Here is a 115,343-nt window from a genome sequence, read left to right as displayed (position 1 = left end):
TTCAATGGTGCGCGCGGGTATGTCGATACGAATGGGATCGCCGTTTTGCACCAGGGCAATATTCCCTCCGGCGGCCGCCTCGGGAGACACGTGGCCGATGGATAGCCCGGAAGTGCCTCCGGAAAAGCGCCCGTCAGTGATCAGTGCGCAGGATTGCCCGAGGCCTTTGGATTTGAGGTAGCTGGTGGGGTAAAGCATTTCCTGCATACCAGGGCCGCCTTTGGGTCCTTCGTAGCGGACGATGACTGCTTCACCCGCCTGCACTTTGCCGTCGAGGATGTTGCGCACAGCCGTCTCCTGGCTCTCCACGATGTGGGCTGGCCCCTCGAATTTCCACAGTGCTTCATCGACGCCTGAGGTCTTCACGACACAGCCGCCGGGAGCCAGATTGCCGAACAGCACTGCCAGACCGCCCTCGCTGGAGTATGCATGTTCTGCCGAGCGGATACAGCCGCTGCGGCGATCGCCGTCCAGGCTGGACCAGCGACAGCTCTGGCTGAACGCAGTCTGGGTAGGGATGCCGGCCGGCCCTGCACGATAGAACTCGTGTACGCCTGCGTCGTCGGTACGACGGATATCCCACTGCTGCAAAGCACTTTTCATGGAGTCACTGTGCACTGTCGGCAGTGAGGCGTCGATCAGCCCTGCCGCTTCCAGTTCACCCAGGATCGCCATGACCCCGCCGGCGCGGTGCACATCCTCGATGTGGTATTTCTGCGTGTTGGGCGCCACCTTGCACAGCTGTGGAACCTTGCGCGAGAGCCGGTCGATATCGGCGAGATCGAAATTGATTTCGCCCTCCTGTGCTGCCGCCAGCAGGTGGAGGATCGTGTTAGTGGAGCCGCCCATGGCGATATCTAGGGCCATGGCATTCTCGAAGGCCGCGCGGTTGGCGATGGTGCGCGGCAGCGCGGTCTCGTCATCCTGTTCATAAAAGCGTTTTGCCAGCGCCACAATTTCACGGCCCGCGCGCAGGAACAACTGCTCCCGGTCGGCGTGGGTCGCCAGCATTGTGCCGTTGCCGGGCAGGGAGAGGCCCAGTGCTTCGGTCAGGCAGTTCATGGAGTTGGCGGTGAACATGCCGGAGCAAGAGCCGCAGGTCGGGCACGCGGAACGCTCATATTCGGCCACTTCCTCATCGCTGGCGGAGTCGGTGGCGGCGATGACCATTGCATCCACCAGGTCCAGTTTGTGATCGGCAAGTTTGGTTTTGCCCGCTTCCATCGGCCCGCCGGAAACAAAGATAACGGGGATATCGAGCCGCATGGCCGCCATCAGCATCCCCGGAGTGATTTTGTCGCAGTTTGAAATGCACACCAGTGCATCGGCACAGTGGGCGTTGACCATGTACTCCACGGAGTCGGCAATGATCTCGCGGCTGGGCAGGCTGTAGAGCATGCCGTCATGGCCCATGGCGATGCCGTCATCCACCGCGATGGTATTGAATTCCTTGGCCACGCCGCCCGCGCGTTCGATCTCCCGGGCCACCAGCTGCCCCATATCTTTCAGGTGCACATGTCCGGGTACGAACTGGGTAAAGGAGTTGGCAACGGCGATAATGGGTTTCTGGAAATCATCGTCCTTCATTCCCGTGGCCCGCCAGAGGGCACGGGCGCCGGCCATATTGCGGCCGGCTGTCGAGGTACGGGATCGGTAAGCGGGCATAAAACCTTCCGGCTGAATTGTTAAATCGGAGCGCCAGCTTAACAAAAAAACGCCGTATTCGGGATGGATTCCCGTGCAGGCGGTCGGTCAGAGGTTATTTTAGGATGGTCATTTTGTTTCAGCGGATGTGGCGCAAGGGATTTGCCGCTTAGAGGGCTTTGCGCAAAACGCGCGAATTGCGTTGAATGTTGTAGAGCGACTGGCGAGCTGCCGGGAGTTTACACACCTCTACCTGTTCGAATCCCCGCTCGATAAACCAGTGTTCTGCCTGGGTGGTGAGAACGTATAGCTCATCGATATCCAGTACCGCCGCCTGCCGCTCCAGGTGGTGCAACAGCTTGGCCCCGCGGCCACCGCCACGGAAATCCGGGTGGATGGCCACGCAGGCGATCTCCGCTGCGACGGTCGCTCCACTCTCATCCGCGATAGGATACAGGGCGGCGCAGGCAACCGGTGTCCCATCCACTTCCACAAGAGTGAAATGTTCGATCTCCGCCTCGAGTTTCTCCCGCGAACGGCGCACCAGAATGCCCTGTTTCTCCAGCGGGCGGATGAGCCCGAGAATGCCGCCGACATCAGTGATCCGGGCCCGGCGCACCACCTCATAGCTGTCGCGATAGATCATGGTTCCGGTACCTTCGCGACTGAACAGCTCCTGTACCAGGGCACCGTCCTGGGCGTAACTCAACAGATGAGTACGCGGGGTGCCGGCATTGCAGGCTCGGATAGCGCAGCGCAGGGCATCGCTGTCGGTGCGGGCGGTGGCCTGCTCCGCCTGCACCAGGCTCAGCTCCTGAACCGGCCTGTCATTCACCAGTAACTGGGGCGACTCGCGGAAGATCACCAGCTTCTCCGCCTGCAGGGTGTGTGCAGCTTCGGCAGCCAGGTCCAGATAGTTGAGATTGAACAGCTCCCCGGTAAGCGAGGTGCCCAGTGGAGAGAGCAGAACCAAACCGCCTTGGTCCAGGGTGTGGCGGATAGTGTTCACTTCCATGCGGCGGACCGTGCCGGTCCAGCCCAAATCGATACCGTCCAGGATGCCGATCGGCCTTGCAGTGACAAAATTTCCCGACACCACCTTGAGTGCAGAGCGGGCCATGGGGGAATCCGGCAGCCCCTGGGAAAACGCGGCCTCAATATCAAAGCGCAACTTGCCCACTGCCGCCTTGATGATTTCAAGGGTTTCACGATCGGTCACACGATTGGTGCCGTGGAAACGCTGTGGCAAGTTTCGCTGCTCGAGCGCGCGACATACCTGTGGCCGCGCACCGTGGACGACCACCAGGCGCACACCGAGGCTCGCCAGCAGCGCCATATCGTGGATCAGGCTGCGGAAATTGGTGTGTTCCAGGGCATCACCGGGGATGGCGATGACCAGCGTGCGGCTGCGCAGGTCGTTGATATAGGGCGCAGCGTGGCGGAACCAATGTAACGGGGCTTTACTGTCGCTCACTCGGTCACTATCCGTATTTTCGCTGGGTACTGGAATATACCGCACTTCCGGGCCAGGGCGCTCCTGTGAGTGGTTCAGCCCTGGATCAGGTGCCAGACCGGTGCCCCCGGATTACCGCAGCAATGAAAAAGGACAGCGACAACAGCTCCGGCATGACGGGTTGCTACAGGGAGACCTTTGTACGCTTTCTGCCTGAATCGTTGTGAGCGCCGGATTACATGCAGAACCGGGCAATCAGGCCCCGCAGCACCTCTACCATCGGCCCGATGCGCTCCTGGCCAAGGTACTCGTCCGGTTGGTGTGCCTGATCAATATCCCCCGGTCCCAGCACGATGGTATCCATACCCATGCTCTTGAAATAGGGAGCCTCGGTGGCGAAAGCGACGCTCTCGGCACTGTGTCCGGTCAGCTTCTCGGCCACCCTGACCAGCTCCGAGGTCCTGTCCTGAGCGAACGCTTCCGTGCCGCGAAAAATGGGACCGTATTCCAGCGAAATTTTTTCATCCTGTACCGCTGCATGCAGTCTCCGGTCCAGTTCCGCCCGCAGTTCCTCGAGCGGCATGCCGGGCAGCGGGCGCACGTCGAACTGGAGCTCCGTATGCCCGCAGATGCGATTGGGGTTGTCACCACCGTGGATGCAGCCAAGGTTCATGGTGGGCACCGGCACGGCGAAGCCGGGGTTCCGGTATTGCGCCTGCCATTCCGCACGAACCCGCAGGAGGGTCGCGATGGCAGCATGCATGGCTTCCAGGGCGTTGGCCCCGAGCGCGGGGTTGGAGGAGTGGCCGGTTTTACCGGTGATACGCACCGCCTCCATCATCATGCCCTTGTGCATGTGGATGGGCCTGAGACCGGTAGGTTCGCCAATCACGGCGTAGCGACCGTGGGGCCGGCCGGCTTCCACCAGGGCGCGGGCACCGTCCATGGAGGTTTCCTCATCGGCGGTGGCGAGAATGATCAGCGGCTGCTGCAACGGTTTACCGGTAAACGCCCTGGCGGCCTCGATGGCAATGGGAAAGAACCCCTTCATGTCCGTGCTGCCGAGACCGTAGAACCGGTTGTCGCGGTCGTCCAGCTTGAAAGGATCCGACTGCCAGCGCCCCTCATCGTAGGGCACGGTATCGGTATGGCCGGCCAGCACCAGCCCGCCGTCGCCGGGGCCTCCGCCAGACAGGGTGGCGATCATATTCGCCTTGTGGGGCTGGTCCGGCAGCGGCATCAGCTCAACGTTGAAACCGAGGGTCTCCAGCCAGGCCGCCAGCAACTCCACAACGCCCCGGTTGCCCATATCCAGTTTCGGGTCGGTGGCGCTGATGCTGGGGCTCGCCACCAGTTGTGCCAGCTGCTGCTTGAGATCCGGAAGCGTGTCAGCCATGAGTTTTCCCTGCCGATTGAGTAGCCCCGTGTGTTTGGCGCCGCACCCTCCACTCGCTCACCAGTACGGCGGCCACGATGATGCCGCCGCCAAGGCCCAGCCGGGAGAGGTCCGCGTCCCGGTTCCAGATTAACAGATTAACCAGCAGCCCTGCGGGAATCAGTGCATTGTTCATGGCCGCCAGGGTCCCTGCCGAGACCCGGGTTGCCCCCTGGTTCCACAGGTAGTAACCGAGCCCGGAAGCCACCAGCCCCAGCCACAACAGTACGGCCCACTGTACCGGCGTTGTGGGGTAGTCCGGTTTGCCAATCAGCAGCCAGGCAGAGAGGGCCACGATTCCGGCCCCCAGATAGAACCAGGCAAACGCGGTGTGTGCCTGCAGGGCCGGCCGCCGCTGCATAAACTGTTTGTAGGCTACCTGCCCCACGGCGAAGCACAGGTTGGCACCCTGCACGACGAGGAAGCCGCGCCAGAAATTGCCCGCTGGCTGATCCCAGCGGATGATTGCCGCGCCGGCAACTGCGAGCACGGCGACCAGCAGGTTCCAGGGTGAAAAGCGTCGCTCCAGCAGGTCGTATAACAGGGCGATGTAGACCGGGGTAAAGATCGTGAACAGCAGCACCTCGGGTACACTGAGCAGCAGGAAGGACTGGTAGTAAAACAGGTACATAAGGCCCAGTTGCACCGCACCGATGGCCATGAGTCCCAGCGCCGTGCGGCTGTCGCAACCGCGCCAGCGAAAGACGGGCAGAAACACCAGCCCCGCCAGCAGGATGCGGGTGAGCACGGCAAAATAGCTGTCTACCTGGCCGGCGAGGTAGGCGCCGATCAGGCTGAATGAGAAGGCCCAGAGCACAGTGACGAAAATCAGAAGCGACATGGTTCTTTAGCCGGTGGTTGATCAACACAAAGTCATCGAGGCGTTATGGTCGCGCCTCGCACGAATCACGGAATTCAGCTTCACCGCCAGTAACGGGGAGGGCTCCGCGACCGACTGGCACGGCCACGGCCGTGGCCAGGTGGCGGTAGCCCGCTGTGGGGATCTGTTGCTCTTCGATGAAACCGCAAAGTTTACCCGCAGTGACGGCCGAACCGTGTCGATGCGCAACCGCTATCGCTGGGGTCGCCTGGATGACCGGGTGCGGCTGGAGCACCAGCGGCGGGAGGAGCCGGTGCTGTTGTTTGAGCTGGCGCCAGTGACGGCACAGGGCCTGCGTCAGGTGGCGCCTCACCTGTGCGGTGCCGATACCTACGCCGCCGACCTGCTGTTGCACGGCAGTGAAATCGAGCTGATCTGGACCATTACCGGTCCGCGCAAGGAGGAGCGGCTGCATTACCACTACTGGTGACATTGCCCCCAATCCGGGACAATGATTTCACCGCGCAGGTATGTCACCGCCTTGCCTTCCAGGATAACCCGCTCCCCTCTCAGCTCGCAGCACAGATCCCCTCCGCGGGGCGAGACCTGCCGGGCGACCAGACGGAGCTTGCCCAGCTTCGCCGACCACAACGGCGTCAGCAGGGTGTGGGCAGAGCCGGTAACCGGGTCTTCATCGATGCCGACATTCGGGGCGAAGAACCGGCTGACAAAGTCGCACTCCTTCCCCGCCGCTGTGCAGACGACGCCCTGGTAGGGCAGGTTTGCCACGGCGCGGAAGTCCGGTTGCAGGTCCCGGATCTGCTGTTCACTGGCAAACACCAGCAACAGCTTGCCGCCTTCCATGTCCTCGACGAGGGCCTCTTCTGGCTCGATACCGAAAGGTGCAACAAAGTGCTTTTCCAGCTCAACTGGCCGCGGTATCTGTGCCGGGAAGTCCAGCGCGATCCCGTCGCCCGTGCGCCGGGCAATCAGCGGGCCGCTGTGGGTAAAGAAGCGGATTTCACCCCCTGCAAAGCCATACTCGGACCACAGCAGGTGTGCCGCAGCGAGGGTGGCATGTCCGCATAGCGGCACTTCTGCTACCGGGGTAAACCAGCGCAGTTCGAATCCGTCCTCCTTCGCTACCGTAAAGGCGGTCTCGGAGAGATTGTTCTCGGCCGCGATTCGTTGCAACAGCTCGTCCGGGAGCCATGCCTCGAGTGGCACCAGTGCCGCCGGGTTGCCGCCGAAGGTCTGGCTGGTGAAAGCGTCCGCCTGGTAGATGGGCAGTTGCATGGCTGTCTTCCTATACACTCCGGGCCCGCCCGGTTCCAACAAAAAAGGGGAGCGACGCCTGGCGTCGCTCCCCTTTTTAACAGGGCGAGGTACTCGGCGACTAGCCGAAGATGCCCTTGAAGAAGAAGAAAAACAGGATGGCGATACCGGCACCGGCGGGCAGGGTGACTACCCAGGAGGCGGCAATGGTCGTGATCATGCGCAGGTTGAGTGCGCCGATACCGCGGGCCAGGCCCACGCCAAGCACCGCCCCAACGAGGGTGTGGGTGGTGGAAATGGGCAGGCCGGTTCCGGAGGCCAGCACCACGGTGGCGGCGGCGCCCAGCTCGGCGGCAAAGCCGCGGCTCGGTGTCAGCTCGGTAATCTTGCGACCGATGGTCGCCATCACCTTGAAGCCGTAGGTGGCCAGGCCGACGACGATACCCAGGCCACCGAGCAGCAGGATCCAGGACGGCATGGTGGCCTTGGCGGCTACCGTGCCCATCTGCACGGTATTCACCACTGCCGCCAGTGGGCCGACGGCGTTGGCCACGTCGTTGGAGCCGTGGGCAAAAGCCATGGCACAGGCGGTAAAGATCATCAGGATGGCGAATACCCGCTCCACATTGTAGAAGCGGTTGTCCTTCTCCTTGCCGGGATCCCGCTTGATGCGCTTGAGCATCATGACGCCAATACCCATCACGATCAGGCCGGCGATGGCGGCGATACCTGCATCCTGAAGGAAGTTCAGCTGGATATTGGCATCCTTGAATACATGTTTCAGGCCCTTGGTAAGGGTCACCATGGCGATCATCCAGCCCACGGCGAACATGTAAATGGGGATGTAGCGCTTGGCGTTGGCAAACGGGTCTTCGGTATTGAGGATCAACCGCTGCACGCTGCGGAACAGCAGGAAGGAGATGGTCCCGGCGAGCACCGGGGACACCACCCAGCTGGCGACGATGCTGCCCACCTTGCCCCAGGCCACTGCGTCGACGGAAATGCCGACCGCAGAGAAGCCGACGATGGCGCCGACGATCGAGTGGGTGGTAGAGACAGGCCAGCCGAGGATGCTGGCGATCAGCAGCCAGGTGCCCGCTGCCAGCAGGGCCGATAGCATGCCGTAGACCAGAAGTTCCGGCTGTTCGGAAAAGATCTCCGAGTCGATGATGCCCTTGCGGATGGTGGAGGTCACCTCACCGCCGGCCAGGTAGGCCCCGGCAAATTCGAACACCATGGCGATCAGGATCGCCTGCTTGATGGTCAGGGCGCGGGACCCCACCGAGGTACCCATGGCGTTGGCGACATCGTTGGCACCCACGCCCCAGGCCATGAAGAATCCGAATAGACAGGCAAGGATCAGGAAGATATGCCCGTACTGACTGATAATTTCCATCGAGCTTCCCCCTTATCGCGCCAGCAGTAACTGCAATCGGTTGCCCACACCGTGAGCACAGTCGGCGAGGTCGCCGACCCACTCGATGACCCGGTAGAGGAAAATCACATCCACCGGCGGCAGATCCTTCTCGATGCCGAACAGGGAGGCGCGGATTTCCACTTCCAGCTTGTCCGATTTCCGCTCCAGGTCATCCAGCTCTTCGGTCATGCGCTGAGCGATATCCACTTCGCGGCCGGCGAAGCCCGACTCCAGCAGTTCGTCCAGCTCATTGATGGCGCGCAGTGCCTGGGCGGAGGTGGCGACGACACTTTCGACGAAGGTGCCCATCTGGTTCTGCAGTTGGGCGGGAATTTCCATTTTGCGACCGATGGCAAGGCCGGCGATATCCTGGGCTGTGTTGGCGATCTTGTCCTGGGCGTGCAGCAATTCCAGCAGGTCGGAGCGGGACACCGGCATGAACAGACTGTCCGGCAGGTGCAGGCGCAGATCACGCTTGATATCGTCGGCGCGGTTCTCGGCGGCGGAAATGCGCTTCTGGATTTCCTCAGCCTTGGCCAGGTCGCCCTGGATCAGGGCTTCGAAGAAGGGAACCAGGTCGGCGGAGGCCTCGTGGGCTGTCGCCATATGCTCTTTGATCGGCTTGATCGGCGAGCGGCCAAACAGGTTGGCGATATTGGACAGGGGCATGGTTAGCTCCTCGGCTCGGGGTCGAAGTGGCGCGCATGGTACCTTAAACCGCGGCAAACGCGGTAACCGGGTGGACGGATTGCCTGTCGCGGGGCGTCGAAGGGGCTACAATGCCCCGTCGGCCTGTTCCCGGGCAACGCAACCCGGGTGTTCAAGCAAAAGAATAGAAGAAGAGTGTTCCCTATGGCTGCAAGTAAATTGGCGGACCGTTTGCTGGACCTGGCGGGGCTGCTGGAGGACCTGGTTGGTCAGGGCCTGGTCAGCCGCAAGGATGCCAACCGGCTGATCGGCACCCCACGCACAGCCGAGCAGGCGCAGATGCATCCGCTCTCCTACATCGCCAGCTGTGAGTTGGAGAACCTCAAGGCCCCCGGGCGGGTGCTGGACAGCGAGACCCTGACCCAGTGGCTGGCCGAGAGCGCCTCGCACCGCCTGTACCATATCGACCCGCTGAAGGTGAACGTGGCGGCGATTACCGAGGTCATGAGCTTCCAGTTCGCCAAGCGCCACCAGATCCTCTGTGTGGAGGCGAGCAAGGACTCTCTGCTGGTGGCCACCGCCCAGCCGTTTACCCATGGTTGGGAGGAACAGCTGGAGCACACCAGTGGTCGCTCGGTGCAGCGGGTGGTGGCGGATCCGGCGGATATCCAGCGCTACTGTGTCGAATTCTACTCCCTGGCCAAGTCCATCTCCGGTGCCAGTGGCCTCAAGGGCAGTGCCTCCAGCGGTAACTTCGAGCAGCTGCTGGAGCTGGGCAGCCTCAAGGACCCGGAGGCCAATGACCAGCACATCGTCAATATCGTCGACTGGCTGTTGCAGCACGCTTTCGACCAGCGCGCCAGCGATATCCATATCGAGCCGCGGCGGGACCTGGGCCGGATCCGGTTTCGTATCGACGGCGTGCTGCACCCCATCCACGACCTGCCGGACCAGGTGAACGCCGCTGTTACCAGCCGCCTGAAGATCCTCGGCCGCATGAACGTGGCCGAGAAACGCAAACCCCAGGACGGCCGCATCAAGACCAAGCGTCCGGATGGCCGCGAGGTGGAGTTGCGCCTCTCCACGCTGCCCACCGCGTTCGGGGAAAAGCTGGTGATGCGGATCTTTGATCCGGAGGTGCTGGCCCGTTCCTACAGCGATCTGGGCCTTGGCGGCGATGACCTGGCCCGCTGGCAGACCATGCTGGGCCGTCCCAACGGAATCGTGCTGGTGACCGGGCCCACCGGCTCGGGCAAGACCACCACCCTCTATACAGGCCTCAAGCAGCTGGCGACCAGCGAGGTGAATGTTTCCACCATCGAGGACCCGATCGAGATGGTGGAGGAGAGCTTCAACCAGACCCAGGTGCACCACGCTATCGGGCTGGATTTCGCCGCCGGCATCCGCACCCTGATGCGGCAGGACCCGGACATCATCATGGTGGGGGAGATCCGCGATCTGGAGACGGCGCAGATGGCGGTGCAGGCAGCGCTTACCGGCCACCTGGTGATCTCTACCCTGCACACCAATGACGCGCCCACGGCGGTCACCCGCCTGCTGGACCTGGGCTTGCCACATTACCTGCTCAAGTCCAGTGTGCTCGGGGTCATGGCCCAGCGCCTGGTGCGGACCCTGTGCCCGGCCTGCAAGCAAAAGGACAGCGTCAGCGATGACGACTGGCAGGCCCTGACCCGGCCGTGGAAGGCGCCGAAGCCCGAAGTGGTCTATCGCCCGGAGGGCTGTCTCGAGTGCCGCAATACCGGCTATCGCGGCCGGCAGGGAATCTACGAGATACTGCCTTTCACCGAGTCGATCCAGGGGCTGGTGACTGCCGACTGCGACCTGCAGGTATTGCGCCGCCAGGCCATGCGGGAGGGCATGAGCAGCCTGCGGCTTTCCGGAGCCAGGAAAGTCGCCGCCGGCATCACCACCGTGGCAGAGGTGCTGCGGGTGGCGCCACCACCGGATATTGCCTTCTGATCCAAACACCGTCGCATCATCAAAAACGCTCGTTTTAGGCCACGCTTTCAGGATGAATCACGCCATGTTCGACGCCGCTCACTGTCCCGCGGAACTGCAGTCACTGCTGGAGGAGCGCTGGCAGCGCTGGTGCGGGGCGGTGGGCGACGAGCCGATGGGCGAGGTTGTCTCCGCGCTGAATAAGGCAGAAGCACAGCTGGCAGTTGCCCGCAGTTTCATCGGTTCGGATTTCTTCGTACAGCAGTGCTGTCGCTATCCGGATCTGTTGCCGCAGCTGCTTGCGGAGGACGATCTGGGGCTCGACAGCGACTGGATGCGCACCATTGACGAGGAGGCGGAGCTGGATCGGGCCCTGCGGCGGCTGCGCAACCGGGTCACCGCCGAGGCGATCTGGCGCGATTTTGCCGGCCAGTGGGATATTCCCCGGGTCTGCAGGCGCCTGTCGGACCTGGCCGAGACCTGTATCCAGGCTGCCCTCGAGTGGCATCACCGCGATCTCATAGCGCGTTATGGCGAGCCGCGGGATCGCGATGGCAACGCTCAGTCCATGGTGGTGCTCGGCATGGGCAAGCTGGGTGCGCGCGAACTCAACCTGTCATCGGACATCGACCTGATCTTTGCTTATCCGGAACCCGGCGCGACCGATGGCGAGCGCGGGCTCGAGAACCAGAAATTCTTCCAGCGCCTGGGTCAGCGGATCATCAAGTCCCTCGATGCCATCACCGCCGACGGTTTCGTGTTCCGGGTGGACATGCGCCTGCGCCCCTATGGCGACAGCGGTCCGCTGGTGAGCCACTTTGCCGCCATGGAGGACTACTACCAGACCCAGGGCCGCGAGTGGGAGCGCTACGCCATGGTCAAGGCGCGCCCGGTGGCCGGGGACGCGGCACTGGGCGCGGAACTCATGGAGCTGCTGCGCCCGTTCACCTACCGCCGCTATATCGACTTCAGCGCCATCGATGCCCTGCGGGAGATGAAAGGGCTGATCCAGCGCCAGGTCCGCGCCCGGGGGCTGGTGGACAATATCAAGCTGGGCCGGGGCGGCATCCGCGAGGTGGAGTTCATCGCCCAGGCCTTCCAGTTGATTCGTGGCGGCCGCGAGCCGGCGCTGCGGGAGCGCAACCTGCTCACGCTGTTGCCCCTGCTGGAACAGGATGGCCATCTGGACGAAGGTGTCGCCGGGCCCCTGGCCGAGGCCTATCTACTGTTGCGCCGGGTAGAGCACGCCCTGCAGGCGGAGCGGGACCAGCAGACCCAGACCCTGCCCACCGAGGAGCACCGCCGGGCGGCGCTCGCCTATGCGCTGGGTTGCGATGGCTGGCAGGAACTGCTGGATCAACTGGCGGGGGCGCGCCGGCTGATCGAACGCGAATTCGACATCGTCATCGCGCCGCCGGAGGAAATCGCTGAGCCCAGCGCGGCGGAGGAGTGGGAAGGTCTGTGGGCCAGTTGTACCAGTGAGGAGGGCCGCGAAGTCAATCTGCTCAGCCTGCAGCGTGCGGGCTTTGCTCCACCCGAGGAGGCCCTGCAGCCCATCGCCGATCTCCACAGCTCACCCATGGTGCGGGCCCTGCCCAACGCCGCCCGCGAGCGCCTGGACCAGTTTATGCCGCTGCTGCTGGCCGCGGCCGCCCAGGAGGAGCAGCCGTTACTGGCGGTGCAGCGGGTATTACCGCTGGTGCGTGCGGTGCTGCGCCGCAGCGCCTACCTGGTGCTGATCAATGAAAACCCGCCGGTGCTGAGTCAACTGCTGCGGCTGTGCAGTGCCAGCCCCTTCATTGCCGACCAACTCGCTCGTCATCCCATCCTGCTCGACGAACTCCTCGACAGTCGCCGGCTGCTGGCGCCGGCCTCGGCGGTCGATATCGCCAATGAGCTGCGCCGGGAGATGCTCAGGGTGGATCCGGAGGACCTGGAGGCGCAGATGGAGGCCCTGCGCCACTTCAAGCAGGGGCAGGCATTGCGTATCGCGGCGCAGGAAGTGACCGGAGCGCTGCCGCTGATGAAGGTGAGCGACTCCCTCACCTGGCTTGCCGAGGCCATCCTGCAGCAGTCGCTGGTGCTCGCCTGGCAGCAGGTGGTGGCAAAGTACGGTCAGCCCGCCGACGCCTCCGCGGACGACATGCGCTTCGTCATCATCGCTTACGGCAAGCTCGGGGGGCTGGAACTGGGCCACGGATCGGACCTGGATATCGTCTTTGTACACGATGCCGCTCCCCAGGGCGTGACGGATGGCGAGCGCGCCATCGACAACCTCAGTTTCTACACCCGTCTGGCCCAACGGCTGATTCATATCCTGCAGACCCGCACCCTCAGCGGGCCGCTTTACGAAGTGGATACCCGCCTGCGGCCCTCGGGCAACTCGGGCCTGCTGGTGACCTCGCTCGCGGCCTTCGAAAAATACCAGCGCGAGAGCGCCTGGACCTGGGAACATCAGGCACTGGTACGGGCGCGGCCAGTGGCAGGCAGTGATCGCCTGAGTGCTGATTTCGACCAGCTGCGGCTCGACTTGCTTTGTTCGCCGCGGGACGAGCAGAAGTTGCGTGAGGACGTGGTGGCGATGCGCGATAAAATGCGCGCACATCTGGATAAGAGCAATAAGGATTCGTTCGACCTCAAGCAGGGCCCGGGCGGTATTGTCGATATCGAGTTTATGGTTCAATATGCTGCTCTGGCCTGGGCGCATAAAGCGCCTTCGATCGTGCGTTATACCGATAACATTCGCATTCTCGAAAGTCTCGACGAGGCAGGCCTGATGTCGGCCCACCAAGCCGGACATCTGATCGACGCCTACAAAGCCTACCGATCTGAGGGTCATCGCCTGGCATTACAACAACTGCCGGGAGTAGTAGACGGTGACCAGTACAAAGCGGAAAGAAAGACCGTTTCTACAAACTGGCAACAGCTGTTCGGCTGAAGCGCGTGCGCTCCCGCCTCTGCTGTGCTTTGTGCATAAACTGTTTTTCAGGAATCCGATTTGCGGATTTGTAGGAGTTTTCCATGTCTTTTGCCGATCGCGACGGCGTTATCTGGTTTGATGGCGAGCTGGTTCCCTGGCGGGATGCCCGCATTCATGTGCTGACCCACACCCTGCACTACGGCATGGGGGTGTTCGAGGGCGTGCGTGCCTATGAAACCGATGCCGGCGCCAGTATCTTCCGTCTGCACGACCACACCCGGCGTCTGTTCCGCTCCGCCAAGATCATGAATATGGCCATGCCCTATGATGCCGAGACCCTCAATGAGGCGCAGCGCATGGTGGTGCGGGAGAACAACCTGAGCGAGGCCTACCTGCGGCCGATGGCCTTTTACGGCTCCGAGGGAATGGGCCTGCGCGCCGATTCCCTGCAGACCCATGTGATCGTGGCCGCCTGGGAGTGGCCCAGTTACATGAGTCCGGAGGCGCGGGAGCTGGGTATCAAGGTGAACACCTCGTCCTATACCCGCCACCATGTGAACATCAGCATGTGCAAGGCCAAGGCCAACGGCAATTACATCAACTCGATGCTGGCCCTGCAGGAGGCGATCCGCAACGGTTGCGAGGAGGCCCTGCTGCTGGACCCCGAGGGTTACGTGGCCGAGGGCAGTGGTGAGAATGTTTTCATTGTCAGCGATGGCGTGATCTACACCCCGGAGCTGACCTCATGTCTCGATGGCATCACCCGCAACACGGTGATCGAACTGGCCCGCGAATGTGGTTACCAGGTGGTAGAAAAACGGATCACCCGCGACGAGGTTTACATCGCCGACGAGGCCTTCTTCACCGGTACTGCCGCAGAAGTACTGCCGATCCGCATGCTGGACGGCCGCACTATTGGCGCGGGCCGCCGCGGTCCCATCACCAAGCGCCTGCAGGAGCTGTACTTCGATGTGGTGCAGGGCCGCAGCGCGGCGCACCGCGGCTGGCTGACCGACGTAGTGGACCAGCCGCCGGAGGTCACGGCGAAGATCGCCTAATTGAGTGCCAGTTTTGGTTTGAAAGCCCGGACATGTCCGGGCTTTTTTGTTTGAGGGTGATGGTCCAGTGCGGTGGCGGCGGGGCACCGGGGGCGACCTTTCGAAAACGCACGAGTACGTCCCTGTAGCTCCGTCTGTGACGTCCCTGTCACAGACGGTTTCGAAAGGTCGCCCCCGGCACCCCTCCTTCGGTTCCAGGCTTTGTGGGCAGTCCATGATCAATCCGGTCGCAAAGGGCTGGTCAATGTTGCTTGAGGATCGTCTTGCTGCAGAGCAGGACAGCAGGCTCCAGGACTAAACTAGATAAGCTCAATGAGACGTGAATCGAAGGCATGGCGCCAGATGGATGCTTCCGAAACCGTCGGCGACATAGACGTCGCCGCCGGAGCATACAGGGAAGTACTTGTGCGTTTTCGGAAGCATCCATCTGGCGGCTTGCCGCCACGCAACCCGCCGCTCCCCAAGAAAAGAAAAGCCCGGAGAACCCGGGCTTATACAAAGTGAAAAACAGTGGCAATCAGCAGGCGCTGGTATCCGGTCGGCCGACGCAGTAGTAACAGAAGCCGGCTTCCTCCATTTCCTCCGGCTCGTACTGATTGCGGCCATCGAAGACCACAGGGGCCTTCAGCAGGTTTTTGACTTCGGCGGTATCCAGCGCCTTGAACTGCTGCCACTCGGTGGCCACGATCAGGGCGTCCGCGCCCTTGAGGGCCGCCTCTTTGGTGCCGCAGAGCTCGAGGTCGTCGCGGTCGCCGTAGATGCGCTGGCACTCTTCCATCGCTTCCGGGTCGAAGGCGCGCACGCTGGCACCTTTTTCCCACAGGCGCTCCATCAGGACCCGGCTGGGTGCCTCGCGCATATCGTCGGTATTGGGTTTGAAGGACAGCCCCCAGAGTGCGAAAGTTTTCCCCTGCACACCACCCTCGTAGTGGGCGAGAATTTTCTCGGCCATATAGTGCTTCTGCTGCTCGTTGCGGGATTCCACCGCCGCGAGGATTTCTGCGGAGAGCCCCAGCTGTTGAGCTGAAGAGATCAGGGCCTTGACGTCCTTCGGGAAGCAGGAACCACCGTAGCCGATACCGGCGTAGATAAACTGGTAACCCACACGCGGATCGGAGCCAATGCCGCGGCGCACGGCCTCGATGTCGGCCCCAACCTTGTCGGCGATATTGGCCATCTCGTTCATGAAGCTGATCTTGGTGGCCAGCATGCAGTTGGCCGCATACTTGGTCAGCTCCGCGCTCTTCACATCCATCACCAGGATTTTCTCGTGGTTGCGGTTGAAGGGCGCGTAGAGGTGACGCAGCTTTTGCTCGGATTGCTTTTCCGAGGTGCCGATGATGATGCGGTCCGGGCGCATGCAGTCGGCTACCGCTGAGCCTTCCTTGAGAAATTCCGGGTTGGAAATTACATCGAAGGCCAGGTCGCTGAGACCGCGCTCCGCCAGTCGCTTGCTGACGGTTGTCCGTACCTTGTCGGCGGTGCCGACGGGTACAGTGGACTTGTTGATGATGTATTTCTTCACCGTCATGTGCGTGGCAATGGTGTCGGCCACCGTGAGCACGTGGCGCAGGTCGGCAGAGCCGTCCTCGTCGGGGGGCGTGCCGACGGCAATAAAAATGAGCTCGCCATGCTCGACGCCGACGGCGGCGTCAGTGGAGAAAGAGAGGTTACCGGTGGCAATGCTCTCTTTGACCATCGGCTCGAGGCCGGGCTCGTAAATAGGGATATGGCCCTGTTTCAGGCGGGCGATCTTGTCTTCATCGATATCGATACAGACCACTTTGTTGCCGGCCTCCGCCAGCACTGCAGCTTGCACCAGGCCGACATAGCCGGTGCCGAAAACGGTGACATTCATCCGTGGGACTCTAGGGTTTGATGATTACTGATTTTTGAAAGTTCTTGCTGGCTGTCCGGGGCAGTTTTCTCTGCGGGACAGGCCAGCTGGTTGCGCACCAGCAGGACTGCCAGCGGGATCCAGTAGAAGATCCAGATATAGCTGGGTTTGACCAGCGGCTGCTGGGCGTAGATCAGCATGGCGAGGGCGCCGAAGCCGAACCAGACCAGGTAAATGCCCGGCACCCAGCTGAGCAGCTGATCGCGGCGCAGGCCGATAAAGGCGATGGCGAGCAGCTGCCACAGGCAGGCGGCGACGCCCACCAGACCGGCGAAGCGGGCCACGTCTAATAAATAATTGTGCGGGTGGGGCAGCACATGGTCCAGTTCGATGAACTGCTTGTGTACCAGGCCGCTGCCGATCCACGGCGACTGCAGAAACCCTTCCAGGCTCTTGGCCCACAGCTCCAGGCGAATGGAATAGGCGGCACCGCGGTGCAGCAGCGGCAGGTCGCCGTACAGGAGCAGGTAGGCTGCCGGCAGGACTGCAACCGCGCCCAGTATCACCAGCACCCGCAGGACTTTCGAGTGGCTCACCACCGCGGCCAGGCAGATGGCGAAGGCGGCCATCACAATCGGGATCTTGGTCTGCGAGACGACGATATAGACGCAGCCGAGGCCCAGTCCCAGCCAGGACAGTGCGCGCCAGCGGCGGGAATCCAGTGACAGACCGTAACAGCAGAACAGCACATGGAAGCCGTAGAGCATGGCGGTCTTGTCGATATTGTTCTGCATCGAGATGCCGCCGATGCGGTACAGCTTGCGGAAGCCGCCATCGAGGCCATACACCACCAGCGAGGCGGCGCAGGAGACCGTACCGAGCACAATCAGCCAGCGCAGCCAGCGGTGCAGCATCCCGTCGCCGCGCTGCTCCATCACCAGAAACAGCGCGCAGTAAAACAGCACGAAGTAGGCAAGGACCTTGAAGTAGAAGCTGATATCGCGCTCCACCGTGGCCGTCGTATTGTCGGCCCACAGCGTGGAGACTGCCAGTATCAGGGGCACGCTGATAAAACAGGCGAACTGCCAGCTGCGCAGGAATGCCCAGTCCCGCCGCCAGGCCAGTAGCAACAAGGTGGCCGGTAACAGGGTCAGGTAGAACACCGTCTGCAGGCGACCCACATCGGGCAGCAGATGGAAGCCGACCAGCATCAGTAACAGGCTGGCGCTGGCAAAACGGATGAGCCCGGTGACCCAGCGGGACTCAGGCTGGCGGTAAAGTTCGTGAAGCGGATGGGGGTTACTGCTACATCCAGACATGATTATTTGATCCACACATAGTTGTGGCTGTACGGCAGGTTCATCGAGGTCTCGACGATGTACTGGGCGTACAGGGTGTTGTTGATTTCCCGGTGGAAGAATTCCCGGCAGCGGCCGGCCCAATCCCGGCGTTTGTCGTCGTCCGAATGGAATTCGACAATCCGCTGCAGCAGAGATTCCTCACTGTCGAAATAGACCAGCGTCTCCGCCGGCATGAACTCATCGAAGCGCGCCCCCGCGTGGGTGAACACCAGCAGGCCATTGCCGGCCAGCTGTGCCATGCGCGCCGAGGAGTACCAGTGGAATCCCTCCTGCCGATTCAGGTTCAGGCCCATCTTGCTGTTGGCGAGGATGTGATCGTAGTCGCGGCCCCACAGGGTCGGTTGGTCGTACATGCCCGGGGTGCGGAAGTTCAAATCAGCCGGCAGGTTGTCCTTCAGGTACTGGACGATTTTGCCGCGCTCGGTATACGCCTGGGCCTTGCTGCAGAACAGCAGGTCCACTTCCAGGTCGCTGTGCGCGCTGCAATCGGCTGTCTCCACTGATGGGTCGACCGGGTTGGGCATATGCCAGAGACTGGCCCGCTTGCCCTCATAGCGCTTCAGGTCCTCGACGCCGGTGGAGACAAACATGGCATCGGCGATCTCGCAGCGCCTGGCGATGTTGTCTGAATTGCGCGGCACGAACAGCGGGTCGTTGTTGCAGGCGGCGATCACGGTCTGCGGGCGCAGCCGGCGGATCTCGGCAAAGGTCTCGTTGTCAATCAGGTCACAGTGACCGAAGATCACCAGGTCCGGCTCGAACGCCTCCACGCTCTGCAGCAGGCGCTGGTTAACCTTCTTGCGGCTGACCAGTTCGCGAATACGGAAGGGTGCCTCGAATGCGGCTACATCCCGGTCGCTGAACGCGAGCACATTGTGCCCGGCGCGAATCAGCCCGCTATACAGTTTGAGCGCCCAGCTGACCGAGGTGTGGCCATATTTGCGCTGCTGGTGATTGTCGACGTGGATGATACGCATAGGGGTGGGTAACACTGGATGAACGGGTAAAACGCCGCATAGGGTGCCGTACTGCTGCTCCGGCCTTTCCCTGCTTTAGTCGGCGAGACTCGGCAAAAGCCGGCAAGGGTCAAGTGTTCGGCGTCGATACTGGGTCGGGATTATACCGGCGGCGCGCGGAAGACGTCCATTTGGCAGCCGGTGAGGAAGAGCGGTTCCCCGCCGGGTAGCGGTTGAGCACAATAGCGGCCCCTGTGACCGGTTCTATAGTACAGGGTGATCGGGTAGCATTGGCTCCCGCGGCCGGCGGCCCACTACCAATCTCTACACCAATCTCTAGAGTCGGGGTTCTCCATTTGCGACTGACGGTCTGGCGTTTTCTCGACGGTAATCGCGCCCACGAAAAGCAGACGGCGGCGCTGGTCAGCGGTCTGCGTACCTGCGGTCGCGAGGTTGAGTGTCACGATATCCCCGCTACCCGTCCCGGCAAGCTCCTGCTGCGCGGTCTCGACCGGCAATTGGACGCACTGCCGCAGCCGGACTTTATTCTCGGCGCCGGCCATCGCAGCCACTGGTCGGTGTTGTTTGCGCGCCGCTACTACGGTGGTCGCAGTGTGGTGGTGATGCGCCCGTCGCTGCCGCTGCACTGGTTCGATTTCGCCATCATCCCCGAGCATGACCGTCCGCCTCCGCTGGAGAGTGTGATCCTCAGCCAGGGCGCCCTGACCGAACCGCTGCCGCGGGGGCAGCGCCGCCCGGGCAAGGGGCTGATCCTGCTGGGCGGGCCGAGCAAGCACTTCAACTGGGATGCGAGCGCTGTACACGGTAGCCTGCAGCGCCTGCTGTCCGAGCCCCTGGACTGGACCCTGTCCGATAGCCGGCGCACACCGGCAGGCAGCCTCGAGGGCCTGCCGGCCGGATCCGCTACCATCTGTGACTGGCGCGAATGCCCACCCGGTTGGCTTGCTGGGCAGCTGGCAGAGTCGGAGCAGGTCTGGGTCACCGGCGACAGTGTGTCGATGATCTTCGAAGCCCTGCAGAGCGAGGCGCGGGTCGGGGTCATCACATTGCCGAGCCGCCGGCGGGCCAACAAGGTGCGCGCCGCGGTACAGAGGCTGGTGGATCAGCAGCGGCTGACCGACCGTGTGGAGGATGTTGCAGTCCCGGTGGGGCCGCCGCGGGATCCCCTGGCCCAGGAAGTCCTCTGTGCGCGTGCACTGCTGCGCCGCAGCGGACACCTGGCTGATTGAGCATGCGCTGTTGAGGTGAGCATGATCCTGATTTCGACCCAGTGTTTCCCACCCCGGCGCGGCGGTATCGAAAACCTGATGGCGGGGCTGGCGGACAACATCGGCCGCGCCGGTAACGAGGTGCGGGTGCTGGCCGATCGGGTCGGGGGGGGCGAGGATGCCGCAGCCGGAGCCTACGAGGTACGTTTCTTCGGCGGCTGGAAACTGTGGCGTCGCCGGCGCAAGGCGAGTGCCGTGCGATCTGCAGTTCGTGCCGGAGGAGTCGAAGGCGTTTTTGCGGACTCCTGGAAAAGCGCCGAGCTTCTCGCAGGCCTGAAAGTGCCGCTGGCGGTGCTCGCTCACGGTATGGAGTTTCCCGCCCACCCCAGTGATGCCAAGCGTGCACGGATCCGGAAAGCGCTGGCCGCGGCCGATAGCGTGATCGCCAACTCCGCCTACACCGCCGGCCTGGTGCGCCCTTATCTGGAAGATGAATCGCGCCTGATCGTCATCAATCCACCCATCGATGCCCAGCCGGAGGCTCAGCCACAGGCGCTGTCAGCACTGGACAAAGTGATCGCCGGGCGGGAACCGCTGCTGCTGACGCTGGCGCGTCTGGAGCCCCGCAAAGGGGTGGATGCGGTGATCCGGGCGCTGCCGGAGGTGCGCAGGCATCATCCGCAGGTGCTGTATGTGGTGGCGGGCAAGGGCAGTGACCGTCCCCGGCTGGAAGCGCTCGCCGCTGCCGAGGGGGTTGCGGACTGTGTGCACTTCGCTGGCGCCGTGAGTGATGCAGAAAAGGCCGCCTGGTTTTCCCGGGCAGACCTGTTTGTGATGCCGGCGCGTCGCGAGGGGGACTCGGTAGAGGGATTCGGCATCGTGTATCGCGAGGCCAACTGGTATGGGGTGCCGGCGCTGGCGGGCCGCGAGGGCGGAGCTGCCGATGCAGTGATCGAGGGAGAGACCGGGCTGCTGTGTGATGCCGCCGACCAGGCGGATGTCACCGCCCATCTCCTGTCGCTGCTGGATGATCCCGGACGTCTCCGGCGCATGGGAGAAAATGCCGCCGCCCTTGCCCGTGGAGAGGGGCAGTGGCGCAACGCCGTTGAGCAGTTCCTCGGCGCGCTGCGTTAGGTATCGCATCAGACGCGGGCGCGCAGGGGTGGGTTCAGGAACGGGAGTACCTGTCTTCGAAGCGAACGATATCGTCCTCGCCCAGATACGAGCCGGACTGCACCTCGATCAGCTCCAGCGGGATGCTGCCCGGGTTCTCCAGCCGATGCTTCACGCCGAGGGGAATATAGGTGGACTGGTTCTCGCTCAAGAGCATCTGCTGTTCACCACAGGTCACCCGCGCAGTGCCGGAGACCACCACCCAGTGCTCGGCCCGGTGATGGTGCATCTGCAGGCTCAGCTGGGCGCCGGGGTTCACCACGATCCTCTTGACCTGGAATCGCTCGCCGGCATCCACTGAATCGTAGTAGCCCCAGGGGCGGTAGACCTTGCGGTGCACCATGGCCTCCGGTCGGTTTTCCGACTTCAGCCTCTCGACCACCTTTTTTACATCCTGCACACGATCTTTGGCGGCCACCATGATGGCATCGTCGCTCTCCACCACCACCAGGTTGTCGAGACCGATAAGCGCAATGAGCTTGCGATCATTCTGCACGTAACAGTTTCGGCTGTCGTAGAGGATGACATCGCCGTCGGTCGTATTGCCCAGTTCATCTTTGTCGGAGATCTCCCAGAGTGCGGACCATGAGCCCACGTCACTCCAGCCGCAATCGAGGGGCACCACGACCGCATCGTGGGTCTTTTCCATCACGGCGTAATCGATTGAATCTTCGGGGCTCTCGAGAAATGCGCTTTTCCCGGGCCTGATAAAATCCGCATCCTGCGATGCTTTTGCCATCGCCCGTTCGCAGGCGCTCAAAATATCAGGTCGATGTTTGCCCAGTTCTTCCACATAGCGGCTGGCACGAAACAGGAACATGCCGCTGTTCCACAGGTACTCGCCGCTTTGCTGGTATTTCTCCGCGGTGGTGGTGTCGGGTTTTTCGACAAACTTGTCCACTCTGAAAGCCGCGTGCTCCTGGGCGTGTATTTCGCTGCCCCGGCGAATGTAGCCATAGCCGGTTTCCGGCGCGGTGGGCAGGATGCCGAAGGTAACGAGTGCGCCCTGGCTGGCAAAATGACTGGCGTGGGAAGCAGCCTGCAGGAAGGCGGCAGTATCGCGGATGGCGTGGTCGGCGGCCAGTACCAGCAGCAGCGGATCGCCTTCGCCGGAAGCCAGGCTGTGCAGTGCGGCCAGGGCCACCGCCGGTGCCGTGTTGCGCCCGGCCGGCTCCAACAGAATGGCGCCGTGGGGCTGTCTGCTCGCGCGCAGTTGCTCGGCCACGGTGAACCGGTGTTCCTCTCCGCAGACGATCAGGGGCGGCAGGTGCTCGAGCCCTGCGAGGCGGGCGCAGGTCTGCTGCAGCATGGTCTGGTCACCGCACAGGGGCAGGAACTGTTTCGGATAGAGCTGGCGGGAGAGCGGCCACAAGCGGGAGCCGGAGCCCCCGGCCATTATCACGGGCAGAATCATGATTCTGGAGAGCCCTTTCAGCGAGCTGGGTATTGGCGGCAGCAATTGCCACAGCTTTGTCATTCCTTGACTGATCAGTATGGACGCCGGACGAAGATGGGGCCATCCCGCGTGTTCGGGAGGGGGCGGGGGGGGAGTGACGGTACCTAGGAGTTGCCGCGCTCCGCCTCCTTCCAGGTGATGTTGCGGTCGGAGATTTCCCAGCGGATGCGCCGCCACATCCGCTCGATCCGCCTCTGGATATAGCGCTTGCGGGAGTGGGGGAAATATTCCGCCAGCGGCAGGAAGGCGGCGCAGCCGATGCCATCGATCAGGACGAGTTCCGGCTGACCGGTCTCCTCGCGGATCACCAGATTGTGGGGCAGGATGTTCTTGGTCAGCAGGCCGGTTTCCCGCAGCCACCGGGCAAAGCGATGCAGAGCCGCCTCAATCGTCTCGTCGAGCCCGTTGCATTGCAGGTAACGCTCAAGGGTCATGGCCGGCTGGCCGTGCTCGTCGGTAACCAGCTCGGTGACCGCAGCCGGTCCCTCGGAGGTCGCCTCGATGCCATACCAGCGGGCCAGGTGCCGCCAGGCATTGCTCGCCTCCCCGGCATTACGCAGCGCCCGCTGCCGGTAGCCATCCTGTTCGCGCAGGTTGTCATCAAACCGGCGGTTGCCCGCGAGTCGTTTGTACCAGGGCGCACGGCGGCGCAGTTCCTCGATCCGGCCGGTGCGCATCACCTTGACGCATTTTCCCGAATCCTGGGGGTGCCGGAAGCAGTGGCGGTTGCCGCCGCTGGCAAAGGGAGACTGTCCGGAGAGATCGATCACACATTCCTCCCCGATCTTTCCGCGAGCAAGCGCTCGTAAAGCGCCATGGTCCGCTCGGCCTGGGCTTTCAGGGTGAATTCCTCCTGCAGCACCGGGCGCGCGTCGCTGTCAAGCAACTCGAGGGTCTTGTTTTTCAGCGCCTGGATATCCCCGTCGGGCACCAGTCCCTGCGGGAAGCACGCCTCCAGGGACTCCGCCGGGCCACCGATATCGTAGCCAACCACCGGCGTTCCGATGGCCGCGGCCTCAATCACGGTGCGACCGAAGGGTTCGGGGCGCTTGGACAGGTTGTACACAAGGGCTGAGGCGCTGTACCAGTAGCGGATATCGCTGCGCTGGCCGACGAAAGAGACCCGCTCCTGCAGGCCGAGCTCCTCAGCCTGCTGGCGCAGCTCTTGTTCGTAGTGCTGTTTGTTCGGCTCGGCACCGCCCAGCACCACGCCGTGCAGGTCATCGCGCTCGAGGTCGGCCAGCAGTCGAAGGAAATCTTCCTGGCCTTTCCAGCGGGTCAGGCGGCCGGGCAGCAGCAGCCAGCGCTTGTCACGCAGCGCGGGGAACTCGGACTCCACGGATTCCCGCCAACCTGCCGGTGGGGTCAGGCCCGGGGAGAACTCGGCGGTGTCCACCCCGCGGTAAATGACTTCCGGGGGGCGCTGCAGGTGGCGGCTGTAATTGGCGGTCAGGTAATCGCGGACACAGCGGGAAATGGCGATGACCTGTTCGCTGCTCGCCATGATGGCGCTGTAGCGGTTGATCGAGTAGAGCCCGTGGGCGGTGCTGACCAGCCGGGGCCGCTGGCGTAGGTCGAGTTTTTTCCAGGCGAAATAGGTGAGCCAGGCCGGTATGCGGGAACGCACGTGGAGGATGTCCGGTTGCTCGGCGAGGATCAGCTGTCGCAGCGGGCGCACCTGGCGCAGGCTCAGCAGCGACTTGCGGTGGATGGGGGCGGATACATGGCGGGAGCCCTCCAGTTCGAGCTGTTCCACCATTCTGCCGCCATTAGAGACGACGATGGAATCATGCCCCGCAGCGACCAGCGCGCGGGCGAGGTCCAGCGTGCCGCGCTCGACGCCACCGGAATTCAGCGCTGGCAGCAACTGCATGACTTTCATCGGGGCCTCACATTAGCCTTGCCTGGGCAGGTGGCGCCGGATCAGTCCCGGGCCCCCACAGGCTTCGCGCAGTGATCCCGGTGCAGCGGTTTCCGGGAGGTTGTCACCCACGGCGAAGCAAAGCTGGGCATTATAGACATCCCTGTCGATGGGGTATAGGCTGCCAGAATTTCCCGCCCGGCGAACATTGCCGCTGCCTGCCGGGATTTGGCCGGTGACTGGAGTTGACGTTGCAACCACTGCTGGACATCTGTATCTGCACTTGCCAGAGGCCCGGGGAGCTGGGCCGCGCGCTGGAAAGCCTCGCGCATGTCGACTTGCCGGATGCGGTGCGGGTGTCCGTCACCGTGGTGGACAACGATCCCGGGCAGAGCGCCCTCTCCGTGGTCCGCGGTCTGGAAAACAGCTTTCCCCTGCCCATCTGCTACGCTGCCGAGCCCCGGCGCGGTATCCCCTTTGCCCGCAACCGCTGCCTCGACGAGGCCCAGGCCAAGGGTGCCGATTACCTGGTGTTCATCGATGACGACGAGTGGGTGGCCGCTGACTGGCTACAGAAACTGTACAGTTTTGCCCGAGGTGCGGGTGGGGGCGCGGTGGTTTGCGGCAGTGTGATCAGCCTGCTGCCCACATCGGCGCCGGACTACTACAACATGTTTTTCTCCCGCAAGCGGCGCCGTACCGGCGAGCGCCTGCCATATTGCGCCACTAACAATGTGCTGATCCCCCTGGCCGAAGTGCGCAGGCTGGGGTTGCGATTCGATGAGTCGCGTCCATTTGCCGGCGGGGAGGACGTGATGTTCTTTACCGCTGCCTCCCTGCAGGGGGTTGCGATCTTCCATTGCGCCGAGGCCGTAGTCTACGAGGATATTCCCGAGTCTCGCGCCAACCTGCACTGGTTGGCGCGCCGCAAGTATTCCGTCGGTATTACCCTGGCCCAGCAGAAACTGGCTGGCGGCCGCGGGCGTGTCGACGTGCTGGCGTCTGCATTACTGCAACTCTTCATGGCCTCAGCGGTGTGTATCCTCAGCCTTGCGGTGCGCCGCCAGCGGGAGCGGGCATGGCTGCGTGCCTGCCGCTCCGCCGGTATGGCCTGTGGCGTATTTGGGGCCGAGTCCCAGTTTTACCGCCGCGCCCACTCCTGAGCACCACCGCTGGGCTATTCTCGATCTGGCGGCTGCGCGTATAGCCGGAAGGCGACGCCGTGGTCGGGGGCGGGTAAACTGTCGCCCTTTTGCGCTCTAACCCGAATAGCCAACGCCCGCATGCAGTTTTTCTACACCTGGCTCCTGCGCCTTGCCCTGCCCGTAATCCTGTTGCGCCTCTGGTGGCGGGGTCGCTCCATGCCGGCCTATCGGCAGCGCTGGCGGGAGCGTCTGGGTCAGGTGCCATCCCGTGCGAGCCACCGCCCGCTGGTCTGGGTGCACTCGGTTTCCGTGGGAGAGACCCTCGCCGCAGTGCCGGTGATCGAGACACTGGCCGCCCGCCACCTTGACTGGCAGTGGCTGGTCACCACCACCACACCAACGGGGTCTGAGCGCGTGCAGGCGGCACTGGCAGCGAAGCTCGACGGCCGCCTGCTGCATTATTACCTCCCCTATGACCTGCCTGAATGTCTCACTCCCTTTCTGGAGCGCCTGCGCCCGGGGCTGCTGATCATCATCGAGACCGAGCTGTGGCCCAACATGCTGCGGCTTTGTGAAAAGCGCGATATTCCCGTATTGCTGGCCAACGCGCGCCTCAGCGAGAAGTCTGCCGAGGGATATGGCCGCTTCGCCTCCCTGACGAAAAAAATGCTGAACCGACTGTCCCGGGTGGTGGCCCAGTATCCGGCGGATGCCGAGCGGTTCGTGCGCCTGGGCCTGCCACCGGAACGCCTGCGCACCAGTGGCAACATCAAGTTCGATCTCACCATCGACCTGGGGCTCTCCAGTGAGGCCCAGGCCATCCGCCACCAGTGGCGCGGTGGCAGCAGGCGCCCGGTATGGCTCGCTGCCAGTACGCATGAGGGGGAAGATGAGCTGGTGCTCGAGGCGTTCGAGTGCCTGCGCGAGCGCTTCCCGGACCTTCTGCTGGTGCTGGTGCCGCGCCACCCGCAGCGCTTCGACAGCGTTGCGCGGCTTTGCCGGCAACGCGGTTTACACTGCCGCCGCCGCAGTGACGGTGGTCATGTGAATGCATCGGAGCAGGTGCTGATCGGGGACACCATGGGCGAGTTGTTGCGCTTCTACGGCGCCAGCGATGTGGCGTTTGTCGGCGGAAGCCTCGTGCCGGTGGGTGGCCACAACATGATCGAGCCGGCCGCCTGGGGGGTGCCGGTGGTCTGCGGGCCTCACCTGCACAATTTCAGCACCGTGGCGGAACTGCTGCTGGAGGCGGGCGCCCTGCGGGTCGCGGAGTCAGCGGAGGCGATCGCCGGGGTGGTGGCGGAGTGGCTGGAAGATCCTGAAATGCGTCGCCGGGATGGCGCAGCCGGTCGCCTGGTGGCAGAGGCCAATACCGGGGCCCTGGGGCGCCTGCTGGAGGAAATCGAAACGCTGTCGGCTGGGCTCTGATGGCAGGTTGCGGGTAGATCGCGGATACAAACAAAAAAGCGGGGCATAGCCCCGCTTCAGAGTGAGAGTTGTCGATCAGCCTCGCCATGCTTTCTAAATTGGCTCAGTGGCGACATAGCACCAGAACCGAGATTTCGAAAGCGCATTAATACGTCCATGTAGCTCCGTCGGGTACGTCCTGTACCCGACGGTTTCGAAATCTCGGTCCTGGCACTCTGCCTTAAATTCTGGCTGTGAAGCGTTGTTGGCAGCCTGAAGCGGGGCGCGGCCCCACTTTCTCTGTGTCCCGATCCGCTTACTTGGTGGGCTCCGCCGAGGTTGCCGGAGACTCGCCCACGCGAAGTACCGGCGTGGCCGGGTTCAGTTTCGCTTCCAGCTCCTGCAGGTCAGCGGGTGCCAGCAGGCCGGCCACGCGCTTCAGGCGCAGGGTGTTGTCGATGTAGTCGTAAATCGCATTGGCGTAATCGGTCTTGGCCTGGAACAGGGTCCGCTGTGCCAGCAGCACATCGACGATATTCCGGGTGCCCACCTCGTAACCGGCCTGGTTCGCCTCGAGGGCGCTTTGGGCCGAGATCACCGCCTGCTCCCGGGCCCGCACACGGGACACGTCAGTGACCAGGTTGCGGTGCAGGGTGCGGGTATCCTGAATGGTGTTGCGCTGCACCAGGTTGCGCAGGTCCTGGGCCCGGAATGACAGGTTGCGGGCCTCGCGGCGGCTGGCACTGAGGCGGCCGCCGGTGAAGAGCGGGATGTTCAGGGTCAGGGCTGTAACGGTGGTTTCCGTCGAGGTGTTGATCGGCAGTTCGACAGTCGGCTCACCGGGCACCGACGTTGACGAGCTGCCCTCGCGGCTGAAATCCGAATAGCTGACAGTTCCATACAATGTTGGCAGGTGCTCGGCGGCGGCGGCGCGGGCGCTGCTGCGCGCGGCATCGGCAGCCAGGCTGGCCGCCTTCAGGTCGAAATTGTTCTGCAGGGCAAAATCCACCCAGGCAGCGCGCTCGGCGGGCTCGGGGGGCGCGACGACAAAGTTGTCCTGCAGTGGCGCCACCTGATCGTGCTGGGCGCCGGTCAGGATCGACAGGGCATCGAAGTTGCTCAGCAGGGCGTCCTGGGCAGTCAGGCGGCGGGCAACGGCATTCTCATAGGCTGCCTGGCTGTCGTAGACATCAGTAATGGCGGTCAAACCAACCTCAAAGCGCTGGCGGGTCTGCTCCAGCTGCTTGGCCAGGGCCTCTTCCTCCGCCCGGGCGGCTTCCAGCACGTCATAGGCTCGCAGTACATCGAAGTAGGTGGTGGCAACCCGCAGCATCATCTCCTGCTGGTTGGCGCTGAACTCCGCTGCGGCCTGTTCGCTGACGGACTTGCCCTGCTGATAGCCGAACCACGCCGGCAGATCGAAGATGGCCTGGTCGAGGCGCGCGGAATAGACCTCGTCATCCACGTCTGTATTACGGCTGTTGGGGATGGAGATGACGCTGGTTGGACCAAACGTGTAGTCAAACTGGGTAGAGTTGGAGCTGGTGTTGCTGTGCTCGGCATTGCCGTTGATCTGTGGCAGCAGTGCGGAGCGCCCCAGGTTTTTCGCTTCGAGCCCCGCCTCGAAGGCGGCACGATCGGCGGCCAGCTGCGGGTCGTTGTCCAGCGCCTGCAGATAGACTTCCCACAGGGTGTCGGCCTGGGCCTGCATGGCACCGAGGCCAAACAGTGCGGCCGCGAGCAGGGATTTCAGGGGACGACGGGCGCCGTTACGGCCCCCGTGGATGGACTCAATTCTTTTCATCGAACTCTACTTCCTGTGGTGGATGCGGTCTCAAACATGCCAGTCTCCCCACTGGCCGGGCCCTTTGGGGGCCTTCAAGTCGCGAGAGTGTACCCCCCACCATGTGAGGGCGTCGAGGCGACGGGGCCCCCTTTTTGGTATATCTTCGTTGAACCGACACGAATGTGCGGTTACTCACCGCGGGGGCGGCCGGGGACACAGGCAGCGCCTTGCAGCGCTCTGTGGTCCTTTATAGACGTCGCCCCCGGGCATTTGGATGCACATAAGATCAAATGGATATCACTCGCCGATGGAGCAGGGTGCGAACGATTCCGCCACTGGCTGGCAGCAAGCCTGTCACGAGTGCGACCTGCTGCTTGGCAACAGCAGTGCCCCGCCCGGGGGCAAGCTGGTGTGCCCCCGTTGCGCCGCCCTGATCCATCGCAACCCGGCTCGCAGCATCCACTACACCGCGGCGCTCAGTATCAGTGGCTTACTGCTCTTTATTCCAGCCGCCACCCTGCCAATGCTCAATTTTTCGATCATTGCCTTCGGCTCGGAAAACACGCTGTTGAATGGCGTCTTCTCCCTGTTCGGGGCGGGCTATATATGGCTGGCTTCGCTGGTGCTGTTCTGTAGCGTCATTGCGCCTTTTTTTCGTTTTCTCCTGCTGGCCTTTATCAGTTTGGGCTGCCTGTGGGGAGCGCTGGACCGGCCGGTGGCGAGGGCGGTGCGCTGGTACCAGCACATCAAGGAGTGGGCCATGCTGGATGTTTACATGCTCGGCGTGCTGGTGGCGCTGATCAAGATGCAGAGTCTCGGCAGGATGGTAGTGGAGAGTGGCCTCTACTGTTTTGTCGGTCTGATGGTGCTCTCCAATCTGACCCTGTTGTCCTTCGACCAGCAATCAGTGTGGCGGCGCATGGCCCGTCGCAGGGCAGCGACGCAGGCTGCGGGCAATGGCGAGAGCAGTGGGGCGGCATCGTGAGTCGGACGGATACCGCACTGGAGCACGGCCTGTGCACCTGCCTGTGCTGCCACCAGCTGATGCGGCTGCCACCGGGTGAGACCCGTGGCCGCTGTGGTCGCTGCGGGGCCACAGTGCACGGGCGCATCGAGCGCAGCCTGATGCTGACATGGGCGCTGGTGCTCACCGGCACCTTTCTGCTGGTGCCCGCCAATATCCTGCCGGTGATGACGGTGATCTATCTCGGTTCCGGGGAGCCCAGCACCATTATCGGCGGTACTCTGGAGCTGTACCGCAATGGTCTCTGGGGCATTGCCCTGATTGTCTTTATCGCCAGTATTGCGGTGCCGGTGATGAAGCTGGTTGGGCTGGTGGTGTTGCTGCTGCAGGTGCAGTGGCGCGGGCCGCGCAACCCGATGCAGAGCATGCGGGTGTACCGGGTGGTGGCGGCCATTGGCCGCTGGTCGTTGCTGGACCTGTTCATGATCTCCATTCTGGTGGCGCTGGTGAATATGGGCGCCATCGCCGAGGTGCGCGCCGGCCCCGGCAGTACCGCTTTTGCCACGGTGGTGGTGGTGACCATGATGGCGGTGCGCACTTTTGATCCGCGCCTGCTGTGGGACGCCCGCTATCGCCGTACCGCCGAGTCGTCCGGGCTGCGGGACCCTGTCGGGGGAGGTGGCGATGGCTGATTCGCAGATCCCCGAGGCAGAGATCAAGCGCAGCCGCGGCCTGCCACTGGTGTGGGTGCTGCCGCTGGTGGCGGCCATCATCGCGGTCTGGTTGCTGTACCGGGACTTTACCCAGGGGGATATCCGCGCCGAGATCCTGTTTCCCTCCGGCGATGGCCTGGTGCAGGGCAAGACAGTGGTCAAATACTCCGGCGTCGATATCGGTGTCGTGCACGACTTTCGCCTGGTGCCCGGTGCCGAGGAGCTGGATGGCGCCGACGGGGTGCTGGCGGAAGTGGAGTTCAACCACAGTGCCGAGTTCCTGCTGGTGAAGGGCAGCCGCTTCTGGCTGGTGAAGCCGGAAGTATCGGTGACGGGTATTCGCGGCCTTGAGACCCTGGTGTCCGGTAACTATATCGCCGTGGAGCCGGGCACCGGCGAGCCGCAACGGGAGTTTGTCGCCCTGTCCCAGCCGCCGGCACAGGTGTCGGGGGAGGGTTTGCGGGTGCTCGTCCGGGCACCGCGGCTGGGGTCGCTGAACCGCGGCTCACCCGTCTACTACCGCCAGCTGGAGGTGGGTGAGGTAGAGAGTTACCGGCTGTCGGAGAATGACTCAGAAATCGAGGTCGAGCTGTTCATCCGCAAACAGTATGCCCACCTGGTACATCGTGGCAGCCGTTTCTGGAACAGTTCCGGCGTGTCCATCGAGGGGGGCATCAGCGGCGTGAAAGTGGATGTGGAATCCATTGCCTCACTGCTGGCCGGCGGCGTGAGCTTCTATACCCCCGAGAAGCAGCGGCAGTCGCCGCTGGCCAAGAACGGGCAGGAATACCGGCTCTACAACAGTTTCGCCGACGCAGATGCGGGCATTCCCATCACGCTCAATTTCGATCGCGGCGTCAATGTGACCCCGGGCAGCACGCCGGTGGTGTACCAGGGCATCAAGGTCGGGCAGGTCAGCGATACCAAGGCCAGCTCTTCCCTCAACGGCATGGCGGTCGAGGTGCTGATGGACCCGATCACCGATGACCTGCTCACGGACAATACCCGCTTCTGGATGGCCAACCCCACCATCGATATTTCCTCTGGCCTGAGCCAGTTGCTGGAGGGCAACCGCATCGAGGTGGACCTGCGCCGGGGGCAGCGCTCGGTGCGGGAGTTTCGCGCCTTTGCCGAAGCCCCGCAGCGGGATCCGCGCATGCCCGGCCTGCACCTGAAACTCAACGCCCGCAACCCGGGCTCCCTGCAGAGGGGCGCTTCGGTGTACTTCCGCAGGATTGAAGTGGGCCGGGTGCAGGGAATGGAACTCAATAGCGACGGTTCCGGCGTTACCGTGTTCGTGGTCATCCAGCCCCGCTATGCCCACCTGGTGCACAGCCGCACCCGTTTCTGGAACATCAGCGGCCTGCGCGCCAGTGCCAGCCTGACCGGGCTGGAAGTGGAGGCGGACTCGCTGCTGTCGCTGGTGCGCGGCGGCATCGCTTTCGGCAGCAGCCGCAGCGCGCGGGAGAATGCGCCGCCGGCAAAGAACGGCGACACCTTTCCCCTCTACGGCAGCCGCGAGGATGCCTTCGAGGAAGGACTGGAAATTACCATCGACCTGCCCTCTGCCGAGGGGATCAAAGAGGGGGCGGCTATTCGCTATCGCGGTATCCAGGTCGGGGAGATCCGGCGCCTGCGCCTGGGGCCGGACCTGGCCAGCGTGCAGGCGCGGGCGACCCTGTTTCATCATGCGGAACAATTCGCCCGCGAGGGCACCCGCATGTGGGTGGTCGGTCCTGAAATCGGCCTGGAAACCGTTGCCAATGTGGATACCCTGATCACCGGTCGCTACCTGTCGCTGGAGCCGGGTAGCGGCGCGCCGCAGACAACCTTTACCGCGGAATTGCAGCCGCCGCGCCAGGACCTGGCAGAAACCCTGATGCGCCCCGGGCTGACCGTGATTCTCAACGCCCCCCGTCGCGGCTCTCTGAGTGCAGGCAGCCCGGTCTACTACCGGCAGGTCCAGGTGGGGGAAGTGACCGGTTATGCTCTCGGCGAGCTGGCGGACCGGGTCTACATCTACGTCTATATCGAACCCCGCTACCGCACTCTGGTGCGGGAGGGCACGGTATTCTGGAGTGCCAGCGGAATCGACGTGAACTTCGGCCTGCGAACGGGACTCACAGTTCATACCGAGTCGGCCAGGGCGCTGATCGATGGCGGTATAGCCTTCGCCACCCCGGAAGCCCCGGCGATGGGGAGGGAAGTGGAATCCGGCAGCCATTACCCGCTCTATCCGGAGCCGGAGCCCGAATGGCTGGGCTGGCGTCCTAAAATAGAAATATATGCCAGCGAATTGCCGACCAAATGAGACCGCGATCCATCTGGTGTCGCGGGCACTGAACACAGGGAGCACACAGGGAGAGCGTTATGCAATTTGGAACCCTCGGACGGTTGACGGTGCTGGCACTCGGGGCCCTGGCGCTGATGGCCTGCGAAACTCTGGACGTAGAGCGGGTGCAGCCCGCCGAGGCGCCGGTGGCCTTTTCCACCTATGCCTGGGGGCAGTCCTCCCTCAATGAGACCCCGGGGGCTGCGGCCCGGCTGGTGGAGCTGGACGAAGACCTGCGTGACACAGTCGCGGCGTTGATGCAGTCCCGTGGCTACCGGCTTGTGGAGGACCCGACGACGGCGGATATGGTCATGGACTACCAGGTCGCCATTTTCGAGGAGGAGTTCGCCGGTGACGGGGATAACCCCAGCTGGGATGCCCAGTTCGATTCCAACGCCCAGAGGGGGGTAGTGGAACTGCCAAGCCAGGCGGGGGCGCCGCGGGTCATCCTGACGCTGGGGCTCGGCCGCCCCGGTGGCCGCGTGATCTGGGGCGGCAACGCGACGAAATTGCTCGCACGCCCGGAAAACCGGGAGGAGCGCCGCCGAGTGCTGAATGCCGCCGTCCAGGAGCTGTTGCGGGATCTGCCCGCCGCCACCTACTGATATCAGTTTTGCCCGCCGGGGCGTAAAGCCGGACAATGTAACGTGACCCCGGACAGGGATGCCGGAGCTCCAGATGCCGAAGTTTGCCCTGGGAGATCCGTATGCCTTTTCGATTCCCTGCTATTTTGCCGTCGCCCCGAAACTGCAGGGGGGCTGTCAGCGGCCTTTTCGCGGCCTGCCTGTGGCTGGCCGGCTGTGCCTCGGCGCCACCAGTGGCACTGGACTACGATCCGCAGGCGGATTTTTCCCGCCTGCAAACCTATTTCCTGCTCGACCCCCTGGCCAGCGGACCGGTGGCTCCCCTGGAACTGAAGCGGGCCCGCCAGGCGGTCGAGCGGCAGCTGCAACTGCGCTATCGCCCCGCCGCCAGTGCCGGTGATGCGGACTTCCTGATACGTGTCCAGTTGCAGGGCGCGGAGCGGGTCGTCGTCCACGAGGACCGGCTGGGTCTCTATGGAGGTCGCGGTCCCTGGGGCTTTGGCTGGCAGGTGCCTCTCAATGTGCGCCAGTACCGCCAGGTTTATCTCGTCATCGACGCGTTGAGCCCGGACAAAGCCCCCCTCTGGCGTGCCAGCCTGCCCTCGGCAGCCATGGGCGCGCGCAGCCCGGAAGAACAGCAGCTGCGGCTGGGAAGCGAGGCCGCGCTGCTGCTGAACCGCTTCCCGCCGTACTGACTGCACTTGGCGGGAACCCAGTCATCAGCCACGGATCAGTAAACATGCACCGGGAAACCGAAGAGCAGGAACCGCAACAGCAGGGCGACCTCAGCCCGCCATTCTCCGGCGATGCGGTGGACATACTTGAGCGCGAGACCGTATTCCGGGGCTTCTTCACCATGCTGCGGCTCAGACTTCGCCACCGCCTCTTTCGCGGCGGCTGGAGCGGCGAAATGCAGCGGGAACTGTTCGTGCGGGATCCGGCAGTGGGGGTGTTGCTGTATGACCCCGTGCGCGACCAGGTGGCCATGACCGAGCAGTTCCGGATAGGCGCCCTGGAGCGGGCCGCCGGCCCCTGGTGCCTGGAAGTGGTGGCGGGTATGGTCGAGAAAGGCGAAACGCTGGAGGAAGTGGCCCGCCGGGAGGTGCTGGAAGAGGCCGGGCTGGAGGTGGAGACCTTGCGCTATATCCGCAGCTACCTGCCGAGCCCCGGGGGCAGCAGTGAACGGATGCACCTGTACTGTGCGCTGGTGGACCTGGGCGGAGCCGGGGGCCACTTCGGGGTTGCTGATGAGCACGAGGATATCCGCCTGCGCATCCTGCCCTGCGAGCAGGTTTTTGCTGCGCTCGAGGGCGGAAACCCGGAGGGGACCCCCATCGACAATGCGGCCAGCATCATCTCCCTGCAGTGGCTGCAGTGCCACCGGGCGGAATTGCGGGCGACAGCGCAGGATGAACCCGTGCGGCCCTGAAACCCGGGGCTGCGCACGGAAACTGAGATCTGAATCACGGCGGCAAGCCGATTGGAGTGTCGATAATGACCCCACGGAAAGATCGGGCGACGATTGAGCATCAGGTCGACAGCCTGGTGCGGAAAAGTCGCAAAAAGGCAACCTACAAGGTGGATCTGCCGGCTTATCACGCCGACTGTGACGCCAACTATCTGCGCCTTTGCAAGCTGTTGCCCGGGCTCTCCAGCCGCGGTCACTGGCGCTACCAGATGCCCCATGGTGCGCTGGAGCTGGCCGTCATCGACCGCTCCCGCTACACCACGGAGGTGAGCCTCACGGCTACCGCCGAACCCGGGGAGGAGCGCTGGCAGGCCCCGCCAACACTGACGGTGCGGCTGTATCACGATGCACGCATGGCCGAGGTGGTGGCGGTGGATGGCCGCGGACCGCTGCCCGAGCCGGCAGCGGTGGCCGCGCGGCAGGGGCGCAACAGTCAAGACAGGAACGCCGCGCGAATGGGAGGCGCGGACGAGCGACAGCAGGCCAATCGCTTTCTCGGCGAGTGGCTCGGGCACTGCCTGGCAAATGGTCGCACGGAATTTGAATTGAGTTTGGATGGCTGGCGGCTGTAACGGACTGCTGTCGCCGCTGACGGAGAGCAAGATGCACGACTCCGTCCCGCCGCCCGGAGCGGCAATCAGATGGATCTGACCAACGAGTAAAGCAAGTGAGTGAAGAGTCAAAAGGTCGCGCACATCGACTGATACAGTTCACTGACCCCCACATTGGCGGTCGGAAGGACTATCAGTTGCTGGGGCTGGATACCAGTCGCACCCTGGATGAGGTCCTGTCCCGGATCGACAGCGACCAGCCCCGGGCCGAGCTGCTGGTGGCGACAGGCGACATCACCGCCAACGGCTCCGAGGCCGCCTATCGGCGTTTCCTGAAACGAATGCAGTCGGTGAGCAAGCCCTGGTACTGGCTGCCGGGCAATCACGACTCTGTACAGCGGATGGCGCAGCTGGCGCCGAGCCGGTTTCCTGAGGAAGTGGCACTCGGAGGCTGGCGGCTGCTGTTCCTCGATACCAGCGTGGAGAACCAGATTTCCGGCGGTCTGTCAGAGGCCCAGCTGGAACGACTCGGGATTCTCCTGCAGCGCGACCGTGAGCGGCCGGTGCTGATCCTGATGCACCACCAGCCGGTGCCTGTGGGCAGTGACTGGATTGATGGGCACATGCTGCGCCAGGGTCAGGAGCGTTTCCTGGCGACGATCATTGCAGCGCCCCAGGTGCGCGCCCTGCTTTGGGGGCATGTCCACCAGCGGTTCGACAGCCACCTCGGTCATATTGGCCTCCATGCAACCCCGTCGACCTCGGTCCAGTTCACTCCGGGCAGCGGCCCCTTTGCTGTCGATGAAGAGATGCCGGGCTATCGCTGGCTGGACCTATACGAGGACGGCAGCTACCAGACCGGTGTCGAGCGTGTGCTGGTTTCGGAATACAGCGTCGACCTGACCTCCGGCGGCTATTGATTCGCGGTCCGCCGCTGCCGCTGCGCAACCTCCCCGGTCCGGCACCCCTTCCTGTGGATCGACCGCCCTGTGGATCGAGCTCCCCCGCCTTACAATGCAGCCCATGGCAGGCAACCTGTGAAGGAAAGATCACTGTGCTCCAAACTTTCTTGCCGTCCCTTAGCGGCACCGCGGTAGCGATAGTGGCACTGCTCTGTGGCTGTGCCACGCAGCAGCCCCCTGGCTCTGATACGCCCAGTACCGCACTGGCCCCGTCCGCCCATCTGAGGATGCTCGGCGAGGCGCCGGAAGGCGCCGGCGGTTTGCAACCGCGCTCCAGCCGGCTGGACCAGGTCAATGCGGTGTTTGCCCTCGATCTCAGTGGCGCCAGGGTGCATGTGGCACCACTGGAAATCCGTTACCGGCGGCAATCCGCAGGCAGTGTCCAGCCCCTGGGGTGGCGCAATCGCGAGCTGGATGCCAGCGATCGGCAGCGGCTGCAGGGGCTCGCGGAGGAGGCCTTTGCCCAGCGTTTCCTCGGTCGCCGCGGTGGTCGCCTGACCCCCGATGCGCGCACCGCAGACTATACGCTGCGCCTGGCACTGGATGATTTCCTCCTCCCGGCGCCCCTGGAGCAGACCACCCGCCTGCGCCAGGTTTTCACCGAGAGCGTTGCCTACGGCACCCTGTCCGGCTCACTGTACGATCGGCAGGGCAATCTGGTGCTGGAGTTCCGCGATCGTCGTGAATTCGGCGAGAATTTCGCCGGCCCCGGTGGCACCTCCCTGCAGCGTTTCTCACCACCGGCGTTCTGGGCAGACATGCGCATGGACATGCGCAGTATCTTCACCAGCCTGGATCGCAGCCTGCGTTGATTCATTCGATGGGCGGCTAAACGGGAAAGCGGGGTTTGTTCTCCGGTGCGGGGGGATATAATCCCGGCCATGTCAGAACTACAGAACAAGCAGCGGCCAATACTGGTCTACCTGCACGGATTCCTGTCCTCTCCCCAGTCCTTCAAGTGTCAGCAGATGCGCACCTGGTTGGCGGACGTGCATCCGCAGGTCACCTTCTATGCGCCGCACCTGTCGCCGCACCCCGGCATTGCCATCGAATCGCTGACAGCGCTGCTGGACGGTGTTGTCGGGCGTGACCCCGTTGGCCTGGTGGGCAGCTCCATGGGGGGCTTCATGGCCACGGTCCTGGGGGAACGCTACCAGCTGCCGGCAGTGGTGGTGAATCCGGCGGTGCATCCGGCGCGATTCATGCCGGCCTACCTCGGCCAGGTCCTGCGCCCCTACAGCGGCGAGGATCGTGAGTATCGCCTTACCCAGTCCGACGTTGATACCATGCGCCAACTGGAGGGCAAACTCGCCGGGCCTCTCCTCGGGCGCTACTGGCTTCTGGCGCAGCGCGGCGACGAAACCCTCGACTGCCGCGAGGCCGAGGCGTTTTACCGGGAACAGCACCAGACCATCGAGGAGGGGGGTGATCACAGCTTCCAGGGGTTTGAGCGCTACCACCAAGCCATCATCGATTTTCTATTCAACCAGCAGTAAACAAATAACAATATGGCCAATTATTCTGCCGAAGATATTGAAGTCCTCACGGGATTGGATCCGGTGCGCAAGCGCCCGGGTATGTACACCGATACCACCCGGCCCAACCACCTGGCCCAGGAAGTCATTGATAACAGCGTGGACGAGGCCCTGGCCGGACACGCGAAAAAAATTGAAGTGGTGCTGCACAAGGACCACTCGATTTCAGTCAGTGACGACGGCCGCGGTATGCCGGTGGACATTCATCCCGAACAGGGGCGCCCGGGTGTCGAGGTGATCCTGTCGACCCTGCACGCCGGTGGCAAGTTCTCCAACAAGAACTATCAGTTCTCCGGCGGCCTGCATGGTGTGGGCGTCTCGGTGGTGAATGCCCTGTCCAAAGTGCTGGAGATCACGATCCAGCGTGACGGGCAGGTTTATCGTATGGGTTTCCAGAACGGCAACAAGGCCTCGGACCTGGAAGTGATCGGTACCTGTGGCAAGCGCACCACAGGCACCAGCCTGCGCTTTTTGCCCGACCCGCAGTATTTTGATAGCCCGAAATTTGCCGTGCGCCATCTGCGCCACCTGCTGCGGGCCAAGGCAGTGCTCTGTCCCGGCCTGACCGTCGTCTTCATCAATGAGCAGGATCGCGAGTCCGACGAGTGGTATTACGAGGACGGCCTGAAAGATTACCTGGCGGCCGCCAACCAGGGCTGGGAAGTTCTCCCCGCCGAGCCCTTCGTGGGCAGCTTTTCCGCTTCCACCGAGGCGGCGGACTGGGCGGTGCAGTGGTTGCCGGAAGGCGGCGAGGTCACGGCGGAATCCTATGTGAACCTGATTCCCACGGCCCAGGGCGGTACCCATGTGAACGGCCTGCGCACCGGCCTGCTGGAGGCTATGCGCGAGTACTGTGAGATCCGCAATCTCACGCCGCGTGGAGTGAAGCTGGGACCGGAGGATATCTGGGCGCAGTGTTCCTATGTACTCTCCGCCAAGCTGGCCGATCCGCAGTTCTCTGGTCAGACCAAAGAGCGCCTGTCATCCCGCGAGGCCACCGCTTTTGTCTCTGGCGTGGCCAAGGATGCCTTCAGCCTGTGGCTGAACCAGCACACGGAAGAGGGGGATCGCCTGGCGGAGCTGTGTATCAGCAATGCCCAGAAGCGTTTGCGCTCGGCCAAAAAAGTCGCGCGCAAGAAAGTGACCCAGGGCCCGGCGTTGCCGGGCAAGCTGGCCGACTGCGCCAGCGGCGATGCCAGCCGCTCGGAACTGTTTCTGGTGGAGGGGGACTCCGCCGGCGGCTCCGCCAAACAGGCCCGTGACCGGGATTTCCAGGCCATCATGCCCCTGCGGGGCAAGATCCTGAATACCTGGGAGGTGGACTCCGGCGAGATCTTTTCCAACCAGGAAGTGCACGACATCGCCGTGGCACTGGGGGTGGATCCGGCCAGCGACAACCTCGAGGGGCTGCGTTACAACAAAATCTGCATTCTCGCCGATGCGGACTCCGACGGACTGCATATTGCCACGCTGCTGTGTGCGCTGTTCCTGCGACATTTCCGTGCCCTGGTCACCAATGGTCATGTCTATGTGGCCATGCCGCCGCTGTTCCGCATCGATATCGGCAAGGATGTCTATTACGCACTCGATGAAGCGGAAAAGCAGGGCATTCTCGATCGCATCAGTGCGGAAAAGAAAAAAGGCAAGGTGCAGGTAACCCGCTTCAAGGGCCTCGGTGAAATGAACCCGTTGCAGCTGCGGGAGACCACCATGGATCCGGACACGCGGCGCCTTGTGCAGCTGTACGTGGATGCCGGCGATGACAGCAACCAGATCATGGATATGCTGCTGGCGAAGAAGCGCGCCGGGGATCGCAAGCAGTGGCTGGAGAACAAGGGAAACTTGGCAGAAGTCAGTTGAGGGGATGCCGAACAACAGCACCTGTCATGACAAAGGCCCCGCAATGCGGGGCCTTAACGATTTTTCATTTCACCACCTCCCTTTGTGTTATCCACCTTTTCTGGCTAGCCCCGCGGTTTACTGAACGGTTTCTGCCAGCTATGGAACTGGCGGAAATGGAGGGCTAGCTGTGTAAACGGCCCTCCTGAGCGGTCTGCTGTGCAGCCTGCCTGGTCACCAGATAGTCCGGGTGCAGGTATTTGCTGTAGGTCAGCAGTGTGTAGTCCCTTGGATCCGCCGTGCACTGGAACCCCAATGCCTTTGCCAGGTGCTCCTGGCCGTGGTTTTCAGCGGAGTCAATGGAGTACATCTGATCGAGGCCGTGATGTGTCGCGATCTCGGTCAGACGTTCCAGCAGCAGCGAGCCAAGCCCGTGATGCTGCCAGTCGTCGGCGACGACAACCGCGCACTCGCAAGAATGACCGCCAGGGTCACAGGCGTAGTGTGCAACGCCCACAGCTTTTGGATCCGTGTCCGCGTCGGCAACCGCGATCAGCGCCTCGTGCGTGTCGTGGTCATTTTCGGTGAGCAGGCTTAGTAGCTTCTTGCTGACTTTGTGGCTGCCCCCGAGAAACCGATCGCGGCGGGATTCGGGCGAGAGACTTTCGAACAACCGCTTTTCCAGTTGGCCGTCAGTCTTGCACACCGCGCGAATCTGCACTGTTCGGCCATCCTGCAGTGTGACCGTTTCCGGCTCGTGATTTTCACAGTAATAATGGGTAGACATACTATCTACCTCCCCGCCATTAATTGGCAATTTTTCTTAATCCCTCGTTAAAAATCAGTGCTCTCACTGTCCCGACCGCTTTGCGGTCTCCACTCAACGCTAAGCTGCGGGGAAACTGCCCCCAAGGCCAGAAGGTACTAAACAGCAGGCGGCTTTGCGGGGGCGGTTCTAAGCATCGGGTGTGAAAGACAAAATAAAACTTTGTGGGCGGCCGGGCTGTGCTATAGTGCCCGCGCTGGCCATGCAGCCAGCTGCGTCATCTGTAGTCCGCCGTGACCCGGCGGTACCCTCCCTGGAACACTCTCCGCAGTCTCCCCGGAACTCCTACTGAATGCCGCACCGATTCGGCCTCGGTATGGCCGTTATTTGACGGCAGAGCGGGCATACGTGCCCGGCTTCTCTGGTTCATTCTCTCTCCGCCTGCGGGCGGTGCGCTTTGGCCGCAGGCAAATGCGGCCCGAGGAAAATTATGTTATTTGAAAATCTGGGGCTGGCTCCCGAGTTGTCCCGTGCTGTAGCCGAACAGGGCTACGAAAAACCGACCCCCATCCAGGCCCAGGCGATTCCCGCGGTCATGCAGGGCGGTGACATCATGGCTGCTGCCCAGACCGGTACCGGCAAGACCGCCGGTTTCACCCTGCCACTGTTGCACCGGCTCTCGCAGGGGACTGCGGCACGCAACAATCAGGTGCGTGCACTGGTACTCACTCCTACTCGCGAGTTGGCCGCACAGGTATTTGATAATGTGCAGCTCTACAGCAAGTACCTGCCGCTGCGCCACTCGGTGGTTTTCGGTGGAGTAAAAATCAACCCGCAGATGCAACGCCTGCGTGGCGGTGCCGATATCCTCGTCGCCACCCCGGGCCGCTTGCTGGATCTCTACAATCAGCGCGCGATTCGTTTCGACAAGCTGGAAGCGCTGGTGCTGGACGAAGCCGACCGCATGCTGGACATGGGCTTTATCCACGACATCAAGCGTATCCTGAAGGTGCTGCCGGCCAAGCGCCAGAACCTGTTGTTCTCCGCCACTTTCTCGCCGGAGATCCGCCAGCTGGCCAAGGGCCTGGTCAACGATCCGGTAGAAATCGATGTGAGTCCGCGCAACAGCACTACCGAAACCGTGCGGCAGAAACTGCACCCGGTGGACAAGGCGCGCAAGCAGAAGCTGCTGAGCCACCTGATCCACGCGAACAACTGGCACCAGGCCCTGGTGTTCAGTCGTACCAAGCACGGTGCCAACCGGCTGGTGAAGCAGCTGGAGGCCGACGATATCCGCGCGGCTGCCATTCATGGCAACAAGAGCCAGAATGCGCGCACCAAGGCCCTGGCCGATTTCAAGAGCGGTAAGGTGCGGGTGCTAGTGGCCACGGATATCGCCGCCCGCGGGATCGATATCGACCAGCTACCGCAGGTGGTGAACTTCGACCTGCCCAATGTGCCGGAAGACTACGTGCACCGCATCGGCCGCACCGGCCGCGCCGGGGCGCAGGGCCAGGCGGTATCGTTGGTGAGCGCTGACGAGATCAAGCAGCTGCGCGATATCGAACGGCTGATCAACAAGCCGATCTCGCGCGAGGAGATCGAGGGCTTCGAGCCGGATCATGTCGTGCCGGAGTCAGGCAAGGCGGGTTCGCGGGGCGGCCAGGTGAACCGTGGCCGCGGCGGCAATGGCAGTGGCAATGGTGGCGCCGCCGGCCGGTCGAGCCAGTCCCGCGGTGCCGGCCGCAGTGAAGGCAAACGCAACGGACCAAGCCGCGGCGGACGCCGGGGCAATGGCGGCCAGGATGCGCCGCGTCGCCGGCGCTCACCGCAGCGGGATAGCGCCTGACGGTAAGGCGGCCGAACCCGGCGGGCATGAACGCCCAACAAAAAAGCCACCGCAGCAGTGCTGCGGTGGCTTTTTTGTTTTTGCCGTCACCGTCAGTCCTTGTCGGCAGACCTGGCCATATAGCTCAGCGCCAGCTGGGTCAGTGCTTCGGTGCCGGTTTTGAGCGCTTTCTCATCCACGTAGAAGCGGGGCGAGTGATTGCTGGCGGCTTTGGAGGGATCCGTGCCCTTCGGGGTGGCGCCGAGGAAATAGTAAAAGCCCGGGATTTCGTTGGCGAAGAAGGAAAAATCCTCCGCGCCGGTCGTCTTGGGAATCTCCATTACCTTGCGCTCACCAGCCACCTCCCGCAATACCGGCACCGCCATCTTTGTCAGTGCCGGATCGTTGATGGTTACCGGGTAGCCCTCGTCAATGGTCACATCGGCTCTTGCGCCGGCACTCTGGGCGATATTTTCCGCAGTAATTTTCAATCGCTCGAAAATCTGCTGGCGGTTGTCCATATCAAAATTGCGGATGGTGCCCACCAGTTCCACATTGTCGGGGATGATGTTGTTGCGCACCCCGCCGGCGATCTTACCGAAGGATACCACTGCGGGCTCCTTGGTGATGTCGATCTGGCGGCTGACGATGGTCTGCACACCCATGACGATCTGTGCCGCGGTAGTGATCGGGTCGACACCGGCCCAGGGGAGGGAGCCGTGGGTCTGGCGGCCGTTGACCACAATGCGGAACCTGTCCGAGCTGGCCATCAGCGGCCCCGAGCGGTAACCGATCACGCCCACCGGCAGCCTTGAGGTGATGTGCTGGCTGAATGCCACCTTCGGCTTGTACTTCCTGAACAGGCCTTCCTTCAGCATCAGTTCAGCGCCACCTTCCTCACCCTCCGGTGCACCCTCTTCGGCAGGCTGGAACACAAACAGCACGTTGCCGCGAAGCTGGTCCTTCATGCCGGCCAGAACCTCCGCCGCACCCATCAGCATGGCCACATGGGTATCGTGGCCACAGGCATGCATCACGCCCACCTGTTCGCCGTTGTGCTCGGTAGTGACCCGGGAAGCGAAGGGCACGTCGACCTGCTCGGTAACCGGTAGAGCGTCCATATCGGCACGCAGGGCGATGGTGGGGCCGGGTTTACCGCCTTTCAGCAGGCCGACGACGCCAGTGTGGGCAATGCCGGTTTCCACTTCCATGCCCAGGGACTCCAGGTGTCGGGCGACGTACTTGGCGGTCTCGAATTCCCGGTTACCCAGCTCCGGGTTCTGGTGAATATGACGGCGCCATTCGATCACCTTGTCTTCGGTCTGAGCCAGTCTGCGGTCCAGGTCCGCGCTGTCCTGGGCACTGGCGATGCCGCTCAGGGCGAGGCCCAAAACGATCGGCGTGATCAGTCTTTTCATGGATATCCCCGGTTGTGCGTTATTCTTGGCGGATTCTAGCGCGGAAGCAGAGCGAGGCCCCATGACCAATCCGATCATCGAGCGACTGCAGGCACAGCTGGCGGAGGGCAAGGATGCGCCGCTGCTGCGGTTCGGGCTCGGCAGCGCCCTCTTTAATGCGCGGGAATACCGCCAGGCAGCGGAACACTTGGCGGTCTGTGTCGGGCAGATGCCGGACCACTCCGCCGCCTGGAAGCTTCTCGGCCGCAGCCACGCGGCGCTCGGCAACGTGGCCGAGGCCCGCCAGGCATTCGAGCGCGGCCTGCAGGTGGCACGGGAAAAGGGAGATGTGCAGGTAGAACGGGAGATCGGGGTCTTTTTGAAGAAACTCCCCTGACACTTTGGTCGTGACCGGGGAAGCCTGGGCATGCTTCAATGCATCCACCGATAAGGCGACCAATCGGTCGAGGCGCCTTTTGCATTTTCAGGATTGTTCATTTATTGTTCGATTCCTCCCGGCTACGCCCCGGGAGGGGATGATGCCGCCCTCGGGGGGGCTGACCCAGAATACTCGCTGGCCCGGGCCGCCTTGCGCACCGGACAACAAGAAGACTTTCAAGCTTAACGCCCATGACCGTTTGCAGACGACAGATTCCGCTTGCCGATGGATCGCGGGCCAGTGATAGGTATTGCCGTGGCCAGTATTGAATTCCGGGGCGTGGTCAAACGCTACGCCGACAGTGCACCGACGCTGCCCGGCCTCGACCTGCATATCCGTGACGGCGAGTTCATGGTGCTGGTGGGCCCGTCCGGCTGCGGCAAGTCCACCACCCTGCGCATGATCGCCGGGCTGGAGTCGGTGACTGCCGGCGAGCTGTGGATCGGTGATCGCCTGGTCAACGACCTGCCGCCCAGGGATCGCGACGTCGCGATGGTCTTCCAGAATTACGCCCTCTACCCCCACATGACCGTGTTTGAAAACATGGCCTTTGGCCTGCGGGTACGCAAGCAGCCGGAGCGGGAGATCCGCACCAGGGTGGAGGCCGCGGCAGAGACCCTGGGCCTTGTCGAGCTACTCGCGCGCAAGCCCGGACAGCTGTCCGGCGGGCAGTGCCAGCGGGTGGCCCTGGGGCGCGCCATGGTGCGCGATCCGCAGGTATTCCTCTTCGACGAGCCTCTGTCCAACCTGGATGCCGAGTTGCGCGTGCAGATGCGGGCCAGTATCGGTCGCCTGCACCGGGAATTCGGCACCACTTCCGTGTATGTCACCCACGACCAGGTGGAGGCCATGACCCTCGGCTCCCGTATCGCCATCCTCAATGGCGGTGAGCTGATGCAGGTCGGCACGCCGATGGAGCTCTACAGCGATCCGGACAACGTCTTCGTGGCCGGTTTCATGGGCTCGCCGCCAATGAATATCCTGCCGGTGTCCAATCTGGGGCACGCCCTCGAAAACCGCCTGTTGCAGTTGCCGCGGCAGGGTCTCGAGCGTTTCGGTGCCGAGCTGCTGCTTGGCCTGCGTCCGGAGACGCTCTGTCCGGCAGCCGAGGCGCCGGCGCACTGGGTGCGCTTTTCGGCACCGGTGGAAATGGTGGAAACCCTGGGCGCAGAGATGCTTGTGCACCTGGGCGAGGGCGATGAGCGCCTGGTGGCGCGTCTGCCAGGTTTGCGATCACTCACTCCTGGCGAGAGCCTGTCACTGGCCTTCGACCCCGCCGCCCTGTACCTGTTCGATGCCGGGACGCGTCAGCGCCTGCGTGAGCCGCGCGCGGTTGTCGCTCCCGAGTCGGAGCTGGTTACCCCGTGATGGCGCGCCTGCTCGCCTCGCTACTGGGGCTGTTGCTGGCTCTCGGAACGCTGCAGGCCACGGCGCAGGAGTCCCGCGAGCTGCTGCTCTGGCACGGTTACCGCGGCGCCGAACGCCAGGCGCTGGAGTCACTGCTGGCGGACTACAACCGTCTGCACCCGGACGTGCCGGTGCGCGCCCTGGCGGTGCCGTTCGGCAGTTTTCCGGACAAACTTTCCGCCGCGCTGCCCCGCGGCCAGGGGCCGGACCTGTTCATCTTCGCCCATGACCGCATCGGCGGCTGGTCGAAGACCGGCCAGATGATTGCTCCTGTGGCATCGCTGCTTTCCCCGGAGGTATTGGGTCGCTTCCCCGCCAACCTGCTCGACGCCATGACGTATGAGGGGCAGCTCTACGGCCTGCCGCTCAACTTCAAGAGCACCGCACTGATCTACAACCGCGCACTGGTGCCGGCGCCCCCGGCGACTGTCAGTGACATGATCGGGCGTGCCCGGCAACTGACCGATCGCGAGCGGGGTCGCTTCGGGCTCGCCTACAGCTACACCGAGCCCTTCTTTCACGGGGCGCTGATGAATGCCTTTGGTACCGGGCCTTTCAATGCCAGTGGTGAGTTGGCGCTCGACAGTGAGGGCAATATACGTTCGCTGGCGCTGCTGGAGGACTGGGCGCGCAACGAGCGTGTGCTGCCCGAGGAGCCCAACAGCACGCTGGTAACGAACCTGTTCAACCAGGGGCGGGCGGCGATGGTGATCAGTGGCCCCTGGATGCTGGGGGAGATAGACCCCTCCATCGATTACGCCGTGGCACCCCTGCCACAGCTCGTGGGTGAGCGCCCGCTCTCGCCCTGGGTCGCAGTGGAGGGATTGTTCCTGTCCCCGTGGAGCAAGAAGCAGCAGTCGGCCGCCCGCCTGATGGACTTCCTCACCTCGGTACCGTCTGCCGAGCGCATGGCGATCGAGGGGGGGCAGTTGCCGGCCAACCTGGCGGCTTTCGACAACCCGCGCCTCGCCGGCGATCCGGTCGCCATGGCGTTCCGCAGCCAGCTGGATACCGCGGTGCCGATTCCCAATCACCCGGCCATGACCCTGTTGTGGAAACCGCTGGAAACGGTGCTGCAGAAAGTGGTGAAGGGCGCCGCGCAGCCGGCTGCCGAGCTGCAGCGCCTGCAGGCACAGATCGCAAAAGATGTGGCCGCGCTGGAAGAGGCGCAGCGCCGCAGTGAACAGCCGGCAGACTGGCCGGTTTGGCTGCCGCTGATGTTGCTGCTGGCGGGGCTGGCGGTTGCCATGGCGCTGTGGCGTCATCGTCGGAATATTGCCGCGGGCTGGCGCCAGCACCGCACCGCTTACGTCTATATTCTCCCTGCGGCCCTGGGCATGGTGCTGCTGGTGTTCTTCCCACTGCTGTACGGCTTACTGCTGTCTTTTACCGATACCACCCTGCTCAATGAGAGTGCGCCGCTGGCCTCCCGCTGGTTGGGCCTCGACAACTACCTCTCGATTCTCGGCGACTGGAACCTGTTTTACGGCGCCGGTGACCAGCGCAGTATCAACTACGACAATTTCTACTGGACCCTGTTCATGACCATCTGCTGGACCGCCAGCAATGTGGTCATCTCCGTGGGATTGGCGCTGCTGCTGGCGCTGGCCCTGAACAAGCCGATTTTCGGCCGCACCTGGTTCCGCCTGATCCTGATCCTGCCGTGGGCGATTCCCAATTACATCACCGCGCTGGTGTGGAAAGGCATGTTCCACCCGCAGTTCGGGGTCATCAATCAGGCCCTGCAGGTCTTCGGTTTCGCGCCGGTCGCCTGGTTCGATTCCGTCGGCACGAGCTTCTTTACCGGTCTGGTGACCAACGTCTGGCTGAGCATTCCGTTCATGATGGTGGTGATCCTCGGCGGCCTGCAATCCATTCCCCGCGAACTGTACGAGGCAGCAAAGGTGGAGGGTGCCAGTCGCTGGACCCAGTTCCGCAGCATTACCCTGCCTCTGCTGCGGCCGGTCCTGGTGCCGGCGGTGATCCTGTCGGTGGTGTGGACATTCAACATGTTCAACGTCATTTACCTGGTCAGCGATGGCGCGCCGGCAGGGGCCAATGACATCCTGATCACCAAGGCATTCCGTATCGGTTTTGAAAAATACCAGTACGCCTATGCGGCGGCTTATTCCATCGTGGTGCTGGCACTGCTGTTCGTATATGCCCTGTGGCAGACCCGGGTGAGCGGGGCCTTTGAAACCGGCCGGGGGGCAGTGCGATGAGACAAATCCTGACGCAGAACCAGTCCGCGGCCGGGGCGCTGGAATCTCCTCGGTGGAGAAGATTGAAGAGCGTGTTGCGGGATGTGTTCAGTTGGCGTTTCGCGCTGTTGGTGTTCGCTTCCCTGGTGGTGATCTATCCGCTGCTGTGGGTGGTGAGCCTGGCCTTTTCCGGCCAGCAGTCCCTGCAGCTGGTGCAGGACACCCGGGATCTGGGCCTGTGGGGTCAGCTGGCGGCACTGGTGCCGCTGCCGGAGCAGTGGTCGCTGCAAAATTTCCGTGCGGTGCTCACCGAGCAACCGTTTATGCGCTGGCTGCTGAACAGTGTGGTCGTGGCTGCCGGAACCACGGTGATCGGGCTGGTGCTGTCCTGCACCGCCGCTTATGCCTTTTCCCGCTTCCGGTTCCCCGGACGCAACCGCGGCCTGATGCTGTTCCTGGTGTCGCAGATGTTCCCGGCGGTGCTGATGCTGATCCCGCTGTACGTCATCGTGGTGCAATGGCTGGGGCTCGGCAATTCCTGGCTGGGCCTGATCCTGGTCTACGCCATTACCGCCCTGCCATTCTGTGTGTGGATGTTGAAGGGCTACTTCGACACCCTGCCGTTCGAGATCGAGGAGTCGGCGCTGCTGGAGGGTGCGTCCCGCCTGACGATCTTCTACCGCATCATCCTGCCGCTGGCGCGGCCGGCAATCGCAGTGACCGGACTCTTCTCGTTTATGACGGCATGGAACGAATTCATCCTGGCGTCCATCTTCATGGATGATGAGGCGCTCTACACCGTGCCGGTCGGATTGCGCTTTTTCGTCAGCGATTACTCGTCCGAGTGGGGCTATTTTGCCGCGGGCTCGATCCTCGTGTCGGTGCCGGTGATCCTGTTGTTCCTGGCCCTGCAACGCTTCCTGGTTTCCGGGCTCTCTGCCGGCGCCGTCAAAGGCTGATCCGGGGGTGGTGGAGTATTGGCGCCTACGCCCCCTGGGGGTGGTGGATTTTTCACCAAAAGCCGCGTACATTGCGCGGCCCTCGCCCGTGGGCTCCCTTTGCAGCCTCTATCATGGGCGAGTCGAGTGGACAGCAGTAAGGAAGATTGAGAATCCATGACCAGCATCGTAGCGGACATCGGCGGCACCAACGCCCGCTTTGCCATTGCCGTACCCACAGAGGGCGGCTACGCGCTGGAAGCGCTGAAAGTGGTGGATTGCCAGCGCTTCGATGGTTTTACCGGTGCCCTGCAGCACTGGCTGGACGGACTGGACCGGCCGCATCCGCAGCGTGCCTGTATCGCCGCGGCGGGGCCGGTGGAGCGGAATGCAGCTGGTGGTCGGGTGGTGATGACCAACCTCGGCTGGCAGATTTGCGCTGAGGATCTGAAGTCCTCCCTCGGCCTTGAGCGGGCCCTGCTGATCAATGATTTTGCCGCTCTGGCCCAGTCGCTGCCGCTGTTGGGCAGAGATGAGTACCGGGTGCTGCGGGATGTGCCGCGCCTGAAAGGCGCCACCATGGCCGTGCTCGGGCCGGGCACCGGCCTCGGTGTCGCCGGCCTGGCGCTCGGTGGCGACAAGCCGCAGGTGCTGGCGGGTGAGGGCGGTCACGCCAACCTGGGCGTGGTGAGTGAGCGCGAACTGCAGCTGCTGCAGATCATGATGCGCACCCAGAGCCCGGTATTCAATGAATGGGTGCTGTCCGGCAGCGGGCTGGTGCACCTGTACCGTGCGGTATGTGAGCTGCACGGCCGGGCGGCGGAAGACCTGCAGCCGCAGGACGTGAGTGCGCGGGGGCTGAGCGGAGACGATTCGCTGTGCCGGGAAACCCTGCTGGATTTCCTCAACTTCCTCGGCAGCGTCGCGGGCGACACCGCCCTGTACCTGGGCGCTCGCGGCGGTGTGTTTATCGGTGGTGGTATCCTGCCGCGCATCGCAGAGCTGCTGCCGGAAAGTGAATTCGAACAGCGCTTTCTCGCCAAGGGGCGGGTGGAGCAATGGATAAAAACGGTGCCCCTCTACGCCCTCAATGCCGGTTACCAGGCATTGATCGGCGCGGCGGCGGCACTAGAAAACTGAAGTTAAAACGCAAACCTTAACCAAATCAAAGACTTGGAATGGTGCCTGGCGCCCCCTTTTGGGGCGCCGCGACTCCTCCCACCTCCTCCCCCACGGGGGAGGATGATATGGACATCGGGCGGGCCTAGGATGCAGGGTCTCACCATAACGATAAGTCCAGGGAGAAGATGATGAGTCTATCCAACAAGCGCTTCCGGCCAGCCCTGCTGTCCGCAGCGATCGCAGCGTCCGTTACCTCTGTTGGTGTTTTCGCGCAGGAAGCACAGGAAGGGGCGAAGTCGCTGGAAGAAGTAACCGTAACCGGCTTCCGTAAGAGTGTGATGGACTCCATCGACACCAAGCGCGATGCCAAGGCCGTTGTTGAGGCCATCTCTGCCGAAGATATCGGCAAGCTGCCCGATTCCTCCATTGCTGAGTCCATTGCCCGCCTGCCCGGTCTGGCTGCCCAGCGCCTGGACGGCCGTGCGAGCCGCGTTTCCATCCGTGGTTTCGGTGAAAACGAGAGTGCCACCACCTTTAATGGCCGCGAGCAGGTTTCCATCAGCGACAACCGCGGTGTGGAGTTTGACCTGTATCCGTCCGAGATCATGAGCGGCGTAACTGTCTACAAGACGCCGACCGCCAGCATCGAAGCAGAAGGCATTGCCGGTGTGATCGACATGCAGACCGTCAAGCCGCTGGAGCGCGGTGAGCGTGTCATCAAGGTGAACTCCCAGTACGAGATGACCAGCTTCGACAAGCTGAATCCCGATGGTGAGGACCAGGGTCACCGCGCCACCGTTTCCTACATCGACCAGTTCGCCGAGGACACCATTGGTGTGGCATTTGCCTTCAACACCATGAGCTCCCCGAACCAGGAAGAGCGCTGGAACTCCTGGGGTTACCCCGAGTTCACCGGCCCTGATGGCAACAACTACTCCATCCTCGGCGGTGCCAAGCCGTTCGTTCGCTCCTCTGTACTGGATCGCGACAGCGTGATGCTGGTGGTTGAAGCGCAGCCGAACGACAAACTGAACATGACCTTCGATGCCCTTTACGTAGACTTCTCCGACGAGAAGATCCTGCGCGGTATCGAGATCCCGTTTGCCTGGGGCCAGGGCTCCATCAGCCCGGATAGTGCCACCGTGGATCCGTCCAGCGGCTTCATCACCGGTGCCACCACCGAAGGCCAGCGCGTAGTGGTCCGTAACGACCTGGAAACCCGCGCCGCTGAGCTGAACAACTTCGGCTTCAACACCAAGTACGATTTCTCTGACACCCTGCAGCTCGAACTCGACGTCAGCCACTCTGCAGTAGAGCGCGATATCTGGAGCTTCGAAAGCTACGCCGGTACCGGCCGCGGCGACAGCGCCGGTATCGCGGACGACATCAGCTACACCTTCGACGGCGGCAACACTGGTGCCAAGTTCGACCACAACCTGGACTACAGCGATTTCAGCCTGATCCAGCTCGGCGGCCCGCTGACCTGGGGCTGGAGTGCTGCTCTGAACGACAGCCTCGGCATCACCGGCACTCCGCTGGAGAACACAGGGCAGGACGGCTTCCTGAATACTCCGGAAATCGACGATGAGCTGACCTCCCTGAAACTGGCCGCTACCCAGATGGTAGAAGTCGGTATCGTCAACGAAGTTTCCTACGGCGTTTCCTACCGCGACCGCGAGAAGACCAAGAAGTCTGAGGGTTACTTCATGACCCTGAGCAACTTCCCGGGGATGCTGGAAGTGCCGGAGCAGTACCGTCTCGGCTCTGCCTCCCTGGACTTCATCGGCATGGGTGACATGATCGCCTATGACGCCGCTGCGATGCTGAAAGACGGCTACTACAGCCTGCTGGCCGAGTCCCTGACCAATACCAGCCACCTGACCAAGTCCTGGTCTGTGAGCGAGGCGGTCACTGCTGCGTTTGCCCAGGCGAGCTTTGAAACCGATGTCGCCGGTTACGCGCTGACCGGTAACGCCGGTATGCGCTACGTGTACACCGAGCAGCAGTCCCAGGGTGCCGCGGGCCAGATCATTGACGGCCTGGTAGTGACCTCCCCGACCGACATTACTCACGACTACAGCCACTTCCTGCCGAGCCTGAACCTGGCGCTGGCCATCGACGAGCAGCAGACTGTTCGCTTCGGTGCTGCCAAAACCATCTCCCGTGCCCGTATGGATGAGATGAACGCCTCTATTCTGGTCGACTACTTCGGCGGTGGTGACAACCCCCGTCCGGACGAGAATGGCAACTTCTGGAGCATCAGCGGCGGTAACCCCGAGCTGGAGCCGAAGGAAGCCATTGGTGTAGACCTTTCCTACGAGAACTACTTCAGCGAAGAGGGTTACTTCTCTGCTGCGCTGTTCTGGAAGGATCTCAGCAACTGGCACTTCGACGACAACTACATTGTCGACCTGGCAGGTGTAGCTGACCCGGAAACCGGTATCGTGCCGGAGAACACCACTGCGACTGCCTACGGCAAGATCAATGCGGGTGGCGGCACTCTGCAGGGCTACGAGCTGTCTGTAGTACTGCCGTTCAACATGTTCTCCGAGAGCCTCGACGGCTTCGGCCTGCTGGCCAGCCACACCGGCCTGGAAACAGACATTCAGGACCAGAATGGCAACGACTACCAGCTGCCGGGCCTGTCTCAGAGCATCCAGACCCTGACCGCCTACTACGAGAACTACGGTTTCTCTGCCCGTGCCAGCATGCGTAAGCGTGATGACTTCAAGGGCGAGGTTTACGGTGTAGGTTTCAACACCCAGCAGGTTGACGTGGTTGGTGAGACCATCGTTGATGTGCAGCTGGGCTACGACTTCGGTGATGCCGGAATCAGTGGCCTGGAAGGTCTGTCTGTTTACCTGCAGGGTCAGAACCTGACCGACGAGCCTTTCACTACCCTGAGTGGTGACAACGCTCTGCAGGTTCGCGACTACCAGAGCTATGGCAGCATCTACCTGCTGGGCTTCAGCTACGAGCTGTAAACCCGGTAGTTAGGCACTAAGCCAGGCAAAGCCCCTGTAATCGCACAATTACAGGGGCTTTTTTGTATATGGATCTTTTTGATTTGCTAGCTGCGCTACCTAAGGCGGTGAGAATTCGCTAGCCTTGGGCAGTTAAGCCAATTTTTCTCCGGTGGTAATCGTGGACAACCGTGTTATCAAGAATCTCGTCATCCTGGGTGGAGGTACTGCCGGCTGGATGACGGCAGCGCTGATGGTGAAGGTGCTGGGTAAGGGCATCGGCATTACGTTGGTGGAGTCGGACAAGATCGGAACCGTAGGTGTCGGAGAGGCCACCATTCCACCGATCATCAACTTCAACCAGGCACTGGGCCTGAACGAGAAGGAATTCCTCAAAGCCACGAAGGGCACTATCAAGCTGGGCATACAGTTCGAGAACTGGTTCCAGCAAGGCGACAGCTACATGCACGCCTTCGGGAATATCGGCAAAAATTTCCCCTTCTGTGATTTTCATCATTTTTGGGTGAAGAGCCGCCAGAGCGGTGGTACATCAAGCTTCTGGGAATACTCGCTGAACTATCAGGCCGCAATGCACAACCGGTTTGCGCCCCTGGCCCAGATCAAGGGGACGAACCTGCCGGGAATTTCCTACGCCTATCACTTCGATGCAGGCCTCTATGCCCAATACCTGCGCCAGTACAGCGAGAGTAAGGGCGTAAAGAGAATTGAGGGCACTGTTGATCAAGTCAATGTGAACCCGGAGAGCGGATTCGTCGAAAGCCTGCAGCTGGATGACGGTATTGAGGTTCACGGCGACCTGTTCGTGGACTGCACGGGTATGGCGGCGCTACTCATCCAGAAAACCCTGGGCGCAGGTTTTGAAGACTGGTCCCACTGGCTGCAGTGTGATCGTGCCCAGGCCGTCCCCAGTGCTGCCGTTAAGCCGGTTGTCCCCTATACCCGCTCCATAGCACATGCTGCAGGCTGGCAGTGGCGTATTCCATTGCAACACCGAACAGGTAACGGGATTGTCTATTCCAGCCGACACTGGAATGACGAGCAGGCTCGCGACGTTCTCATGGCAAACCTCGATGGTGAGGCACTGGCCGAGCCGAAATTGATTTCTTTTCGCACCGGTCGCCGCCGTGAGGCGTGGAAGAAAAATGTGGTGGCCATCGGGCTCTCCAGCGGCTTCCTCGAGCCTCTGGAGTCCACCAGTATCCATCTGATCCAGTCAGCCGCGACTCGCCTGATCAAGTCCTTTCCGCACCGCGGGATCAAGCACACCGAAGTGGCAGAGTTCAACCGGCAAACCCAGGTCGAGTTTGAGCGTATCCGGGACTTCATCATTCTTCATTACAAGGCCAACAAGCGAAGCGACAGCAATTTCTGGCGTGAATGTGCGACCATGCGTGTGCCGGACAGCCTTCAGGAGAAAATAGAATTGTTCCGTTCCACCGGTAAGGTCTTCCGGGACTTTGATGATCTTTTCACCGAGGTGGCGTGGCAGCAGGTCATGATCGGGCAGGGGATTATGCCTGAGGACTATCACACGATCGCCGACTCACTGTCTGAGACCCAAATGGCTGACCTCCTGGAAAGCCTGAAAACCCTCGTCGATGGCACAGTGAAAAGCCTTCCGGATCACGAGCAGTTTTTCAGCTGACACCAGAGATTGGTGGCTGTCACGCAATTATCTTCATTCTTTGCCGGACTGCGAATTAGTGGAAGTAAAAGGCTGGTTCAATCGGTCGGTTACCACAATAAGGAAATAATAAATGAAAACAAACGTGTCGTTTGGCTGGGCAGGGGTGATGGCCGGCCTTTCACTGGTGCTTTGCTGTATCTCATTGGGGGCGCAGGCTCAGCAGGCACCCTCTGATGCTTTTGCTGCATTGCCCCAGTACACGTCTGTGAAATTATCCCCGGATGGGCAGTCAGTGGCATTCCAGATCTGGGCAGAGGATCAACCGGTGTTGATCGTCCAAAACCTGACGCCCGGGCGTAAGGCGAAGCCCAGGCTGAATCCCATTGCCCTGGGCGATGTGAAGATTAATGACTTTCAATGGGCAAACAATGAGCGACTGATCCTTACGGTCCGCACCACTGAAAAAAAAGGGATTGACCTCTGGAACGTAAACCGGCTTGTCAGTATCGATAAGAGCGGTAAGGATCCGGTCGTCTTCAAGATGGAACCAAACAGGGATGGCTATTTTCGTCAGGATGTGCGGGTTGTCAGCCTGCTCAAAGATGACCCAAAGCATATCCTCGTCGAGCTGGATGATGTGGAATTCGGCTGGGCCAAACCTGACGTTCACCGTGTGAATGTCTACAGCGGCAAGAAGCGGCGGGCGCTGCGCAACGTCAAGCACGCCTACAAGTGGATAGCAGATGAGAATGGCGTGGTCCGGGTTGGGATCAAATATGAAAACCATATGGACCAGCGGGATGTCAGTGTCTTTCATCGCACCTCAGAGGGTGAAGACTGGGAGACCATCCAGAAGGTCGATTTTCACGATGCCCAGCGCCTGATTCCGGTGCGCTTTGCCTCAGATGACCCGAACATCCTGCTCGTTGAGGGGGAGGATGCGACCGGCAAGCCCCAGCTGCAGCGCTATGACCTGGCGTTGAAAAAGATTGTGGGCGCGCATGAGAATGAAAGGGAGCAAAAAGTTCTCGCGATTCTCGATCAACTCCTCAGCGAGGAGAAAATCGAGCTGGTTTCCAGCAGTGCGTCCTACCAGATCCATATGGCCAGGGCGTATTCCGACCAGGTTGCCCCAAAGTATTATCTGCTCAATCTGGAAGAAAAGACCATTGACCAGTTTGCGCTGCAATACCCGGAGCTCGATGGTGTTGCACTGGCGCCAATGCAGGCGATTGAGTACCGTGCCCGGGACGGCTATAGGATCCCGGCATTCCTGACCACCCCCGTGGGCATCGAAGCCAAAAAACTACCGCTGATCGTCTATCCCCATGGAGGGCCATGGGCGCACGACGAGTGGGGCTTTGATAACTACGTGCAGTTCTTTGCCAATCGCGGCTACGCGGTCCTTCAGCCCCAGTACCGCGGTTCCACTGGTAACGGGAGGGAACACCAGGAAGCGGGGCACCGTCAGTGGGGGCGGTTGATCCAGGATGATATCGACGATGGTGTCAGGGAACTCGTGAAGTCCGGCGTCGCAGACCCGGAGCGCGTATGTATTGTGGGCGCAAGTTTTGGTGGCTACGCAGCTGCGATGGGGGCCATCAAAACGCCTGAGCTGTATCGCTGCGCCGTGAGCATCAATGGCGTCATGAACCTGGAGCAATACATTGCTGACCTGCGCGACCTCCTCTTCAGCGCCCAGAACCTAAGGCTGGTAAAGCCGGAGGGGGATGTTGAAAAGGATTCTCCATGGCATCGCGCTGCCGAACTCGAAATCCCGCTGCTGCTACTCGCAGGCACCAAGGACAGCGTGGTCCCCTACCGCCATAGTCGGGATATGTTTGAAAAACTGCAGGCGGAGAAGAAGCCTGTAAGACTGGTCTCGCTCGAGGGAGCCGAGCATTGGCGTACCGACCCACAGCACGAGCGAATGATTTTCGCGGCGCTGGATGAGTTCCTTGCAGAACACCTGTCCTCTGCAGGGCATTGAGTCCTGATCGCCGGCAACGAAAGCCCCCGGTAAGAGTATCTGATGGCCCGTGACATGCTGCTCACCGTGATGCTCGGCCCATTGCTCCTCATTCAGGGGCAGTGGGTGCGCAGGCGTACGCCACGGCTGCCGGAGCCGGATGGTGCCCGGCAGGGGCGGTGTGGCACAGGACCGTGGTTGCGGATCCTGGTACTGGGAGATTCGGCTGCGGCAGGCGTTGGTGCGGCGAATCAGTCTGAGGCTCTGCTTGGCCAGGTGGTCGGGGCCCTGTCGGGAGAGTTCCGGCTCGACTGGTCGCTGGTAGCGCGCACGGGTGCGACGACCGCTGAAACCATTGAAACGGTCAGGCAGATGCCGAGCGGGGTGTTCGACGTGGTGATCACCTCGCTGGGGGTCAACGATGCGACCCGTGGTGTGCAGCCCGCGAGGTGGAGTTTGCAGCAGGGTGAGTTGCGCCGCCTGCTGCGCGAACGCTTCAGCGCCCGCCTCATCGTCTGTTCCGGCCTGCCGCCGGTGCACAGCTTCCCCGCCCTGCCCCAGCCGCTGCGCTGGTATCTTGGGCGCAGGGCGACGCGCTTTGACCAGATCCTGAGGGGCGATACCAGGGGCGAGGCCAATGCCGAGTTTCTGAGCCTGCGATTTTCTGATGACCGCGCATTGATGGCCACCGACGGGTTCCATCCCGGCCCGGGGATCTACCGGGAGTGGGGACGGAGAGTGGCCGAACTGGTTCGTGAAAACTTCAACGTGGAGGGCGGCTAGGCTCTGGCGGTATGACGTGTGCCAGAGCCCTCCCGCCGACGCAGCGCGCTGTCCTGATCTACTGCCCCTGCTTGGGCATTTCCTCCAGTGCTGCCTTCAACTCCCGTAGCTTCTCCTTCACCCGGGCTGCATTTTCCGGACCGATGCGGATCATCAGCTTGTGCACCCCGGGCAGTTTCTCCATTTGCGGATCGGCGAACTTGAAATAGACCGACGGCCGTACCAGCTGGATAGGCTGATCAGCGTCCGGTGCGGCCAGGGCGACATCGATGGCCTTCAGGAATACCTGATGGAAATTCTTGTCGCGCATGCCGAGTTCGCCAAAAGCCTCTGACAGGCGGGGATACCAGAACTGATAAAGCTTGATGGCCTTGTCGGTATCCGCCATGGCGAACAGCCGCACAGGCACGTCGTAGCGCTGGTAATTCTCCTCGGACAGGACCATACCGGTGGGGCCTTCCTCGGAAATCATGAGGTCACCGGGAGGATTATTGTAGGGCCGGTTCTTGGCCATCATCTCGCCGCTGGAGGCGGCATTCACGGCGGCGACCCACTTGCGCACCACTTCATCTGACACGATCCAGCGGCCGAGGGCGCCATCGGGGGCGAGGCTCAGCAGGTCACCGCGAGCAGTCTGGTCGCTTTGGTTGAGCGGGGGGAGCTCCCGTTGCGGTTCCGGCGCCGGTGCGGGCTCGGGAACGGGTTCCGGTTGAGGCTCCGGCTCCAGGTCCACTTCAGGGGCGGGTTCGGGAGTTGGCTCGGTAACGGGCGCAGGTGGCGGCGTTGGTTCCGGTGAACCCCGCAAGAGGAAATAGGCGCCGGCCGCGATGGCGGCGACAATGATCAATCCCAGAATCCAACCCCTGCTCGACTGGTGCTCCGACATTCCTCATTTCCTCCGCTTTGTGTGGTCAGTTGCAGCGTGGTTCCAATAACGATAGCTCGGTCTAAGCATGCGCCAGAGGGCCGCTCGATTGCGGTACTGTGGAGCACAGCGTTGCGAAGATCATGAGGATTTGAAAATATTTTTACAAGCTGATTGGCCCGGACGACCGGGGTGGGGCGCCCGTGTTCGGCCTGCGGACACTCAAGGGGAGACTTCCTCTGCGGCAAACAGCCACTCGAGCGCTGCCTTCAGCTCCGCTCGCCAGAAGCCTTCGGTGTGCTCTCCCTGCGGCGCCAGACGGTGGAGGATACTGGCCTGCTGGGTCTCCTTGAGCAGGGCATGCATGTCCCGGAAGTCTGACACCATATCGTCGCCTTCCCGACCGCCGGCCAGCAGGTAGAGGCGGCTATCGACCGGCAGAGGCTGGCGGGCCTCCTGGAAGAAGCCGGGGGCAATCCAGTAGGCGGGGGAGAAGATGCCGGCCCGGCTGAACACTTCCGGATACCGGCTGATGGCCACGTGGGACATCAGGCCACCGAGGGAGCTACCCATAATGGCGGTGTGATCGCGACCGGGCAGGGTCCGGTATTCACGATCGATCCTGGGCTTGAGTTGCCGCACCAGGAACTCCAGGTACGCATCACCCTCGCCCGGCCCGTATTCCTGGTGGTCGAACGGCTTCAGCTCATTGATGCGGGCTTCGCCACCGTGATCGATGCCCACCACGATCAGGGCGAGCCCCCGCTCCTCCCGCAGTTCAGAGAGGGTCTCATCCACGCCCCACTCACCGGCATAGGCAGTGGCGTCATCGAACAGGTTCTGGCCGTCGTGCATATAGAGCACGGGGTAGCGCCGTTCCGTGGTGGCGTAGTCTGCGGGCAGGTAAATCCGCACCACCCGCTGTCGCTGCAGCTGCTCCATCCAGACTGGCGGCAGCACCTGCACATTGGTGCTGGCGGTGGTGCCGGCATGCGTAATAGCGCCGGCCAACAGGAGCAGGGGCAGGCACACAAGCAGTGTCGGAAGCGCGAACAGGCGGTTCGGGCGGCGCATGGCAGGGCTCTCCGGATTGCAGGGATGACATGGTACCCCCATGGGAGAGCTGGCTCCTACGCCCCGCTTCGGGGGGGATGCAGTCACCTCTCCGATGGCTACAGTAGGCTGGAGATTTTCCGGTCGTAGCCAGACCTGCTGCCTGCGACCGCAATGATTGAGAGAGCGGAACCCATAATGAGAAAACTGACCAGCCTCTGCGCCGGCCTGCTGCTGGCCGCCAGTCACAGCCTCCCCGCGGTATCGGCGGAAAGCAAAGCCGAAACCCCGGCTTTCTGGCGCAATGCGACCGTCTACTTCATGCTTCCGGACCGCTTTGCCAATGGCAACCCGGACAACGACCTGTCTTATGGCCGCGAGGACGATGCGGATCCCCTGCGCGGCTTCATGGGGGGTGACCTGCGCGGCGTGATCGACAAGCTCGAGGCCGGTTACTTCAATGACCTCGGCGTCGACGCCCTGTGGATGTCGCCGGTCTATGAGCAGATCCAGGGCGCCACCGATGAGGGTACCGGCCGTACCTATGCCTATCACGGTTACTGGCCGAGGGACTGGACGGCGGTGGACCGCAACTTTGGCACCGAGGCCGAGCTGGCCGAGCTGATCGAGAAAGCGCGCAGTCGCGGCATTCGGGTGTTGCTGGATATCGTTATCAACCACACCGGCCCGGTCACCGAGCAGGACCCGCTGGCACCGCTGTCGTGGGTGCGCCCCGATCCGGTCTGCGACTGGACCGGCTTTGCCGGCACCGTGAGCTGTACCCTGGTCGACAACCTTCCGGACATCCGTACCGAGAGCGAGGAGCCGGTGGCGCTGCCGCCGCAGTTGCTGGAAAAATGGCAGCGGGAAGGGCGGCTCGAACAGGAGCTGGCGGAGCTGGACGCCTTCTTCGCGCGCACCGGTTACCCGCGCGCGCCAAAGTACTACCTGGTGAAATGGGCCACCGACTGGGTGCGGGATTACGGCGTGACCGGCTTTCGGGTCGATACCACCAAACATGTGGAGCCCGAGGTCTGGGCGGTGCTGAAGAAGGAAGCCAGCCAGGCGCTGGCGCAGTGGCGGGCACAAAACCCGCAGGAGAAACTCGACGATAGCGAGTTCTTCATGGTGGGCGAAGTCTATGGCTTCGGTGCCAACGACTTCGGCGTGACCCGTGGCCGCGATTATGATTTCGGTGATCGCAAGGTGGACTTCTACGATTATGGCTTCGACAGCCTGATCAACTTCGATTTCTCCCAGCGTGCCGGACAAGACTGGGAGCGCCTGTTCTCCACTTACTCGGAAAACCTGAACGCCGGTCCGCTCGATGGTGTGGGGGTCCTCAATTACCTGACTTCCCACGACGATATGAATTCCTTCGACCGCGAGCGCAAGCGCGCCCGCGAAGCGGCGACCAAGTTGATGCTCGCCCCGGGGGCCGTGCAGATCTATTACGGTGACGAACTGGCGCGACCGCTGGATATTGCCGAAGCCAAGGGGGATGCCCAGCTGCGCAGCGCCATGAACTGGGAAGACCTGGAAAAACCGGAAACCCGCAAACTGCTGGCACACTGGCAGAAACTGGGTCAGTTCCGGCAGGCGCATCCCGCGGTGGGTGCCGGTCAGCACCGTATGATCGCAGAAACGCCCTATACCTTTGCGCGGACACTCGAGGGTGAGAGCCCGGTGGTAGTGGCGCTGAAGGTGCCGAGAGGACCAAAGACCGTTCAGGTCAGCGATGTCTTCGAGGACGGTGCGATGCTCCGGGATTACTATTCCGGCCAGACCGTCAAGGTGCAAGACGGCAGGGTGCAACTCAATACCGGCTTTGAGCTGGTACTGCTGGCCCCGGAAAAGAAGCGCGGTTGATACCGCGCTCCCCGTCCTGAGTTGGCGGCGGTCAGTGGGCGGCCGCCAGCTTCTCCTCTTTCTCTTGTGACCGGCTATCAGCCACGCCCTCGGTGCTGGTGAATTCGTTACACACCATCACGTCGACTTCCAGTCCGCCAATCACCCGCTTGGCGGTATTGCCCCGCAACAGCGAGCCGGTCTCGCCATACTGGTTCAGGGTGCCCATCAGCACCAGGTCGGCATCGATCTCCCGCGCCACTTTGGACACCACCTCGTTGGTGTAACCGCGCATCACATGGATACGCTCCGTTGGCACACTGGTCTTGCGGGCCAGCTTGGCCAGGGCGCCGCGGTCCGGATACAGCATCGAGTCCAGGTAGGCATTGACCAGGTGCAAATCGGCCCCGTAGCAGGCGGCGATATAGCGCGCGCGCTCGGTGATCTGGCGATTCAGCTGCCGCTGTCTGTCGGTCTTGGCCTGGTAATTCACCGTCGCCAGTACCACTTTGCGCTGCGCCTTGGCGCCGGGACGGATCAGGACCACCGGGCAGCGCGCCTGCTTCAGTACCTGCCATTTGGATTCGGCAAAGGTGAAGCGGCGGCTGGTCTTGGCATGTACCGGCAGATAGATCATTTCCGCATTGCAGCGACGCGACTCCTGGATGATTGCGCCCTGCCAGTCGCTGGACCAGCAGACCTGGATTTCACACTCGAGCCCGGCCCCGGCCACCGGTTGGCGGATCTCCTCCCGGAACCAGGACTCATCCCGGAACAGGTGGTCATTGACCGCGCGGGTATCCACCGCCTCACCATCGACGGCGACAAACACCAGCAGGCGCGGCTGCGGATTGCGCAATTTACCGATGGTCAGCGCGCGCTCCAGCGCCACGTGGCGCTCATCATTGGGATCGACGACGACGAAGATCGTGGGTTGCTGTTGCATGTTTCCTCCTGGTGAAACGGCAGAAAATAAAAATTGTCCGGCGTGATGCCAGCCGGCAGCGCGGTCCTCCGGTGCGGTGCCATTGTGTACCGCACTCGTGACAGCTATAGGTTCATTCTGCCGCACCGGATGGGGGCGATCTTGACAGAAATCAATGGCAAGCGGTTGTGCCTGGCCCCGATTGGGCGGATGTTCTTGAAAGGATTTGGATAACGGCGGCAACCACGGTCCGCCCGCATGGCGGGAGAGACAATAGTGGGTGCTTTTCTGCGCCAATCTTGGTGCCCGTCGCGGACTCTTAAGTTTGCCTTAATTTGCCCCCCGTAGACTGCCAGTATCCCTTCCAGACGAGGTTGAGCCATGTCACTGGAATCCTGTCAGTACGCTGGAACCGTCGAGCCGACTGGGCATTCCCGTCCCCTTCTGGCGCCGCCATTGTTTGATCTTCTGACGCCAAACAGCATTGGCCGGCCCGCGGTCGAGCGTTATATCGCCGACAAGTTTGTCGCGACTTACGGTGCCCGCATCCGGCATTTCCTTCCCTGCCTGCTGGCCCTTCGTGGGGCTGACGGGCCGCGTGCAGCCCTGGGGCTCCGCCGCGCGGAAGGGGATTCCCTGTTTCTGGAACAGTACCTGGATGAGCCGATCGAGCAGCGCCTCGCGGGGATCGTCTCGCACCCGGTCGAGCGCAACGAGGTGGTGGAGATCGGCAATCTCGTCGCCACCAGTCGCGGTGGCAGCCTGTACCTGTTCCTGATGCTGGCTCAACTGTTTCACGCCGCCGGACTCACCTGGGCAATCTTCACTGCCACCCCGGAAGTGCAGCACCTCCTGCAAAAGCTCGCCCGGACGCCACTGGCACTCTGTGAGGCCGACGGCCAGCGGCTGGGCCGTGCCCTGTCGGAGTGGGGAAGCTATTACAAAACCCGGCCGGTGGTCACGGCGATCAATGTACCGGCAGAGCGCGCGCGGCTTATGCGGATACCGACAGTCAGGGCAATGCTCGAAGCCTACACGGCAGAGGCACAATGCCTCGCCGGGACTCTGCTGGAGGCTCAGACATGGAGTTGATCGCGAAGTCGCTGCTCCAGCAGCTACAACAGCAGTCCAGTGATGCCCCGGCACTGGAAGGCTCTGTACTGCACCTGACGTTCGGCCAGTTGCGGCAGCGTGTCGATCGGATGGCAGCACAGCTGCGGGCATTGTCCCTGTCTGTGATCGGCCTGCAGGCAGACAATGGTCCCCAATGGCTTATTGCCGACCTGGCCTGTCAGCAGGTGGGGGTGGTGTTGGTGCCCCTCCCGGTTTTTTTCTCTGCCGGCCAGCTGTCGCACACCATTGCCGCAAGCGGCATGCAGGCGATCCTTGCCGACGACTGTGAGCGCTTCACGTTCCTGCCGGAGACCGGGCAGGCAAAGACCTATATCGATGACCTGGCTCTGATAGAGATTCCTGGCGCACAGTCGGTAGCGCTTCCGGCCGAGACCGCCAAGGTGACATTTACCTCGGGTTCCACGGGCGCGCCGCGCGGCGTCTGTCTTGCCAATGAAACGCAGCTCGCGACGGCGGCCGCACTGGCAAGGGAGCTGCAATTCCTGGGCTGTCGGCGCCACTTGTGTGTGTTGCCGCTGGCGACCCTGCTCGAGAATGTCGCCGGTGCCTATACCTGCTGGCTGCTCGGCGGTCTGGTAATTGCGCCCGGGCTCGACAGTCTCGGGCTGACCGGCAGCTCGCAGCTGGATATGGCCCGCCTGTGCGGCAGTATCGAGCACCATCGCCCCGACAGCCTCATCCTGCTGCCGCAGATGCTCAAACAGTTGGTGGCAGCGGTCGAGCGCGGCTGGGAACCGCCGGACTCGCTGAAATTCATCGCCGTGGGTGGCGGCAAGGTCGCCGCGGACCTGCTGCTCCGTGCGCGCCATCTCGGCCTGCCAGTTTTCGAGGGCTATGGGCTCTCCGAGTGTGGCTCTGTGGTGGCACTGAACCTGCCCGGCTCCGACCGGCCGGGAGCGGCGGGCCGGCCACTGCCGCACTGCGCTATCTCCGTCAGCGACGGCGAAGTGCTGGTGCGTGGGCCGCGCTACCTTGGCTACCTTGGAGAGCCGGCAGAGGCCGATGAGTGGCTTCCGACCGGCGATCTGGGAACGATCGATGAAGAAGGTTTCCTGTACATCACCGGGCGCCGCAAGAACATCCTGATCAGTTCCTTTGGCCGCAATATCTCCCCCGAGTGGATCGAGAGCGAAGTACTGCTTTCACCGGCTATTGCCCAGTGCGTGGTGGTCGGCGATGACCGCCCTAACTGCAGCGCATTGATTTCCCCCTTGCCCGGCACGGACGGTGCCGCCATCGATGATTGGCTGGTCCGGGTCAATCAAAGGCTGCCTGATTACGCGAAGCTGCGAGAGTGGCGGCCGTTGCCCGAGCCCCTCACATTTCCGGGAGGACTGCTAACCGCAAACGGACGACCGCGCAGAAGTGAAATTGCCAACACCTACGCAGACCTGATCGATTCCATGTACGAAACAGCGAGAGTTTCATGATGAATTTTTTTGACCAGCTTCAGGAGCAAACACAGGGTGCCCGGCAGGGACTGCTCGACGTACCGTTGATTCAGCGCGGAGCCCGTGGTGACCTGACGCGGGGTGAATACATTGCCTTTCTCAGCCAGGCCTACCATCACGTCAAGCACACGGTGCCGTTGCTGATGGCCTGTGGCAGTCGCCTGACGGATCAGCAGGAATGGCTGCGCGAGGCGATCGCTGAATATATCGAGGAAGAAACGGGGCATCAGGAGTGGATCCTCAATGACATCGCTGCCTGCGGTGGCGACGCGGAGGCAGTGCGCCGGAGTCGGCCTAACCTGTCGACCGAGCTGATGGTTGCCTATGCCTACGACACGATCGCGCGGGGGAATCCGCTCGGCTTCTTCGGCATGGTGCATGTGTTGGAAGGCACCAGTATCCAGCTGGCAGACACCGCGGCCGGTGCCATCGCCCAGTCGCTGCAACTGCCAGAAAAAGCATTCAGCTACCTGCGTTCTCACGGCGCACTGGATATCGGTCATGTGGAATTTTTCAAAGGCCTGATGAACCGCATCACTGAGCCCACAGACCAGCAGGCCATCGTTCACAGTGCCCGGGTCATTTACAGGCTCTACGGCGATATTTTCCGGGAAGTTGAACGCCAGGCGGCAAAGCCCCGGGCAGAGGTGGCCTGAGATGAGCACAAGGCAACAATGCCGCACTGTATTGCTGACTGGTGCCAGTGGCGGCCTCGGGCATGCCATTGCCCGTCTTCTGGCGGAGCAGGGGGACCGGCTGCTACTTCAGGGGCGCAACGCCGACCGACTGGAGCAGCTGCGGTGCTCCCTCGCTAATCCCGGGCGACACCGGGTACTGGCGGCCGACCTGCTGGAGAGCGCCGGCCGGCGGGAACTGGTGCAAATGTGCCGTGGGGAATCGGGGCTCGATGTGCTGATCAACAACGCCGGTATTTCCCGCTTTGCCCTGTTGGGTGACCTGGACGATCGGGAGCTCGCCGATATCCTGCATACCAACCTGCTGGTGCCGATGGCGCTGACCCGCGATCTCCTCCCATTGCTGCAACAAAGCCCTGCGGCAGCTGTGATCAATATCGGCTCCACTTTCGGTCATATCGGTCACCCGGGCTTCACGGCCTACAGCGCCAGCAAGGCAGGGCTGTTCGGATTTACCGAAGCACTGCGGCGGGAGTGCGCTGACGGCGGTGTGCGTGTGCACTATCTCGCGCCAAGGGCGGTGGATACGGAACTGAACACACCCGCAGTTCGCGCCCTGAACCGGGCACTGCGCAATAAAGCCGATACGCCGGCGGTCGTTGCCCTGCAGTGCTCGAACCTGCTTCACAAAGCCTCAGGCCAGCGCCGCTTTATCGGTTGGCCGGAGCGCTTTTTCATCAAAATCAACGCACTGTTTCCCGGCCTGGTGGACAGTGCCCTGTCGAAGAAACTGCCCGTCATCCGACGGTACGCCAAGCAAGGCGAACTACCTGGAGAAGCGCTATGAAAACAACATCACTCGGCCGGCTGGCTGCTGCCATGCTGGCGTTGCTCCTCGCTCCGCAGCTCTGGGCAGCGGACGCATCACAGACGGTACAGGAGCTGCAGCACGCCTGGGCAAAGATCAAATACCGCACGCCGGAGAAAGAACAGGCAGACAAGTTCCAGCAGCTCGCTGAGCGGGCCCGTGTTGCCACCGGTGAATTCCGTGACAGTGCTCCGGTCTGGGTCTGGAGTGGCATCATCCGCGCTTCCTACGCCGGGGCCAAAGGGGGCCTGGGTGCGCTCTCTGTCGTCAAGGAGGCAAAAGCGGATCTGGAGCACGCCATTGCCATCGATGGCAGTGTCCTCGATGGCGCTGCCTACACCAGCCTGGGGTCGCTCTACTATCAGGTGCCCGGTTGGCCAATCGGCTTTGGCGATGATAAAAAAGCTGCGGAATATCTGCAGAAGGGATTGGCGATCGGAAAAGATGATATCGATGCCAATTACTTCTATGCCGACTACTTGTTCCAGAGCAAAGACTATCAACGTGCGCTGCAATATGTGCAGCGTGCGGAGCATGCACCGCGTGATATTGCTCGGCCAGTGGCCAGCGAGGGGCGGCTGGGTGAGATCAAAAGCCTGAAGGCCAAAATTGAAGGAAAGCTGCATTAGTGCGCATTTTGCTGATCGAGGACGATGAATCACTGGCTGACGGTATTGCCACCGCCCTTCGTCATGAAGCCTATGCGGTCGACCGGGCCGGCACTGGCAGGGAGGGCATTGCGCTGGCGCAGGCAGCCCAACCGGACCTCGTCATTCTCGATCTCGGCCTGCCGGACCTGGACGGTATAGATGTCCTGAAGTCTCTGCGGCAGAAGGGGATTCACTGCACAGTGATGATCCTCACTGCGCGGGATGCGCTGAGGGCCAAGATCCAGGGGCTGGATGCCGGTGCCGATGACTATCTCACCAAACCGTTTGCCGTGGATGAGCTGCTTGCCCGGTTGCGTGCCCTGGAGCGCCGCAGTGGCGTGAGCCGCAGCCCGGATATCCTGATTGGAGATGTCGTCATCAACACAGCCAGTCACGAGGTACTGCTGAATGGTGAAGCGGTGAAACTGTCGCGACGTGAGTTTTCGCTCCTGCGTGCGCTCGCGGAACGCCCTGGGCATATCCTGAGCCGTGAGCAGCTGGAGGACAAACTCTACAGTTGGGGGGAGGAAGTCGCCAGCAATACGGTGGATGTCCATATTCATAACCTGCGCAAGAAAATTTACCCCGAATTCATCCAGACCATTCGCGGCGTCGGCTACAAGCTGGGGCCCGGTCGGTGAGATCGATTCGCGTATTCCTCCTGGTGGCCCTGTTGTCGACGATCACGCTGGTCAATTTTCTTGCTGCATTGCACGGCTACCGGGAGAGTATGGCGGCGGCGCAGCAGCTGCTGGATCGCCAGCTGGCTGCCACTGCAGCGTTGCTGGAAAAACTGCCGCTCCAGCAGGTGCAGTCGGAGCTACCGGCCGATGGCGAAGTTGCCCTGCAACTGTGGGGCGAGGATGGACAGAGCCTGCTGAAATCCGCCAATACCCCGGGCCGGCCGATGGTGCCGCTGGAAGGCGGGTACCGGGAGACCAATTTTGGCAACTACCGCTGGCGGGTCTATACCCATTTTTCCCCCGAGTCAGGACGCTGGATCCAGGTGGCAGAAAGGGCGGACCTGCGTTTTCAGCTGGCGGAGCGGGTGGTGCTCGAGTCGATCCTGCCGACCCTGCTGGCCCTGCCGCTGGCGGCATTGCTGATCTGGCTGGTGATCGGACGCGGCCTGTCCAGCCTGCGCGAACTGGCGAACGCGCTGCGAGAAAAACGCGCCGAGGACCTGGAGCCGCTGCAGGTGTCAGAGCCACCGCAGGAATTGCAGCCGGTCATTCGCTCTACCAATGCGCTTCTGGAACGACTCGGGGCTTCCTTCGAGCGGGAGCGCCGCTTCTCCGCCGATGCAGCCCACGAACTGCGGACACCCATCAGCGCCATTCAGGTTCACCTGCACAACCTGGAACGGGAGCTGCAGGATGCAGGCCTGGCCGATCGGTCCGGCTCACTGGGCAAGCTGCGGCTCAGTGTCACGCGTATGGTCGATCTGGTTGAGCAAATGCTGACGCTGTTCAGAACCAATCCGGAGCATTATCCGGCACGGCTGGAACCACTAGATTTGCAGCAACTGGCCCGCGAGGTGATTGCCGAGCGCTACGAACTGTTTTCCGCCAGGCAGCAGAGCATCTCCTTGCAGGGGACTGCTGTGGGTATCCGGGGAGATGTTTTTGCACTGACTGTGATGATCGGCAACCTGTTGAGTAACGCCGGCAAATACACCCCGGAGAGGGGTGAGATTCTGGTGACGACCGCACTGTCTGACAGCCGCGGCTACATTCAGGTAGAAGACTCCGGGCCGGGTATCCCAGCGCAGGAGCGCAGCAAAATTTTCGAACGCTTTTACCGCGTAGGCGGCGATTGCCATGCCAGCCAGGCTGAGGGCAGTGGTCTGGGATTGTCGATCGTTGCTCATATTGCGCGGTTGCACCGGGCAGAGATCCAGTTGAGTGATTCCCGCTTCGACACTGGCCTCTGTGTCCGGATCTTGTTCCCGGCCTCCAGTGGTACCGTTTTGCCTGGAGAAGAGCATGCTTGAAAGGACTGCCTGCCGTCGTCTCGTGCTGCTGTGGATGCTCGCGGCGAGCGTAAAGGCAGTGGCCGCAGACCGGCCGATAGTGGAGCTGGAAATTCGCAACCATCTCTTTCATCCGGCAGAAATCCTGATGCCGGCCCATACGAAAGTAAAGCTGATTGTCTACAACCGCGACCCGACACCGGAGGAGTTCGAGAGTTATGAACTCAATCGGGAAAAAGTCATCATGGGTGGGCAGCGGGCAATTATCTTTATCGGGCCGCTGGCCCCTGGGGAGTATCCGTTTTTTGGTGAGTTCAACCCGAACACCGCCCAGGGCAAGATCATTGTGAAATGAAGTGTGGCACCAGAGCAGCATGTTACTGAATACCGTCATCATTATATTGCGTGAGGTGCTGGAGGCAGCGCTGCTCATCAGTATTCTGTTGGCCATGAGCCGGCGCCTGCGGGTTGATCCGCGGTGGCTTCCGCTATCCCTGCTGCTGGGCGGGGCCGTCGCTGTCCTGGTGGGGACGCAGATGCGCGGTATTTCCGAGTTGCTGGACGGTGTCGGCCAGGAAGTTTTTGATGCCTTCCTGCAGCTTGCCATCTATGTACTGTTGTTGTGTGTGGCGGTGCTGATGATTCGCTCTTATTACAGTCAAAATACAGTGCCGGGGGGCATCGCCGCTGCCATGGGAGCAGCAGTGACACTGGCCGTGATCAGGGAAGGATCGGAAATCTATCTCTTTCTCTCGGCTTTTTCGGCCGACCCGGATCTGCGACCCGGTGTCTTGAGCGGTGCATTCATCGGCGCGGGCATCGGTTTCAGTATCGGCGCACTGTTCTATTACTTTCTGCTGGCATTGCCACGGCGAACCACGCTGGCGGTTGCCTGTGTGCTGATGACTCTGGTCGCAGCAGGCATGTGCATTCAGGCTGCGCAGTTATTGATTCAGGCCGACTGGTTGCCCGCGCAGTCATCACTGTGGGATACGGGCAACTGGCTTCCGGAGGGTTCCGTCAGCGGCCAGCTGCTCTATGCACTGGTCGGTTATGAAGCCAGCCCCTCCCCGGTAGAGGTCGGTGTCTATTTTTCGGCAGCGCTGCTGATGGTGGCACTGTTATTCTGGGCAAGGTACCGGGCTGAGGCCGGTGGCAGGAAAGGGGAGCGAGATCGTGCGGCATCGACGCCCTGAATACAGGGGTCAGACTGTTTTCCTGTCGATCACGCTGCTGCTGGCACCGGGGATCTCTCTGGCCGACGGATTGGTAGTGGACCGGGTCTACGACCCGTACGTGCAACCGCTGGAGACAGAGCTCGAGTGGCGGGCACTGGTGGTTCAGGATGACGATAACCCTGCGCTGGACGGTCTGCAGGTGCACCGGCTCGGGGTCGGTTATGGCTTTACCGACCGCTGGTTTGGCGAGATCTACGTAATCGGTTCCGACGGCGGCGGCGAAGAATTCGGAGTGGAGGCTGTCGAGTTGGAAGCCAAGTGGCAGCTCACCGAGCAGGGGGAATACGCAGCCGACTGGGGCTTGCTGTTTGAGCTTGAAAAGGAAACGGACGGTGATCAGTGGGAGGGCGCGGCAACGCTGCTGGCTCTGCGGGAGTGGGGCCGGTGGGTCGGTACCGCCAATCTCGCGGTCGGTTACGAATGGGGGGATGACATCACCAGCGAGTGGGAGTCGGAATTGCGCCTTCAGGGGCGTTACCGTCTGCAGGAGTCCTTTGAGCCGGCGCTCGAATTCTACGCCGGCGAAGATTATCGGGGGCTGGGTCCAATAGCGCGGGGCAGCCATCGTTTTTCCGATGCCCGCCGCCTGACATGGGAGTTCGGTGTGATTCTGGGCCTGACCGATGAAAGCCCCGAGCAGAGCTGGCGGCTGCTGGTGGAGTATGAGTTCTTCTGATGGCGCAGTTGCAATCAAAAAGGGCGTGAAATCACGCCCTTTTTTGCAATCCGGTAGCTGGAAGCTTAGCGCTTAAGTTTCAGGATATACCCGCTGAGCGGCGCCAGAGCCAGCTGGATTTTGCCCTTGCCTTGGTTCACGACCAGTTCTGCTTCGGCCTTGTCGTCCAGCTGGTCCACAAGGCGATAGCGGCCATCATCCAGTTTCCATGCGCTCAGCAGTTCCGCCGGCACCTGCAGAGCTACTGCCTTCTCTTCGCTGGCAAAGTTAGCGACTACCAGCAGCTGCTCGTTGTCGGACCAGCGGGCAAAGGCGTACTGCTGCTCGCCGTAGCCTTCTCCCTGCTCGAGGTTGATTGCGTGCAGGTCGGCGAATGCGCCGCGCAGAGCCTCACTATCGGTGGAGAAGTTCAGCAGTTGCTGGTAGAAGCTGCGCAGAGCTTTTTCTTCGTCTGTCAGCTGGCCACCGTCGAACTTGCCTTCATTGACCCAGCGGCGCACGGTGGGCACTGACCAGTAGTCGAAGATGGTGGTGCGGCTCGCCTTGCCGAAGCCGGCGTCCTCACTTGCCGGCTCTGCCAGCTCCTGGCCGAAGTAGACCAGTGTCGGCGCAGCAGACAGTGCGGTGGAGACCACCATGCCCGGTTTGCCCATCTCAGCGTTGCCGGCGAATTCCGGGCTGGCGATGCGTTGCTCGTCATGGTTTTCCAGGAAGCGCAGCATATGCGGCGCGATATCGGTCAGGCTTTCCTGAATTTCCACAACCTTGCCGATTTCCCCCTTGCCTTCCATGACTGCGCGCACGGCGTCATAGGTGCCCACCTTGTCGTAGAGGTAATCCATCTTGCCCAGGTGGATGTAATCCTGGTAGCGCTCCGGGGTGTAGATTTCAGCCAGGAGCAGAGTTTCCGGCTTGCGGGCTTTGATCGAGGAATTCAGGTAGCTCCAGAATTCCACCGGCACCATGCCAGCCATGTCGTAGCGAAAGCCGTCGACGCCCATGTCGAGCCAGTAGTGGGTGATATCGCGGAATTTCACCCAGGAGTCCGGTACGTCCTTGTCGGCCCAGAAGGCGGCGTGCTCCTCAAAGCCCTTGTCGGCGAAGCCGGCCGGCAGTTCCGGGAAGTCCTTGCTGTCATCGGGGCGTACACCGAAGTTGATCTTGACGGTTTCATACCAGTCGTTGATGTCCGGCTGTGCTGCGCGGGCGCCATTGCCGGTCCACTTGGCCGGGCTCTCATCGAACTTGCCATCCACCAGCGGGTGATCCTCGCCATTCAGGGGCTGGTAGTCGTCGCTCTCCGGGACCTTGAAGTCTTCGCCCACCACGTAATAAAAATTGTTGTCGCGGGCGTAGGTAACAGTCGTGTCGTCATCGGCACCGAAGTCACGCACACCGTCCGGCTTTTCAAGGGACTCATAAGCGCGGGCCACATGGTTGGGCACAATGTCGATGATCACCTTGAGGCCGGCGTCGTGGCTGCGCTGTATCAGGTCGCGGAACTCCTGCAGGCGCTCGGCCGGGTTCTCTGCGAGATCCGGGTTCACGCTGTAGTAATCCTTGATCGCATAGGGGGAACCGGCGCGGCCCTTGACCACATCCGGGTCATCGTTGCTGATGCCGTATTCGGTGTAGTTGCCGACCAGCGCGTGGTGCAGAGCGCCCGTGTACCAGATATGGGTAGCGCCCAGCTCACGGATCTCCTCCAGAGCCTGCGGCGTGATGTCACTGAACTTGCCGACACCGTTTTCTTCGATGGTGCCCCACGGCTTGTTGGTCGCGTTGGTGTTGCCAAACAGGCGGGTCATCACCTGGTAGATCACCGGCTTTTCTGCCACCAGAGTCACTGCTTCCAGTGCTGCCTGCGGCTGTGCATTCTGCACTTCGGAGGCCGGGCGTTCCTCCTGGCTGCAACCGAGCGCGGAAAGCACAAGGCCCGCAGCAAATAGCGTCTTGAGTTTCATCATGTTTCCTTAGTCATTGTTTGTGAATTGCCCTCTCCCGCGGAGAGGGTAATTTCAGGTTGTCAGTGGTTGACCGTCAGGGTCAGTGGCTGGTCAGACCAGCGGAATTTCACCCGCAGCTGGTTGCTGCGCTTATCCAGCCAGGCGCCCTCGGGGGCGCGTTCGAAATCGCTTTCCCGCTCGAAAATTTTCACGGCCTCGCTGCCGACGCTGACCGCAGAGGGTGCCAGCTCCCAGTTGTGGATGTTGAGGCTGATGGAGCGCTCTGCGGGCTCGCCCTCGTAACCGCCGCCGTCACGATCAAACTCGAAACGGATGCCGTCGGCATCGCGCTTGGCAGTGAACTGAAGCCTCGTGTAGCGATCCCGTTTGAACGCGTCGACCGTCTTGCCGTCATCCTCGTAAACATAGCTACTGGACCGCACTGCGGTGGGGTGGGCGTAGTAATCCAGGGTCAGTTGCTGGCTGGAGTAATCGCGGGTGGTGGTGATGTCATCGATGGTCGGAATAAAGGCGCCGGCACGCACCAGCACCGGTATGGTTTCCAGCTCCACGTTGACGGTTGCCTCAGTACCGCGGTGCGGTTCATCGGTCCAGTAATCGAACCAGACCCCGCCCGGAAGTTTGACCTTGACCTGATCTGTATCGGCATCGGTAACCGGCGCCACCAGGAAATCACTGCCCCACAGGTAGGCGTCCTTGTAGTCGATCAGATCCGTATTGCTCTCATCCATGAAAAACAGCGGGCGCATCAGTGGCAGGCCGGTCTGGCTGTTCTCGAATGCCAGCGTGTAGTTGTAGGGCAGCAGCCGGTAGCGCAGTTTGACGAACTCGCGGGTGATATCGCGGGTTTTGCGGTCGTGGAACACGGGCTCGGAGGGAATGTGGTCCTGCGCATGCGGGCGGTAAACCGGCTGGAAGACCCCGTACTGCAGCCAGCGGATATACAGCTCGCGGTCGAATTCCTCACCGCCGGCAAAGCCGCCCAGGTCAGAGTGGGTGTAGCCGAAACCCAGCAGGCTCATCTGCAGTGCCAGTTCCACCTGCGGCTTGAGGCCGCCCCACTCGCGGGATACATCGCCGGTCCAGGGGATCATGCCGTAGCGCTGCGACCCCGGGAAGCCGGCCCGCATCATGATGAACGGTCGCCGCTGCGGGTATTGCGCTGTCTGCCTGTCATAGAGCAACTGAGCCCAGGTATGGCCATAGGCATTGTGGATTTCGTCGGCCATGCCGATTTCATGCACGGTGTCGGAGGGGTGGACTTCTGGCTCGCCCAGGTCGCCCCACCAGCCACCGACTCCCTGTTGCAGCAGGTCGTCATAGATACTCCAGAACCAGTCCCCGGCCTCCTCGGAGAAGACATCAACCAGGCCGGTATTACCGAAGTAAAAGTCGAAGCGCTTGGGTTCACCGGCCAGGTCTTTGGCCAGCACATTGTTGGCCACGGCCTCGTCCCAGCGTTTGGAGGAGGTGAGAATGAAAGGCTCGGTCACCAGGATGGTGTTGATGCCGCGCTCCCTGAAATCCGCCATCATTTTTTGCGGTTGCGGGAAAGTGTTGCGGTCCCAGTCCAGGTTGCCCATATGCCCCTTGATATCGGGGCCGAACCAGTAGAGGTCGAGCACCACCGCATCCAGGGGGAAATCCTCCTCCGCAAACTTGTCCACGGTTGCCCGCACTTCCTCTTCACTGCGGTAGCCAAAACGGGAAGCAAAGTTGCCCAGTGCCCAGCGCGGCGGCAGCGGCTGCCTGCCGGTGACGTCGACATAGTTTTCGATCAGCTGCGGGTAGGTCTGCCCCGCGACCACGATGTAGGCGGTGCGCCCGGCCATGGCCTCGAACTGCAGCAGATCCTCGCGGCTGGCCCCCAGGTCCATATGGCCGGTGGCGCTGTTGTCGAACAGCAACACGTACTTGTTGCTGCTCATCACCGCCGGCAGGCTGAAGTACATCTGCTCGGATTCGGTGGTGTAGCCGTAATGGGCGCGATTGTAGAGCGGCAGTCGCTTGCCGCGACGGTCCATGCCCAGCACCCGCTGGCCACCGCCGATCAACTTCTCATCTTTCTCGAGAGTGAAACGGAAGCCGCGGATGGTTTCGGTGGCGAAGAAGCCGCTCTCCTCGCGCAGGAGCGGCTTTTCGTCCCGGTAGTAATGGATGGCGAAGGGGGACTTTTGGATGACTGCAGTGAGTCCCTCCAGCTCGTAAATCAGCTGCTCCGGAGTGTCCTGCAGCTGTGAATCGACATCTGCCCGATTATCTGGCGCAATGGCAAAGGAGGGCAGCTGCTTGATGCCCTCGCGCTGATAATGCACCTCGATGGAGGCATCGTTCAGTGGGGTGAGGGTTACCCGGGCGTCACTCAGTTCGAGATTGAGGACGTCGCCGTCCAGGGAGTGTGCAACATAGTCGCGGGCCAGTGCACTTTGGATAACGCCGGTACCTAGCAGGCCGATCAGTGCACATGAGCGCAATAGAAGTCTGGCTGTCATCATTGCCTCTTATGATTGTCCCCTCTCGTGGGGATTTCTTTATTGATCTGTGGGTGTGGCGCCGGATCGGGAAGCGATTCGGCGCTCAGGAATATTCCCGGGTTACTGCAGTTCCAGCACCATGACGCCGCGGGCAGGAATCGTCAGGTCGTCGGCAGCATACTGTTTGCCGCTGAGTACGTCGGTGGCCGACTTTTTCCCGTCCAGCATTTCGGCAAAGTGGCCGGCCGGGATCGCAAAAGGCTCCTCCCCCTTGTTCATTGCCACCATCACGGTCTTTTCTTCGTTGTAACGAAAATAGACATAAGTGTCATTCAGCGGTGCGAAGTGCATCAGTTTACCGTGGTGGATGACCGGATTGCGCTTGCGCCAGTTAAACAGTTTGCGGGTAATGGATTGGGCTTCCAGCTGGGCGTCACTCAGGCCCCTGCCAGTGAAGCCATTCGCCCTGTCTCCCTGCCAGCCGCCGGGGAAATCGCTACGCACGACGCCATCGTCACGCTGCTTGGGACTTTCGAACAGCAGCTCATCGCCATAGAAAAACTGCGGGATACCGCGCATGGTGGCGATATAGGCGATCGCCATGCGGTAAAGGTCCAGGTCCCTGTCGAGCTGGCTGTACAGACGGCTGGTATCGTGGTTGCCGGCAAAAATCACCAGCCGGTTGGGGTTCGGGTATTCGAAGTCATGGGCCAGGCCCTCGTAGAGGGTGATCAGGCCGCTGTTCCAGCTTTCACTGTCCGCCAAACCCTCACGCAGGGCATAGTGCAGAGGGAAGTCCATCATGCTCTTCAGGCGCCCGCCGCTCACGACTTCGCCCTCGCCCAGCTGCCAGTGGGAAACCAGTGCGGGGCTGCGGGTCCACTCCTCACCAACGATGTTGAAATTGGGATACTCGCGCTGGATGCGGGAGGCCCACTGCTGAAGGAATTGCGGATCGGAGTAGGCATAGGTATCCGCGCGTATGCCGCTCAGGCCAGCGTATTCGATCCACCACAATGTATTCTGGATCAGGTAGTTGGCCACCAGCGGGTGCCGCTGGTTCATGTCCGGCATGGAGTCCACGAACCACCCATCGAGGAACCCGCGCTTGTCCACTTCGCTCGCATAGGGATCAACGGGGGTGAAGCGACTGTGATTGGTGATGCCGAATTCGCCTTTGTTGATGCCGTCGCCGTTCAACCAGTCGCTGTCGGGCAGGTCACGCATCCACCAGTGGCCACTGCCGATATGGTTCAGTACTACGTCCTGAATCACGCCCAAACCCCTGGCATCGGCGGCAGCAACAAAGTTGCGGAAGTCTTCGTTGGAGCCGAAACGGGGATCGATACGGTAGTGGTCGGTTGCCGAATAGCCGTGGTAGGAGTAGTCGGGCTGGTCGTTCTCTACCAGCGGGTTGGGCCAGATGGCGGTGAAGCCCATGCCCGCAATGTAGTCCAGGTGCTGCCGCATGCCGGCGATGTCGCCTCCGTGACGGCCGCCGGGATACTGCCGGTCGGGGCCTTCCTGGGTGTCGTCGCTGCGGTCGTTGCCCGGATTTCCATTGGCAAACCGGTCCGGGGTGATGAGGTAGATGGCATCACGGCTGTCGAAACCGCGGCGGGAAGCCGAGTCGGCGCCGCGTTGGCGCAGGGTGTACTCGAACTGGAAGCGCGTTTTACCCTGCTCTTTCAGGGCGATATTGAAAGTGCCCGGGGCGGTGTCGGGAGCGATATTGAGGTTGATGAACAGGTAGTTGGGGCTTTCCACCGTTTCGGTACCCAGTACCGTGACACCCTGGAATGCCGCTTCAGGTTCGAGCTGCGAGATGTCCGGCCCATACACCAGCAGCTGCAGCTTCTGGTCGGCCATACCCGCCCACCAGAAGGGCGGTTCCACTCGCTCGGGTTCACTGGCGGCACGGGTTGTGGTCGCGCCTGAAAGGCAGGCCACAACCACTGCCAGTAAGTAAAGCTGCCGCATGATGGGCTCCAATTCGCACAAACCGGTCGTAACTGGGTATTTTCGCTCAGGGGGAGGCGTTTTGACTCCCCCCTCCGGCAGGGGGACAAGGGGTGGCGGCAATGCTGGTCAGGCGCTCGCTGGAGCTTGTGGTCAGGACAATGTGACTGGCTGGGTTGAGTCGGTCGAAGAGTGGCTGGTGGCTGCGTCTCCTCCCCGGTGAGGGGGGGATGGCGCCGGCTGGGCGCTCTGTCAGAATCGCGACATAACCATAATCACAAGCCCGTTTGCGCGCCCTCTGTATCCAGATCTGGTGCTGTATTCGGAGCAAACCTCGGAAGAACAGCGGTGATTTTATGTCCCAAACAGCGTCCGGCGCCCCTGCGCAGCCAGTAAAACAGCCCAAGCTGCCGTTTTGGCAGGTTTGGAACGTCAGTTTCGGCTTCCTCGGCGTGCAGTTCGGTTTTGCCCTGCAGAACGCCAACGCCAGCCGGATTCTCTCCGATCTGGGGGCCGACCTGCACGCCCTGTCGCTGTTCTGGATCGTGGCGCCGCTCATGGGCCTGATCGTGCAGCCGATCGTGGGCTCCGCCTCGGACCGCACCTGGGGCCGCTTCGGCCGCCGCAACCCCTATATCCTGTTCGGCGCTATTGCCGCGGCCCTGGGCATGGCCTTTATGCCCAATTCTGGTTTGGTGGTGGCCTTCATTGCGCCCATGCTGTTCGGCGGCGTGATGCTGGCGCTGATGGATGCGGCCTTCAATGTGACCATGCAGCCGTTCCGGGCGCTGGTGTCCGACATGGTGCCTTCGGAGCAGCGCACCCTGGGCTACTCGATCCAGTCCCTGCTGATTAATGTCGGTGCCGTATTCGGCTCCATGCTGCCGTTTATCCTCACCAATGTCATCGGCTTGGACAACACCTCGCAGGCCGGTGAGGTAGCTCCCTCCGTGATCTGGGCCTTCTATATCGGTGCCACCGTGCTGCTGGGTTCTGTCCTGTGGACGGTGTTCCGCACAAAAGAGTATGCGCCGGAGGAGTACAACGCATACAAGGGTATCGATGGGGAGCAGCTGGCCGTGGAGCTGGCGGAGCGCAAGACGCTGATCCAGCGCCTGCAGGGCTTTACCAAGCTGCTGTTCAACATGCCGAAGACCATGCGCCAGCTGGCGGTGGTGCAGTTTTTCTCCTGGTTTGCCCTGTTCATCATGTGGGTATACACCACGCCGGCGATCACCCAGCACGTCTGGGGAGTGGACCCGAAGTGGTTTGACCACGATTACCTGGCCACAGTGGGCCAGATTCCCGAGCACATCGCAGCGGCCAAGGGCGCTGCCGGCGACTGGGTGGGAATCATTTTTGCCGCCTACTCCCTGTTCGCGGCCATCTTCTCCATTGCGCTGACCAAGATTGCCAGCACCGTGGGACGCAAGCCCACTTACGCCATCTCCCTGCTGTTGGGTGGCATCGGCTATGTCAGCTTCCTGATGTTCCAGGGTGGAGAGCCTACCCAGGTGAACCTGCTGATCACCGAAGTCACCGTACCCAGCGGTGCCCTGGGCCTGCTGTTGCCGATGATCGGCGTCGGTATCGCCTGGGCGGCGATCCTGGCCATGCCTTACGCGATCCTGTCGGACTCGCTGCCGGCCACCAAGACCGGTGTGTATATGGGTATCTTCAACTTCACCATCGCCGCGCCGCAGATCCTCTCTGCCCTGGTTGCCGGTCCGATCCTGCACAGCGTGTTCGGCAATGAGGCCATCTACATCATCGTGCTGGCCGGTGTGTTCATGATCCTCGGTGCGGTGTCCGTATACTTCGTCCGCGAGCCGGAAGTGGAAGTCGAAACGCTGGAGCCCGAGCCGGTGGTTGCCTGACTCACCCACGGATAACCCGATCAGAAGCCCCTCCTCGAGGGGCTTTTTCATATCTGCTCCATATCTGCGCCGAGCCGCTCGCACAGATTTGTGACTGGCGCTGCTTTGACAACCACGACGCGGGCTTCATAGACTGGTCAACCGAAAATTACTGACCAGAAACTCCATGTCATTTTTACAGTCTGTCGATGCAGCGCTCGCTGCCTTTGCCTCGTTTGTCTGGGGAACGCCGCTGCTGGTTTTGCTTGTTGGCGGTGGTCTCTATCTGCTGATCGTTTCCAGGGGACGCCCCTATCGCCACCTGGGCCACAGCGTCGACCTGCTGATGGGCAAGTACGACGATCCGAATGATCCGGGCCAGGTACCGCACCGGCAGGCATTGTCGACGGCGCTGTCGGGAACTCTCGGGCTCGGCAACATCGCCGGGGTGGCGATTGCCATCAGTACCGGCGGGCCCGGTGCCATTTTCTGGATGTGGGTGACGGCCCTGGTGGGTGTGGCGACCAAGTTTTATACCGCGACCCTGTCGGTGATGTACCGCGGCCGCGATGCCTCCGGCGAGTTGCAGGGCGGGCCCATGTATGTCATTCGCGAAGGCCTGGGACGCAGGTGGATGCCGCTGGCCTTCCTGTTTGCGATCGCGGGCCTGTGTGGCATGTTGCCGGTGTTCCAGTCAAACCAGACGGTGCAGTTGCTGCGGGAATCCTTTGCGGTACCACTGGGCATGGTCTCCGGAGACGGCTCCATGCTGTTCGATTTTCTTGTCGGGCTGGTACTGGCGATTGCCGCGCTGGTGGTGATCGCCGGGCGCATCCAGCGTATCGGCAAATTCGCCGTGCGCATCGTGCCCGGCATGGTGGTGTTCTACCTGGCCCTGACCCTGATCGTGATCGGTTATTTCTGGCAGCAGGTGCCGGCGGCATTCGCATTGATTTTCAGTGATGCCTTTACCGGTCAGGCGGTAGCTGGCGGTGCGCTGGGTGCGGTGATCGCCACCGGCATCAGCCGCGGGGCCTTCTCCAATGAAGCCGGTATCGGCACCGAGTCCCTGGCCCATGGTGCGGCCAAGACCCGCGAGCCGATCCGGGAGGGTGTGGTGGCAATGGTGGGGCCGATCATCGACACGCTGGTGATCTGCACCTGCACCGCTCTGGTGATCCTGCTCACGGGGGTCTGGGAGCACGGCGCGGGTATTGAAGGGGTATCCCTGACTGCCGAGGCGTTCTCACAGGTATTCGGTGCCTGGGGCCCGTTGCTGCTGTTGCTGATGGTGCTGCCGCTGGCATTCAGCACCATCGTCACCTTCTGGTATTACGGGGTGAAGTGTTTCGGTTTCCTCTTCGGTACCCGCTGGCAGGGGCTTTACACGGCCGCCTACATCGGGCTGATCGTGATCGGTGCGGTGGCTTCCCTCAATGCGGTCAACAGTATCATCATCGGTATGTATGCCATCATGGCCATTCCCACCATGACCTCGACCCTGTTGCTGGCCAGGCGGGTTAATCGCGCTGCGCACGATTATTTCACCGCCCAGGAGCTTGAGGGAGCGGTGAAGGAGACCTGATTAACCCGATCGATTTCGCCAGAAAAAAGCCGGAGCAATTGCTCCGGCTTTTTCATTGCATCGTTGTGAAATCGCTCAAGGCACGATGCTCACCTTGGTTCCGACCGTTGCATGGGCAAAGAAAATCTTTGCCATATGCCAGGGCAGGCGGATGCAGCCATGGGAAGCCGGATAGCCCGGCACGTAACCGGCGTGCATGCTCACGGGGCCGTTTACCCGCATCATGTAGTCCATCGACGCCCCGCGGAAGATTGAACCGGGCGGACGACGGTCACGGCGTACGTCTACGTTGCTGCGCAGCACGTAGCCGTTGCGGCTCACATAATGGCCATAAAGGTTAGAGCGGTGATTGACCTTTTTTTCCGAGATACGGAAGGTGCCCGCTGGTGTCCGATGCCCGGGCTTGCCGGTGGAAACCGGGGACATGCCAGCCAGTCGACCACCCTTGTAGAAATAGGCCATCTGCTCACTCAGGTCGATCTTGATGTGCGGCGTTCCGCCTTGCACATCATGCCGCCACCAGGATTTGTTGGTGAACCGCATGGCATTGTTGTGCATCTGTGGCGAAGTGCCTTGAGAATTGCGGTAGTAGTTTCTCACCCAGGGTGGTGGATTGTTCGGGTCGCGGTAGTCCCGTGCCTCCGTTATCGGTGAGACCAGCGGGATGCTGCTGAGAACCAGCAGCGCGGCGAGGGTCGAGCGTTTCAGCAGTGAAAAACAGGTTTGCATTGCGCACCTCTCTTTGCAAACTTCAGCCTTGAGCCAATCTGGCCGGCCACGTCCACGCACAGAGGCGCAGGCGCGGGCACCGCTCGAAAGCGGCCGGGGGCGGTCAGATGTTCCCCAGCGCAGCGATCCGATGTTTCCCGGCTTGGCTGCAGAGTGGGCACGCGGCGGCGACAGCCGCAGCGAGTGGTGGAAGACTAAAGTCGAAAAAAGCGCCGTCTTACATCGTTTGGGTCTTTTTGAGGGCGCTCATAGAGCCAATCGATCAGTCAGGGGCGATATTCTGTGCTCTCAGGCAGGCCGCGGGCCTCTGCGGGGGTATGTCCCGGTCGCCGCGGTTGCGGGTTCCCTGTTTTTTTGTTTCCTCTGCGAGCGCTCTGGGTTAACGTTTTCCGCGTCAGTGGTTTCGAAGCGAGAAAATAAATATGAGTACGCATAAGCGCTGGATCCTGGTGTTGATGTGCCTGCTGGGCGCGATCTCCTGTTACATCTACGGCCTGCCACAGGGCAGTGCAGTGTTTCTGGGGCTGGGTATGTTGTTTGAGGCTACTTTCTGGGTTGGCGTCAGTCGCCGGCGGCGCAAAGAGCGCAAGTGATGGGAGCTGGCGGACATCCTTTGCCGGTGTTCGCGCAAGCAGACTCCAGGCAAAAAAAGGCCGGCGCGAGGCCGGCATATAAAAAGCTCGGAAAGAGAGCTAAAACTTGCGCAAACAACTCGGGAAAGAGTCAGAGCAAGGGAAAGAGTGAAGTGCCCCGGCGGACGGATGGCATTACGGCGCCGGGGCACTCCGTGAAGAGTGGTGGTTACACGCTCCGCTTCAATACGCGGGCGCCTGCCAGTGGCAGTAGCAGCTGCTCGCCTTTTACTTCGCCGCCAAGCATCGCCGGGGTGATGTCCTCGGCTCCAGCGAATTCCGCCGGCACTGCCAGGACTTCCTCGTTTTTGCCCAGATTCAGGGCCACAAAGAACTCCTCGGTGTCGGTGCGGCGGTAAAACACCAGCAGGTCGTTGCCGGTATCCACCACTTCCTGTTCCGCCTTGGCCAGGCCCGGCCACTGGCGGTGCCAGTCCAGCAGGGTGCGGAAGCGGTTGAGCATGGAGTCCTGGTCGTCCTCCTGCACACTCACCGCCTTGTGGTGATGTTCTTCCGGCACCGGCAGCCACGGCTTCACCTTGGAGAAACCGGCGTTGACCTCACCGTGGTTGACCCACGGCATGGGGGTGCGGCAGCCGTCACGGCCCTTGAATTCCGGCCACAAGTTGATGCCGTAGGGATCCTGCAGGTCTTCGAAAGCAATCTCCGCCTCTTCCAGGCCCAGTTCCTCACCCTGATACAGGCACACGCTGCCGCGCAGGCTCAGCTGCATCAGCAGGAACAGCGGTACGCGGGCGAATGCCTGCTCGCTGTCGAAACCCTTGTTCCAGCGGGTCATGGGACGCGGCACATCGTGGTTGCTGATGGACCAGCAGGGCCAGCCCTCGTTGATCACACGCTGGTTCTTGCGCAGGGTCTCGCGCAGGAACTCGGCACTGCAGTCCTCCGCCAGCAGGTCGAAGGAGTAGGCCATGTGCAGGCGGTTTTCCGTGGTGTAGTCGGCCATGATTTTGTGGGTGTTGTCATCGCCCACTTCGCCGACGGTCACCGTCTCCGGGTACTGGTCCAGCAGCTGGCGTACGCGCTGCAGGAACACCAGGTTCTCGGGCTGGGACTTGTCGTAAATGTGCCACTGGTAGTGATAGGTATTCACCGGTGGCAGGCCCTTCTCGTCCAGTTCCAGCGGGCGCGCCGGGTTGTCCTGCAGGGAGCGGTTGTGGAACGCATGGTTGATCGCGTCCAGGCGGAAACCGTCCACGCCGCGGTCGAGCCAGAATTTCATGTCCGCCAGCAGCTGCTCCTGGACTTCCGGGTTGTGCAGGTTCAGGTCCGGCTGCTCTTTCAGGAAGTTGGTCAGGTAGTATTGGCGGCGACGGGTGCACCAGCGCCAGGCGCTGCCACCGAAATTGGACATCCAGTTGTTGGGCGCGCTGCCGTCCGGCCTGGGATCAGCCCACACATACCAGTCGGCCTTGGCGTTGTCGCGGCTGGAGCGGCTCTCTTCGAACCAAGGGTGCTGGTCGGAGGAGTGGCTCAGGATCTGGTCGATGATGATCTTGAGGCCGCGCGCGTGCGCCGCTTCGATCAGGCGGTCGAAATCCTCGAGGTTGCCGAACAGCGGGTCGACATCGCGGTAATCGGACACGTCGTAGCCGAAGTCCGCCATGGGCGATTTGAAGAACGGTGAAATCCAGATGGCATCCACACCGAGGGATTTCACATAGTCCAGCTTCTGCGTGATACCCGGCAGGTCGCCGATACCGTCGCCGTTGGCGTCGCAGAAACTGCGTGGATAGATCTGGTAGATAACGCTGTTACGCCACCATTCGGTGTTGTTACCGCTCATAACTACAGCCCGTAGGATTGTCGTTCATAGAATAGGGTGGAGTATGAAGGCGCCGGCTGGCCGGCGCCTCATCCCTGACAGGGGGGGGAGGGTGGTAGAAAGTCAGGTTTGGTCCGAGGGCTGATCCTGCACCGAGCGCAGCATCTGCTCCGCCAGCGCGATGGCCTCCTGGCGGTCCTTTACGTCCAGCTTCTGGTACAGGCTGCGGATATGGGTCTTGATGGTGCTGGGGGCCACCTTGAAATGCCGGGCGATGCGCTCGTTCGACAGCCCGGAGTGGATGGCGTTCAGGACCTGCCACTCCCGCGGGGTCAGCGGTGAGTGGCGCAGGAAGTCCGGCACCGCGTCGCTGTCGAGAATCTCGCGGATGATGGTCTCGTCCAGCTCGATGCGGATGCCGCCGTCCAGCTCCGGCTGGGCCTGGGCCTGGCGGATCAGTTCCTGTGCCTTGTTCCGCTCCGCATCCGGCAGCTCCTCCTCCAGCGCCGCCTTGAGGATGACGATCAGCGGCTTGCCAACCTGCAGGAAGCTGGCAGTGAAATCGCGCTCGGCACCGATGCTGAGGGCCTCGCGGATGGCCTGGATGGCACCGTCGCGCTGCTGGCGCAGCCACAGCAGATGCGCTTCCAGTACCAGGTTACGCAGGCAGTCAGTGACAAGGCCGCTCTCTCGGGCCACCTGCTGTAGCCGCGTGATCAGGCGGCTGGCGTCGGACCAGCGGGTCAGCTCGATCAGGGCGCGCACGTGGTTGCGGCCGTGACACTGCTCGAAGTGATTGCTGGGGCGGTCCGCCACCGGCTCCGCCTGTTCCTGCCAGGCGGCGATGGCTTTCTGGTCGCCGAGGGCGCGCCACACACGGATGCGGGCCGAATCGGCGTTGGCAACCCAGTCCCGGTGATACTGCTCGCCGCTCAGCAGGCGGTCGATGCGGGACAGCCACTCCAGCGACTCCTCCCGCTCACCGCGGGCCTGGGCCACCTTGAGCAGCAGGGTGTATTCCGGCAGCAGCCAGCGTTCGCCCACCTTGCGGTTGATCTGCATACCGTGGCGGGCTGCGGCCGCCGCTTCGTCCAGGTCGCCCTGTTCCCAGGCCAGCTGGCCGCGCAGGCGGCAGATGAATTCGGAGATGGGCAGGCCGGTCAGGTGCTGTTCCTCCACCAGCCGGGCGGCGCGTTCGCGCAGGCCCTCGGCTTTTTTCAGCAGCCCCTGGGCAATGGCGATCTCGGTCTGCTGGCAGATGGCCCAGGCGGCGCTGGGGAAATCCTGCTCGGAGATGGCCAGTGTTTCCACCTCGCTCATGTACCGCGAGCCCTCTTCCAGCTCGCCCAGGCAGAAGTTGGTTTCACCGGTCACCAGCAGGGCGGCGATGCGCTCCCCCTGCTGGTCCTGGCGCAGCAGTTCCAGGGCCGACTCCGCGTACTCCTTGGCGACCAGCGTGCGGCCCTTGGCCACCGCGGTCTGGGCGCGCATGGTGGCGAAGGCCCCCTCGAAGTCGCTCCACTGCTCCGGATCCTCACGCTGCAGCCAGCTCTCTGCCGCCGACAGGTATTTCTTGCAGCGGTCGTAGTCGAAATTGTCCCGCGCCATCTTGGCCGCCAGCAGGGTAAATCGCGCATTGCGCTTCAGGGTCTCAGCGCCGAGCCAGTCCAGGCAGTCGTTCAGCACCCGGGTCTGGCCCTCACGCAGGAGCTGCTCGCCGTGGATGGCCAGCAGTTTCTGCAGGCCATCGCCATCCTCGGCGGCCAGGCTGTGGCGCAGGGCCTCCAGCGGCTGGTCGAGGCTCTGCCAGGTCTCGCTGGCGAGGCGGTGCAGCGCATAGCGACGCTGCTTGTCTGTCAGTTGCCGCTGCAGGAAACGGGCAAAAACCGGGTGGTAGCGGAACCACTGGCGGCTGGAGTCCTGCGCCTGCAGGAACAGGCCGCGCCGCGCCACCTGTTCCAGCAGTTGCTGGCCGTCCTCGAGGCCGGTGAGCTGCTCGGCGAGGCGCGCGTTGACCCGGGTCAGGATCGAAGTGCAGGCCAGCAGTTCGCGCAGGTCCGGCTCCAGGCGCTCCAGCACCTCCTCGGCCAGGTAGTCGAGAATATGGCTGTGGCCCTGTTCCAGCTCGCCGAGATAGCGATCCACTTCCTCGCGGTTGCGGACCGACAGGGCAAACAGCTGCACCGCGGGCGGCCAGCCCTCACTGAGCTGGTGCAGCTGTTGCACCCGGTCGCTCTCCAGTGTGAAGGGCAGGCGCTGCTGCAGTAGCCGGGCGATCTCGTCACAGTTCAGCGCCAGCTCCGCGCTGCCCAGTTCCAGCAGGCGCCCCTGCACGCGCAGTGAAGCCAGTCCCAGCGGCGGCTGGCTGCGGCTGGTCATGACCACGCCGATACCTGCGGGTGCATGCCGCAACAGGAAGCGGGTGGCGTCGTGGACTGCCTCGTTGTCGATCTGGTGGTAGTCGTCGAGAACGATGCGCAGTTCGTCCGGGTGGCCCCGTAGCTCTGCCAGCATCTGGCTGATGACGATGGCCGGGTCCGGGCGCTGTTGGGCCGCCAGCAGGGCGTGGGTCTCGGGGGTGCCGTTGCCGGTGGCGCGGTGCACGCTCTCCACCAGGTAGCGGCAGAACTGGGTTGGCTCGTTGTCACTGCCGTCGAGGGAATACCAGGCCACCGGCGTCTCGCGGGATGCCGCCCAGGAGGAGACCAGGGTGGTCTTGCCGTAACCCGCCGGGGCGGTGATCAGAAGAAACTGGTCACTGGAACTCTGCTCCAGTCGGTCGAGCAGGCGCGGTCGGTCCAGGGTGTGTTCGGGGCAATCCGGCAGGCTGTATTTCGAGGTCAGTAGCATCGCTGGGAGCAGGGCCGTTGGTAATGTTTGATTATTATACAGACGCGATTATGCCTCATAACGCTCACCTGGTGACAGATCCGCCGCCTGAAGCGTTACGCGGCGTAGCAGCGGGTTTCTTTGCAAAGCGCGACGCAAATGGTACTTTTGACCGATTCAGCGGTGCCCACTAAATATAAAAGACTGCGCGCTGCGCCGGCCCTGCCGGGATGGAACCAAGCGCAGCAACAGAAAAAGAAACAGGGGCGGATCATGGCGGATATCATCATTCTGGCGGCGCCGGGCATGGGTGCGGTGGACAGCGACTTTGCCGAGCCGTTGTTCGCGGCCCTGCGACAGGGCCTCGGCGAGGATTGGTCGCGGATCTACTGCGATACGCTGGTAAGCCAGGACCACCTGCAGCCCAGCATCGAGCGGGTCTTCGAGGGGATGCAGAAGCGCGATATGGAGTTCCTGCGCGCGCGTAAATTCATGCTCTACGGCATGGCCGAAAGCGCGGCCCAGCTCGCGGACATCCAGCAGCACGGCGGCAACTACGAGAAGAGCCAGGAAGCGGTTTACAAAACCCTGGAGCTTGCCGCCAAGCGTGCCGGTGAGAATACACCGGTAATCCTCATCAGCCACTCGGTCAGCTGCGTCACCCTGTCCAACTACCTGTGGGATGCCCAGCGCCCCTCTGTGAACCACGGTATCTGGCGCGATGGAGGTCCCCGCGGTGTGCACAAGGGCTCGGCGAAGGACCTGTTCCTGCGCCTGAAGACCCTCAGTTACTGGTATACCCTCGGCCCCACCAACCCCCTCTGGTGTGCCGGCCTGCCCCGGGACCAGATCCAGGCGGTTATCTCCGAAACCCGCGGTTATCGCTTCCAGTGGAAGAACTTCTACCATCCGGACGACCTGTTCGGCTGGCCCCTGAAGCCCCTGAGCCCGTCCTACAACCAGTCGGTTTACCGCGACTACGAGACGGTCCCGCTCACCGACTGGCGCACTGCCAACGCCGGTCCGCAACTGGGCGCCCACGGCGGCTACTGGTCTTCGCCGGTGGTTCACGAAAAACTGCTGGGGGATGTGCGCGAGCTGCTGGAGAAACAGGCGCGGCGCAGGGTCAGTGCACCGGCGCGAACTCGGGCCGCCGCCACGGTATAATCCCGCGCACATTTTCTGGCAGCGGATTTTTTATGGCTCTGCAATTTCATACAGTCCCGGTCACCCCTTTCCAGCAGAACTGCACGCTTCTCTGGTGTGACCAGACCAAACGGGCCGCGGTTGTGGATCCCGGTGGTGACCTGGACCGGATTCTGGCGGCTGTGGAAGAGCGGGGCCTTGCGCTGGAGAAGATCCTGCTCACCCACGGCCACCTGGACCACGTGGGTGGCACCGCGGCGCTCGTGACCCGGAAGCAACTGCCGGTGGAGGGGCCGCACCGTGAGGATGCCTTCTGGATCGAACAGTTGCCCATGCAGGCGCAGATGTTTGGCTTTCCGGCGGTCGAGACCTTCACGCCGGATCGCTGGCTGGAGCAGGGCGACACCGTCACCGTGGGTGAAGAGACCCTCGAGGTTTATCACTGTCCCGGGCACACTCCCGGCCATGTGATCTTTTTCCACCGCCCCAGCGGCCTGGCGCTGGTCGGCGATGTCCTGTTTGCCGGCTCCATCGGCCGCACGGATTTCCCCAAGGGTGACCACGACACCCTGATTCGCTCCATCAAAGAAAAGCTTTGGCCACTGGGGGATGAAGTGCGCTTTATTCCCGGCCACGGCCCCATGTCCACATTTGGCCAGGAGCGGCAGACCAACCCGTTCGTGGCTGATAAACGCTTCGGGTGAGTTGCTGATGGCCGGGCAGAACATCTCCCTGCGGGCCCTGGCCTGGTTGCTGGTGGCCCTGCCAGTGTTGCTCAGTGGCGGCTGTGCGGTGATTTCCGAGGACCAGTGCCAGGCCGGGCTCTGGTATGAGCGCGGCCTGCAGGACGGCGCCCGCGGTCGCAGCCAGGCGCTGATCTATGAAATCGCCCAGGAGTGTCAGCAGTTCGGCGTGCGCGTCGACAGCGAGGCATGGCTTCGCGGCCACGAAATGGGCGTGGAGCAGTTCTGCACTCCGGAAAACGGTTATTACCTGGGCCGCCGTGGCCACAGCTATGAAGGGGTCTGCACTGGCCCGACCGCCGACCTGTTCATGGGTGAATACCAGCGGGGGCTGGCTCACTTCCAGGTAGAGCAGCAATACCGGAAGTTGCAGGAGCGGCAGGATTACCTGGAGTACGAACTCGGCGCTCTGCAGGCAGCGATCCGCAAGGAGAAGGACGAATCCCGCCTGAAGGAGTTACGCCTGCAGCGCCGTGCCGTGGCGCGGGAACTGCGCCATATCAATTTCGAGCTGCTTCGCTTTGGCGGCGCGGGCTTCGACCTGTTTTTCTGATGGCGGCACCGCTGCCGCACTCCCTAGGGACATCAACGCATGACTATCTGGCATTCCCGGCCGACACTGGAACAGCTGAACGAGAGCATCGCCGGCTGCATGCCCGGCCACCTGGGCATGCAGATCACGGAACTGGGTGACGATTACCTGGTTGGCACCCTGCCGGTGGATGCGCGCTCCCGCCAGCCGTTTGGCATCCTGCATGGTGGAGCCAGTGTGGTACTGGCGGAGACCCTGGGTTCCATCGCCGCCAACCTGGTGGTGGATGGCGCCAAATATTACTGCGTCGGCCAGGAGGTCAATGCCAACCACCTGCGCCCGGTGGCGGACGGTAAAGTGACCGGCACCGCACGCCCCCTGCACCTGGGGCGCACCAGCCAGGTCTGGGAGATCCGTATCACCGAACCCAGGGGCAGGCTCAGCTGTATTTCCCGCCTGACCATGGCCGTGGTGCCCCACGGCTGATGAGCGAAGCGAGCGGTTTCGTTTACGAGGAGATTCCCTACCGGCTGGTGCGTTCCCCCCGGCGCAAACGGGTGGGCCTGGTGATGGCGCGCAACGGTGTCGAAGTGCGCATCCCGCAACGCTGTGCCGCGGTGCATGGCCATCGCTTCCTGCAGGACAATGTGCAGTGGGTGCGGGCCCAGCTGCTGCGCTCCCGCGAGCGCGCTGCGCAAGTGCCCGAATACGTTTACCGTTGGGGTGAGCACTTCCCATGGCTGGGGTGCCGGCTGCCGCTGGAGCGCGCTGCGCGTCCGGGCGAGGCGGGCACCGGCAGTGAATCGATTCGTGTCTATACCCGTGAACTGCAGCCGGATCCGGCCCGGCTGCAGGCGGCGCTGCATAAACTGTATCAGCGCGAGGCGCTGGCGCTGCTGGCGCAGAAGTCCGAACAGCAGGCTGCCCGGCTGGGCCTGCAGCCAGCGGCTGTCAGGGTGCGACGCACCCGCAGCAAGTGGGGGCATTGCACCCTGCGCGGTGAGCTGCAGTACAACTGGCTGATCTGCCTGGCGCCGGAGCCGGTGGTGGATTACCTGGTGGCACACGAAGTCAGTCATATGCGCCACCACAACCACAGTCGCGCTTTCTGGCAGCTCGTTGAGCAGCTCTGCCCCGATTATCAGCACCTTCGTCGCTGGCTGCGCGAGAATGGGCACCGGCTGGTGCTCTGAAGTAACCAGCCACACCACAGGCCCCGGGCCCTCACGCTGTCAGAGCCCGTCAACGACAAGCTATTCATGGCGAACAAACCCCGATTCTTCAAACCGTCCAGCAAGACGGCGCAGCGGCAACTGCCGGCGAGGCCGGTGGAGGCCGATATCCTCAATTTCAGCCACGATCTGCGCGGCGTTGCCCGGGTCGGCGGCAAGCCCGTTTTCATTGACAACGCCCTGCCGGGTGAACGGGTGCGTTTTCGTTACAGCGAGCGCCGTGCCCGCTTTGATGAAGGCCAACTGCTGGAAGTGCTTGAAACCGTCGATAGCCGGGTTGAGCCGCGCTGCCCGCACATCGCCAGTTGCGGCGGCTGCTCACTACAGCACCTGCAGGCAGCGGCGCAAATTGCTGAGAAAGAGCGCATCCTGCTCGACCAGCTGACACGTATTGGCGAGGTGGCGGTGCCCGAAGTGCTGCCTCCGCTCACCGGTGAGAGTTTCGGCTATCGTCGCAAGGCCCGTATCGGCATTCGCTTCCAGCGCCGGAAAAAAGGCAGCGGCCGTGACGCCACGCAACTCGGGCTCACGTTTGGTTTCCGCGCCAAGCGCTCCAACGAACTGGTGGATATCCGCGAGTGCCATGTGTTGCATCCCGCTGTCGCGGAGCAGATTCCGGCGCTGCGCCAGCTGGTCGTGGACAGTGAGGGTCGCGACAGTTTCACCCACCTGGAGGTGGCGGTGGGCGAGGATGCAGCCGCACTGGTTCTGCGCCATACCCGGCCACTTTCCGCGGCGGACGAACAGCGCTGGCGCCAGTTTGCCATCGACACGGGCATACACCTGTACCTGCAGCCCGGCGATGCCGCCAGTGCCCACCGGCTCTGGCCTGAAAGTGGTGAAGAGCGACTCCGCTATCGCCTGCCGGAATTCGGTCTGGAACTGCACTTCCACCCGCTGGACTTCGTCCAGGTGAACCTCGAGGTCAACCGGCAGATGGTGGAGCGGGCCGTGGCCCTGCTGGATCCGCAAGCGGATGAGCGGGTACTCGACCTTTTCTGTGGCCTGGGCAATTTCACCCTGCCGCTGGCGCGGCGTGCGGGCCGGGTGGTTGGTGTAGAGGGAGAGGGGGCGCTGATCGCGCGCGCGGAAGAGAATGCGGCCGCCAACGGAATCGGCAATGTGCAGTTCGTCACTGCCGACCTGACAGCGGAGTTGCGCCAGCATCGTTGGGCCGCGGAAGGGTTCGACAAGGTGCTGCTGGATCCACCCCGGGCGGGAGCGGTCGAAGTACTTGCCCAGCTGGCGCGCCTGCAGCCGCGGCGCATCGTCTACGTGTCGTGTAATCCATCGACACTGGCGCGGGATGCCGGCGCGCTGGCCGGGCTTGGTTACAGGCTGCAGAAAGCGGGGGTCATGGATATGTTTCCCCACACTGCCCATGTTGAATCCATTGCGGTGTTCGAGCCCGTCCAATAGGGCGGATTCGCTGTGGGGCAGGTTTTTGGTGCGGCCGGGAAACTGGCGTAAACTTCTTTGAAATTCCTGAGGCCGTCTCACCATGCAAACCGAACCCCTGAGCGATGATTTCGAGGAGAACTGCGCCCGCTTCCTGCCCGAGAGTGCTGCACAGGGTTGCGTCTGGGCGCTGGAAGGCGATGAGGGGTTTGCCCTGTGCGCATCGGAGAAATACCCACAGACCGACGTCATGCCGTTCTGGTCGCAGCGGGAGTTCGCCGAACAGCATGCCGATGGTGAGTGGCAGGGCTACGCGGTGGTGGCGATCGACCTGGAGGAATTCATGGACGACTGGCTGACCGGGATGCACGAAGATGTACTGCTGGTCGGCATCAACTGGAACGCCGAGCTTGAGGGTGTCGAGCTGGAGCCCCTGGATCTGCTCGAGCAGCTGGAGCAGGAGCTGCAATAAATTTCCCCGGGTGGGTTTTCTCATCCCGTCACAGTATTCGGGCTGGGGTTGCCGGAGAATTGGCGGCTTTGCTGAAGGATCGCGAGCCCGTGAAGTGTCGCATCAGCTCCGGTGGGTGGAATGGCGCCGGGGGGATGTGAGCAGAGTGCCCATGGAAGCACTGAGCTGAAGAGCTAAAAGGTCGCCACAGCGACACGACGAAAAAAAGATGACAACGATCCGTGAGGAACCTAGGGATGGGACACTTACTCGGGCTGCGCAGCGTGATCTACGGCGTCAGTAACCTGGCGGAGGCCAGGGACTGGTATCAGCGTCTGCTGGAAACCGAACCCTATTTCAATTCGGAAACCTACGTGGGTTTCAATGTGGGTGGTTTTGAGCTGGGGCTGAACCCGGATGCCCGCAGTGCCACCAGCCGCGCCGATGGGGTTGTCGCCTACTGGGGCGTCGATGACATCGCCGCCCAGGTGGAGAGGGTCAATGCCCTCGGCGCCCGCCAGCACAGCGAGATCACGGATGTGGGCGGCGGTGTGTTGATGAGTGCATTTCTCGATCCCGATGGCAATATTTTCGGCCTGATCCAGAACCCCCATTTCTGTATCGAGTAGTCCAGGAGAACAGTCCCGTGAGCAAGCCACCGGCTTCCAGGTTCCGCCCCTCAGATCATGCCTTCGCCGCCGAGAGCCTGGCGCAGATTGGTCGTGGTTATGTGGTGCCGGATCGGGTGGCGCTGATTACCGGCTGCTCCAGCGGCATTGGCCGCGAGCTGGCGCTGGCGCTGCACCGCCGCGGCACCATCGTCATTGCCACCGCCCGGCGCCCGGAGAGCCTGCAGGAGCTGGCAGACCTGGGCATCGCCACCGAAGCCCTCGACGTCACCTCCCAGGCAGATATCAACCGGGTGGTGCACGCCCTCAAGGCCGCCTACGGCCGCCTCGATATCCTGATCAACAACGCCGGTTACGGTCAGATGGGGCCGCTGCTGGAGCTGGATACCCGGGTATTCGAGGAACAGTTCCGCACCAATGTGTTCGCACCCATGGCACTGATCCGGGCCTGTGCTCCGCTCATGCGCTCCGCCAAGCGCGGCGTGGTGTGCAATATCGGCTCCGTATCGGGTGTAATGCCGACCCCGTTTTCCGGCGCCTACTGCGCCTCCAAGGCAGCGCTGCATGCCCTCTCCGATGTCCTGCGGCTGGAGCTGAAACCCTTTGGTATTCGCGTCATGACCGTGCAACCCGGTGCCATTGCCTCGGAGTTCGGTCGCCATGCACAGGTTTCCCTGCGGGGGTTGCTGGCCCCCGATTCCTGGTACAAGCGCCAGGAAGAGGTGGTTCAGGCGCGGGCACTGGAATCACAGCAGAATGCCACCCTGGCCAGTACCCTGGCGCGCAAGGTGGTGAAGGAACTGTTACGCAAGCGTCCGCCGGCTGTGTTGCGGGTAGGAAACCGCAGTCGCCTGCTGCCGTGGATGGCACGCTGGCTGCCCCGTGGCTTCCGGGACTGGATCCTGTCACGGCGCTTCCGGCTGCGCCGCCTGGCGCTCAAATCCTGAGTGTCAGGCAGCGCGGATTCAGTTTCCGGACTGCTGTTGTACCCACTCCCCAACCTCATCCAGTGAGCCCCGGAACAATACCGCGCTCTCCCGCTTCGCCATCAGGTAGTCGTACATACCGTCGTAATATTCAGTGAGGAGCGCCATCACGACCGGGATATAGGCGTCGGCGCTGCCGTTTCGGGCGAGCTCTGCGTTGGCGGCCTGCAATTGCTCGTCCAGCTGCCGGTGGCGGAGTCCGCCCAGGCGTTTCTGCAGCCGGGACAGGCTGTCGCGCAGGGATTCCCCCAGGGCTTCCGCGGGACTGCATTCGCCATCCTCGAAGCGCGGCAGCGCCTCGTTGACATAGTCACGCACGATCCGCCGGGCGCGGGCCTCCACCGGTTCCTCTACCACTACCCGCGGCGCGGCCTGCATGGCCTGTTGCAGGTTGGGGGGTAGGGCGCAGCGGCCGATCAGGCGGCTCTCGTCCTCGACAAACACCCGGCCGGAAGCCTGTTCAAGTTTGATCATGTCCACGGCGATGCGGTTCTCGAAGTCGATCTGCGCCGGCTGCGGGCGACCGGTGCGGCCGAAGCTGGAACCGCGGTGCCGGGCGATCCCCTCCAGGTCGATGGCCCGGGTGGCGCGCTGGATCAGCTCGGTCTTGCCGCTGCCGGTATGGCCGGCGATCACCACCAGGGGGAGTCTCTCACAGCCCTCATCCAGTGCCCCGAGCAGGAAATTGCGCAGAGCCTTGTAGCCGCCCTCCACCAGAGGGTAATCGATGCCGGCTTGCCGCATGAGTTGCTGGGTGGTGCGGGAGCGCAGACCGCCGCGAAAGCAGTAGAGGCAGCCCTCGGGATGCTGCTCGGTAAATTCGCGCCAGGCACTGATTCGCTGTTGGCGGACCTCGTCGGTAGCCAGCTCCCACCCCAGCTCGATCGCCGCTTCCTGGCCGGCGTGCTTGTACCTGGTGCCGATCAGCTCCCGCTGGCGGTCATCCAGCAGCGGCAGGTTGGTGGCCGCGGGAAAGGCGCCCTTGGCGAACTCCACCGGGGCGCGCACATCCATTAACGGCGTGTCGTTGAGAAACAGCTGTCGGTACTGATCGGGGGAAATGTTCTGGCGCAAATCAAGTCTCCATAACGTCGGGGCGCAGTGTAACCTGAATAGATGGATCTCTCCGACCGTTTGACGCCGCCGGAAAATAACTCCGCATGACGCTGGACCAGATCACAATCCTTTCCATTCTCGCGGTCACCGTGGTCCTGTTTATCTGGGGATCCTGGCGACACGATATGGTGGCGCTCGCTTCCCTGCTCGCCTGCGTGTTCGTCGGGCTGATTCCCCCTGAGCGCGCCTTCGACGGCTTTGGCCACCCGGCAGTCGTCACCGTGGCCTGTGTGCTGATCCTGAGTCGTGGCCTGCAGAGCACCGGCGCCATGGACGTGTTCGCCCAGCGCATGATCCCCAAGACCGGCAGCGTCACCCTCGCCCTAGCCGCGCTGACCGGTGTCGGCGCTCTGCTGTCCGGCTTTATGAACAACGTTGGTGCCATGGCACTGTTGATGCCGGTGGCCTCGGGGGTGGCGGAAAAGCATAACCTGCCGCCGGGCAAGGTGCTGATGCCGCTGTCGTTCGGCACCATTCTCGGCGGTATGACCACCCTCATCGGCACCCCGCCAAACCTGATCGTCTCCGGCTTTCGCGCCAGTGCCGGCGTCGGTAGCTACGGCATGTTTGATTTCACCCCGGTCGGTCTCGGCGTCGCCGTCGTTGGCATCCTGTTTGTGTGCCTGATCGGCTGGCGGCTGGTGCCCGAGCGCACCCAGGCGGGTGCGGCCACCTTTGATACGGGGACCTACCTCACTGAAGCCCAGGTGCCGGAGAAGAGTGCGGTCGCCGAGAAGACTATCTGGGAAATCGCCCGGATGCTGGAGGATGAGGATGCCCAGGTAGTGGGGGTAGTGCGCGATGATGGTCGTGTCTCCCCGGCCAGGCCCCGCCACCGGGTGCGCGTCGGCGATATCCTGGTAATCGAAGCGGAGCCGGAATCCCTCACGGCGGCGATCAGCCAGCTGGGCCTGAAGCTGGAGGGCGAGTCCACCGAGGAAGAGAAGGAGGAAAAAGAGGGCAAGCCTGCCGCCGAGCGGGCCCGGGGCCGGGAAAAGCGCGATCGACGCAAGGGCGATGAGGCGGGCGATGGCAGTGGCAAAGACGACAGGGAAAGCGGCAAGGGCCGGGATGACAGAGGGGAGGGACGGGAAAAGGAGCGGGAAAAAGAACGGGAAAAGGAGCGCGGCGAAGACCTCCAGCTGCGCGAGCTGGTCGTCATGCCCGACTCGACCCTGGTCGGCCGGACGATCCAGTTCCTGCGTCTGCCAGCCCACTACGAAATCAACCTGCTGGCCCTGTCGCGCCAGGGGCGGCGCTCCGTGCGCAGGCTGCGCTCCACCCCGCTGATGGCCGGTGACGCCCTGTTGATGATGGGCACCGACGACAACCTCAATACCTTTGCCTACGAGAAAGGCTGTGTACCCCTGGCGCAGCGGGATATCACCATTCCGAACAAGGAGAAAGCTGCGGTTGCCCTGCTGGCCATGGCGCTGGCGGTTGCGGGTGCCGCCTTCGGCCTCCTGCCCGCTGCCATCTCCTTTGCCACCTGTGTGCTGGCCTATATGGCCCTCAAGGTGTTGTCACTGCGCAACGTTTACGAGTCCATCGATGGTTCGGTGATCGTGCTGCTGGGGGCTCTGATTGCCGTGGCCGAAGTGATGGAGCGCACCGGGGCAGCCGACCTGATCGCCCGCTGGATGCTGGGCACCATAGCCCAGGGCGACCCGGTGATCGCGCTGGTCATCCTGCTGGTGGTAACCATGACGTTATCGGATTTCATGAACAACGCCGCTACTGCCGCCGTCATGTGTTCCATTGCCCTCAGTGCGGCGGCGCAGCTGGGGGTGAACCCCGACAGTTTCCTGATGGCGGTGGCCATCGGAGCTTCCTGCGCCTTCCTCACCCCGGTAGGCCACCAGAACAATACCCTGATCCTGGGTCCGGGCGGTTTCCATTTCGGCGATTACTGGCGCATGGGGTTGCCGCTGGAGATCATGGTGGTGATCGTCAGCGTGCCGCTGCTGCTGTGGGTCTGGCCGCTATGAATGGGGGTCAGGCGATGGAGTCATCCACCGGCTGTGCAACTTCAGCCAGGAAGCGCCCGCAGAAGCGCAGGACATCGGTGATGGTCACGATTCCCGCCAGCTCGCCCTCGCGCATGACCAGCACGGAACCGATGCCGGTGTCGGCCATGGCCAGCAGGATTTTGTCCAGCGGGTCATGGATATCGGCGATATACGGTCGGCGGGCACAGAGGTCGTGGACATAGAGCTGTTGCTCCTCCAGCCGGTGCCCCGGTGAATTGGCGCGCTCGATATCCCCGCGGGATATCACCGTCTCCAGATCCCCGTCCCGTGTTACGGGCAGGTGGTGGACCTGGTGCTCTTCCATCAATTCCAGCGCATCCTCCACTGTCGCATTGATATCGATATGGTAGGGAAAAGGCGTCATCACCGTGGCCAAGGTTGGCATCTGGTGGATATCGTGAATCTTGCTCATAGCGTGTCTGGAAGCCATTAGTGGGAATGCGGAGGCCCGTATAGCTTAGGCCACCCCCGGAAAGACTCCAACCGGGGCCCTAATGGCTGGCGTATGGTTCGCGGTTAACCGATACGGGGATATAAGCGGTATTACTTCCAAATCCTTTTGCCGCAGCAGGCTTGATATTTGCTGGCAAATACTTATCATTTGCCGCCCCTCCTGCCGGCGGTCCATGCGTGCGTCGAAAGCGCCCTGTGGCAGGCCATTGGCGTCTAAGAGCCGGACATGCGCTGAGGAAGCTTTGTATACCAACGCAGGCAACTGCGAATTCAGGTTATTGCAGATATAACCGCCCCGTTAACTGGCGTGCACATATTACTGACCCGGGATACGCCATTAGCGGTAATAAGCATATTGAATGACTGATCGGATTACGGTTTGGGCGTTGTAATGCCCCGAGCCGCCACAACATTATTTTTTATTACAGCAACACTGACTGAGGTCTGTTTAGATGTTTCAGGATTACGACAAGATCGAGCAGCAGATTGCCGAGCACCAGGCAAAGATCGAGGAGCTGCAGGAGCAAATGGCCCGCGCCGAGCGTAAGAAAGAAGGCGTCATCGCTTTCGACAAGGCACTGGTGAATATCGCTGCCGAACACCAGATGGAAGAGGAAGAGCTTTACGTGGCCCGCGGTGAGCGTATCGTCGAGTGGCTGGTGAGCCAGCTGAGCGACGAGGATGCCCCTGACTTCGTGAAGACCCTGAAGGCCCGGGTTGCGCGCTCCCTGAAGCGGCAGGGTGAGACCCCACGCCGCACCCGTCGTGCCACTGCCAAGAGCAGCGAGCCGAAACTGGAGACCGGCCACTACCGCAACCCGTATACCGGTGCCACCATCGAGAAGAAAAAGCGCAACCCCAAGCAGCTGAATCAGTGGATCGAGGAGCACGGCCTGGAGACGGTCAAGGAATGGAAAATCTGATTTCGCCCTGAAATACGATTTCCTGCCCAAACCCGCGGTGCCGGATTGGTCCGGGCCGCGGGAATCCCGCAACTGCGGTTAAAGCGGTAGCTATGCCCGGATATTCGCTTTTTATTCGATTCCTGGCTGCTGCCGCTGGATTGTTTTTATTCCTCCCACATCTGATGATTGAAACCGGGTAATGGAGTCAATCACCTGGTCCGCTTATCCTACTGGATTGAAAAACAATAAAACGTGCCCGCCATGCTGAAAATTCTCGGATTACTGGTTTCGGTCTCCCTGCCAGGGTTATTTCCCCTGCATCTTGCCCACGGCCAGGCGGATGTCGGGATATCCGCAGGGGAGAGCAGTGGCACCCGGGTGGTGTATCTGGTCCGGCACGCTGAGAAACGGACGGATGATCCCGCGGAGCGCGATCCGGCGTTGACGGCAGCCGGCAAAGAGCGTGCGGTGGCCCTCGCCCGGCTATTGCGCGATGCCAACATAGAGCGGGTTTACAGCACCGACTACCGGCGCACGCGCCAGACCGCGACGCCTCTGGCGCAGCAGTCGGGGTTGCCGGTCACGCTCTATGATCCACGCGACCTCGAGGGATTTGCCGGCAGGCTGCGCAACGGCCCCACCAGGGTACTGGTGGTGGGCCACAGCAATACCACGCCGCAGCTGGTGGCACTGCTGGGCGGCGAGCCGGGCAGCGAGATCCGCGAGTCGCACGAGTACGACCGCCTCTATGTGCTGGTGTTGCATGGCGATGAGACGGTGACGCTGTTGCAGCGCTATGGTGACTGCGAGCCGTGCGAACGCGCCTATTGATCAGTCCGATGAGCCGCCGAGCCGTTGAGCCGCCGTCAGAGCTCAATCCAGCAGCTGGCGCACGTAATCCACCACGACCCTGGAAGCCCGCCCCTGGTGGTGTTCGGCGAAGGCATCGCCCACACTGCTGCGTTCCAGGTTGAGTTCGACGGTGTGGGCGCCGGCGGAATTGGCCCACTCCACGAAGCCCGCTGCCGGGTACACATTGCCCGAGGTGCCGATGCTGATGAAGAGGTCGCACTCGCTCAGGGCATCGTATATCCGCTCCATTTCCAGTGGCATCTCCCCGAACCAGACCACATGGGGGCGCAGGTTGCCCGTTTGGCCGCAGCATTCGCAGCGCATGGTGGTGGTCAGGTCACCACTGGTGGGAAAAAGCTCCCCGCTGATGCGACAGCGGGCTTTCAGCAATTCCCCGTGCATATGGATCAGGTTGCGGCTGCCGGCCCGCTCGTGCAGGTCGTCGATATTCTGCGTGACCAGCAGGAACTCGCCGGGAAACTGCGCCTCCAGTTCCGCCAGCGCCCGATGGGCCGCGTTGGGAGTGATGTCCGCCGCGAGCAGCTGCTGGCGACGGGCGTTGTAGAAGCGCTGCACCAGCTGCGGGTCCCGCTCGAAGGCCTCCGGTGTGGCCACATCCTCGAGGCGATGGTTTTCCCACAGGCCGTCGGCGCCGCGAAAGGTGCGGATGCCGGATTCGGCAGAAATGCCGGCGCCGGTGAGTACGACGATTCGCTGGTAATCCACGCCTGTCCTCCCTTCTTTCCCGCTTCAGTGCAATTTCATGCGCGGCTTTACGAAGCGGTTCGCCTGCCCGACCAGGTAGATCAGCATGGCCTTGGGCCAGCCGTGCACCGCCGCCAGGTGCATCCGGTACAGGGAGCGGTAGGCCACACCGGCCAGGCGACCTTCCACCGTCAGGCTGCCCTTGACCAGCGCGCCCATGAGGTTACCGACGGCGGTGTGCTTGCTCAGTGAGACCAGAGAACCGCGGTCGCGATAGCAAAACGGTTTCATGCCTCGACCCTCGATCTGTGCGATCAGGTTGTGCTCGGCCACGCCGGCCATCTGCTGAGCCGCCTGTGCCCGCGGTGGCACCCGCTGCTCGGCGATATCCACACAACCGGCACAGTCGCCGATGGCAAAAATCCGCTCGTCGGTCACCGATTGCAACTCGGCGTTGACCTGGATCTGGTTGATGCGGTTGGTCTCCAGCCCATCCAGCCGGGTGAGGAAATCCGGTGCCTTGACACCCGCCGCCCACAGGCGAATGGAGGCGCGAATCTTCTCGCCAGTGGCGGTAATGAAGCCGTCCTCGCTGGCCTCTGCCACCGCACAGCCGGTCAGCACGCGCACGCCCATGCGGGTAAGTTCACGCTCGGCATTGTTGCCGAGCCGCGGCGGCAGTGCCGGCAACAGGTGTGCTCCCGCCTCGATCAGCGTGACCTTGAGGGCCTGCCTGGGAATGTGTCCGTAGCGCCCCATCTGCTGTGTCGCTTCCACCAGCTCGGCGGCCAGCTCCACTCCGGTGGCGCCTCCGCCGACGATCGCCACCTCGATGGTTTCTGCGGTGTGGGTTTCCAGCTGCAGGAAGCGGTCCAGCAGTTGCTGGTGAAAGCGCTGTGCCTGCTGGGTACTGTCGAGAAAGACACAGTGTTCGCGCACGCCGGGGGTGTGGAAGTCGTTGCTCTGGCTGCCGAGTGAAAGCACCAGGTAGTCATAGGCCAGCTCCCGCGCCGGCACCAGCTGGCGGCCGTCGGCGTCCTCGACCGGCGCCAGTTCGATGACCTGCCGAGAGCGGTCCAATGTCTGCAGGCTGCCCAGCTCGAAGCGAAAACCGTTTTTGCGCGCGTGTACCTGGTAGTTGAGGGCGTCGAGCCCGGAGTCCAGCGAACCGGTGGCTACCTGGTGGAGGAGCGGTTTCCAGATATGGGTGCGGTTGCGATCCACCAGCGTGATCCGCACCTCCGGATCTTTGCGCCGCCGGTGCAATACCCGCGTGTAACTGAAGTAGTGTCCGAGTCGTGTGGCGAGCTGCAGGCCGCCGGCGCCGCCGCCAACGATGACGATATTTTTCATAGGAGGTCTTCCTGTCGATTTCTGGAAACTCGACTCCCCGCTCTGTGAAGACCTTCAGAGGATAACGCCGCTACCGCTTATCGACGGTTTTTTATCGTGGCGTTTCGGCGCCAGTATCTCCACTGTGGCGCCTGATGGCAATTCAACCTGTCTCTTTTTGTGGTTTTTTGCCGTCGAGGCGCACCGGCGTGCCCGCCGATTCCGGTGGCAACTCCATGACGGTCCCCACGATGGCCGCCTCCGTATAGCCTGCCTGCTGCAGGGCGAGCACGCAGTCCGGACCCTGTTCCATTGGCACCGCACCGAGCAGGCCGCCACAGGTCTGGGGATCCACCAGCAATTGCCAGCGGGGGTCGTCCTGCCACGGAGCCCGGTTGGCAACCCGGTCGAGGGCGCGGGCATTCTGCGGCTGCAAGCTGGACAGCCAGCCCTCGCGGGCACAGGTTTCCGCACCGGACAGCAGCGGCAGTTGCCCAGGATCGATGCTGGCACCGAGGGGTGTGTCGCTCTGCAGGGTTTCGAGCAGGTGGCCGAGGAAACCGAAGCCGGTGATATCGGTCAGCGTGTGGGCCTCATGCTGCGCGAGGATTTCGGCGGCCGCCGCGTTGCTCTGCAACATGGTGTCGAGCGCGGCATCGACCCAGCCGGGGTGGGCCCGACCCAGTCCCTCGGCAGCAAGGATGGCGCCGATGCCGAGTGGCTTGGTCAGGATCAGGCAGTCCCCCGCTTTCGCACCGGTCTTGGCCACGAGCTGCGCCTCGCTGGCGAAACCGTTGACGGCGAGCCCCAGTTGCAGCTCCGCTCCCTCCGAGGTGTGGCCGCCGGCCAGGGTGCAGTCGTGCCGGTTGAGTTCGGTTACAGCGCCGGCCAGCAACTGCAGAAGGTCGCGTCGGGTCAGGGCTTCGGCGGCCAGTGGCAGGGTGACCAGGGTCTGGGCGGAGGCCGGGCGGGCGTGCATGGCGAACAGGTCCGAGAGGGCGTGCAGTGCCGAGATACGGCCGAACAGCCACGGATCGTCCACCGGCGCCCGCAACTGATCGGTGCTCTGCACCAGCAGCTGGCCGGCAGGCACCTCCATGACCGCCGCATCGTCGCCAATGCCACGGCGCAGCAGCGGGGAGTGCTGGGCAGGCAGGGCTGCCAGTGCCCGAGACAATGCGTCGGCGCCGACCTTGGCGCCACAGCCGTTACAGCGCATGGGCGCCAGATGCTGGCCGTCCCGTTCCCGGATGACGTCGCGCTCGCTCGCGCGCCGATCTTCCATCTGCAGTGACAGGTCGCGGAAGCGCTCCATGAATTTGCGATCGATACGGTCCTTCCACTGCCACAGGGCACCGCCGGCGATGGCGACGCCGTTGCGCACCGCCACTGCGCGGCGATCCCCGCAGGACAGCAGGCGCAGGAATTCCCGCTGCGGCCGGAACGGTTTCAGTGGCCGGTCACAGAGGGCAGCGCGCAGGTTATGGAACAGCGCCGGGCCCTGGCGTACGGCATAAACACCGGCCTTGGGCAGCGGTCGGTGACTGAAGCTGGCCGCATCGCCGACGGCAAAAATGTATTCATGGTTCGCCGCTCGCAGATATTCGTCTACGCGGATGAAGCCGGCCTCGTCCAGGGCCAGGCCGGTGTCGGCGAACCACGCCGGCGCACTGGCACCGGTACAGAGCATGACCTGGTCCAGCGGCAGGAAACGGCCGTCACTTGCGCGTACCCCGTTCGCTTCAATGGCTGCCACCGGCCAGTTGCCGTGCACCTGTATTCCGAGACGTTGCGTCTCCTTTGCCACCGCAGCCTGTGCCATGGGCGGGAACTGTTCCGGCACCTGTTCACCGCGGGTCACCAGGTGCACCGCAGCGCGACCGGTGCCGATCGGTTCGCGCAGCCCATGGGCCACCGCCATGGCCAGTTCACAGCCGCCGGCACCGCCGCCGACGATACCGATGGCGAACGGCTTTTCCGTCGCGGCAATCTCTCGCCGCAGCTGCTGCCAGCGCGGCCAGAACTTTTCCACCGGCTTGATCGGCAGAGCCAGTTCCGCCCCGGGGATTGCTGTGGACGGTGTCGATCCCACATCGATCGAGAGCAGGTCGAACTCCAGTTCCGGCCGGTCAGGCATGGCAATGGTGCGCAGCTCCGGATCGATTCCCTCCACCCTGGCGCGAATGAAGCGCGCACCGGCAGCACGGCACAGGCGCGCCAGGTCGATATGGGTCTCGTCGCGATCGTAATGGCCCGCCACCATGCCCGGCAGCATGCCGGAGTAGGCGGTCTGGGACTGCGGTGATACCAGGATAAGGCGCACTCCGCGCAGGGGGCGCATGGCCCACATCTGCAGGACGATGGCGTGGGCGTGCCCGCCGCCGACGAGAACCAGATCCTGGTAATTCGGGTATTGCTGCATGCTTGTCGTGCCGGATCCTTTGCGTCCGTCTCTCGCGGCGTCGCTGCCGCCGCGGGGTGAACTGAGGCGGGAGAGCATACCTAAAGTCAGCGGTGCTGGTCTTTACTTACGGGGCATAAATGCACCTGCACGCCGCCAGGCGGATTCCTACGTCATCACGTTGCGCCGGAATCCGTCCTGCCTGTGGCCGGCGAAGCGCGGTGCCTAAATTGACGGCCAGTGACCCACGGATTCCATGCCGAAGCCTTCCAGCGGAGCCAGCAATTTTCCGAACCGCCTGCTGTGGTGGCTGTTCGGTAGCGTTCTGTTTGTCGGTGCGCTCTCCATTGCCCTCTCCGCGTGGCTGCCGGGCCGGCTGGAGCAATGGCTGCAGCAACGCGGGCTGGAGGCAGACATCGGCCGGTTGTGGTTCTCGATTCCGCGGCTGGCCCTCTACGTGCGCGACGTGCGGGTAGAGAACCCGGAAGGGCGGGGTGTCGACGCGGAGCAGCTGGTACTGAATTACAGCTGGCTGGATCTGCTGCGCGGTCGCCTGCGTCTGCAGGAGGCGTATCTGACCGGGGTCGACATGGATCTGGCCTCGGAACTGACCGCCGACGGTCGCCTCTGGGAGGTGGCCGGTTGGGCGCTGGGTGTGGGCGGCGAGCGGCGCGACCGGGACCTGCAGCTGGCCATCGAGCGTCTGCATATCCGCGACAGCCGGCTCTGTTACCTGGCCCGGCCGTACTGGCAGCAGCCTGAGTGCCTGCGCTTCAGTGATCTCACTGTGCACGACTGGACCCTGTCGGCACAGCGCAGCGGAGACGAAACGCTGCAACTGAAAATCGGTGCCGATCAGCTGGATCTTCGCGACCTGCTGGTGCGCACCGAGGGCAGCGAACGGGACCATACGGTGATCGTCAAGCTGGCACTGGAAGAGGGCCTGTTTGCCCGACCCGGAAACCGGATCACCGCCGATGAACTGGTCGTGCGACGCTTCGGCAGCTGCCTGCCGGAGCACTGGGCAGAGGCCATTCCGGCCATGGATCGGGTCATCGGTCACTGTGCCACCGCCCGCCAGCTCAACCTCACCGGCAACGTGGTGGCGGCGTTTGGTGCCGAAGCGGAGGTGGGCTGGCACCGCGGCCAGGGGCAGGTGGTGCAGTTGCGCTATGCCAACCGGCGCTGGCAGAACTGGCGGGCGGAAACTCTGGCGCTGAATGAAATGCATTTCAGCCGCGCTGAAAAAAGCCTGCGCTGGAGCGACGCCGGCGCCACCGGCTTCGACTGGTGCCCGCCCGGGCTGCGTGACCTGCAGCATCACCTCTGCATCCGCGCCGGCAGCCTGACGCTACCCGACCCGGTGACCTTCGACTGGCAGCGCGGCCTGGTGGTGGAGGCCGATGCGGGGCGCCTGCAGCAGACCCAGCTGCAGGATCTGGCCACAGCGAATCGCAACCCCCTGACCATCCACGATATCCGGCTGTCGGCGCTGCAGTATCGCGGCCGGGAAAGGATGCTGACACTGGAGCGGCTGCAGGTGGAGAGTGCGTCCGGCTGTGTGCCCGGTGCCGTGTGGCAACTGCCGGATCACTGTCTGCGGCTGGCGGGGCTGAGATCCGGAGAGGAGCTACAGCTACGCTTCCCGGACAGTGCCCGGTCGCTGCCCTGGGGGTTTGCCAGTGGTCCCCTCTCGGTCGGCCAGCTGCGCCTGGAGCGCAGCGGTGGCGAACCACTGCAATTGCGCCAGCTCCGCTGGCAACAGCTGCGCGCCCTCGGCGGGCCCGGCTCCACGGACGAGCCGCTGCTGCTGCGGGAGCCCAACCTATTGTCACTGAAGGGCTGTGTGCCGGACAGCCTGTTGCCGAAGGGCCTGCGGCCCCTGTGTACCGAGCTGCACAGCCTGCAGGGCACGGGCACCTTCGCCTGGGCGGCGGGGGATGACGGCTACCTGATTTTTGGTGAACTGCAGTTGCAGCGCCTGCTGCTGGGGGACCGGCGCGATGGTGGTGAAGGCCTGCTGCTGCAGCAACTGCATCTGGGCAGCGGCTTCCTGCGTCCGCAGGCGGATGCCGGCAACCCCTGGGCCGCGACCGATGCCGCCGCTGCGTCGTCGGCCGCTGCCGGTGGGGAGGCGGATCCGAGCGTCCCTGATCTGATCAGTGAAGAGGACGGGCTGGAGAAGGGGCGGCTGTCCGCCATCGGCGAATCACAATCCGGTGAAGGAGACGGGCGCGCAGCCGGAACCGCTGCAGCGGTATTGCCGGATCTGGCCGATCCCAATCTGCTTCTGAAATCTGCGGCGCTCGAGCAGCTGGATGGCTGCCTGCCGGCAAGCTGGGCTAGTCTCCTTTACCGCCAGCGCACCTCCATGCCCGCCTGTTTTGACCTGCGCGGGTTCGGGATCGGAGAACCGCTGCGATTGGCCTGGCAGACGGGGTTCGGGCTGCAGACGGGTGCACTGGAACTCGAGCGGGGGGAGGCCAGCAGCCGCGCCGGCGAATCCCTGCTGGAGGTCACAGCGCTCGACCTGCCCGCGGGCAAGGTACGGATCGCTCCCGGTGGCGGGCGTCTGCAATTGTCACTACCGGATTTCTCCCTGCAGACCCTGGACGGCTGCCTGCCCGGACCGACCCCGGTGTCCCCGCTCTCGGTCCGTTGTGCACAGGTGGCGGAATTGCAGCTGGGGCCAGCGGCGCAATTCACCCTGTCCGAGCGGCGCCTGACGGCGAATCTCGACGGCACTGCGATCCGGCAGTTGCAGCTGACCGGCCTCGGCGACCATATGGCGCTGGGCCTGCAGCAATTCGTCAGCGACCGGCTGCGGGTGGACTGGCCCGGTCCGCCGGCCGCTGCCGATGTGCTGGAGCTCGGTGGCCTGGAGATGGGGCAGCTGACTGCCTGCCTGCCACCCGGTGATTCCCTGCAGGCGGGTGTGGTCGCCTTGCCCCGTTGTCTCGACGTGCATGACCTGCGCAGCTCCCCCGGAGCCAGCGACCTGGCCGCCGGGCCTATCGGTTTCCTTGCGGCACCGGGGGCCGAGCCGCAGTGGCAGTTACAGGCCCTGCAGCTGGGCGCCCTCGCGTTTACCTCGGATACCATCCAGCTCGGCCAGCTGCGGCTGGAGAGTATTGAGGCCTGCGGTCTGGCGGGGCTGCTGCCCGGCGATGCCGATGGCGATTGCCTGGACTGGGGGTGGTTGCAACTGGCGCCTGGCAGCCGCGTGGTATTCGGACAGCAGGGGCCGCAGGTGACCCTGGCGGCGCTGGAGTCGGCGCCTCTGGCTCTTGGTGACGATACGCAACCGGCGCTGGCTTTCGAGCGCCTGGGCTGGTCGCAGCTGCAGTGGGATGGCGGCACCGCCCTGGGCGTGACAGATTTTTCCCTGCGCGGCATCCGGGCCTGTCGTTCGGGGGACAATGGCAGCTCCGGACCAGGCTGCCTTTTCCTGCGCGAGCTGGGCCTGCCCGGTGCCGAGCAGATTTCATTGAGTCAGCCCTTTTCCGTGAGCGGTGCCATCCGCCTTACCGGCCTCGGCTTTGGCGCCGACGGCAGCGCTTCTGCGTCAGCCACGGTCAGCCTGCGGGAACCGGTCTATCGCCAGCCCGGCAGCCAGACCGGAATTGAGCGCGCCGTCGGTGAGCTGGCGGAGATCAGTGGCTGCCTGCCCGCAGAATGGCTGGTCGGTAAACGGCTCTCGCCCTGCTACGAGTTCGGCCGGGTGGAGCTGCAGGGCATCGAGCGCCGCCAGACACCGGCCGGCACGGTGACAGAACTGTTGGGCCTGTCGATCGATGGTGTGCGCCTGCGCCAGCAGGGTTTTCCCCCAGGCCTGCCGGCCGATCTGTTGCAGCTGAAAGAGGCCTCGGTGGAGCGCCTGGCTTTCGGCGGCGGGCTGGTGACGTTCAGTGGTCTCGCCCTGGAGGGCGCCGCCGGTTGTCTGCCGACGGGATATGTGGAACGCCTCAATCACTGCCTGACTGTGGACTCCATCGGCGCCAGCGGCAGCGTGCGCATTGGCAACGACCAGATGGAACTGGCGCGTTTGGAAGTATCGGAGCTGCAGGTACTCAGTGGCGACGGCAAGCGGCTGGTGAAAACGGAGTCGGCACTATTGCAGCAGTTCCTTGTTGACCGCGGGCAATTCGCGCTGGCGGAGCTTGCCGTGCACGACTTCGGCCTGCTGGGGCGGGCGGAGCACGCGCCGGAGTATCACCGCCACGCCTGGCAGGCGGAAAGTGGTGACGCTTTGCTCCAGGACATCACCTTCGACCTTCCGCGCCAGCAGCTGCAGGTGTCGCGAGCCGTCTTTACCCAGCCGGGTATCATTCTGGCCCGCGACAGCGAGGGTAATTTCCCCGTGCGTGAGGGCATCGCAAAACTGTTGGGAGAGCCCGTTTCAGAGGCCGTTGACGAGGTGGGGGAGGCGGCCAGCGAGCGTTCGCCGTTCCGCTACCGGTTGGGAGAAATGGTGGTGGATCGCGGCCGTTTCACCTGGCTGGACCGGCAGGGCGTCTACCGGGCCAGGCTGCCGATTCGGGTGATCAATGTTTTCCTGACCGGGGCCAGCAATCATCCCGGGGATCCGCCGGCAGAGATACTGCTCGGTGGCCGCCCCGGTGGCTTCGGTGAAATTCACCTGGCCGGTGAGCTGGACTACCTGGACATCGAGAAGTGGGACGCCTCGCTGCTGGGCTACATCGTCAATGCCAACCTGATCCCCGCCCAGCCGTATATCGCCAACCTGCTGGGGTACAAGATCCTGCAGGGCCAGCTGGATGCGCGCCTCAATATCGAGGTGCGGGCCAACGAGGTGGATGCGCTGGCCCAGATGCGCCTCAACAAGATTCGTCTGCGGCGGGTGCGCGAGAGCGACCAGCTGCCGGTGGAGCAGCCCATGATCCCGCTGGATATTGCCCTGCTGGTCATGGAAGACCGCGACCGCAACGTGAACTTCAGGATGCCGGTCACCGGTGATCTCTACGACCCCGAGTTCTCTTTCAGCTACATTTTCAGCGACCTGCTGCAGCGGGCGATCATGGAAGCGCTGTTCAGTTACTTCAGTCCGGTGGGTTTCTACACTCTGGCGAACCGGGCATGGACGCGTTTCAGGAATCTGGTGGTGATCGAGCCGATTGAATTTGCCCCGGGCAGCGTCGAGCTGAGTGCCGAGGCGCGGAGTGAACTGGCTGAAATTGCCGAAGTGCTGCGGGAAAAACCGGATGCCAGGCCGGGTATCTGCGGCATCGCCAACGCCCGCGACTGGACTGCGCTGTACCCCAATGGCACTCCGGGTATGCGCGGCAACCGTCGTGCGCGGGAAATCTTCTACCGCGATCCGCCCGTAGAGATTTTCGAGGAATTGCAGAAGCTGGCGCAGCAGCGCAGCCGACAGGTGGAACGCTACCTGCTGGAGAACGGTCTCTCTGCCGATGAATTCATTCAGTGCGCGCCGGACTATGACGGTACTGATTTCGACTCGCCGCGGGTGGAATTCTCCCGCTAGTGCGACCTCACGCGATCAAAGTTTACAAGCACCCAAGGAGCCACTCCCATGGCCAAGAACCTCGCCCACAAGCTGATCGAGTCCCATCTGGAGGGCGGCTCCCTGGAGCCCGGCTCACCGATCGAACTGAAGATCGACCAGACCCTGACACAGGATGCCACCGGCACCATGGTGATGCTGGAGTTCGAGGCACTGGGCCTGCCGCGGGTGAAGACGGAGCTGTCGGCGCAGTATGTGGACCACAACCTGCTGCAGACGGACTTCAAAAATGCCGACGATCACCTGTTCCTGCGCAGTGCCTGCCGCAAGTGGGGCATCTGGTATTCACGGCCGGGCAACGGCATCAGCCACGCGGTGCATATGTCCTGTTTCGGCAAGCCCGGCAAGACGCTGCTGGGCTCCGACAGTCATACCTGCGCCGCCGGCTCCATGGGCATGCTGGCGATCGGTGCCGGTGGCCTGCAGGTGGCCCTGGCCATGGCGGGCATGCCGTTCTCGCTGACGATGCCGAAAATCCTCGGCGTGCGCCTCGAAGGTGAACTGCCGCCCTGGGTCAGTGCCAAGGACGTGATCCTGGAAATGCTGCGCAGGCAGACGGTGAAGGGCTGCGTCAACAAGATTGTCGAGTATCACGGGCCGGGCCTCGCCAACCTCACCGCCATGGACCGCCATGTGATCGCGAATATGGGCCAGGAACTCGGTGCCACCTCCAGCGTTTTTCCCGCCGACGACACCGTGCGCGCTTTCCTGCGGCAGCAGCAGCGGGAGGAGGACTTTACCGAGCTGAAAGCAGACGACGGCGCGACGTACGACGAGGAGGACACCATTGATCTCTCCTCCCTCGAGCCACTGATTGCCTGCCCGTCCAGCCCGGACAAGGTAGTGCCGGTACGTGAGGTGGCCGGCAAGCCCATCTACCAGAGCTACATCGGTTCCTCTGCCAACCCGGGCCTGCGGGATTTCGTCATTCCCGCGCACATGGTCGAGGGCCGGCGGGTGGATGACCGCGTCTCCTTCGACATCAATCCCACATCACGGCAGATGCTGGAAGAGATCAGCCGCACCGGCGACCTCGGCCGGCTACTGGAAGCCGGAGCGCGCCTGCACCAGACCGGTTGCGGTGGCTGTATCGGCATGGGCCAGGCGCCCGCCAGCGGTCGTATCAGCCTGCGCACGGTGCCGCGCAATTTCCCCGGCCGCTCCGGCACCGAGGAAGACGAGGTCTACCTGTGCAGCCCTGAGACCGCCACCGCCAGCGCACTCAAGGGGGAGATTACCGATCCCCGCGACCTGGACATGGACTACCCATCGTTCGAAGAGCCGGGACAGTTGCCGGATATGCGGCCGCTATTGCTGGCACCGCAGGAAATTCCGACTGAAGTGGAGCTGGTCAAGGGCCCGAATATCCAGCCGCTGCCGGATTTCGACGGGCTGCCCGACAAACTGGTGGCTCCTGTGCTGCTCAAGGCCGGCGACAATGTTTCCACGGATGAGATCCTGCCGGCCGGTGCCGAGATATTGCCGCTGCGCTCCAACATTCCCGAGATCAGCCGCTACACCTTTTCCCGCGTCGACAGGGATTTCTACGAGCGCGCCATGAAGCTGGACGGCGACTGTTTCGTGGTGGGCGGGGATAATTACGGCCAAGGCTCAAGCCGCGAGCATGCCGCCATCGCGCCACGATTCCTGGGGGTGCGCTGTGTCATCGCCAAGAGCATGGCGCGCATCCACCGGCGCAACCTGATCAACTTTGGCGTACTGCCGCTGCTGTTCGAGGATCCGGCCGATTACGACAAGATCGAACAGGATGCAGAACTGGAAATCGTCGATCCCGTGGGCCAGCTGGCGCCGGGCAAGCCGGTGGAAATCCAGCTCAAGGCCTCTGGCGATGTACTCAAGGTGAAGCACGATCTCTCCGAGCAGGAGATCGATACCCTGCGGCTCGGAGGCCTGATCAATAAGACGCGCAAGGAGCATCCGGATATCGACGCCTAGGGCGCTCATTGCTGTTGGTTGGTCAGGAAGACGTCAGGCGGTCCAGGCGCAGGCGCTCGCTGCCATCGAACAAGCGCCGCGAAGCGACACTCACCGCGAGGAAGGTACCGAAGCCGGTACCGGCAGCGATGGTGAACATGATCAGGATCTGGTATTTCACCGCCAGCGCCGGGGCGGTGCCTGAGAGGATCTGGCCGGTCATCATACCCGGCAGGGAAACGATGCCCGCCGCTGCCATCGCATTGATGATCGGCATCAGTCCCGAGCGCATGGCATCCCGGCGCAGCTCGCCGCAGGCCTCACGCCAGGTCTGCCCCAGCATCAGCCGCCCCTCTACCAGCTGCCGCTCGCGACGTACGCCCTCGGTCAGCCGATCCAGGGCCAGGGCGATGCCGGTCATGGTGTTGCCCAGCAGCATGCCCAGCAGGGGGATGGCATATTGTGGCGAATACCAGGGGGTCGGCCCGATCACGACGATAAGCATCAGGACAGTGACACTGAAAGCGGATACGAACATGGATACCGTGCCGATGGCAAAGCCCCAGGCACCGCGCAGCCGGTAATTCTGCCGCGCCATTACCTCGCGACCTGCCAGCATCAGCATGCCGAGCCCCATCAGCGCCACCCATAACGGCTTGCCTACCGCAAACAGTGCCTCCAGCACAAAACCCACCAGGGTCAGCTGGAGCGCGGTGCGGGCCGCGGCAATCAGCAGTGAATTGCCGACACCGAGCCGCGCCCAGTAAACACAGCCCGCCAGCGCCAGTACCAACGTTGCTGCCATCGCCAGCTGCCACCAGCTGAGTTCAATCACATCCATCAGTCCTTGTCCCCGCTGCTCTCCACCAGGCGGTCCCCTTCGATATGCAGGTGGCGGTCTGCCACCCGTTTGATCTGTTCGCGGTCGTGGGCAACCCAGAGCGTTGGCAACGAACGCTCGCGGATCACCTGGCACAACCACTGTTCGGTCTCGCGGGTGGCATCGGGATCGAGGTTCGCGGTGGGCTCATCCAGCAGCAGGGCGCGCGGCTGGTAGGCGAGGGCGCGTACCAGAGCCAGCCGTTGTTTTTCGCCCGAGGACAAGCGCTCGATGGACCACCGGGATACATCTTCATCGAAACCCAGTTGTTTGAGCGCCTCGGTCATCGGTGCGGGCATGTGTTCGCCCACCGTTTCGAACCACCAGGCGCTGTCGGCAGGTACCATCATCACCGCCCGTCGCCAGCGGTGGCCACGCAGATCCTGCTGGGACTCGCCCGCGATACTGACGCTGCCCTCGTGCGGATCCAGGTCCGCGACGGCGCGCAGTAGGCGGCTCTTGCCGCTGCCGGAGGGGCCGGACAGGCAGAGGATCTCACCGGGGGCGATCTTCTCGGAAACGGGTTGCAGATTGCCGGCTTTGATCCGGTCGAGAGTCAGTGCGCCAGATGCCAAGGGGGTGAATTCCTGTCTTCTGAATAGAGAATGGGGGATTGTACGGCCAACCGGTCATGGCTGTCAGAGCGTTGTGGAGCGGATGCTTCCCTTTGAACCGCTCGCCGCTTGCCGCCATAATCCGCCTCTTCCGAACAGAATAACGAGACGGATGCAGTATGACCGAACCCTCCGTGTATGAGGCGACCGAACGCCTGCCGCTGAAGGAATATACCGAGAAGGCCTACCTGGATTACTCCATGTACGTCATCCTCGACCGTGCCCTGCCGAATATCGGCGATGGCCTGAAGCCGGTGCAGCGGCGCATCGTCTATGCCATGAGCGAGCTCGGCCTCACGAACACCGCCAAGTACAAGAAGTCCGCCCGCACCGTGGGCGACGTGATCGGTAAGTACCACCCGCACGGCGACAGCGCCGTGTACGAGGCCATGGTGCTGATGGCGCAGCCCTTTTCCTACCGCTACCCGCTGGTAGACGGCCAGGGCAACTGGGGTTCGCCGGATGATCCCAAGTCCTTCGCCGCCATGCGTTATACCGAGTCGCGCATGGGCAAGTACTCCGAGGTGCTGCTGTCCGAGCTGGGGCAGGGTACTGTCGACTGGCAGGCCAACTTCGATGGCACCATGGACGAGCCGGCGGTACTGCCGGCGCGGGTACCGAACATCCTCCTCAACGGTACCACCGGCATCGCCGTGGGTATGGCCACCGACATCCCGCCGCACAACCTGCGTGAAGTGGTGGATGCCACCGTGCACATGCTGGAGAACCCCAAGGCCACTGTCGCCGAGCTGTGCGAGTACATCCAGGGCCCGGACATGCCCACCGACGCGGAGATCATCACCCCCCGCGAGGAAATCCAGAGGGTCTACGAAACCGGCCGCGGTTCGGTGAAGATGCGTGCGGTGTGGAGCAAGGAGGATGGCGATATTGTCATCACGGCGCTGCCGTACCAGGCCAGTGGCGCGAAGGTGCTGGAGCAGATCGCCGCGCAGATGCAGGCGAAGAAGCTGCCCATGGTCACCGACCTGCGCGACGAGTCCGACCACGAGAACCCCACCCGCCTGGTGATTGTGCCGAAATCCAATCGCGTGGACCTGGAACAGGTCATGAACCACCTGTTCGCCACCACCGACCTGGAGAAGAGCTACCGCATCAACATGAACATGATCGGTATCGACGGGCGCCCGCAGGTGAAGTCCCTGGACAAGATCCTCGGTGAGTGGCTGAGTTTCCGTACCGTCACCACCCGCCGGCGCCTGCAGTTCCGCCTCGACAAGGTCGAGAAGCGCCTGCACCTGCTGGCCGGTTTGCTGATCGCGTTCCTCAATATCGATGAAGTGATCGAGATCATCCGCACCCACGACGAGCCCAAGCAGGCCCTGATGGAGCGCTTCGAGCTCACCGAGGTACAGGCGGAATACATCCTCGACACCAAGCTGCGCCAGTTGGCGCGCCTCGAGGAAATGAAGATCCGCGGCGAACAGGCCGAGCTGGAGAAAGAGCGCGAAACGCTCACCAAGACCCTGGACAGCGCCCGCCGCCTCAAGAGCCTGATCAAGAAGGAACTGCTGGCGGCTGCCGACGAGTTCGGCGATGAGCGCCGCTCGCCGCTGGTGGAGCGCGGCGAGGCCAAGGCCTTCGATGCTGCGGACCTGCTGTCTTCCGATCCCATCACCGTGGTGCTGTCCGACAAGGGGTGGATCCGTTCCGCCAAGGGCCACGAGATCGACCCCGCCTCACTCAACTACAAGGCCGGCGACCACTTCAAACTGGCCGCCCGCGGCAAGAGCAACCAGATGGCACTGTTGCTCGACAGCACCGGCCGCAGCTATGCCATCGCCACCCACACATTGCCTTCAGCCCGGGGTCAGGGGGAGCCGCTCTCCGGGCGGATCAACCCGCCCTCCGGCGCCACCTTCGAGGGCTTGCTGATGGGTGCGGATGAGCAGCGCGTACTGCTGGCCTCTGACGCCGGCTACGGTTTCGTGGCCAAGCTCGGCGACCTGCAGTCCCGCAACAAGGCCGGCAAGGCCATGCTGACCCTGCCCAAGAATGCCCGCGTACTGCCGCCGCAGGAGATCGAAAATCCCGACAAGGCACTGCTGGCCGCCGTCACCAGCGAGGGCCGCATGCTGGTGTTCCCGGTGTCCGAGCTGCCGGAACTGTCCAAGGGCAAGGGCAACAAGATTGTCAACATCCCCTCCGCCCGCGCCGCCAGCCGCGACGAGATCGTCGTCGGCGTCGCAGTCCTGGAGGGCAATGCCCAACTGGTTATCCATGCCGGCAAGCGCCACACCAAGATCAAGATCTCTGAACTGGACCACTACATCGGCGAACGTGGCCGGCGCGGTAACAAGCTGCCGCGAGGGTTCCAGAAGGTGGATCGGATTGAGGTGGTGAACTAACCGCTCGTCGAATTTCCAACAAAAACAGCCCGGCAGGCCGAGTGTCTGCCGGGCGATATAAAAAAATAATGTCGCCCAAATTCAGCGGAAGCGGGCGCGAATATCATCACCTAGGCCATATCTCGTTGATTCTCCAAGAGAATAAATATCCGGCCACTGCCCTTCTATCCAGAGTTATAGAGAACGAGTGCTCGCTAATTCTGGAAAAATGATTTTGAATAGAGCCTAACTCGTTGATTTAACCTGGGTTTCATAGGTCTCGGAGCTTAGGGGCTTCAGGATTAAAGAGAATCGAGTTATAGAGCAGCGTCTTTTGAATAAACTGTTAAATGCTCAAGGTGGTCATGAAAGAGCTACATGAAATACTCGATGAAGTTAAGGATGAAAAAAGCTTTCTAGAATTTGCTAAATCCTTAATGGAAGACCGTGAGGCGCACGAGGGAAAGCCAGTTAATGAGGTTGGCTTCGCGGGCGATTGGGCAAATAATGATATTTCTGCCTTTCTTGGAGCAGCTATAGCTTGGGCAGAAGATAGTGATTTTGGTGTTCTCCAAGATTCAACACTTGAAACAAATAAATGGAAGCAATTTGCAGTGTTTCTGTATTGCGGGAAAATTTATGAGTGAGCCGCATTTAACAAGCGACTGTGATGTCAAGCTGCTAGTTTGACGTCCCGCTCTCCCCAGTAAGTGCCGTCTCTTACCATTGCAT

The 115,343-nt window shown here is 62.6% G+C and carries 91 protein-coding genes (1 of these 91 running past the window's edge); 59 read left to right on the top strand and 32 right to left on the bottom strand.

Annotated features, from left to right (window positions below):
- From ilvD to LVD12_RS10035, 4 genes are all read right to left on the bottom strand, one after another.
- On the bottom strand, positions 1–1,665 hold the 5' portion of the coding sequence (ilvD, locus tag LVD12_RS10050; RefSeq protein WP_237067580.1) for a dihydroxy-acid dehydratase. Its footprint begins 171 nt before the window's first position; 1,665 of the gene's 1,836 nt are visible here — the first part of the coding sequence; the start codon lies at positions 1,663–1,665; the stop codon falls past the left edge of the window.
- A gap of 148 nt (positions 1,666–1,813) precedes the next feature.
- The gene (gene argA / locus LVD12_RS10045; RefSeq protein WP_237067579.1) at positions 1,814–3,118 is read right to left on the bottom strand and encodes an amino-acid N-acetyltransferase; all 1,305 of its coding nucleotides are present in this window, start codon (positions 3,116–3,118) and stop codon (positions 1,814–1,816) included.
- A 214-nt stretch (positions 3,119–3,332) separates the two neighbouring features.
- Complete coding sequence (gene argE / locus LVD12_RS10040; protein WP_237067578.1) at positions 3,333–4,493, bottom strand: acetylornithine deacetylase; 1,161 nt, start codon at positions 4,491–4,493, stop codon at positions 3,333–3,335.
- Positions 4,486–5,373 carry a carboxylate/amino acid/amine transporter gene (locus LVD12_RS10035; protein WP_237067577.1) on the bottom strand — a complete coding sequence of 296 codons (888 nt, stop codon included), beginning with the start codon at positions 5,371–5,373 and terminating at the stop codon, positions 4,486–4,488. Before LVD12_RS10035 ends, argE begins: the two co-directional genes overlap by 8 nt.
- Positions 5,374–5,386: 13 nt before the next feature.
- Here LVD12_RS10035 and LVD12_RS10030 point away from each other — a divergent pair, with 13 nt between their 5' ends.
- Positions 5,387–5,842, top strand: a complete 456-nt coding sequence (locus LVD12_RS10030; protein WP_237067576.1) for a DUF6314 family protein — start codon at positions 5,387–5,389, stop codon at positions 5,840–5,842.
- Here the strand turns inward: LVD12_RS10030 and LVD12_RS10025 are convergent.
- From LVD12_RS10025 to LVD12_RS10015, 3 genes are all read right to left on the bottom strand, one after another.
- The gene (locus tag LVD12_RS10025) at positions 5,833–6,648 is read right to left on the bottom strand and encodes a PhzF family phenazine biosynthesis protein (RefSeq protein ID WP_237067575.1); all 816 of its coding nucleotides are present in this window, start codon (positions 6,646–6,648) and stop codon (positions 5,833–5,835) included. The two genes, LVD12_RS10030 and LVD12_RS10025, sit on opposite strands and share 10 nt — an antisense overlap.
- 100 nt (positions 6,649–6,748) lie before the next feature.
- Positions 6,749–8,023 carry an inorganic phosphate transporter gene (locus tag LVD12_RS10020; RefSeq protein WP_237067574.1) on the bottom strand — a complete coding sequence of 425 codons (1,275 nt, stop codon included), beginning with the start codon at positions 8,021–8,023 and terminating at the stop codon, positions 6,749–6,751.
- 12 nt (positions 8,024–8,035) lie between these two features.
- On the bottom strand, positions 8,036–8,713 hold the full coding sequence (locus LVD12_RS10015; RefSeq protein ID WP_237067573.1) for a TIGR00153 family protein: 678 nt from the start codon (positions 8,711–8,713) through the stop codon (positions 8,036–8,038).
- A gap of 183 nt (positions 8,714–8,896) precedes the next feature.
- Here LVD12_RS10015 and tfpB point away from each other — a divergent pair, with 183 nt between their 5' ends.
- From tfpB to LVD12_RS10000, 3 genes are all read left to right on the top strand, one after another.
- The gene (gene tfpB / locus LVD12_RS10010; RefSeq protein WP_237067572.1) at positions 8,897–10,672 is read left to right on the top strand and encodes a type IV pilus assembly ATPase TfpB; all 1,776 of its coding nucleotides are present in this window, start codon (positions 8,897–8,899) and stop codon (positions 10,670–10,672) included.
- Between the two features lie 64 nt (positions 10,673–10,736).
- Complete coding sequence (glnE, locus tag LVD12_RS10005) at positions 10,737–13,589, top strand: bifunctional [glutamate--ammonia ligase]-adenylyl-L-tyrosine phosphorylase/[glutamate--ammonia-ligase] adenylyltransferase (RefSeq protein WP_237067571.1); 2,853 nt, start codon at positions 10,737–10,739, stop codon at positions 13,587–13,589.
- Positions 13,590–13,672: 83 nt separating this feature from the next.
- Positions 13,673–14,629, top strand: a complete 957-nt coding sequence (locus LVD12_RS10000; protein ID WP_237067570.1) for a branched-chain amino acid transaminase — start codon at positions 13,673–13,675, stop codon at positions 14,627–14,629.
- A gap of 517 nt (positions 14,630–15,146) precedes the next feature.
- Here the strand turns inward: LVD12_RS10000 and LVD12_RS09995 are convergent.
- Genes LVD12_RS09995 through LVD12_RS09985 form a run of 3 tightly spaced genes read right to left on the bottom strand, consistent with a single transcriptional unit; the run spans position 15,147 to position 18,804 of the window.
- Positions 15,147–16,487 carry a UDP-glucose dehydrogenase family protein gene (locus LVD12_RS09995; RefSeq protein ID WP_237067569.1) on the bottom strand — a complete coding sequence of 447 codons (1,341 nt, stop codon included), beginning with the start codon at positions 16,485–16,487 and terminating at the stop codon, positions 15,147–15,149.
- Positions 16,484–17,785, bottom strand: a complete 1,302-nt coding sequence (locus LVD12_RS09990; protein WP_237067568.1) for an O-antigen ligase family protein — start codon at positions 17,783–17,785, stop codon at positions 16,484–16,486. Before LVD12_RS09990 ends, LVD12_RS09995 begins: the two co-directional genes overlap by 4 nt.
- Before the next feature lie 2 nt (positions 17,786–17,787).
- Positions 17,788–18,804, bottom strand: a complete 1,017-nt coding sequence (locus tag LVD12_RS09985; RefSeq protein ID WP_237067567.1) for a glycosyltransferase family protein — start codon at positions 18,802–18,804, stop codon at positions 17,788–17,790.
- Positions 18,805–19,139: 335 nt separating this feature from the next.
- Between LVD12_RS09985 and LVD12_RS09980 the strand changes: the two genes are divergently transcribed.
- Positions 19,140–20,033: an ELM1/GtrOC1 family putative glycosyltransferase gene (locus LVD12_RS09980; protein WP_237067566.1), complete on the top strand. Its 894-nt coding sequence runs from the start codon at positions 19,140–19,142 to the stop codon at positions 20,031–20,033.
- Positions 20,034–20,054: 21 nt separating this feature from the next.
- Entirely contained in the window at positions 20,055–21,146 is a 1,092-nt protein-coding gene (locus LVD12_RS09975) for a glycosyltransferase family 4 protein (protein ID WP_237067565.1), read from the top strand.
- A 34-nt stretch (positions 21,147–21,180) separates the two neighbouring features.
- On the opposite strand, the gene LVD12_RS09970 is transcribed toward LVD12_RS09975, so the two are convergent.
- From LVD12_RS09970 to LVD12_RS09960, 3 genes are all read right to left on the bottom strand, one after another.
- The gene (locus LVD12_RS09970; protein ID WP_237067933.1) at positions 21,181–22,599 is read right to left on the bottom strand and encodes a mannose-1-phosphate guanylyltransferase/mannose-6-phosphate isomerase; all 1,419 of its coding nucleotides are present in this window, start codon (positions 22,597–22,599) and stop codon (positions 21,181–21,183) included.
- 146 nt (positions 22,600–22,745) lie between these two features.
- Positions 22,746–23,411 (bottom strand): YrbL family protein, encoded by a 666-nt coding sequence (locus LVD12_RS09965; protein WP_237067564.1) that lies wholly within the window; start codon positions 23,409–23,411, stop codon positions 22,746–22,748.
- Positions 23,408–24,523 (bottom strand): glycosyltransferase family 4 protein, encoded by a 1,116-nt coding sequence (locus LVD12_RS09960; protein ID WP_237067563.1) that lies wholly within the window; start codon positions 24,521–24,523, stop codon positions 23,408–23,410. Before LVD12_RS09960 ends, LVD12_RS09965 begins: the two co-directional genes overlap by 4 nt.
- Positions 24,524–24,753: 230 nt before the next feature.
- Between LVD12_RS09960 and LVD12_RS09955 the strand changes: the two genes are divergently transcribed.
- A complete protein-coding gene (locus tag LVD12_RS09955) occupies positions 24,754–25,665 on the top strand; it encodes a glycosyltransferase family 2 protein (protein WP_237067562.1) in 912 nt (303 codons plus the stop codon).
- Between the two features lie 120 nt (positions 25,666–25,785).
- Positions 25,786–27,075, top strand: coding sequence for a lipid IV(A) 3-deoxy-D-manno-octulosonic acid transferase (gene waaA / locus LVD12_RS09950; protein ID WP_237067561.1), 1,290 nt, complete (start codon positions 25,786–25,788; stop codon positions 27,073–27,075).
- Positions 27,076–27,370: 295 nt separating this feature from the next.
- Here the strand turns inward: waaA and LVD12_RS09945 are convergent, their stop codons facing one another.
- Complete coding sequence (locus tag LVD12_RS09945) at positions 27,371–28,858, bottom strand: TolC family outer membrane protein (protein WP_237067560.1); 1,488 nt, start codon at positions 28,856–28,858, stop codon at positions 27,371–27,373.
- A gap of 256 nt (positions 28,859–29,114) precedes the next feature.
- On the opposite strand from LVD12_RS09945, the gene LVD12_RS09940 reads away from it, so the two are divergent.
- The 11 genes from LVD12_RS09940 (at position 29,115) to parE (ending at position 39,809) form a co-directional block, all read left to right on the top strand.
- Positions 29,115–29,825, top strand: coding sequence for a paraquat-inducible protein A (locus LVD12_RS09940; protein ID WP_237067559.1), 711 nt, complete (start codon positions 29,115–29,117; stop codon positions 29,823–29,825).
- Positions 29,822–30,496 (top strand): paraquat-inducible protein A, encoded by a 675-nt coding sequence (locus tag LVD12_RS09935; protein ID WP_237067558.1) that lies wholly within the window; start codon positions 29,822–29,824, stop codon positions 30,494–30,496. Before LVD12_RS09940 ends, LVD12_RS09935 begins: the two co-directional genes overlap by 4 nt.
- On the top strand, positions 30,489–32,828 hold the full coding sequence (locus LVD12_RS09930) for a PqiB family protein (protein ID WP_237067557.1): 2,340 nt from the start codon (positions 30,489–30,491) through the stop codon (positions 32,826–32,828). The genes LVD12_RS09935 and LVD12_RS09930 overlap by 8 nt, the downstream gene beginning before the upstream one ends.
- A 59-nt stretch (positions 32,829–32,887) precedes the next feature.
- Positions 32,888–33,454, top strand: coding sequence for a DUF4136 domain-containing protein (locus LVD12_RS09925; protein WP_237067556.1), 567 nt, complete (start codon positions 32,888–32,890; stop codon positions 33,452–33,454).
- Between the two features lie 212 nt (positions 33,455–33,666).
- Entirely contained in the window at positions 33,667–34,128 is a 462-nt protein-coding gene (locus tag LVD12_RS09920) for a DUF4136 domain-containing protein (RefSeq protein WP_237067555.1), read from the top strand.
- Positions 34,129–34,172: 44 nt separating this feature from the next.
- Positions 34,173–34,862 carry an NUDIX domain-containing protein gene (locus tag LVD12_RS09915; protein WP_237067554.1) on the top strand — a complete coding sequence of 230 codons (690 nt, stop codon included), beginning with the start codon at positions 34,173–34,175 and terminating at the stop codon, positions 34,860–34,862.
- A gap of 65 nt (positions 34,863–34,927) precedes the next feature.
- A complete protein-coding gene (locus tag LVD12_RS09910) occupies positions 34,928–35,473 on the top strand; it encodes a DUF1249 domain-containing protein (protein WP_237067553.1) in 546 nt (181 codons plus the stop codon).
- 95 nt (positions 35,474–35,568) lie between these two features.
- Positions 35,569–36,372, top strand: a complete 804-nt coding sequence (locus LVD12_RS09905) for a metallophosphoesterase (protein WP_237067552.1) — start codon at positions 35,569–35,571, stop codon at positions 36,370–36,372.
- A gap of 134 nt (positions 36,373–36,506) precedes the next feature.
- Positions 36,507–37,226, top strand: a complete 720-nt coding sequence (locus LVD12_RS09900; protein WP_237067551.1) for a hypothetical protein — start codon at positions 36,507–36,509, stop codon at positions 37,224–37,226.
- A 69-nt stretch (positions 37,227–37,295) separates the two neighbouring features.
- On the top strand, positions 37,296–37,910 hold the full coding sequence (locus LVD12_RS09895; RefSeq protein WP_237067550.1) for a YqiA/YcfP family alpha/beta fold hydrolase: 615 nt from the start codon (positions 37,296–37,298) through the stop codon (positions 37,908–37,910).
- Between the two features lie 12 nt (positions 37,911–37,922).
- Positions 37,923–39,809, top strand: a complete 1,887-nt coding sequence (parE, locus tag LVD12_RS09890; protein ID WP_237067549.1) for a DNA topoisomerase IV subunit B — start codon at positions 37,923–37,925, stop codon at positions 39,807–39,809.
- Between the two features lie 163 nt (positions 39,810–39,972).
- Here the strand turns inward: parE and LVD12_RS09885 are convergent, their stop codons facing one another.
- Entirely contained in the window at positions 39,973–40,575 is a 603-nt protein-coding gene (locus tag LVD12_RS09885; RefSeq protein ID WP_237067548.1) for a GNAT family N-acetyltransferase, read from the bottom strand.
- 469 nt (positions 40,576–41,044) lie between these two features.
- Between LVD12_RS09885 and LVD12_RS09880 the strand changes: the two genes are divergently transcribed.
- Complete coding sequence (locus LVD12_RS09880) at positions 41,045–42,403, top strand: DEAD/DEAH box helicase (RefSeq protein WP_237067547.1); 1,359 nt, start codon at positions 41,045–41,047, stop codon at positions 42,401–42,403.
- A 92-nt stretch (positions 42,404–42,495) separates the two neighbouring features.
- On the opposite strand, the gene LVD12_RS09875 is transcribed toward LVD12_RS09880, so the two are convergent.
- Positions 42,496–43,800 carry an amidohydrolase gene (locus tag LVD12_RS09875; RefSeq protein WP_237067546.1) on the bottom strand — a complete coding sequence of 435 codons (1,305 nt, stop codon included), beginning with the start codon at positions 43,798–43,800 and terminating at the stop codon, positions 42,496–42,498.
- Between the two features lie 61 nt (positions 43,801–43,861).
- Here LVD12_RS09875 and LVD12_RS09870 point away from each other — a divergent pair, with 61 nt between their 5' ends.
- From LVD12_RS09870 to LVD12_RS09830, 9 genes are all read left to right on the top strand, one after another.
- Entirely contained in the window at positions 43,862–44,176 is a 315-nt protein-coding gene (locus LVD12_RS09870) for a tetratricopeptide repeat protein (RefSeq protein ID WP_237067545.1), read from the top strand.
- 297 nt (positions 44,177–44,473) lie between these two features.
- Positions 44,474–45,586 (top strand): ABC transporter ATP-binding protein, encoded by a 1,113-nt coding sequence (locus LVD12_RS09865; RefSeq protein WP_369413379.1) that lies wholly within the window; start codon positions 44,474–44,476, stop codon positions 45,584–45,586.
- Positions 45,586–47,847: an extracellular solute-binding protein gene (locus LVD12_RS09860; protein ID WP_237067932.1), complete on the top strand. Its 2,262-nt coding sequence runs from the start codon at positions 45,586–45,588 to the stop codon at positions 47,845–47,847. The genes LVD12_RS09865 and LVD12_RS09860 overlap by 1 nt, the downstream gene beginning before the upstream one ends.
- Before the next feature lie 71 nt (positions 47,848–47,918).
- On the top strand, positions 47,919–48,785 hold the full coding sequence (locus LVD12_RS09855; protein WP_237067931.1) for a sugar ABC transporter permease: 867 nt from the start codon (positions 47,919–47,921) through the stop codon (positions 48,783–48,785).
- Positions 48,786–48,941: 156 nt separating this feature from the next.
- Positions 48,942–49,904: a glucokinase gene (gene glk / locus LVD12_RS09850; protein ID WP_237067543.1), complete on the top strand. Its 963-nt coding sequence runs from the start codon at positions 48,942–48,944 to the stop codon at positions 49,902–49,904.
- A gap of 170 nt (positions 49,905–50,074) precedes the next feature.
- Entirely contained in the window at positions 50,075–52,870 is a 2,796-nt protein-coding gene (locus LVD12_RS09845; protein ID WP_237067542.1) for a TonB-dependent receptor, read from the top strand.
- Between the two features lie 160 nt (positions 52,871–53,030).
- Positions 53,031–54,515 carry a tryptophan halogenase family protein gene (locus LVD12_RS09840; protein WP_237067541.1) on the top strand — a complete coding sequence of 495 codons (1,485 nt, stop codon included), beginning with the start codon at positions 53,031–53,033 and terminating at the stop codon, positions 54,513–54,515.
- A gap of 112 nt (positions 54,516–54,627) precedes the next feature.
- Positions 54,628–56,487 carry an alpha/beta hydrolase family protein gene (locus LVD12_RS09835; protein WP_237067540.1) on the top strand — a complete coding sequence of 620 codons (1,860 nt, stop codon included), beginning with the start codon at positions 54,628–54,630 and terminating at the stop codon, positions 56,485–56,487.
- A gap of 42 nt (positions 56,488–56,529) precedes the next feature.
- Positions 56,530–57,249: an SGNH/GDSL hydrolase family protein gene (locus LVD12_RS09830; RefSeq protein ID WP_237067539.1), complete on the top strand. Its 720-nt coding sequence runs from the start codon at positions 56,530–56,532 to the stop codon at positions 57,247–57,249.
- 58 nt (positions 57,250–57,307) lie between these two features.
- On the opposite strand, the gene LVD12_RS09825 is transcribed toward LVD12_RS09830, so the two are convergent.
- On the bottom strand, positions 57,308–58,135 hold the full coding sequence (locus tag LVD12_RS09825; protein ID WP_237067538.1) for a DUF3014 domain-containing protein: 828 nt from the start codon (positions 58,133–58,135) through the stop codon (positions 57,308–57,310).
- A 201-nt stretch (positions 58,136–58,336) separates the two neighbouring features.
- A complete protein-coding gene (locus LVD12_RS09820) occupies positions 58,337–59,188 on the bottom strand; it encodes an alpha/beta hydrolase (protein WP_237067537.1) in 852 nt (283 codons plus the stop codon).
- 177 nt (positions 59,189–59,365) lie between these two features.
- Here LVD12_RS09820 and LVD12_RS09815 point away from each other — a divergent pair, with 177 nt between their 5' ends.
- On the top strand, positions 59,366–61,036 hold the full coding sequence (locus tag LVD12_RS09815; protein ID WP_237067536.1) for an alpha-amylase family glycosyl hydrolase: 1,671 nt from the start codon (positions 59,366–59,368) through the stop codon (positions 61,034–61,036).
- A gap of 31 nt (positions 61,037–61,067) precedes the next feature.
- On the opposite strand, the gene LVD12_RS09810 is transcribed toward LVD12_RS09815, so the two are convergent.
- Positions 61,068–61,961 (bottom strand): universal stress protein, encoded by an 894-nt coding sequence (locus tag LVD12_RS09810; RefSeq protein WP_237067535.1) that lies wholly within the window; start codon positions 61,959–61,961, stop codon positions 61,068–61,070.
- A gap of 435 nt (positions 61,962–62,396) precedes the next feature.
- Between LVD12_RS09810 and LVD12_RS09805 the strand changes: the two genes are divergently transcribed.
- Genes LVD12_RS09805 through LVD12_RS09760 form a run of 10 tightly spaced genes read left to right on the top strand, consistent with a single transcriptional unit; the run spans position 62,397 to position 70,564 of the window.
- Positions 62,397–63,032, top strand: a complete 636-nt coding sequence (locus tag LVD12_RS09805; protein WP_237067534.1) for a thermostable hemolysin — start codon at positions 62,397–62,399, stop codon at positions 63,030–63,032.
- Positions 63,023–64,504, top strand: coding sequence for an AMP-binding protein (locus LVD12_RS09800; RefSeq protein ID WP_237067533.1), 1,482 nt, complete (start codon positions 63,023–63,025; stop codon positions 64,502–64,504). Before LVD12_RS09805 ends, LVD12_RS09800 begins: the two co-directional genes overlap by 10 nt.
- On the top strand, positions 64,501–65,181 hold the full coding sequence (locus LVD12_RS09795) for an iron-containing redox enzyme family protein (protein WP_369413378.1): 681 nt from the start codon (positions 64,501–64,503) through the stop codon (positions 65,179–65,181). Before LVD12_RS09800 ends, LVD12_RS09795 begins: the two co-directional genes overlap by 4 nt.
- Position 65,182: 1 nt before the next feature.
- Positions 65,183–66,007 (top strand): SDR family oxidoreductase, encoded by an 825-nt coding sequence (locus LVD12_RS09790; protein WP_237067532.1) that lies wholly within the window; start codon positions 65,183–65,185, stop codon positions 66,005–66,007.
- Positions 66,004–66,657 carry a tetratricopeptide repeat protein gene (locus LVD12_RS09785; protein WP_237067531.1) on the top strand — a complete coding sequence of 218 codons (654 nt, stop codon included), beginning with the start codon at positions 66,004–66,006 and terminating at the stop codon, positions 66,655–66,657. Before LVD12_RS09790 ends, LVD12_RS09785 begins: the two co-directional genes overlap by 4 nt.
- Positions 66,657–67,319, top strand: coding sequence for a response regulator (locus LVD12_RS09780; RefSeq protein WP_237067530.1), 663 nt, complete (start codon positions 66,657–66,659; stop codon positions 67,317–67,319). Before LVD12_RS09785 ends, LVD12_RS09780 begins: the two co-directional genes overlap by 1 nt.
- On the top strand, positions 67,316–68,671 hold the full coding sequence (locus LVD12_RS09775) for a sensor histidine kinase (protein ID WP_237067529.1): 1,356 nt from the start codon (positions 67,316–67,318) through the stop codon (positions 68,669–68,671). The genes LVD12_RS09780 and LVD12_RS09775 overlap by 4 nt, the downstream gene beginning before the upstream one ends.
- Positions 68,664–69,005, top strand: a complete 342-nt coding sequence (locus tag LVD12_RS09770) for a cupredoxin domain-containing protein (protein WP_255771813.1) — start codon at positions 68,664–68,666, stop codon at positions 69,003–69,005. The genes LVD12_RS09775 and LVD12_RS09770 overlap by 8 nt, the downstream gene beginning before the upstream one ends.
- Before the next feature lie 19 nt (positions 69,006–69,024).
- Positions 69,025–69,846: an FTR1 family iron permease gene (locus LVD12_RS09765; RefSeq protein WP_237067528.1), complete on the top strand. Its 822-nt coding sequence runs from the start codon at positions 69,025–69,027 to the stop codon at positions 69,844–69,846.
- A complete protein-coding gene (locus LVD12_RS09760) occupies positions 69,827–70,564 on the top strand; it encodes a hypothetical protein (protein ID WP_237067527.1) in 738 nt (245 codons plus the stop codon). The genes LVD12_RS09765 and LVD12_RS09760 overlap by 20 nt, the downstream gene beginning before the upstream one ends.
- Positions 70,565–70,629: 65 nt before the next feature.
- On the opposite strand, the gene LVD12_RS09755 is transcribed toward LVD12_RS09760, so the two are convergent.
- The 3 genes from LVD12_RS09755 to LVD12_RS09745 all read right to left on the bottom strand — a co-directional run bounded on the left by LVD12_RS09755 (position 70,630) and on the right by LVD12_RS09745 (position 76,985).
- Complete coding sequence (locus tag LVD12_RS09755; protein ID WP_369413377.1) at positions 70,630–72,528, bottom strand: alpha-amylase family glycosyl hydrolase; 1,899 nt, start codon at positions 72,526–72,528, stop codon at positions 70,630–70,632.
- A gap of 62 nt (positions 72,529–72,590) precedes the next feature.
- On the bottom strand, positions 72,591–75,023 hold the full coding sequence (locus LVD12_RS09750; protein WP_237067525.1) for a glycoside hydrolase family 31 protein: 2,433 nt from the start codon (positions 75,021–75,023) through the stop codon (positions 72,591–72,593).
- A gap of 102 nt (positions 75,024–75,125) precedes the next feature.
- Positions 75,126–76,985: a glycoside hydrolase family 13 protein gene (locus LVD12_RS09745; RefSeq protein WP_237067524.1), complete on the bottom strand. Its 1,860-nt coding sequence runs from the start codon at positions 76,983–76,985 to the stop codon at positions 75,126–75,128.
- A gap of 335 nt (positions 76,986–77,320) precedes the next feature.
- Here LVD12_RS09745 and LVD12_RS09740 point away from each other — a divergent pair, with 335 nt between their 5' ends.
- Positions 77,321–78,841 (top strand): MFS transporter, encoded by a 1,521-nt coding sequence (locus LVD12_RS09740; protein ID WP_237067523.1) that lies wholly within the window; start codon positions 77,321–77,323, stop codon positions 78,839–78,841.
- A gap of 166 nt (positions 78,842–79,007) precedes the next feature.
- Entirely contained in the window at positions 79,008–80,405 is a 1,398-nt protein-coding gene (locus tag LVD12_RS09735) for an alanine/glycine:cation symporter family protein (RefSeq protein WP_237067522.1), read from the top strand.
- 75 nt (positions 80,406–80,480) lie between these two features.
- Here LVD12_RS09735 and LVD12_RS09730 read toward each other — a convergent pair whose 3' ends face one another.
- Positions 80,481–81,134, bottom strand: a complete 654-nt coding sequence (locus LVD12_RS09730) for a L,D-transpeptidase family protein (protein WP_237067521.1) — start codon at positions 81,132–81,134, stop codon at positions 80,481–80,483.
- A 422-nt stretch (positions 81,135–81,556) separates the two neighbouring features.
- Here LVD12_RS09730 and LVD12_RS09725 point away from each other — a divergent pair, with 422 nt between their 5' ends.
- Positions 81,557–81,727 (top strand): hypothetical protein, encoded by a 171-nt coding sequence (locus LVD12_RS09725; protein WP_237067520.1) that lies wholly within the window; start codon positions 81,557–81,559, stop codon positions 81,725–81,727.
- Positions 81,728–81,935: 208 nt separating this feature from the next.
- On the opposite strand, the gene LVD12_RS09720 is transcribed toward LVD12_RS09725, so the two are convergent.
- Together LVD12_RS09720 and malT are read right to left on the bottom strand one after the other, a co-directional pair.
- Entirely contained in the window at positions 81,936–83,573 is a 1,638-nt protein-coding gene (locus LVD12_RS09720; RefSeq protein ID WP_237067519.1) for an alpha-amylase family glycosyl hydrolase, read from the bottom strand.
- A 102-nt stretch (positions 83,574–83,675) separates the two neighbouring features.
- Entirely contained in the window at positions 83,676–86,402 is a 2,727-nt protein-coding gene (gene malT / locus LVD12_RS09715) for an HTH-type transcriptional regulator MalT (RefSeq protein ID WP_237067518.1), read from the bottom strand.
- Between the two features lie 252 nt (positions 86,403–86,654).
- On the opposite strand from malT, the gene LVD12_RS09710 reads away from it, so the two are divergent.
- The 9 genes from LVD12_RS09710 (at position 86,655) to LVD12_RS09670 (ending at position 93,459) form a co-directional block, all read left to right on the top strand.
- The gene (locus LVD12_RS09710; RefSeq protein WP_237067517.1) at positions 86,655–87,548 is read left to right on the top strand and encodes a hypothetical protein; all 894 of its coding nucleotides are present in this window, start codon (positions 86,655–86,657) and stop codon (positions 87,546–87,548) included.
- Between the two features lie 32 nt (positions 87,549–87,580).
- Positions 87,581–88,231 (top strand): MBL fold metallo-hydrolase, encoded by a 651-nt coding sequence (locus tag LVD12_RS09705; protein ID WP_305080529.1) that lies wholly within the window; start codon positions 87,581–87,583, stop codon positions 88,229–88,231.
- 7 nt (positions 88,232–88,238) lie between these two features.
- Positions 88,239–88,823, top strand: a complete 585-nt coding sequence (locus LVD12_RS09700; protein ID WP_237067516.1) for a DUF2799 domain-containing protein — start codon at positions 88,239–88,241, stop codon at positions 88,821–88,823.
- Positions 88,824–88,862: 39 nt separating this feature from the next.
- The gene (locus tag LVD12_RS09695; RefSeq protein WP_237067515.1) at positions 88,863–89,288 is read left to right on the top strand and encodes a hotdog fold thioesterase; all 426 of its coding nucleotides are present in this window, start codon (positions 88,863–88,865) and stop codon (positions 89,286–89,288) included.
- Complete coding sequence (locus tag LVD12_RS09690) at positions 89,288–89,995, top strand: M48 family metallopeptidase (RefSeq protein WP_237067514.1); 708 nt, start codon at positions 89,288–89,290, stop codon at positions 89,993–89,995. The genes LVD12_RS09695 and LVD12_RS09690 overlap by 1 nt, the downstream gene beginning before the upstream one ends.
- A gap of 66 nt (positions 89,996–90,061) precedes the next feature.
- On the top strand, positions 90,062–91,453 hold the full coding sequence (gene rlmD, locus LVD12_RS09685) for a 23S rRNA (uracil(1939)-C(5))-methyltransferase RlmD (protein ID WP_237067513.1): 1,392 nt from the start codon (positions 90,062–90,064) through the stop codon (positions 91,451–91,453).
- A gap of 82 nt (positions 91,454–91,535) precedes the next feature.
- Positions 91,536–91,904 (top strand): DUF2750 domain-containing protein, encoded by a 369-nt coding sequence (locus LVD12_RS09680; protein WP_237067512.1) that lies wholly within the window; start codon positions 91,536–91,538, stop codon positions 91,902–91,904.
- 236 nt (positions 91,905–92,140) lie between these two features.
- Entirely contained in the window at positions 92,141–92,512 is a 372-nt protein-coding gene (locus LVD12_RS09675) for a VOC family protein (RefSeq protein ID WP_237067511.1), read from the top strand.
- Positions 92,513–92,529: 17 nt separating this feature from the next.
- Positions 92,530–93,459 carry an SDR family oxidoreductase gene (locus tag LVD12_RS09670; RefSeq protein ID WP_237067510.1) on the top strand — a complete coding sequence of 310 codons (930 nt, stop codon included), beginning with the start codon at positions 92,530–92,532 and terminating at the stop codon, positions 93,457–93,459.
- A gap of 18 nt (positions 93,460–93,477) precedes the next feature.
- Here LVD12_RS09670 and mnmH read toward each other — a convergent pair whose 3' ends face one another.
- Positions 93,478–94,572: a tRNA 2-selenouridine(34) synthase MnmH gene (gene mnmH / locus LVD12_RS09665; RefSeq protein ID WP_237067509.1), complete on the bottom strand. Its 1,095-nt coding sequence runs from the start codon at positions 94,570–94,572 to the stop codon at positions 93,478–93,480.
- Between the two features lie 86 nt (positions 94,573–94,658).
- Between mnmH and LVD12_RS09660 the strand changes: the two genes are divergently transcribed.
- Entirely contained in the window at positions 94,659–96,602 is a 1,944-nt protein-coding gene (locus tag LVD12_RS09660) for an SLC13 family permease (RefSeq protein WP_237067508.1), read from the top strand.
- 7 nt (positions 96,603–96,609) lie between these two features.
- Here the strand turns inward: LVD12_RS09660 and LVD12_RS09655 are convergent, their stop codons facing one another.
- A complete protein-coding gene (locus LVD12_RS09655) occupies positions 96,610–97,056 on the bottom strand; it encodes a CBS domain-containing protein (protein ID WP_237067507.1) in 447 nt (148 codons plus the stop codon).
- A gap of 493 nt (positions 97,057–97,549) precedes the next feature.
- Here LVD12_RS09655 and LVD12_RS09650 point away from each other — a divergent pair, with 493 nt between their 5' ends.
- Positions 97,550–98,020 (top strand): hypothetical protein, encoded by a 471-nt coding sequence (locus LVD12_RS09650; protein ID WP_237067506.1) that lies wholly within the window; start codon positions 97,550–97,552, stop codon positions 98,018–98,020.
- 243 nt (positions 98,021–98,263) lie between these two features.
- Positions 98,264–98,833 (top strand): SixA phosphatase family protein, encoded by a 570-nt coding sequence (locus LVD12_RS09645; protein ID WP_237067505.1) that lies wholly within the window; start codon positions 98,264–98,266, stop codon positions 98,831–98,833.
- A gap of 42 nt (positions 98,834–98,875) precedes the next feature.
- Here the strand turns inward: LVD12_RS09645 and cobB are convergent, their stop codons facing one another.
- From cobB to selD, 3 genes are all read right to left on the bottom strand, one after another.
- Complete coding sequence (cobB, locus tag LVD12_RS09640; RefSeq protein ID WP_237067504.1) at positions 98,876–99,580, bottom strand: Sir2 family NAD+-dependent deacetylase; 705 nt, start codon at positions 99,578–99,580, stop codon at positions 98,876–98,878.
- Positions 99,581–99,604: 24 nt separating this feature from the next.
- Positions 99,605–100,912 carry an NAD(P)/FAD-dependent oxidoreductase gene (locus LVD12_RS09635; protein ID WP_237067503.1) on the bottom strand — a complete coding sequence of 436 codons (1,308 nt, stop codon included), beginning with the start codon at positions 100,910–100,912 and terminating at the stop codon, positions 99,605–99,607.
- Positions 100,913–101,054: 142 nt separating this feature from the next.
- Entirely contained in the window at positions 101,055–103,313 is a 2,259-nt protein-coding gene (gene selD, locus LVD12_RS09630; RefSeq protein WP_237067502.1) for a selenide, water dikinase SelD, read from the bottom strand.
- Positions 103,314–103,548: 235 nt separating this feature from the next.
- Here selD and LVD12_RS09625 point away from each other — a divergent pair, with 235 nt between their 5' ends.
- Together LVD12_RS09625 and LVD12_RS09620 are read left to right on the top strand one after the other, a co-directional pair.
- A complete protein-coding gene (locus tag LVD12_RS09625; RefSeq protein ID WP_237067501.1) occupies positions 103,549–108,798 on the top strand; it encodes a DUF748 domain-containing protein in 5,250 nt (1,749 codons plus the stop codon).
- 48 nt (positions 108,799–108,846) lie between these two features.
- Positions 108,847–110,793, top strand: a complete 1,947-nt coding sequence (locus LVD12_RS09620; protein WP_237067500.1) for an aconitate hydratase — start codon at positions 108,847–108,849, stop codon at positions 110,791–110,793.
- 22 nt (positions 110,794–110,815) lie between these two features.
- Here the strand turns inward: LVD12_RS09620 and LVD12_RS09615 are convergent, their stop codons facing one another.
- Both LVD12_RS09615 and LVD12_RS09610 read right to left on the bottom strand, forming a co-directional pair.
- Positions 110,816–111,613: an ABC transporter permease gene (locus tag LVD12_RS09615; protein ID WP_237067499.1), complete on the bottom strand. Its 798-nt coding sequence runs from the start codon at positions 111,611–111,613 to the stop codon at positions 110,816–110,818.
- A complete protein-coding gene (locus LVD12_RS09610) occupies positions 111,613–112,227 on the bottom strand; it encodes an ABC transporter ATP-binding protein (protein WP_237067498.1) in 615 nt (204 codons plus the stop codon). The genes LVD12_RS09615 and LVD12_RS09610 overlap by 1 nt, the downstream gene beginning before the upstream one ends.
- 158 nt (positions 112,228–112,385) lie before the next feature.
- Here LVD12_RS09610 and parC point away from each other — a divergent pair, with 158 nt between their 5' ends.
- Both parC and LVD12_RS09600 read left to right on the top strand, forming a co-directional pair.
- On the top strand, positions 112,386–114,632 hold the full coding sequence (gene parC, locus LVD12_RS09605) for a DNA topoisomerase IV subunit A (RefSeq protein ID WP_237067497.1): 2,247 nt from the start codon (positions 112,386–112,388) through the stop codon (positions 114,630–114,632).
- Positions 114,633–114,976: 344 nt separating this feature from the next.
- A complete protein-coding gene (locus tag LVD12_RS09600; RefSeq protein ID WP_237067496.1) occupies positions 114,977–115,258 on the top strand; it encodes a DUF7660 family protein in 282 nt (93 codons plus the stop codon).
- Positions 115,259–115,343 lie beyond the last annotated feature (85 nt).

The organism is Microbulbifer guangxiensis, assembly GCF_021729075.1.
Classification (GTDB): domain Bacteria; phylum Pseudomonadota; class Gammaproteobacteria; order Pseudomonadales; family Cellvibrionaceae; genus Microbulbifer; species Microbulbifer guangxiensis.
Note: the sequence above shows the minus strand (reverse complement) of the source record. Positions and strands in the feature narration are given on the sequence as shown.

Excerpts from the sequence above, each read along its gene's own strand:
- argE (WP_237067578.1), bottom strand. The coding sequence starts at position 4,493 with ATGGCTGACACGCTTCCGGATCTCAAGCAGCAGCTGGCACAACTGGTG.
- LVD12_RS10035 (WP_237067577.1), bottom strand. The coding sequence starts at position 5,373 with ATGTCGCTTCTGATTTTCGTCACTGTGCTCTGGGCCTTCTCATTCAGC.
- LVD12_RS10025 (WP_237067575.1), bottom strand. The coding sequence starts at position 6,648 with ATGCAACTGCCCATCTACCAGGCGGACGCTTTCACCAGCCAGACCTTC.
- LVD12_RS10020 (WP_237067574.1), bottom strand. The coding sequence starts at position 8,023 with ATGGAAATTATCAGTCAGTACGGGCATATCTTCCTGATCCTTGCCTGT.
- LVD12_RS10015 (WP_237067573.1), bottom strand. The coding sequence starts at position 8,713 with ATGCCCCTGTCCAATATCGCCAACCTGTTTGGCCGCTCGCCGATCAAG.
- tfpB (WP_237067572.1), top strand. The coding sequence starts at position 8,897 with ATGGCTGCAAGTAAATTGGCGGACCGTTTGCTGGACCTGGCGGGGCTG.
- glnE (WP_237067571.1), top strand. The coding sequence starts at position 10,737 with ATGTTCGACGCCGCTCACTGTCCCGCGGAACTGCAGTCACTGCTGGAG.
- LVD12_RS10000 (WP_237067570.1), top strand. The coding sequence starts at position 13,673 with ATGTCTTTTGCCGATCGCGACGGCGTTATCTGGTTTGATGGCGAGCTG.
- LVD12_RS09995 (WP_237067569.1), bottom strand. The coding sequence starts at position 16,487 with ATGAATGTCACCGTTTTCGGCACCGGCTATGTCGGCCTGGTGCAAGCT.
- LVD12_RS09990 (WP_237067568.1), bottom strand. The coding sequence starts at position 17,785 with ATGTCTGGATGTAGCAGTAACCCCCATCCGCTTCACGAACTTTACCGC.
- LVD12_RS09985 (WP_237067567.1), bottom strand. The coding sequence starts at position 18,804 with ATGCGTATCATCCACGTCGACAATCACCAGCAGCGCAAATATGGCCAC.
- LVD12_RS09975 (WP_237067565.1), top strand. The coding sequence starts at position 20,055 with ATGATCCTGATTTCGACCCAGTGTTTCCCACCCCGGCGCGGCGGTATC.
- LVD12_RS09970 (WP_237067933.1), bottom strand. The coding sequence starts at position 22,599 with ATGATTCTGCCCGTGATAATGGCCGGGGGCTCCGGCTCCCGCTTGTGG.
- LVD12_RS09960 (WP_237067563.1), bottom strand. The coding sequence starts at position 24,523 with ATGAAAGTCATGCAGTTGCTGCCAGCGCTGAATTCCGGTGGCGTCGAG.
- waaA (WP_237067561.1), top strand. The coding sequence starts at position 25,786 with ATGCAGTTTTTCTACACCTGGCTCCTGCGCCTTGCCCTGCCCGTAATC.
- LVD12_RS09945 (WP_237067560.1), bottom strand. The coding sequence starts at position 28,858 with ATGAAAAGAATTGAGTCCATCCACGGGGGCCGTAACGGCGCCCGTCGT.
- LVD12_RS09940 (WP_237067559.1), top strand. The coding sequence starts at position 29,115 with ATGCACATAAGATCAAATGGATATCACTCGCCGATGGAGCAGGGTGCG.
- LVD12_RS09930 (WP_237067557.1), top strand. The coding sequence starts at position 30,489 with ATGGCTGATTCGCAGATCCCCGAGGCAGAGATCAAGCGCAGCCGCGGC.
- LVD12_RS09925 (WP_237067556.1), top strand. The coding sequence starts at position 32,888 with ATGCAATTTGGAACCCTCGGACGGTTGACGGTGCTGGCACTCGGGGCC.
- LVD12_RS09915 (WP_237067554.1), top strand. The coding sequence starts at position 34,173 with ATGCACCGGGAAACCGAAGAGCAGGAACCGCAACAGCAGGGCGACCTC.
- LVD12_RS09910 (WP_237067553.1), top strand. The coding sequence starts at position 34,928 with ATGACCCCACGGAAAGATCGGGCGACGATTGAGCATCAGGTCGACAGC.
- LVD12_RS09895 (WP_237067550.1), top strand. The coding sequence starts at position 37,296 with ATGTCAGAACTACAGAACAAGCAGCGGCCAATACTGGTCTACCTGCAC.
- parE (WP_237067549.1), top strand. The coding sequence starts at position 37,923 with ATGGCCAATTATTCTGCCGAAGATATTGAAGTCCTCACGGGATTGGAT.
- LVD12_RS09885 (WP_237067548.1), bottom strand. The coding sequence starts at position 40,575 with ATGTCTACCCATTATTACTGTGAAAATCACGAGCCGGAAACGGTCACA.
- LVD12_RS09880 (WP_237067547.1), top strand. The coding sequence starts at position 41,045 with ATGTTATTTGAAAATCTGGGGCTGGCTCCCGAGTTGTCCCGTGCTGTA.
- LVD12_RS09875 (WP_237067546.1), bottom strand. The coding sequence starts at position 43,800 with ATGAAAAGACTGATCACGCCGATCGTTTTGGGCCTCGCCCTGAGCGGC.
- LVD12_RS09870 (WP_237067545.1), top strand. The coding sequence starts at position 43,862 with ATGACCAATCCGATCATCGAGCGACTGCAGGCACAGCTGGCGGAGGGC.
- LVD12_RS09860 (WP_237067932.1), top strand. The coding sequence starts at position 45,586 with ATGGCGCGCCTGCTCGCCTCGCTACTGGGGCTGTTGCTGGCTCTCGGA.
- glk (WP_237067543.1), top strand. The coding sequence starts at position 48,942 with ATGACCAGCATCGTAGCGGACATCGGCGGCACCAACGCCCGCTTTGCC.
- LVD12_RS09845 (WP_237067542.1), top strand. The coding sequence starts at position 50,075 with ATGAGTCTATCCAACAAGCGCTTCCGGCCAGCCCTGCTGTCCGCAGCG.
- LVD12_RS09835 (WP_237067540.1), top strand. The coding sequence starts at position 54,628 with ATGAAAACAAACGTGTCGTTTGGCTGGGCAGGGGTGATGGCCGGCCTT.
- LVD12_RS09830 (WP_237067539.1), top strand. The coding sequence starts at position 56,530 with ATGGCCCGTGACATGCTGCTCACCGTGATGCTCGGCCCATTGCTCCTC.
- LVD12_RS09825 (WP_237067538.1), bottom strand. The coding sequence starts at position 58,135 with ATGTCGGAGCACCAGTCGAGCAGGGGTTGGATTCTGGGATTGATCATT.
- LVD12_RS09820 (WP_237067537.1), bottom strand. The coding sequence starts at position 59,188 with ATGCGCCGCCCGAACCGCCTGTTCGCGCTTCCGACACTGCTTGTGTGC.
- LVD12_RS09815 (WP_237067536.1), top strand. The coding sequence starts at position 59,366 with ATGAGAAAACTGACCAGCCTCTGCGCCGGCCTGCTGCTGGCCGCCAGT.
- LVD12_RS09810 (WP_237067535.1), bottom strand. The coding sequence starts at position 61,961 with ATGCAACAGCAACCCACGATCTTCGTCGTCGTCGATCCCAATGATGAG.
- LVD12_RS09800 (WP_237067533.1), top strand. The coding sequence starts at position 63,023 with ATGGAGTTGATCGCGAAGTCGCTGCTCCAGCAGCTACAACAGCAGTCC.
- LVD12_RS09795 (WP_369413378.1), top strand. The coding sequence starts at position 64,501 with ATGATGAATTTTTTTGACCAGCTTCAGGAGCAAACACAGGGTGCCCGG.
- LVD12_RS09790 (WP_237067532.1), top strand. The coding sequence starts at position 65,183 with ATGAGCACAAGGCAACAATGCCGCACTGTATTGCTGACTGGTGCCAGT.
- LVD12_RS09785 (WP_237067531.1), top strand. The coding sequence starts at position 66,004 with ATGAAAACAACATCACTCGGCCGGCTGGCTGCTGCCATGCTGGCGTTG.
- LVD12_RS09770 (WP_255771813.1), top strand. The coding sequence starts at position 68,664 with ATGCTTGAAAGGACTGCCTGCCGTCGTCTCGTGCTGCTGTGGATGCTC.
- LVD12_RS09765 (WP_237067528.1), top strand. The coding sequence starts at position 69,025 with ATGTTACTGAATACCGTCATCATTATATTGCGTGAGGTGCTGGAGGCA.
- LVD12_RS09755 (WP_369413377.1), bottom strand. The coding sequence starts at position 72,528 with ATGAAACTCAAGACGCTATTTGCTGCGGGCCTTGTGCTTTCCGCGCTC.
- LVD12_RS09750 (WP_237067525.1), bottom strand. The coding sequence starts at position 75,023 with ATGACAGCCAGACTTCTATTGCGCTCATGTGCACTGATCGGCCTGCTA.
- LVD12_RS09745 (WP_237067524.1), bottom strand. The coding sequence starts at position 76,985 with ATGCGGCAGCTTTACTTACTGGCAGTGGTTGTGGCCTGCCTTTCAGGC.
- LVD12_RS09740 (WP_237067523.1), top strand. The coding sequence starts at position 77,321 with ATGTCCCAAACAGCGTCCGGCGCCCCTGCGCAGCCAGTAAAACAGCCC.
- LVD12_RS09735 (WP_237067522.1), top strand. The coding sequence starts at position 79,008 with ATGTCATTTTTACAGTCTGTCGATGCAGCGCTCGCTGCCTTTGCCTCG.
- LVD12_RS09730 (WP_237067521.1), bottom strand. The coding sequence starts at position 81,134 with ATGCAAACCTGTTTTTCACTGCTGAAACGCTCGACCCTCGCCGCGCTG.
- LVD12_RS09725 (WP_237067520.1), top strand. The coding sequence starts at position 81,557 with ATGAGTACGCATAAGCGCTGGATCCTGGTGTTGATGTGCCTGCTGGGC.
- LVD12_RS09720 (WP_237067519.1), bottom strand. The coding sequence starts at position 83,573 with ATGAGCGGTAACAACACCGAATGGTGGCGTAACAGCGTTATCTACCAG.
- malT (WP_237067518.1), bottom strand. The coding sequence starts at position 86,402 with ATGCTACTGACCTCGAAATACAGCCTGCCGGATTGCCCCGAACACACC.
- LVD12_RS09710 (WP_237067517.1), top strand. The coding sequence starts at position 86,655 with ATGGCGGATATCATCATTCTGGCGGCGCCGGGCATGGGTGCGGTGGAC.
- LVD12_RS09705 (WP_305080529.1), top strand. The coding sequence starts at position 87,581 with ATGGCTCTGCAATTTCATACAGTCCCGGTCACCCCTTTCCAGCAGAAC.
- LVD12_RS09700 (WP_237067516.1), top strand. The coding sequence starts at position 88,239 with ATGGCCGGGCAGAACATCTCCCTGCGGGCCCTGGCCTGGTTGCTGGTG.
- LVD12_RS09695 (WP_237067515.1), top strand. The coding sequence starts at position 88,863 with ATGACTATCTGGCATTCCCGGCCGACACTGGAACAGCTGAACGAGAGC.
- LVD12_RS09690 (WP_237067514.1), top strand. The coding sequence starts at position 89,288 with ATGAGCGAAGCGAGCGGTTTCGTTTACGAGGAGATTCCCTACCGGCTG.
- rlmD (WP_237067513.1), top strand. The coding sequence starts at position 90,062 with ATGGCGAACAAACCCCGATTCTTCAAACCGTCCAGCAAGACGGCGCAG.
- LVD12_RS09680 (WP_237067512.1), top strand. The coding sequence starts at position 91,536 with ATGCAAACCGAACCCCTGAGCGATGATTTCGAGGAGAACTGCGCCCGC.
- LVD12_RS09675 (WP_237067511.1), top strand. The coding sequence starts at position 92,141 with ATGGGACACTTACTCGGGCTGCGCAGCGTGATCTACGGCGTCAGTAAC.
- LVD12_RS09660 (WP_237067508.1), top strand. The coding sequence starts at position 94,659 with ATGACGCTGGACCAGATCACAATCCTTTCCATTCTCGCGGTCACCGTG.
- LVD12_RS09655 (WP_237067507.1), bottom strand. The coding sequence starts at position 97,056 with ATGAGCAAGATTCACGATATCCACCAGATGCCAACCTTGGCCACGGTG.
- LVD12_RS09650 (WP_237067506.1), top strand. The coding sequence starts at position 97,550 with ATGTTTCAGGATTACGACAAGATCGAGCAGCAGATTGCCGAGCACCAG.
- LVD12_RS09645 (WP_237067505.1), top strand. The coding sequence starts at position 98,264 with ATGCTGAAAATTCTCGGATTACTGGTTTCGGTCTCCCTGCCAGGGTTA.
- LVD12_RS09635 (WP_237067503.1), bottom strand. The coding sequence starts at position 100,912 with ATGAAAAATATCGTCATCGTTGGCGGCGGCGCCGGCGGCCTGCAGCTC.
- selD (WP_237067502.1), bottom strand. The coding sequence starts at position 103,313 with ATGCAGCAATACCCGAATTACCAGGATCTGGTTCTCGTCGGCGGCGGG.
- LVD12_RS09625 (WP_237067501.1), top strand. The coding sequence starts at position 103,549 with ATGCCGAAGCCTTCCAGCGGAGCCAGCAATTTTCCGAACCGCCTGCTG.
- LVD12_RS09620 (WP_237067500.1), top strand. The coding sequence starts at position 108,847 with ATGGCCAAGAACCTCGCCCACAAGCTGATCGAGTCCCATCTGGAGGGC.
- LVD12_RS09615 (WP_237067499.1), bottom strand. The coding sequence starts at position 111,613 with ATGGATGTGATTGAACTCAGCTGGTGGCAGCTGGCGATGGCAGCAACG.
- parC (WP_237067497.1), top strand. The coding sequence starts at position 112,386 with ATGACCGAACCCTCCGTGTATGAGGCGACCGAACGCCTGCCGCTGAAG.
- LVD12_RS09600 (WP_237067496.1), top strand. The coding sequence starts at position 114,977 with ATGAAAGAGCTACATGAAATACTCGATGAAGTTAAGGATGAAAAAAGC.